The organism is Glycomyces halotolerans (genome assembly GCF_054779575.1).
Genome location: NZ_BAAGXZ010000004.1, coordinates 1 through 115343 on the forward strand (window position 1 = coordinate 1; position 115343 = coordinate 115343).

The following is a 115343-nucleotide window of genomic DNA, read 5'->3' on the forward strand; positions in this document are numbered from 1 at the left end:
CGCCCCGGCGAAAGTACGCCTTGTGCCGGTATTCGAGGGCCTTGTTGTAGACCAAGCGTGCGCACCCGAACGTGCGGGCCAGGTTCTCGGCCTGCTCCGGGTTCGGGTAGCACCGGAACCGGAAGGCCCGGTGCCGCGCTTGGACGCTCACCTCTCACAGTATGCATGTAGGTTTTGTAAGCCGGGTTCCGGGGCGGGGAGGCGTCGAAGGCGACGCCTTCACCGGCCACTGACCTGCTCAGAAAAAGTCCGATTCCTCCCCGGCCCGAAGGCCGGAGTTTCCCCGGAAGGATGCAGAGGAGGGCGTAACTGTTGACAGGGAGTTATCGCGGCCGCGGCACGGGTGGTGGACGCCGTGGGCGGGTGTCGACTAGGCTCATTATGAAGGTTTATTTAATATTTAGAGGCAACATCCGCACAAGGAGCGCGACGTGAACGAGCCCCGCATCGGCGAAGCCGAGGACCGCACACCAGCCGACCCCGAGAGTCGGCCCGACGCCGCCGAGCGCGGGAGCGAGGGCCAGGGCATGGCCGCCGACATCGCCGAGCAGCCGGACGTCCTCGCCGGATTGCTCGACCACGCCACCGACGAGATCGCCGCCGTCGCCGCGCGCATCGCCGAAGCACGCCCGCGCTCGATCGTCTTCACCGCCCGCGGCACCTCCGACCACGCCGCCCTCTACGCCGCCTACCTCACCGAGATCCGCCTCGGCCTGCCGGCGAGCCTCGCCAGCCCGTCGGTGGTCACCGTCTACGACTCGCGCCCCGACTGGGCCGACTGCCTCATCGTCGCCGTCAGCCAATCCGGCGGCTCCCCCGACCTGGCCCAGGTCGTCGCCGCCGCCCGAGCCTCCGGCGCGCTCACCCTCGCCGTCACCAACAACCCCGACTCGCGCCTGGCCGGGGAGGCGGAGCTCCACCTCGACATTCGCGCCGGTCATGAGCGCGCCGTCGCCGCCACCAAGACCTACACCGCCGAACTGCTCGCGCTCCTGCTGCTCATCGAGGGCATCCGCACCGGGACCGGCCGGGTCGACCCGGCCGAGGCGGCCGGGCTCGAGAAGCTCCCGGAACTGGCCCACGACGTCCTCGACGCCTCGGGAGCCGGCGAGCTCGCCGGCCGCTACCGCTTCGCCGACCGGTTCGTGACCACCGGACGCGGCTACGCCTACCCCACCGCCCGCGAGACCGCGCTCAAGCTCATGGAGACCTCCTACCTTCCCTCGCTGGCCTTCTCCGGGGCCGATCTGCTGCACGGACCGCTGGCGATGGCCGACCCCGGGGTGCCGGTGCTCGCCGTCGTCGGATCCGGCCCGGGCGGACACGCGATGTGGAACGTGCTCAGCCGGCTCGGGCGCCAGCGCGCCGACGTCGTCGTCGTGGGCGCCGCCGACCTTCCCGGACAGACCGCTCGCCTGAGGACCCCGGCGGTCGACGAACGACTGGCCGCAATCCTCGATATTCTTCCGCTGCAACAACTCGCGCTCCATTTGGCGATCGAGCGCGGCGAGAACCCCGATGCGCCACGTGGACTCAAGAAGGTCACCGAGACGACGTGAGCTCTATTCGCGCTGCCTACAAGCGCATGTTCACGTTCGGTTCACCGGAAAGTTCCCCGCTATCGATAAGCTGCTGAGCATGCATGCCCCGGCAGTTTCCAGCTCGACCACCGAGATCGTCTGGCACGAGAAGCGTTACACGGCTCGGCCGATCGCCGGAGGGGCGGCTTTCGAGCTCTATTCGGACACTCATGAGAACGGATTCCAGCCGAGCGGCCGGGCCTTCCACCGGTACGTTCACGCCTCCGAAGTGGCCAGTGCCGGAGGCGAGATGCTGCGAGCCGGAGTGGCGCCGGTGTCGGTCCCGGTCATGCCCGGGGCCGACTTCCGGACCGTCCACCAGTTCAGCCAGAACCCGCGTCTCGAGGCCGCCGAGCGCGCCCTGGTGTCGGCGGTGCGGGCCACCGCGTTCGTCACGGTCGGCACGCGGATGGTCAAGCCCCTGAACCGCCACCAGGTCGCCCGGCAGCTGACGACCGCGCCGCTGGTCAGCGGAGTGTGCTTCCGCGAATTCGACGTGGCGCACCTGCGCGCCCCCGAGGACCGCGTCGTCCTCGCCGGAGACCCCGACAACATCGGCGGCGTGTCGTTCGCACTGCGCTGGAAGGCCATATGTGCGTGCGACTACGTCAGCACCGAGGCGGTCAACTTCCCCGGCCTGGTGTCGATGCCGGGCCGCGAGCGGCGCGGATCCATGGTCCTGGGGACCGGATTCCTGCCCAGCGGCAAGCACCTCATACCCGAATTCGCCACCGCGAACCTGGCCGACCTGCCGCTGACCGCCAGGGCGGAGATCCTCGCCTACACCGCCGACGGCGCCGAGGTCTCGCTGTTCCAGTACCAGCCGCAGACGAACGTGTGGGACCGCGTGGTCGGCGCCAGACACCGCGACCTCATCGGCAGCATCCCCGGACTCGAGAGCGGCCGGGCGCTGTTCAGGGTCGACCCGGCGGTCCACGCCGGCCTCATCGGCGAGCACGAGGGCGAGCGGGTCCCGGTCACGGCCGACCCCGGTCACGGCTTCAGTGCCTACGTCAGGGGAGCGGCGAGCCGCAGCCCCGTGAGCCGGGCGAGGCGGTTCTTCACCAAGGCGCGCTGGCGCGACGTGGAAGTGCTCGTCTTGGGCCGCAACGAGGACTGGGTGCGGCTTCGTCTGGCTCAGCCGGACGTGGAGTCGGCGATGACCACCGGAGCCAGCTGCGTGGAGCGCGCGGTCTACGAGTGCTGGGCCCCGCGGGCCGAACTCGAGGACCCTCGGACCGTCACAGTGGACTACCCGGAGTCCGGCGGCGGCCCCTGCTGACCGCACCGCGTCCCGCGGTCGCGGCCGCTCAACCTGGCGACATGACGCCTCCTCTCGCCAGGCGCCAGCGGCCGTCCAGCCGCTCGACCCAGCCGTCCCGCTCCAGCCGCACCAAGGTCTCGGCCGTGGTGGCGACCGGCACGCCCGCCGCGGCGGCCAACCGCGCGTCGTCGACGACGTAGCCCCTCGGTATGGCCTCGACCAGTCGGGCCTCGATCTCGGTCAGACGGTCGAACGCCTTGCGCGGTGACGGCGGCGGAGGCGCCAGCGGCCCGCCGATGCCGCCGAGATCCTCGATCACCTCCTCGGCGCGGGTGACCAGTCGCGCGTCCCACGGCTCCCTCGCCAGCTGGTGGACCCCCACCGACCGCGACGAGGTCACCGGCCCGGGCGTGAACATGAGCACGCGGCCCAGCTCGGCCGCGTGCCTGGCGGTGTTCCTGGCTCCGGAGCGGACTCCGGCCTCGACCACCACGGTGCCGGACGCCAGCGCCGCGATGACGCGGTTGCGGGTGAGGAAGCGGTGCCGCATCGGCGAGGAGCCGGGAGGCCATTCGCTGACGAGCAGGCCCCGCTGCGCTATCAGGTCGAACATCGAGCGGTTGGCCTGCGGGTAGGGCCGTTCGACGCCCGAGGCGAGGACCGCGACCGTCTGACCGCCTCTGGCGAGCGACCCCAGGTGCGCGGCCCGGTCGATGCCGAAGGCGCCGCCGGAGACGATGCACCATCCGGCGTCGGTCAAGTCGGCGGCGAGCTCGTCGGCGACGTGCTGCCCGTATTCGCTCGCGGCTCTCGCGCCCACGACGGCCACCGAGCGGCGACTCACCGCCGCCAGGTCCGACGGGCCTCGGACCCACAGGCACCGGGGCGGGCGCAGGTGCGGCTCGTCGGCGTCGCAGACGAGCAGCAGGTCCCGCAGCTGCTCGGGCCACTCGGGGTCCCCGGGCACGAGGACGCGCGCGCCGCACGCCTCGGTCGACCGCGCCAGCGCACGCGAGCGTTCGAGCGGGTCGGGCGTGCAGGCCACAGTCGCGCCGGTGATCTGGCGCAGTCGCTCGGGCACCTCGCCGTTCCAGATGCGGCGGACGGCCTCGACCGGTCCGATGTCGCCGAGCAGGTCGTCGAGATCGCCGTCTCCCGGCTCCAGGATCGACGACAGCAGCATGAGCGCTTCGCGCGGGTCGTCGGGAAAATCGGTCACGGCTCCTCCTAGGTGATCGTGTAGCCCAGCCGCAGTTCGCTCGCCGCGGTGACGTCCTCGGCCGTCGGCCGGTCGTGTTGTCGCAGGTCGGCTATGGTCCAGGCGAGTTTCAGGATCCGGTCGTAGCCGCGCGCGGTGATGCGTTCGCGCCGCAGCAGGCCGTCGGCGGTCGCGGTGGACGCCGCCGGCAGCCGCCAGCGCGCCGACCGCAGCGCCGGCCCGGGGACCTCGCTGTTGAGCTTCCAGCGCTCGCCGGACGCGGCCCAGCGGTCGGCCGCGATCTGCCGGGCGACCGCGACGCGTTTGGCGACCGGCTCGGACGGTTCGGCGTCGACCTGGTCGGACAGGATCGCCGAGGCGGGCGGCGCCTCGACGTCGATCCGCAGGTCGATGCGGTCGCGCAGCGGGCGCGATATCCGTCCGAAGTAGCGTTTGCGGTCGCCGGGCGGACATCGGCATTCGACGGGCCGGTTCGGGGCGCACGGGCACGGGTTGGCGGCGAGGACGAGCAGGATCCGCGCGGGGTAGCTGACCGTGCTCTCGGCCCGGCGCACCAGCACCTCGCCGCTCTCGAGCGGTTGGCGCAGCGAGTCGAGGACTTCCCGGCGCCATTCGGGAGCCTCGTCGATGAACAGGACGCCGCGGTGCGCCAGCGCCAGCGAGCCGGGCCCGGGATGTCGGCCGCCGCCGATGAGGGCCTGGACGGTCATGGAGTGGTGCGGCGCTTCGAACTGGGCGTGGCGCAGCAGTTCGGCCGCGCCGCCGTTGAAGCGGCCGCGCAGTGAATGCAGGGAGGTGACCTCGACCGCCTCCTCGTCGGTGAGCGGCGGCAGGATCGACGGCAGCCGCTCGGCGAGCATCGTCTTGCCCGCTCCGGGCGGACCCACCATGAACATGTGGTGGCCGCCGGCCGCCGCGATCTCCAGGGCGCGCCGGGCCTTGGGCTGCCCGCGCAGGTCCGCCAGGTCCGGCTGCGGCGGCGGTGGCGCGGCGGCGGCCGACTCTGCCGGCTCCAGCACGGTCTGGCCGTGCAGCCAGGCGACCAGTACCGACAGGTTGCTCGGCGCCAGGACGGTGAGCCCGTCGACCAGGGCCGCCTCGGCGGCGTTGCCGGGCGAGACGATCGCGGTCGTCATTCCCGCGCGGCGGGCCGCCGTCAACGCCGGCAGCGTGCCCGGCACGGGCCGCAGACTCCCGTCGAGACCGAGCTCGGCCAGCAGCACCGCGTCCGCGAGGCGGTCGCCGGGCACCATCTCGTCGGCGCACATGATGGTGACCGCCAGGGCCAGGTCGGCGGCCGAACCGGTCGTCGGCAGCGAGGCGGGCCCGAAGTTGACGGAGACGGACTTGTCCGGGAAGCGCAGCGCCGAGTTGGCCATGGCCGAGCGGACCCGGGTCTGGGCCTGGTTGACGACGCTGTCGGGCAGGCCGGACATGCGGACGCTGTCGGTGCCCTTCGCGTTGGCCTTGAAGGTCGAGGCTTCGACGGTCACGATCACGCCGGTCGTGCCGATCATGCAGACGGTGCTGGTGCGGCTGTAACCCATGGCGGGTCCCCCAATGGTGTTCGAGTCGGATGCGGCGGTCGTCGGTGACGGTGATGCCGAGGCGGTCGATGCGCCAGGGCTGGTCGGGTCGGCAGCGGTCGCGCAGCCAGGCGCGGGCGAGTCGCCGGACGCGGTCGAGCTTCTCGGCGTCGACCGCTTCGAGCGGTCCGCCGTAGCGCCCCGAGCGGCGGGTCTTGACCTCGCAGACGACGATGGTGTCGCCGTGGCGGGCGATGAGGTCGAGCTCGCCGAGCCGGTGGCGCCAGTTGCTCTCGATCAGCTGCATGCGGTCCCGGCGCAGGTGGGCCGCGGCGTAGCGCTCGCCGAGGCGTCCCAGCTCATGGGGGCCGGTGCGGCGCAGGCTCATGGCCGGGGGAGCAGCCGGACCTGGCCGCTCCCGAAGAGCAGGAGCGGATCGAGGTAGAACGGCCCGCGCTTGAGCCCGAGGTGGAGGCAGGCCGTGGCCGGGCAGGTGGCGTGACCGGGCGTGAGGTGGCCGATGACCTGCCCGGCGGCGACCTCGTCGCCGGGCCCCACGAGCGGCTCGAGCGGTTCATAGGTGGTGCGGAGGCCGCCGGCGTGGTCGATGCTCACCACGCCGCGCCCGGCGAGCCGGTCGGCGAACACCACCGTGCCCGTTCCGGCCGCGAGTACTTCGCCGTCGGAGCCGGCGGCGAAGTCGACGCCGCGGTGGCCCGGCAGCCACGGCACGGGCGGCGGGTCGAATCGAGTGGCCGGATCGATGTGGCCGACCGGAGGCAGCCAGGGACCGTCGGCGCGGGCCAGTGTGGGAGCGAGGATGCCGGCGGCCGCCAGCAGCGATCCGGCGATGAGGGCCACCAATATTGCTCTGTGTGTTCTCTGCATGACTCAATGCTGTGGGGCTTGCCCGGAATCGGCAAGAAAAGTTCCGAGGCTGTGGATAACCCCCGTCCGTACCGTCTGTGACCAGCTGCGCCGTTCGGGTCCGTCCATGCCCGTTCATGCGGATCACGGCCGCCGGGACGCCGCTCCATCGCCTCGGTCACCAGTCCCCACCGCGCTCGTCGGCGGGTCCGGACCCGGCGTACACTGATCGGAGCGGCACGCGCCGGCTCCATCGCGCGCGCCGACTTCGCGCGCTCGCCGCGGTCGACCAATCCATGCCATACGCGCCATGGGCGAGGTCTGGCCGTCGCGGTCTCCCAGGTCCGGAGTTTCCGGTTGATGACCGCAAGGGCGGGCGCCAGGGCGGGGGTCTCGGACTTCGAGGCGTTCCCCGCGGCCAACCAGGGAAGAAAGGAATGCAACCGTGCCGGTTGTCACCATGAGGCAGCTGCTGGAAAGCGGCGTGCACTTCGGGCATCAGACCCGACGCTGGAACCCGAAGATGAAGCGGTACATCCTCACCGACCGCAACGGCATCTACGTCATCGACCTGCGCCAGACGGTCGACTACGCCGAGAAGGCCCACGACTTCGTCAAGAACGTCGTCGCCGAAGGCGGCGCGGTGCTGTTCGTCGGCACCAAGAAGCAGGCCCAGGAAGCGGTGGCCGAGCAGGCCGCACGCGTCGGCATGCCGTTCGTGAACCACCGCTGGCTCGGCGGGATGCTCACCAACTTCCAGACCATCCAGAAGCGCCTGATGCGCCTCAAGGAACTCGAGATCATCGAGGCCAACGGTGCGGCCAACCGCACCAAGAAGGAAATGCTCCAGCTCATGCGCGAGAAGGACAAGCTCGAGCGCACGCTCGGCGGTCTGCGCGACATGGAGAAGACCCCGCAGGCGATCTGGATCGTCGACACCAAGAAAGAGCACATCGCCGTCGACGAGGCCCGCAAGCTCGGCATCCCCGTCGTCGCGATCCTCGACACCAACTGCGACCCCGACGAGGTCGACCACCCCGTCCCGGGCAACGACGACGCCATCCGCTCGGTCTCCCTGCTGACCAAGATCATCGCCGACGGCGTGGCCGAGGGCCTCCTGGCCCGCTCCGGCGGCGCCGACGCGAAGGCCGGCAAGGCCGAGGGCGAGCCCCTGGCCGAGTGGGAGAAGGACCTCCTCGAGACCGAAAAGCCCGCCACGGACGACAAGCCCGTTGCCGCCGAGCCGACCGCCGCGGCCGACAAGGTCGTCGAGAAGGCGGCCGAGGCGGAGAAGCCCGCGCTGGCCGAGCAGGTGGCCGCGAACGAGAAGGCCGCCGAGGCCGAGAAGACGGCCGAGACCGAGGCCGCCGAAGCGACCGTGGACACCGAGAAGGTCGTCGAGCCCGCGGGCGAGACGGTCGCCGAAGAAGCCGACGAGAAGTAAGAAGGGGAGCAATGGCCAACTTCACGATGGCTGACGTCAAGAAGCTCCGGGAAGCCACCGGCTCCGGGATGATGGACGTCAAGAAGGCCCTCGAAGAGGCGGACGGCGACTACGACACCGCCCTCGAGGCCCTGCGCATCAAGGGAGCCAAGGACGTGGGCAAGCGCGCCGAGCGCACCACCGCCCAGGGCCTGGTCGCCCAGTCCGGCAACACGCTGCTCGAGCTGCTGTGCGAGACCGACTTCGTCGCCAAGAACGGCGCGTTCATCGAACTCGCCCAGAGCCTGGTCGAGCTCGCCGACGAGGTCCGCCCGGCCGACGTCGAGTCCTTCGCCGACGCGAAGCTCGGCGAGAAGACCGTCTCCGAGATCGTGGCCGAGGAGTCGGCCAAGCTCGGCGAGAAGCTCGTCATCGGCCGAGTCGGCTCCTTCGACGGCGACGTCGCGGTCTACATGCACCGCAAGGCCGCCGATCTGCCGCCGGCAGTCGGCGTCCTCGTCGCCTACACCGGCGACGTCGAGGCCGCGCGCCAGGCCGGGATGCAGGCCGCCGCCATGCGCCCGAAGTACCTGTCGCGCGACGAGGTCCCCGCCGAGGTCGTCGAGGCCGAGAAGCGCATCGCCCTCGAGACCGCCAAGGAGGAGGGCAAGCCCGAGCGAGCCTGGGACAAGATCGTCGAAGGCAAGGTCGGCGCCTACTACCGGGACTTCTGCCTGCTCGAGCAGCCCTCGGTCATGGAGAGCAAGAAGACCGTCCAGCAGGTCCTCAAAGAGGCCGGCACCGAAGTGACCGGCTTCATCCGCTTCGAGGTCGGCCAGGAGTAGTCTGCGGACATACACCGCCGACTACACTGGCTCCAGCCGTAAAGCATGAGAGACGAGGCGGCGGCTCATATGCCGCCGCCTCGTTCCGTGTCCGGACCGCTGGACGGGCCGCCACCGCCGACACCACCAGGGAGCGCCATGAGTGAATCCACCTACCGCCGCGTCGTGTTGAAACTGTCCGGAGAGGCGTTCGGAGGCGGCTCCATCGGCGTCGACCCCGACGTCGTACAGGGCGTGGCCCGACAGATCGCCGCCGGCGTTGCCGCCGGCGTGCAGGTCGCCGTGGTCGTCGGCGGCGGCAACTTCTTCCGCGGCGCCGAGCTCCAGAGCCGCGGCATGGAGCGCACCCGCGCCGACTACATGGGCATGCTCGGCACCGTCATGAACTGCCTGGCCCTCCAAGACTTCCTGGAGAAGGAAGGGGTCGACACCCGGGTCCAGACCGCCATCTCCATGGCGCAGGTCGCCGAGGCCTACATCCCCCGCCGCGCCATCCGGCACCTCGAGAAGGGCCGCGTGGTCATCTTCGGCGCCGGCGCCGGGCTGCCCTACTTCTCCACCGACACCGTCGCCGCTCAGCGGGCCCTCGAGATCGGCGCCAAGGTCGTGCTGATGAGCAAGAACGGCGTCGACGCGGTGTACACGGCCGACCCGAGGGTCGACCCGAGCGCGCAGCGGCTCGAGGAGCTCACCTTCGACGAGGCCCTCAAACGCGAGCTGATGGTCGTCGACCAGACCGCCTTCAGCCTCTGCAAGGACAACCGCCTCCCGATGCTGGTCTTCGGCGTCGACGGGGACGAGAACCTCCGTCGCGCCATCGTCGGCGACCGGCTCGGCACGCTCATACACGCCGCCGACGGCGAGTGACGGGACGGTACGGTCAGAAGTGCTGTCAGGCTGCAAGAGAATGTGAGAAAGCCGTGATTGACGAGAGCCTCCTCGAAGCCGAGGAGAAAATGGAGCGGGCCATCGAGCACGCCAAAGAGGAGTTCGGCGTCATCCGCACCGGCCGCGCCTCCTCGGCCATGTTCAACCGGATCACCGTCGACTACTACGGCGCGCCGACGCCGCTGCCGCAGTTGGCCTCGATCGCCATCCCCGAACCGCGCATGGTGCTGGTCAAGCCGTTCGACTCCTCGCAGATCAAGCAGATCGAGGACGCCATCCGCAATTCCGACCTCGGCGTCAACCCCTCCAACGAGGGCACGCAGCTGCGGCTCAACCTGCCTCCGATGACCGAGGAGCGCCGCCGCGAAATGGTCAAGGTCGCCCGCACCAAGGGCGAGGACGCCAAGATCGCCATCCGCAACGTCCGCCGCCGCGCCAAGGACGAGATCGGCAAGGCCGTCAAGGACGGCGAGGCCTCCGAGGACGAGGGCCACTCGGCCGAGAAGGAACTCGACGACCTCACCGCCCGATTCACCGGCATCGTCGACGAGCTGATGAGCGCCAAAGAGTCCGAACTGCTCGAAATCTGATGAGCGCACTCCCCGACGGATCGCCCGGCGCTCGCCACCGCTCCCCAGAAGGGGGCGGGCGGAGTTCCGACGACGACGCCGAACCCGTCGCCGCGGCGGGGCCGGAACGCCGCCGCCGGGCCTCGGCCGGACGGAACCTGCCGGTCGCCATCGGCGTCGGCCTCGGCCTGGCCGCCGTCGTACTGGCCTCGCTGCTGATCCGCCCGATCGCCTTCCTCGGCCTGGCCGTCATCGCCGTCGGCGTGGCCTGCTGGGAGACCGGCACCGCGATGCGCAAGGGCGGCAAGAACGTACCGGTGATCCCGCTGGCGGTCGCCGGCGCCCTCATCGTGGTCCTGGCCTGGTACGGCGGTGCGACGGGCCTGCTGCTCGGCACCGCGGTCGGCGTCGCGGCACTGTTCGTGTGGCGCCTCTCCGAAGGCGCCACCGGCTACCGCGCCGACGTCCCCGCCGCCTCGCTCGTGCTCGTCCAAGTGCCGTTTTTGGCGGGATTCGTCATGCTGCTGGCGACCTCCACTCATGGATCGGCGTCGCTGTTCGGATACGGCATCGAGACCGGCGCGGCCCAAGTGCTGATCATGCTGTTCACCGTGGTGCTCTCGGACACCGGCGGCTACACCGCCGGAGTCCTGCTCGGACGCCACCAGATGACGCCCAAGATCAGCCCGAAGAAGTCATGGGAGGGTATGGCCGGTTCGGTCGCCGCAGCCGCGCTCGGCGGCGGTCTGACGCTGTGGCTCATTTTCGGCGTCCCCTTCGGCTTGGGCGTGGCGTTCGGCGTCTGCGTGGCGCTGGCCGCTACGTTGGGGGACCTGTCGGTCAGTCTGCTCAAACGGGACCTCGGTCTGAAGGACATGAGCAATCTCATTCCCGGACACGGAGGAGTGATGGACCGCCTCGACTCCATCCTCATGGTCGCTCCGGTGGCCTATGTGTGGTTCCGCTACCTGCTCGGGTGATTGTCCTGGTTGTCGTACGTGTTGGAGGAGAACGCGAGGTGAAAACCGCGATCCGGGGTTGGCGGGTCCGCCGCGACTCATGCGAGACTAGGTCGTGACATGTCTGTAGCACTCACGTTGACCGAGCCGCGCCCGCGCAAGCAGGCGCCCGTCCATCTAGCCGACCTCGACTTGGAGGGATGCCAGTCGGTCCTGTCCGACATCGGACAGCCCGCCTTCCGCGCCAAGCAGGTGCGCCGCCAGTATTTCGGCCGCCACCTCAGCGACGCGACGCAGATGACCGACCTGCCGGCCGCTTCGCGCGAAGCCATCGGCGACGCGCTGCTGCCGCGGCTGCTGGAGCCGGTGCGCTTGGACGACTGCGACGGCGGCAAGACCATCAAGGCCGTCTGGCGCCTCCACGACGGCGCACTGGTCGAGAGCGTCATCATGGCCTACCCGGACCGCGTCACCGCCTGCGTGTCCTCGCAGGCCGGCTGCGGCATGGCCTGCCCGTTCTGCGCCACCGGCCAGGCCGGGCTGACGCGCAACCTGACCACCGCCGAGATCGTCGACCAGGTGGTCAACTGCGCCCGCCTCGCCGAGGAGCGCGGCCTGGGGCGCCTGTCGCGCATCGTGTTCATGGGCATGGGCGAGCCGCTGGCCAACTGGCCCCGCCTCAAGGCGGCGCTGCGGCTCATCACCGACCCGGTTCCCGACGGCGTGGGACTCTCGGCCCGCCACGTGACCGTCTCGACCGTCGGGCTGGTCCCGGCGATCGGGAAACTCGCCGAAGAGGGGCTGCCGGTGACTTTGGCGGTGTCGCTGCACGCCCCCGACGATGAGCTGCGGGATGAGCTCGTCCCCATCAACACGCGCTGGAAGGTCGCCGAGGTTCTGGAGGCGGCCTGGGAGTACGCTTCGGTGACGAAGCGTCGCGTTTCCATTGAATACGCAATGATCCGAGACGTGAACGATCAGCCCTGGCGGGCGGACCTGCTGGGTGAGCTACTTGCGGGTAAGTTGGTGCATGTCAACTTGATCCCGCTCAACCCCACGCCGGGGAGCCGGTGGGACGCCAGTCCCAAGCCGGTGGAGGCGGAGTTCGTGCGGCGGTTGCGCAATGCGGGTGTGCCGACTACGGTGCGCGACACGCGTGGCCAGGAGATCGACGGTGCCTGCGGGCAGTTGGCCGCTTCGGTCCGGGAGTCTGGTTCGCCCAGCTCTGCCGGCGAGAAGCCAGGCGAGCTGTCACCCGCCGGTGCGGTGAGTTAGGCGGAGAAGGGTGGCTTGGTAGTGGCGAGTCATGGGGATCGATTCCGGCGTCGGGCGTTGAGCCGGGGCTACAAGGTCGACGAAGTGGACGCGTTCCTTGACCGTGTCGAGGCCACCCTCGCCGGTGAGCCCGTCGGCAGCCCGGTGTCCGCCGACGAAGTGGACGACGTCGTCTTCCGCGTCCGGTTCGGGGGCTATGACGAGTGGCAGGTCGACGTCTACCTCGACCGGGTGGCGCGCCAGCTGGCCGAGCTGGAGGAGCGCGGTGTGCTCGGCAGCGCTCCGGCACCGGACTACGGCAAACCCGAATCGACCGGCTCCGTTCCCGCCGCCCCCGCACAGCGGCGCGAGGCCGAGCCTCCGCCGACCCAGGCGATACCGGCGCGCGAGATGATGGCCGCGCGCGAGGCCGCGCCGCCGCCCCCGGTCCGCGAGCCCGCCGCCAGAGGCGCCAGGGCCGCCGCGCCCGACCCCGAGGGCTTCGCCGATCTGCGCGGCGACGACGACGAGGGCTTCGGCTTTCTCCACGGCCCTCCCGGCGACGACTACGAGGACCCTTTCGCGAAGCCTCGCGGCGACGAGTTCGGCGCTCCGCACCGCGGAGCCCCCGAGCCGCCCCCGCCGGGCGACTTCGGTGCGCCCCGCGGCCCCGACCCGGCCGGACCGCGTGGCGGCGACTTCGGCCCGCCGCGCGCGGGCTCGCCGATGCACGACGGCCCGCAGGCCGGTCCGTCCCCGCACGGGGCGACCGAGCAGCTGCCGCTTCAGTCCGACCCGCGCCGCGGCTCCTTCCCGCCTCCGGGCGCCGAACCGGAACGCGGTTTCGGGCCCCCGCCGTCGGTCGACGAGACCCGCGTGCAGCCGCCGGCAGGCCAGATGCCTCCGGGCCGCCGAGCCGCTCCCGAGCCTCCTCCTCCGCCGGGCTTCGGCGCGGCCTACGACGACGAGAGAGGCGAGACCACCGGTCGTCGGCCCGCCGCGCCGCCGCAGGGGCATTCCTCGCAGCCGCCGATGCCTCCGGGGCAGACCGGTCCTTCGACCGGACCGATCCCGCAGGCCGGACCGCCCCGGCAGTCGCCGCCTCCGATGCCGCAGCAGGGCATGGGGCCGCCGCCGACCGCGCCGATTCCCCAGCCGATGCCTCCGCAGCGCCACGACGGCCCGCCGCAGGAGGAACCGCCGTACGGTTCGCCGCGGCCCCGCGCCTACGGGAGGGACGGCTACCAGCCCGATGGGCCGCCGAACCGCCACGAGGGCTTCGTACCTGAAGGCCACGGGCCGGAGGACTCGGGCTTCGGCCGCCGCGCGGCCCCGCCGAGCCCGCCTCCGCAGACCGGGGGCTTCGGGCAGCAGCCCGGCGGGTCTCCGCCGGCGCCGAGCGACAACGGCGTCTACGGCGGCGCTCCGCCGTCCCGCGGCGCCGCCGCGCCGCCGGACTTCGGCCGCCGCAACCCGTACGAGGGCCGCGGTGTGTTCGAGGCGCCCGGCCGCCACGGGCGCGAGGAGATGACCACCGAGATGCGGGCGTCGGACTCGCCGTTCACGCCCGACGACGTGCAGCGGCTCGAGCAGCTGCGCCGCGCGTTCCAGCCGCGCCGTTTCGGCTCCGGCTACGACCCCAGGCAGGTCGACCAGATGTTCGACGCGGTCTCGGCGGCGATGACCGGCCGGAACCCGGTGCCGCTGTCGGACCGGGAACTCGACACCAGTCAGTTCTCACTGGTCCAGGGCGGCTACTTCGAAGCCGAAGTGGACTCGGCGCTGCGCGAGGTCCGCGAGCTGTTCGCCCGCCGGGGCATGATGCACTGACGAAGCGAGAAGCGACGGGGCCGCCGCGGCGGCCCCGTTCTCGTCTTCGGCGCTCGGGTCAGCGCAGTCCGGTCCTCCGCAGCCAGGCGTCGAACACCACGATGCCGACCAGGACGGCGGCGGAGACGATGACGAAGATGTCCTCGACCCGTCCGGGGTGGTTGCCGAACAGGAACGTCAGAATGATCGCGGCGCTGATCAGCAGGCCGGTGTAGAGGGCCTTGCGGTTGGTGGGCTTGCGCTGATCGGGCGAGACGATCTGCTCTTCGGCTGCCATGTCGACTCCTCAAAACCATTTCGTTACCGCCGACAGTCTGCCACGCCACAAGGACGAGCGGCCCGAGCCCGTGGCGGGTGTGAGCTTTGGCGTCCTCCCTCGCCTGAAGGCCGGGGATTCCTACCACCCGCGCGTTGCGGGTCTCGGTGGGTTCCTGCTTCGACCCCGGCTGCCAGCGGTGCTGGCGAAGCACGCCTTATATGCGGCATCCAGGTCCCGCAAAGACTGCTGAAGGACTACGGCCGACACCTCGCTCAGCCAGGCCCGCTCCGGGGTGCGCTTGGCGGCGGTGATGTACCGCTTGGACAACACTGCCGAGGACACGTACGGCTCCCCGGCCGCGTGCGCTTCCTTCCGAGCGCGAAGGCAGTCGTTCCACACCACCCGAGCACACCCGAACGCACGAGCCAACGCCCGCCGCTGACCCCCATCCGGGTAGGCCCGATAGTTGTAACGCAACTGCACGAGCCATATTCCACGTTTTGCCCCATACGGCAAGATCACGGGTATATCCGTGCCAGACGTGCAGTCTCGGCCATACTCGTCCACAGGTCATCGTGCCCGATCACCGGAGCTGCGCCATGTTCGACTACCTGCCGACGGTGTCGGTATCGTTGAGGCACCGTCGACCATTTCCGGAAGGGTATCCGTGCGCATCACCGGTACTGGCCACGCCAGCATGTACATCGAGACGGCCGCAGGCTCGATCCTCTGCGACCCCTGGGTGAACCCGGCCTACTTCGCCTCCTGGTTCCCGTTCCCCGACAACTCGCAGCTGGACTGGGACACCCTCGGCCGGGCCGACTACCTGTACGTGTCGCACCTGCACCGCGACCACTTCGACGAGGAGAACCTCTCGAAGCGCATCAGCAAGGACACCACCGTCCTGCTGCCGGAGTACCCCACCTCTGAGCTGGAGTCCGAGCTGCGCGCCCTGGGCTTCCACAAGTTCATCAAGACCGTCTCCGAGGAGATCGTGGAGCTGCCCGGCGGCGTCAAGGTCATGATCCAGGCGCTGACCAGCCCCACCGACGGGCCGATCGGCGACTCGTCGCTGTGGGTCGAGGACGCCGACGGCACGCGGCTGCTGAACCAGAACGACGCCCGCCCGACCGACATGAGCGTGTTCCTCCGGCACGGCAAGATCCACGCCCACCTGCTCCAGTTCTCCGGCGCGATCTGGTTCCCGATGGTCTACGAGCTGCCCGACAACGCCAAGCGCGCCTTCGGCAAGCAGAAGCGCGAACGCGGTTTCGACCGCTCGCTGCGCTACATCGAGGACGTCGCCGGCGACTGGGTCTTCCCGATCGCCGGGCCGCCGTGCTTCCTCGACGACGAGCTGTACCAGTTCAACGACGTCTTCGGCGACGAGGGCAACATCTTCCCCGACCAGATGGCCTACACCGACTGGCTCGAGGAGCAGGGGCACAAGAACAACATCGTGCTGCTGCCCGGATCGGTCGCCGAAGTCGCGAGCGATGGCGCGGCCTCGGTGACCCACCCCGTCGGCGACCTGCGGGAGTGGTTCGCCAACAAGAAGGAGCACCTCGACGCCTACCGCGACCGCCAGAAGGAGCGCATCGCCGCCGAGAAGGCCACCTGGTCGCATCCCGAGATCGACGTGCTCGAGACGCTTCGGGAGCGCATCGAGCCGCTCATGGCGCAGGCCGAGCACATCGCCACCGGTATCGGCGGCCCGGTGCGGTTCGACCTGACCGCGCCGGATTCGGACGAGGTCGTCGAGTCGATCGTCTTCGACTTCCTGGAGCGCAGGATCTACCCGGACGACGGGGCGAAGGTCCGCTACCGGTTCCGGACCGAGCGGCGCCTGATCGAGCACCTCCTGCACGTGGGCGAGGTCGACTGGGTCAACTCGCTGTTCCTCTCGTGCCGCTTCACCGCCGCGCGCATCGGCCAGTACAACGAGTACGTCTACGCCTTCTTCAAGTGCCTGTCCGAGGAGCGCATCCAGTACGCCGAGGGCTGGTACGCGGAGCAGCGCCCCGACGACGAGGACATCACGATGCAGGGCTGGCGCCTCCAGCGCCGCTGCCCGCACCTCAAGGCCGACCTGTCGGTCTTCGGCAAGATCGAGGACGGCGTCCTGACCTGCCAGATGCACGGTTGGAAGTGGAACCTCTCCTCGGGCAAGTGCATGACGAGCGTCGGCCACGACCTGCGGAGTGCTCGCGCTGAAGAGTGATGAGTCGAGCACCACGGCGCACGGTCGCGGTCGGTGACTCAGCCGTCCCCGAGGCCGAAGTCGTGCATCATCGACTTGATCTGGGACTTGTAGAACTCGTCGATGTTCTGCTGCACCGGCAGTGATCCGAACGCCTCCATGGTGACCAGCCCGAAGATCCGCACCCATCCGGAGATGAAGGCGAACACCCAGCTCAGCGGGAGGTCCTCGCCGATGATCATCGCGGCGCAGCGGTAGCGCAGTTCATCCCGCAGGCCTTCGGAGAGCTCGGGCATCGGGACCGAGGAGAAGTCGAACCCCTCGCCGTCCGTCTGCTTGTAGTATCCCGCCAGTTCGTGGCCGCACATCTGGGCGTGCTCCATGGACTTCCGCACCACCGGGGGGAGCTCCTCGAACGGAACATCGGCGCTCTGACCGTGCATTGCCATCGCGCTCTGCCCCTCGGGGACGTTGAGCATGAGCTCGAACTCGCTGCGATGGGACACGACCCAGGACCGGAACGACCAGACCCACGCCTTCATCCGGTTCAGGTGGTCGTCGGGCGCGAACTCGTCCATCGCGGCGCCGGCCGTGGCGATGAGCTCGTCGTAGAAGTCGCAGCACAGCTCGGTCAGGAGGGCGTCCAGGCTGTCGAAGTAGCGGTACAGGGCCGCGGGGGAGACGCCGACGTCCCTGGCGATCGCGCGCAGCGAGATCCCGCTCGGTCCGTGCTCGGCGAGTTGTCGGTGGGCGCTGGCCTTGATCTCGCCGATCGTCTCGGCGCGCATCCGCTCCCTTCGGGTCGTGCCGCCCGAGGTGTTGGAACTCACTGGACTCCTCTTGCAAAAGTTACGTTAACGCCGTTGACTCTATGATTGCCGTTCAATAGAGTTAACGCCGTTAGCTTTCTAGTCACTGATAACAATCCTACCGTCGGTCGGACCGCGCACAGCGGTGGCCGCGGCCACCCCAAGAGGAGAAGCACATGTATTCCCTGCTAGGCCGTGCGGTGATCAAGGCGCGATGGTTCATCGCCGTCGGCGTGGTCGCGGTCTTCGCGATCGGATCCACCTGGGGCCTCGGCGTCTTCGACGAATTCACCGACGGCGGCTTCGTCTCCTCCGACGCCGAGTCGGTCACCGACACCGAGGCCATCGAAGCGCGCTTCGGATCCACCGGCGCCGACGTGGTGATCCTCTACGAGTCCGACGCCCTCACCGTCGACGACCCCGAATACGCCTCGGCCGTCGCCGATTCCCTGGACAGGATCGCCGACCTCCCCGAAGTCGAACAGGTCACCTCCTACTACGACACCCAGGCGCCGACCTTCGTCTCCGAGGACCGCCGGGCCACCTTCGCCGCGGTCGACCTCGCCGGCAGCGGCGACACCGCCCTGCTCGACAGCTACGAGTCCTTCGAGGAGCAGGCCCGCGACGCGGCCGCCGCGGACGGCTTCGACGTCTCCTTCGGCGGCGGCGCCGCGATCTACTACGAGATCAACCACCAGGTCCAAGAGGACCTCGAGCTGGCCGAGATGATCTCCATGCCGCTGCTCCTGATCATCATGGTCATCGTCTTCGGCGCCCTGGTCGCCGCCTCGCTGCCGCTGCTCATCGGCGGCATGGCGATCCTCGGCGGCTTCGCCGTCACCCGCGTGATCGCCCAGTTCGCCGACGTCTCGATCTTCGCGGCCAACGTCATCACCATCATCGGCCTGGGCATGTCGATCGACTACTCGCTGTTCGTGCTCAGGCGCTTCCGGGAGGAACTGGCGGCCGGCCGCGACCGGCGCACGGCCGTCCTCAACACCATCGCGACCGCCGGACGCACCGTCATGGTCTCCGGACTCATCATCGTCCTGTCCATGGGCGGTCTGCTGTTCGTCGAGGTGCCGTTCCTGCACGGCATCGCCTACGGCGTCATGTCGGCCGTCGGCATCGCCATGGCCAGCGCCCTGGTCGTGCTCCCGGCCATCCTCTACCTGCTCGGACACCGCGTCGACAAGGGCCGCCTGCCGTGGCGGCGCAACAAGGCCGCCCAGACCGAGACCGGCTTCTGGCACGGACTGGCCTCGGGCGTCATGCGCCGGCCCGTGCTGGTGCTGCTGCCGGTCCTGGCGTTCATGGCCCTGCTCGCCGCCCCCGTCGCCGGAGCCGCGTTCGGCGGCGTCGACGAGCGCGAGATGCCCGCCGACGCCGAGTCCAGGATCGTCACCGAGACCATCGACGCCGACTTCCCCGGCGGCGACACCGAGACCATCGACGTCATGGTCGGCAGCGGGGGACCGGTGACGGCGGCCGAGGTCGTGCAAACGCTTGAAGGACTCGACGGCGTCGAAGCGGTGACCCCGATCGGCGAGGACGGCGAGGCGACCCTGCTGCAGGTCGCCTACGACGCCGACCCGTTCAGCGGCGACGCCCGCGACCTGGTCGAGGACGTCCGCGGCATCGAGGTCGGCGGCGCCGAGATCCACGTCTCCGGCGAGCCCGCCGAACTGGTCGACATGTTCGAGGCCATCGGCGGCGGCCTGGCGGCCATGGTCGGCTACATCGTCGCGGTCACGATCATCGTGCTCTTCCTGGCGTTCGGATCGGTGGTCCTCCCGGTCAAGGCGGTGCTGATGAACCTGGTCTCCCTGGCCGCGGCCATCGGCGTGGTGGTGTGGATCTTCCAGGAGGGGCACCTGTCGGGCGTGCTCGACTTCACCGCCTCGGGCTACCTGAGCCCGTCGAACCTGCTGCTCATGGTGGTGCTGCTGTTCGCTATGTCCACCGACTACGAAGTGTTCCTGCTCTCGAGGGTCCGCGAGGAGTGGGACAACGGGGCGGACAACCGCACGGCGGTCCTGCGCGGCATGCAGAAGACCGGATCGATCATCACCGCGGCCGCGGCGATCCTGATCGTGGTCGTGGGGGCCTTCGCGACCGGCGGCATCACGTTCATGAAGATGATCGGCGTCGGCATGGCCGTGGCGATCTTCCTCGACGCGACCGTCGTGCGCATGCTCCTGGTCCCGGCCACCATGCGCCTGCTCGGACGCGCCAACTGGTGGGTGCCCGGCCCGCTGGCCCGCCTGTACTCGAAGTACGGCATCAAGGAGACCGAGGAACCGGCAGAGGCCGCGTCCGAGCGCGTCCCCGCCGGGGTCTGATCGGATCCCAACACCCCGGCCCGTGCCGCGCTCACGCGGCACGGGCCGTCATTCGTGTACTCTGACCTGCATAAACAGTGGATCCAGGTGCTCGTCGGCGCTCAGCGAGTCGAGACCCAAATGAAATAGAGGAATATAAGTTGAGGCATTGACAATAAGGCAAGCGGTTGCATAGCCTTAGTTGATCTGGAGCCAGCCCCTTGCGAAAGGCCTCAATACTCAATGACCGACAAAGAAGTCGCCGTCGCGCCACCGGCTGAGCGCGACTCCGGTGATCCGACGGGACCGGCGGCCGGTGCCGCCTCCCCGCCCACCGCGCGGCGCCGCACGATCGCGCGCAGCCGTGAGCGCTGGGCCGCCTTGGCATTCCTCGCGCCATGGCTGGTCGGCCTGCTCGGCATCACGATCGGGCCGATGGTCGCCTCACTCTATCTCTCCTTCACCGACTACAGCCTCATCGGCGAAGCCAACTGGATCGGGCTCGAGAACTACCAGCGGATGCTCGACGACCCGCGCCTGGCCAAATCGGTCGGAGTCACCTTTCGGTACGTGCTCGTCTCCGTGCCGCTCCAGCTCGCGCTGGCGCTCGGCCTGGCCATGATCCTCGACCGGGGCGTCCGGGGCCTGCCGATCTACCGCTCGATCTTCTACCTGCCCTCCCTGCTGGGCTCCTCGGTGGCCATCGCCATCATGTGGCGCCAGGTGTTCGGCACCGAGGGCCTGGTCAACCAGGTGCTCGCCATCGTCGGCATCCAAGGCACCGGCTGGGTCTCCCACCCCGACTACGCCTTGGACACGCTCATCATCCTGAACGTGTGGACCTTCGGTTCGCCGATGGTCATCTTCCTGGCCGGCCTGCGGCAGATCCCCACCATGTACTACGAGGCCGCCCGAGTGGACGGCGCCGGCCCGGTGCGACGGTTCCTCAACATCACCGTCCCGCTGCTGACGCCCATCATCTTCTTCAACCTGGTCCTGCAGATCATCAACGCGTTCCAGTCCTTCACCCAGGCGTTCATCGTCTCCGGAGGCAAGGGCGGGCCGTCGGACTCGACGCTGTTCCTGACCCTGTACCTGTACGAACGCGGCTTCACCGCGTTCGACATGGGTTACGCCTCGGCGATCGCCTGGCTGCTGCTCATGATCATCGGCCTGTTCACGGCCCTCAACTTCCTGATGTCGAAATACTGGGTGTTCTATGGCGACTGAGACCGAAACCCCCGCCACGGCCCGGCCCGACCTGCGCCCGGCCCCCCGCAAGCGCGCTCGCCCCGAACTCGGCGGACTGCGCCGCCTGCTCATCCACCTGGGTCTGATCGTCTTCGCGATGGTCATGATCTACCCGCTGCTGTGGATGCTGTCGGCCTCCTTCAAGCCGCTCGACGAGATCTTCTCCGATCCGAGCCTCATTCCGTCCCGCATCGAGTGGCGCAACTACACCGAAGGCTGGACGTCGCTGCCGCACCCGTTCCACAAGTACATCTTCAACTCGCTGGTGGTCGTGGCCGGCGCCATCGTCGGCAACCTCGTCGCGTGCTCGATGGCGGCGTACGCCTTCGCGCGGCTGCGGTTCCCGATGCGCGGCATGCTGTTCGCGATCATGCTCGGCAGCATCATGCTGCCGATCCACGTGGTGATCATCCCCCAGTACGTGCTGTTCAATAACCTCGGCTGGATCAACACCTTCTGGCCGTTGATCGTGCCCAAGCTGCTGGCGACCGACGCGTTCTTCGTGTTCCTGATGGTGCAGTTCATCCGCGGCCTGCCGCGGGACCTCGACGAGGCCGCCCAGCTCGACGGGTGCGGATACTGGGGGATCTTCCTGAAGATCATCATGCCGTTGTGCACGCCCGCTCTGGCGACCACCGCGATCTTCACGTTCATCTGGACGTGGAACGACTTCTACTCCCAGCTGATCTATCTCAGAGACATCGACCTGCAGACCGTGCCACTGGCATTGCGCCTGTTCATGGACGCCCAGGGCCAGACCTCCTGGGGATCCGTGTTCGCGATGTCGATCGTGGCTCTGGGCCCGATCTTCGGGTTCTTCCTGGCCGGCCAGCGGTACCTCGTCAGGGGCATCGCGACCACCGGCATCAAATGACACGGCAACCAAGAATCCTCCTGAAAGGATGGAGACCATGAACGCATTCAACCCCTCGGGCCTGAGCCGGCGAACGCTCGCCAAGGCCGGTCTGCTCGGAGCCGCAGCGGCTCCGCTGCTGGCCGCCTGCGGCAACGACGACGACGGCGGCGGCGACGGCGGATCCGGGGAGCTCACGCTCGCCTGGTGGGGCGGCGACGAACGCCACGAATACACCCGCGAGATCATCGCGGCATTCGAAGCGGCGAACGAAGGCGTCACGATCCGTGAAGACATCTCCGACTGGTCCGGCTACTGGGACGCGCTCAACGTGTCCGTCTCCGGTGGCAACGCGCCCGACGTGATGCAGCACGAGGAGCGCTACCTGCGCGAATACGCCGAGCGCAACACGCTCCTCGCGCTCGACGACATCGGCATCGACTTCTCGAACCTCGACAAGGCGGTTCTCGAAGGCGGGCAGCTCGACGGCACCACCTACGGCATCGGCACCGGCGTCAACGCCTTCTGCCTGCTGGTGAACCCGAGCCTCGTCGAAGCGGCCGGAGTGGAGATGCCCGACGACAAGACCTGGAGCTGGGACGACTTCGTCGCATGGGTCACCGCGATCTCCGAGGGCGGCGACGCCGTCGGGAACTCGGCGATCTCGTTCAACAACGAGGCCCTGTTCAACGTCTTCGCCAGGCAGCGCGGTGAGAGCCTGTACGCGCCCGACGGCTCGCTCGGGTTCAGCGCGGGGACCATGACCGACTGGTGGTCCATGATCTACGGCCTGGTGCAGGCCGGGGCCGTCCCGTCGGCGACCCAGATCGTCGAGGCCTACGCCGCCGGCCAGGACCAGGCTCCTCTGGCCGTCGGCACCGGCGCCTCGGAGTTCTACTGGTCCAACCAGGTCGGCGGACTGGAGGCCGTCCTCGGAAGCGAACTGCAGCTCTTGCGGCTCCCCGGTGAGGCCGACGGCGTCCAGCCGGGCATGTACCTCAAGCCGGCCATGTTCTGGGCCGCCTCGGCCGACGCCGACCCGGAGCTGGCGGGGAAGCTGATCGACTTCCTGCTCAACAGCGACGAGGCCCTGGACCTCACGCTGACCGACCGCGGCCTCCCGGCCAACACCGAGCAGCGGGCGCGCATCCTGCCCGACCTGCCCGAGGCCGAGGCGAAGGGCGCGGACTTCATCGCCGAGCTCACTCCCGACCTGGCCGAGGGCCCGCCGGTCCCGCCGATCGGGGCCGGGCAGATCGCCGACATCACGCTGCGGGTGTACGAGCCGCTGGTGTTCGGCGACGCCACGCCGGAGGAGACCACCGAGCAGTTCATGTCTGAGGCCGAGGCCGCCATCGGCTAAGACGCGCTCAGGCTCGAGAGGCGGGGCCGCCAGGCCCCGCCTCTTGGTCGATCCGGGCGGCGACCAGTACCATTGGCCGGGTGTCCAGCCAGTTCGTACTCACGCTCTCGTGCCCCGACCGCCTCGGCATCGTCTACGCCGTCTCGGGATTCCTGACCCGCCGCAACGCCAACATCGAAGACTCCCAGCAGTCCTCTGAGCACGGCTCCGGACGGTTCTTCATGCGAGTCGAGTTCACGGCCGAAGCGCCCCGGAACGAACTGGCCGTCGGCTTCGCCGAGGTCGCCCGCGAATTCGACATGGACTGGCAGCTCCACGACCGGGCCACCAAGCCGAGGGTCCTGATCATGGCCTCCAAGCAGGGCCACTGCCTCAACGACCTGCTCTACCGCTTCCGCATCGGCGCCCTCCACGGCGAGGCTGCCGCCGTGGCCTCCAACCACCCCGACTGGGCCGACCTCGCCGCCTCCTCCGGCGTGCCGTTCCACCACCTGCCGGTCGGTCCCGACGGAAAGGCCGCCCAGGAGCAGCAGGTCCTCGACCTCATCGAATCCGAACGCATCGACGTGGTCGTCCTCGCCCGCTACATGCAGATCCTCTCCTCCGAGTTCTGCTCCAAGCTGCCCGGCCGCATCCTCAACATCCACCACTCCTTCCTGCCGAGCTTCAAAGGCGCCAAGCCCTACCACCAGGCCTACGAACGGGGCGTCAAACTCATCGGCGCGACCTGCCACTACGTCACCTCCGACCTCGACGAGGGCCCGATCATCGACCAGGAGGTCGCCCGCGTCGACCACTCGATGAGCCCCGCCGACCTCGTCGCGGCCGGACGCGACCTCGAGTCCACCTGCCTCGCACGCGGACTGGCAGCCCACCTCGACCACCGGATCCTGCTCAACGGCGCCAAGACCGTCGTCTTCCGATAGTCGCGGTTCACCCGCGTCAGGATTGAAGGATTCCATCCCACGCGCCTCAGGTGATAATGGCCGGGTGACAGATCCTCGCGAGATCGTGCTGCTGGGCTCGACCGGCTCCATCGGCACCCAGGCCATCGACATCGTCCGCGCCAACCCCGACCGCTTCCGAGTGGTCGCCCTCGGCGCCGGTGGCTCCAACCCGGCGCTGCTGGCCGAGCAGGCGGTCGAACTCGAAGTCGAGGCCGTGGCCGTCGCCGACGCCACCGCCCTCGAAGCCGTCCAACTGCGCCTGTTCGCGGCCGCCAAGGCACGCGGCTGGGACGCCGGCGGCTTCAAGATGCCGAAGATCCTGGCCGGCCGGTCGGCGATGCGCGAACTCGCGACCTGGCCGGCCCACACCGTCCTCAACGGCATGAGCGGCTCCATCGGCCTCGAACCGACCCTCGCGGCCCTCGAAGCCGGCCGGCAGCTCGCCCTCGCCAACAAGGAATCCCTCGTCGCAGGCGGTCCGCTCGTGCGCGCGGTGGCCAAACCCGGGCAGATCGTCCCGGTGGACTCCGAACACTCCGCGCTCGCGCAGTGCCTCCGCTCGGGCTCGCTCGAACGGGTCGCGAAACTCGTCCTCACCGCCTCCGGCGGTCCCTTCCGCGGCAGGAGCCGCGAGCAGCTCGCCGACGTCACCGTCGAAGAGGCCCTCGCCCACCCCACCTGGGACATGGGCCCGGTCGTCACCATCAACTCCGCGACCATGGTCAACAAGGCCCTCGAGCTCATCGAGGCCCACGAACTGTTCGCGGTCGACTACGACCGCCTCGACGTCGTCGTCCACCCCCAGTCGGTGATCCACTCCATGGTCGAGTTCACCGACGGCTCCACCATCGCCCAGGCCTCCCCGCCCGACATGCGCCTGCCGATCGGCCACGCCCTCGCCTGGCCCGACCGGCTCCCCGGGTCCGCCCGCCCCGTCGACTGGACCCGAGCCAACGACTGGCACTTCGAACCGCTCGACCACGCCGCCTTCCCCGCCGTCGCCCTCGCCAAGGACGCCGGGCGAGCCGGAGGAGTGCTCCCGGCGGTCTACAACGCCGCCAACGAAGAAGCCGTCGCGGCATTCCGCTCCGGGACGCTGCCGTTCCCCGGCATCGTCGACACCGTCGCCGCCGTCCTCGACACCGCCCCCGAATTCGGCCGACCCAAAAGTGTCGCAGACGTAATGGAGGCCGAGAGCTGGGCGAGGTCGAGCGCCCGCCGGATAGTGTTGGACGCGTCGGAGCGATAGAAGGAGTCAAGAGTTGCTGGCCTATACCACCGGGATCATCCTGTTCGCGCTGGCGATCCTCATCTCAGTGAGTCTCCACGAATTCGGTCACATGCTCACCGCCAAGGGATTCGGGATGAAGGTCACCCGGTACTTCGTCGGCTTCGGCCCCACGCTGTGGTCCTTCCGCAGAGGCGAGACCGAATACGGCCTCAAGGGCATCCCGCTGGGCGGCTTCGTGAAGATCGTCGGCATGACCCCCCTGGAGGAGCAGGAGGAGGAGGTCACCGAGGCGGACAAGAACCGCGTGTTCTGGCGCAAGCCGCTGTGGCAGCGCACCGTCGTGCTCGCCGCCGGTTCGGTCACCCACTTCATCCTCGCCTTCGCCGTGCTGTGGATCCTGGTCTCCTTCGTCGGCGTCACCAACCCGGCCTGGGCCGACTCCTACGAGCACTCGCAGCGCACCGCGACGGTCGACGTCACCGAATGCGTCCCGCCCGATGACGCCGACGCCGACTTCACCTGCTCCGCCGCCGACGAACCCGCTCCGGCCCACGCCGCGGGCCTCCAGAGCGGCGACGAGATCGTCGCCGTCGGAGGCAGCGAGGTCGCCGGCTGGGACTCCCTGGTCGAGCAGGTCTCCGACCTCACTCCCGGCGAACCGGTCGCGGTCACCGTCGAACGCGACGGCCGGACGATCGACTACGAGGTCGTCCCGTACTCCGCCGAGGTCGAACTCGCCGACGGCACCACCGAGACCGTGGCCCGGCTCGGCGTCACCCCGTACATCGATCCGACCATCGACCCGGTCTTGGTCGCCGGCCCCGTCCAGGGCGTCGGCGACACCGTCTCCTACACCGGCGACATGTTCCGCGAGACGTTCATCGCGCTCGGCAAGCTGCCGTCGAAGATCCCGCCGCTGTGGGACTCGATCTGGGGCGCCGAGCGCGCCGACGACACCCCCGTGAGCGTCGTCGGCGCCTCCCGCCTCGGCGGCGAGATGGTCCAGTACGACCAGTGGGCGATGTTCTTCATGCTGCTGGTGGTGCTCAACTACTTCATCGGCGTGTTCAACCTGCTGCCGCTGCTGCCGATGGACGGCGGGCACATCGCCATCGCCTGGTACGAGAAGGTCAGGTCCTGGTGGGCGGCCAGGCGCGGTCGCCCCGATCCGGGGCGTGTCGACTACCTCAAGCTCATGCCGCTCACATACGCCGTGATCATCCTGCTGGGCGGGTTCATGCTGCTCACGATCACCGCGGACATCGTCAATCCCATCACACTGTTCAACTGATCCGTGACGACGAGGTGGAGACTAGCCCTATGACCGCAGTGAACCTGGGGATCCCGAGCAAGCGCCCCGAGACCGAGCCGCTCGCCGAGCGCCGCAAGACCCGCCAGCTCAACGTCGGCGGCGTGCTCGTCGGCGGCGGGGCGCCGATCAGCGTCCAGTCGATGACGACCACCCGGACCGCCGACATCGGCCCGACCCTCCAGCAGATCGCCGAGCTGACCGCCTCCGGCTGCCAGATCGTGCGCGTCGCGTGCCCGACCCAGGACGACGCCGACGCCCTGGCGACCATCGCCAAGAAGTCGCAGATCCCGGTCATCGCCGACATCCACTTCCAGCCGAAGTACGTCTTCGCCGCCATCGACGCCGGCTGCGCCGCGGTGCGGGTCAACCCCGGCAACATCAAGAAGTTCGACGACAAGGTCGGTGAGATCGCCAGGGCCGCGAAGGCCGCGGGCACCCCGATCCGCATCGGCGTCAACGCCGGCTCGCTCGACAAGCGCCAGCTCGCCAAGTACGGCAAGGCCACGCCCGAGGCGCTGGTCGAATCGGCACTGTGGGAGGCCTCGCTGTTCGAGGAGCACGACTTCCGCGACATCAAGATCTCGGTCAAGCACAACGACCCGGTGGTCATGATCAAGGCCTACCGGCTCCTGTCCCAGCGGTGCGACTACCCGCTCCACCTCGGCGTCACCGAGGCCGGCCCGGCCTTCCAGGGCACCATCAAGTCCGCCACGGCCTTCGGCGCGCTCCTGGCCGAAGGCATCGGCGACACCATCCGCGTGTCCCTGTCGGCCCCGCCGGTCGAAGAGGTCAAGGTCGGCAACCAGATCCTGGAGTCGATGGGCCTCAAGGAACGCGGGCTGGAGATCGTCTCGTGCCCTTCGTGCGGGCGCGCGCAGGTCGACGTCTACAAGCTCGCCGAAGAGGTCACCGCCGGGCTCGAGGGCCTGCCGGTCCCGCTGCGCGTGGCCGTCATGGGCTGCGTCGTCAACGGGCCCGGCGAGGCCCGCGAGGCCGACCTCGGCGTCGCCAGCGGCAACGGCAAGGGCCAGATCTTCGTCAAAGGCGAGGTCATCCGGACCGTCCCGGAGTCGCAGATCGTCGAGACCCTCATCGAGGAGGCCGTCCGGCTCGCCGACGAGATGGGCGCCGACCTGCCCGACGAGCTGAAGGAGCTCGCCGGCCCGGTCGTCGAAGTCCGTTGATCTGTCGGATAGGCGACTTACGGCACTACCGTCGGTCACTACGCTGGAGCACAAGCCGAGGCAGCGCCGCCTTGTGTCCACCTAGAAACCGACATATGGAGCGTTTTGTGCGATATTGCACAAACATGACTCCGTGGATTCGGCGTGCCCGCCGCGCGCGACGGCCGATAATGAGTTCCGCGCAGCAAAAGACCTTGTCGCCGCCCGCGAAGGGGGAGCCACCGCCATGGGGAAGATCGTCCGACAGGTATCCGAAGGTGTCACCAAGTACTACTGGTACCCCGGTGAGAAGACCGACTGGATCAGGGCCGCGCTCACCGTCCTCGGCGGCGCCCTGCTGTTCGTCCTGCTCTACGTGGTCACCAAGAACCTGCTCCTCGCCGCCGTCATCAGCGGCACCGCCGTGCAGGCCGTCGTCGGCGCCTACCTGGGGCGCCGCGACGCCGCCGGGCTGAGCGGCTTCCACGATCCCGCCGCCGAGCGCCGTGCCGCCGTAGCCGACGGCACCCGGGCGGCCTGGCGCGGCACGCTCCAAGGACTGCTGTGCGCCGGCTCGGCCATCTTCGTGCTCAACATGCCGCACGCGGGCTTCCTGGCCGACTGGATCCTGCCGTTCGTGCCCTCGATCGTCGGCGCGCTGGCCCATTCCGGCGGCATGCTCTGGGAACGCATGTCCCAGGAGGTCGGCACCGCCGAGGCGGTCGAGAGCGGCGAGCCGCCCGAGAAGTCCGACGACCCGAGCGGCGAGCGCAAGGAGCTCGAAACCGCATGAGGCGCCTCGAGCAGGCGTGTGAGCCGGCGCGGGGCGGCTGCCGCTGTCGCCTGTATTCGACAGGCGGGGCGCTCGACCGCGGGAGGTGTCGTTCGCCGCGGACAATTCCGCGGTGCTGCCACGGGAGCGGCGCCCCGCGCCGGCTCGGTCGTAGTGCTTCATGGGCCCTGGCTGGACTCCGGTGCACATCAGCATGCTGCGAACGCCCGCAGAACGCAAGACCTTTTCAGGCTCGGTTCGGCAACGGCCCGGGGCGACGCCTCACGGGCGGGACCGGCACCGGACGTTACGCTTGAGCGATGAGTGTTCGTCCAGTTCTGCGGCCAGGAAAGCAGAGCCCCCGCCGGTCCGTGCCCGAATCCATCGAGCGGCCCGAGTACGTCGACCGGGCCCGACCGGAGCCGTTCCGCGGCTCCGAGATCAAGGACGCCGAGACCGTCGAGAAGATGCGCGTGGCCGCCCGACTGGCGGCCGACGCGCTGGTCGAGGTCGGCAAGGCCGTGGCTCCGGGCGTGACGACCGACGAACTGGACCGGATCGTCCACGAATACCTGTGCGACCACGGCGCCTACCCGTCGACCCTCGGGTACCGGGGATTCCCGAAGTCCTGCTGCACCTCGCTCAACGAAGTGATCTGCCACGGCATCCCCGACTCGACCGTGGTGCGCGACGGCGACATCGTCAACATCGACATCACCGCGTTCATCGGCGGTGTGCACGGCGACTGCAACGCCACGTTCCTGGCCGGAGACGTCTCCGAGGACGCCCGGCTCCTGGTGGAGCGGACCTGGCGGGCCACGATGCGCGCCATCAAGGCGGTCAAGCCCGGTCGTCGGCTCAACGTCGTCGGCAAGGTCATCGAGGCCTACGCCTCGCGCTTCGGCTACGGCGTGGTCCGGCAGTTCACCGGCCACGGCATCGGCACGGCGTTTCACTCCGGACTGTACGTCCCGCACTACGACGACCCGAGCCTGGACACCGTCATCGAGACGGGTATGACCTTCACGATCGAGCCGATGATCAACCTGGGCAGCGCGGAACCCGAGATGTGGGACGACGGCTGGACGGCCGTGACCCGCGACCGCAGGTGGTCGGCCCAGTTCGAGCACACGCTCCTGGTCACCGACGACGGCGCCGAGATCCTCACCATGCCTTCGGGAGGCGTCCCGGCCGCGGGAACGCCCGAAGGCGTATGAAAGGCGCCGGCCGGGAGCCGATGACCCCGGCCGACGCCGCCGCGCCGCTACGTCGGCCGGCGCTCGCTCGGCAGCCTCGCCCTGGTGAACAGCAGCGCACCGAGGGCCGCCACCAACGGCACCACCAGCAGTGAGATTCCGAAGTTGGCCCACGGGAGCTCCCAGCCGTACAGCGTCTCGAACGGGTAGCTCGTACTCAGGTCCCGGTTCAGCGCCTCGCGGATCAGCGCGTAGCCGATCAACCCGGCGACCGTACCGAGGCCGGCGCCCAACAGGGCGATGACCACCGTCTGCCACATCGCGAACCGCTTGCGCACGCTCGGCTCGGCGCCGACCGCGCCGAGCGTCGTCATGTCCTTCCTGGATTCGGCGACGATGAGCCCGGTAGAGACGGCGGTCGCGCCCAGCGCGATGATCCCGCACAGCGCCGCGATCGCCAGCATGAAGTAGAACGTGAACGGATCGGTGTAGTCGGTCACTCTGAAGCTCACCCAGATGCCGTCGACCGCGCGCAGCTGGAGATCGGCGGCGATCGCCTCCTGCACCGCCCTGGTGGCCTCGGTCGAGGAGTCCAGCAGGTACCGCTGGTTCCACTCAGACGTCGTCATGCCGAGCCGTTCGGCGGCCTCGGGACCGGGCATGTACTGGTCGAGACCCAGGAGCCCGTGGTCGACCTCCATGGCGGGGAACTCGAACGAGGTCACCTCGCGGTCTTCGCCCTCCGAACCGTCGTGGCGCCAGGTCTCCTTGGTCACCTCGATGACGGCGGTGCCGTCGTCGGTGATCGCCCATTTGTCGGAGACCAGGATCCCGCCGGACTCGAGATGGTCCACCGCCTCCTGCAGATCCTCGCCCTCCAACTCGGTGTAGGCGGCCACGATCTCGGGATCGGTCGAGGCGGGAACGGCATCCGAGTGGGCTCCCATATTCGAGAGCTTCTCGTCGCATCGAGGGTCGTTCCGAGCCGCCTCGATCGCCGCCGCCGCGGCCTCCTCGGTGCCGTCCTGCTCCATCGACCAGTAGACGCACCGGTTCTCCTCGGGGCGCACCAGCTCCGCGTGGCAGCGCGTCTCGGTGTCCTCGTCGGCTCGGCCGCACGGCTCACCGAAGGCGTACAGGCCGATCCGCTCGACCTCGAGATCCTCCAAGTGCCGCTCGAGCACCTGTTCGGCCTCCGTGAATGCGGCGTCCAGGTCCGGAGGCGCCCCTGCCGGGTCGGCCCAGACATCGCCGGACAGGTCCAACGAGAGCGAACCCTGAGCCAGATCGTGCACGCGCCACTGCTCCATGCGGACGTTGTCGGCCGCCACGGTCAGCGAGAACGCCACGCCCGCGGCCACGACCCCCATGACCGCCGCGATCGCCGGAGCGGTCGAACCGCGGTTGCGCCCGGCCTCCCGCAGCGCCATCCTGGGCGCCAGCGGCAGCCGCCGCCCCAGCTTCGCGATCAAGGCCACGAGCGTCGGCGTGCACGCGATCAGACCGAACTGGATGGCGACGATCCCGACCGACATCAACGGCAGACTCCAGAGCGCGACGCCGGCGAACCCGGAGGCCACGCCGAGCCCGACGAGCGTCAGGCCGATCAGCGGCCAGCGCTTGCGGACCTTCCGGCGCGGCGTCCGGCCCGCCAGAGCCGCCACCACATTGATCCGCGAGGAGCTGAGCGCGGCGGCCAGCGCCGACAGCAGACCCGTCACGATGGCGAAGCCCACCAGCATCGCCTGCATCAGCGGCATGACCTTGAGGCCCGCGCTGCGGTGCCCGAAGAATTGCTCGAGCGCCGGCTGCAGGGCCCAGACGGCGAGAACGCCGACGGTCACGGCCACGACCGCGGCGATGATCCCGAAGAGCAGCCCTCCGGCGAGGACCGTGTTCCGCAGGTGCTTCGGGGCCGCCCCCGCGGCGCTCATGAGCGCGAACTCCCGCGAGCGTCGCCTGGCGCTGATGGCGAACGCCGGCCCGGCCAGCAGCACGACTTCGACGACCACGACCGTCACGATGAGGCCGAATACCATCATCATCGCGCCGTCGACGCCGTCGGAGGGACTGAAGCCCTGGTAGACCTCTTCGGTCGGCGGCGGATCCTTCACCAGCGAGGTCGCCCACACGCTCATGCCGAGCTCGTTGAGCGCCAGCGCGTCCTCGTGGGCGAGCGTGCCGGGGGCGTCGACCAGCCAGCCCGCGGCGCCGGGCTCGAAGACGGTGCCGATCGCGTAGGCGTCGTCGAGGTTCCACGGCAGCTCCACGAGCCCTGAGACGGTGTACTCGTCCGAGCCGTCCGCCAGCGCGACCGTGTCGCCGACGCCCTTCTCCAGGTATTCGGCGGCGGTCTCGGACAGGACGATCTGGTCGCCCCGCGGGGGCGCGCCTTCGAGGTATCGGAGGTTCGCCGCTTCGTAAATCGGGTCGGACAGGTCGTATCCGGCGGTCGCGATGCCGCCGATGCCGTCGGGCGTCTCGACCTGTATCCCGCCGTCGAATCCGTTGTGGTTGAACGGGGCGATCGAGCTGCCGTCGGGGAGCGCGGCGAGGACCTCGTCCTCGGTCACTTCCCGGCCTTCGTGATGCGCGCCGGACTCGGCCGGCCGGGTCCACGGCCACTGCTCGGTCCAGTTCTGCTGGACGAGGGGGACGCCCTCCCAGTCGAAGGTGATGTAGGCGTCGGTCTCGCCGAGCCGCTGCTCGGCGTTCTCGACGTCGGACAGTCGGATGGTGTCGTAGCCGGTGGCGGCGATGGAGACTCCCAGCAGCGGTATCCCCAGCAGCGCGATCGACAGGGCCGATCGGCCCTTGTATCGCAGCGCCTCGCGGCGGGCGATTCTGAGAGCGAGTCTCGTGCCGGAGAACATCACTCGGCCCCTTCGAGCAGTGTCTCGGGGGCCGCCAGCGGCTCGGAGCTGTCGACGATCCGGCCGTCGCGCAGGAACACCACCCGGTCGGCCCAGCCGGCGTGGCGGGCGTCGTGGGTGACCAGGAGTCCGGCCGCGCCCGCGTCGCAGCGTTTGCGCAGCAGCTTGAGCACGTCTTCGCCGGTGGCCGAGTCGAGCGCGCCGGTCGGCTCGTCGGCGAGCACCAGTCGCCGCTCGCCGATGAGGGCGCGGGCGATCGCGGTTCGCTGGGCCTGGCCGCCGGAGATCTCGTCGGGGAAGCGGTCGGCGACCTGGGTGTCGAGGCCGACCTCTTCGAGCGCCGCGAGCGCGGCCTTTCGGGCCTTGCCGGCGCTCCAGCCGTCGAGTTCGAGCGGCAGGGCGGCGTTCTCCACGGCGGTGAGGCTCGGTACCAGGTTGTAGTCCTGGAACACGTAGCCGACGTGGCGGCGGCGCAGCGCGGCGAGCCGCTTCTTGGAGAGGTCCGCGAGCGAGGTGCCTTCGACGACGACGTCGCCCGAAGTGGGGGAGTCCAGGCCGCCGGCGAGGTTGAGCAGGGTGGACTTGCCGGAGCCGGAGGGGCCCATGATGGCCACGAGCTCGCCGGATTCGATGGAGAGGTGGGCGTCGATGAGGGCGTGGACGGCGGTGTCGCCGCTGCCGTGGACACGGCTCACGCCCCGCATGTGCAGGACGGTCATGGGGTCACCGCTTTTCTTCGATGGCTTCGGTTTCAGGGGCGGGTTCGTGCTCGATGAAAGGGGACGGGGCCGGGATGTCGGCGCGGGCCACGACGGACTCGGTGTGGTCGAGCCAGCGGATCTCGGCCTCGGCGCGGAAGATCATGGATTCGAGGACGAGTTTCCAGGCCAGGTCCGAGCCGTTGTCGTCGGTTTTGAGGCGGGTGTACTCCTGCAGCATCCGCAGGGTGGCGGCCCGCTGCCGCTGGATGACGTCGGTGACCTCGACGCCCGGGGTGGTGACGGCCAGGGCGAGTTTGATGGTCAGTTCGTCGCGCGGCCGGTCGGCGGCGCGCACCGGGGAGGCGAACCAGCCGGCTAGGTGGCGTTTGCCCGCCTCGGTGATGCGGTAGGGGCGCTGTCCGGACTCGTTCTCGGGCATGGCCTCGACCAGCTCGTCGCGCTCCAGCCTGGCGAGTGTGGTGTAGACCTGCCCGATGTTGAGCGGCCAGGTGGAGCCGGTGGCGCTCTCGAACGCGGCCCGGAGCTGGTAGCCGTATGCCGGCCCCCGTTCGAGCAGCGCCAGGAGACTGTGTTTGACACTCATGTGCAACCTCACATACTCAGAAGAGATACTGAGTATCGCATATCGAGTATGTGTGTTGTGGGCAGGCCCGCCGGGATCGGACTCGGTGCCATTGCCGGACCTGGTGGCCCGTCCGAACCGCTAGTCCGGACGGCCCGGCCACGGGTCGGCGGCCTTCTCTCCGGCGACGACCCTCCAGCGCGCCAGCACCTTCGCGCTGGCGACGAGCATGTTCAGGCAGATCTCGCGCTCGGCCGGCTCGTCGGAGGCGATGCCGGCGCGCCAGGTGGTCGTGAGCCGCTCCTCGATACCGATCAGCAGCGTTTGGGCCGCCTCGGCTCCGTCGATCGGGTCGATGTCGTATCCGGGTTCGGCCGGGGCCGCCTCCCAGCCCTGGGCGTCGTAGTAGTCCAGCAGGGCGTCTCGCCGCTCGCGATGCTCGGCCTCGACGGCCTCGGCCAGGTCGCGGGCAGTGCCGGCGAGGTGAACGGCGGCCGTCCCATAGGCGTAGACGGCCGCGTATTCTCCCGCGAGTCCGGCGTCGACCACGCTCATGCGAGCACCGCCGCGTGGGCCGCGCGGCTGGCCGCGATCTCGCCGAACAGGACCGCGTAGCCGCTCTCGGTCGTCAGGCAGGACTCGGTCGCCTCGCGGCTCCCGGCGGTCTCGGCCTCGGCGAGCGCTTCGACGTCGCCGATCGCGCTCTCGGGTTCGGTCGCTGCGACCACATTGGGCTTGAGCAGTCGCTCCAGGGTCTCGGCGTGGGTTCGGTGGTCGGTGGCGATGTCGGTGAAGCCGAGCGCCTCCGCGGCGTCGGCGAGGGTTCTGGCGCTCTTGAGAGCGGCGGTGAGGTCGGAGTCGGTGACGATGATCTTGGCAGGAGATTCGGTGCAGCCTGCGGCCGCCACTAGGGCGGCGCCGATGAGGAGTCCGCGTCGGGTCGTGAACACCCCCCCAGTTTCCCAGCCTTGCTTTCGTTCGTGTCGACGGGCGGATAATCTCGGCGGAACAGGCCCGAGAATGGAGTAGCGCATGGCATCGAAGCAGCAAGCCGAAGTCGAGGCGGTCGTCGCTCCGGCGGTCGAGAGGGCCGGATTCGATCTGGAGGGCCTCACGGTCACTAAAGCGGGCCGAAGGATGTTGGTGCGCATACTGGTCGACTCAGACTCCGGAGTCAGTCTCGACGACGTGGCGACCGTCTCCAAAGCCGTCTCCAAAGCACTGGACGCCGCCGAGACCACAGGTGGGCCATTCGCGGACGCTGCCTATACCCTGGAAGTGTCCTCTCCAGGCGTGGACCGTCCGCTTACCGAGCCCCGGCACTGGCGGCGTAATATTGGGCGCTTGGTGGCCGTGCACATCGGGGAGGAGCCCGTCACCGGGCGAGTCGTGGCCGCCAGCGAGCGGGGGATTGAACTAGAAGTCGACGGCGTACGCCGTTCGGCTAACTATGCCGAGCTGGGGTCCGGCAAGGTGCAGATCGAGCTGAAATAGGCGTCGGTCGATGCCGGCTCGCGCGCCTGACGGCACCGGTGAGGACAACTCAAGACTTTAAGGAGAACGGGTGCATATCGACCTGGCTGCGCTGCGGTCACTGGAACGCGAGCGCGACATCCCTTTCGAGACAATCCTCGGCGCGATCGAATCGGCGCTGCTGACGGCCTACAAGCACACCCCTGGAGCCGATGAGCGCGCACGAGTGGTCGTCGACCGGAATTCCGGCGTCGCCACAGTCTTCGTACCGGTGCTGAACGAGGAGGGCGAGATCGTCTCCGAGCGGGACGACACCCCCGAGGGCTTCGGCCGCATCGCCGCCCAGACCGCCAAGCAGGTCATCCTGCAGCGGCTGCGGGAGGCCGCCGACGAGGTCAACTACGGCGAGTACTCCGGCAAGGAGGGCGACATCGTCACCGGTGTCGTGCAGGCCCACGGCGAGCGCAACGAGCGCGGCATCGTGACCGTCGACCTCGGCAAGATCGAGGCCACGCTGCCGCTCAACGAGCAGGTCCCCGGCGAGTCCTACGACCACGGCAAGCGGATCCGCGCCATCGTCATCCAGGTGAACCGGACCGCCCGCGGCCCGCAGATCACCCTCTCCCGCACCCACCCCGGTCTGGTCAAGAAGCTGTTCGCCTTCGAGGTGCCCGAGATCGAAGAGGGCTCGGTGGAGATCCCCGCCATCGCCCGTGAGGCGGGTCACCGTTCGAAGATCGCGGTCCGTGCCACAACGAAGGAGGTCAACGCCAAGGGCGCCTGCATCGGCCCGATGGGATCGCGGGTCCGGGCGGTCATGAGCGAGCTCGGCGGCGAGAAGATCGACATCGTAGACTGGGACGTCGACCCTGCCAGGTTCGTCGCGAACGCGCTCTCACCTGCGAAGACGCTCTCGGTTCGCGTCATCGACGAGGCCACCCGGTCGACCGAGGTGGTCGTGCCGGACTACCAGCTCTCCTTGGCGATCGGCCGCGAAGGCCAGAACGCGCGCCTGGCCGCGCGTCTGACCGGATGGCGCATCGACATCAAGTCCGATGCGCACGTGGCCGGTGGGGCGAAGGAGGGAACCGGCCCGGCCGGTGGCGCTCGCTAGTCGGGGAGGTAGACTGAATATCGGATCGCAACGTAACGCAACGGTAGTCCGCACCTGTGTGGGTTGCCGGGGACGCGATGCGGCTTCCGAGCTGCTGCGCGTCGTCGTTCATCGCTCCGAGGGTTCCGCGAGCCGCCTGGTTCCGGACCCGAAGCGCCGCCTCAGCGGCCGGGGAGCTCATGTGCACCACGATTTGAACTGCCTTGACCAGGCAGTTCGTAGGCGTGCGTTCGCTCGATCCCTCAGAGTCGAGGGGCCGGTCGACGTTGCAGCGGTGCGAGCCCATGTCGAGTCGGAGTCGGCCGCAAGACCGACTCCCGCACACGAAGCAGGTAGAGACCGAATGAAGACCACGCGATGAAGTTCGTCCGATGAACTGGTTGCTAGTGGAGAGATGAGGTCGGCGGGCGCTGCCCGCGCGACCTCGAAGTGAGGAGTGCAGTGGCAGCAAAGCCCCGCGTACATGAGCTTGCGAAGGAACTGGGTACGACGAGCAAGGAAGTGCTCGCGAAACTCAGTGAGATGGGCGAGTTCGTGAAGTCAGCGTCGAGCACGGTCGAGGCGCCTGTGGCGCGTCGACTGCGGCAGCAGTACGCCGACGGATCGCAGAAGGGTGCTCAGGCGTCACCGGAGGCCGAGAAGGCCGAACCGGCGAAGGAGACGGCGAAGGCGGCCTCCAAGCCGCGACCGGCGGCGCCCAGCCCCGCCAAGATCGCCAAGGCCAAGACCGACGTCAAGGCCGCGAAGAAGACGCCCGCCAAGAAGCGGGCGGCGTCCTCGAAGACGACCGCCCCCAAGCCCGGCCCCAAGCCGAGCACTAAGGCCGCTCCGGCGGCCCCCAAGGTCGAAGAGCCGAAGCCGGCGAGCGCCCGAGACATCGAGGTCGCCGCCGAGCAGAAGCGTGCCGAAGAGCTGCTGAAGCGGCAGCAGGAGGAGGCCGCCAAGCGCGCGGCCCAGCCCGCGCCGCCCAAGCCCGGCCCCAAGCCCGGCGCCTCGCCCCCCAAGCCCGGCGCGCCGAAGCCCGGGCCCAAGAACCCGTTCGGCGTCAGCACCGGTGGTGCCGGCGCGAAGTCCCGTCCCACCGCTGAAGGCGGCGACCGCCCCGGCGGTCCCCGTCCCAGCCCGCGGATGATGCCTCCGCGCCCGAACCCGGGCATGATGCCCTCCCGTCCCGCGGGCGGCGGCCGTGAAGGCGGCCGCGGTGGCGGCGGACGCGGTCGCCCCGGTGGCGGCGGCGGACGTCCCGGTGGCGGCGGCGGTCGAAGCGGCGGCGGTGGCAACTACCGCGGCAACTTCGCCGGCTCCGGCGGCGGTGACGCCGGTCCGCAGACCGCGCCGACCCCGTACCGCGGTGGCGGCGGTCGAGGCGGCGGCAAGGCCCGAGGCGGCGGCGCCGCCGGAGCCTTCGGCCGCGGAGGACCGCGAGGCAAGAGCCGCAAGTCGCGTCGGCAGCGTCGGCAGGAGTTCGACAACCTGTCGGCTCCGAAGATGCAGTCGGGCGCGCCCCGAGGCAACGGCGAGACCATTCGCCTGCCGCGCGGTGCGACCCTCTCGGACTTCGCCGACAAGATCGGCACCCTGCCGGGCACCCTGGTGCAGGAGCTGTTCGGCCTGGGAGAGATGGTGACCGCGACGCAGTCGGTGCCCGACGAGACGCTCGAGCTGCTCGGCGCGCACCTGGACTGGGACGTCAAGGTCGTCAGCCCCGAGGAAGAGGACAAGGAGCTGCTCGCGCAGTTCGGCATCGACCTCGACGAGCGCGGCAAGGAAGAGGCCCTGCCCCGTCCGCCGGTCGTGACCGTCATGGGCCACGTCGACCACGGTAAGACCAAGCTGCTGGACGCCATCCGGCACACCAACGTGGTCGAGGGCGAAGCCGGCGGCATCACCCAGCACATCGGCGCCTACCAGGTCCACGTCGAGCACGACGACGTCGATCGCGCGATCACCTTCATCGACACCCCGGGCCACGAGGCGTTCACCGCCATGCGTGCCCGCGGTGCGAACGTCACCGACATCGTGGTGCTGGTGGTCGCGGCCGACGACGGCGTCATGCCGCAGACGGTCGAGGCGCTCAACCACGCCAAGGCCGCGAACGCGCCGGTCGTGGTCGCGGTCAACAAGACCGACCTGCCCGACGCCAACCCGGACAAGGTGCGGCAGCAGCTGACCGAGTACGGGCTGGTCGCCGAGGAGTACGGCGGCGAGACGATGTTCGTCAACGTGGCCGCCAAGCCGCGCATCGGCATCCCGGACCTGCTCGAAGCGGTCCTGCTCACCGCCGACGCCTCGCTCGAACTGGGAGCGCCGGTGGTCGGCAACGCGCAGGGCATCGCGATCGAGGCGCACCTCGACAAGGGCCGCGGCCCGGTCGCGAGCGTCCTGGTCCAGAAGGGCACCCTGCGGGTCGGCGACTCGATCGTCGCCGGCGGCGCCCACGGGCGCGTGCGGGCGATGCTCGACGCCGACGGCAACCGGGTCAAGGAGGCCACGCCCTCCTATCCGGTCCAGGTGCAGGGTCTGGCGTCGGTGCCGATGGCCGGGGACGTGTTCCTGGCCGCCGACGACGACCGCACGGTCCGCCAGATCGCCGAGCAGCGGCAAGCCCGCCGCCGCGCGGCCCAGCAGGCGGCCCGCGCCTCGCGCACCACGCTCGAGAACCTCATGGACCGCATCGCCGAAGGCGAGCGCACCACGCTCTCGCTCATCATCAAGGGCGACGGCGCCGGTTCGGTCGAGGCGCTCGAGGAGGCCCTGGTCGCTCTCGAGGTGCCCGAAGAGGTACAGCTGCGGGTCATCCACCGCGGCGTCGGCCCGGTCACCGAGAACGACGTCAACCTGGCCGCGGCCGGCGACGAGGAGTCGGCGACGATCATCGCCTTCAACGTCCGAGCCGAGGGCCGCGTCAAGGACATGGCCGAGCGCGAAGGCGTCGACATCCGCTACTACACGGTCATCTACCAGGCGATCGAAGAGATCGAGACCGCGCTGAAGGGGATGCTCAAGCCCGAGTACGAGGAAGTGGAGATCGGCTCCGCCGAGATCCGCGAGGTGTTCCGTTCGTCCAAGTTCGGCAACATCGCGGGCTGCCTGGTCACCAAGGGAACGGTCAAGCGCAATGCGAAGGTCCGCCTGATCCGGGACGGCAGCGTCGTCGCGGAGAGCACGATCGACTCGCTGCGCCGCTTCAAGGACGACGCCACCGAGGTCCGCGAGGGCTACGAGTGCGGTATAACCTTGAAGAACTACAACAACATCGAAGAGGGCGACGTCATCGAAGCCTTCGAGATGCGAGAGAAGCCGCGCGAGTAAGTGCGACTGCTCGAAGTCGGAGCCGCAGCGCGGCTCGGTGAGGCCTGGCGGAAGTCGGGCTACCACCGGGCCGCGCTGTCGGCCGTCTACGGACCGGACGCCGCCGCGTCCTCCGACCGAGGCGACCACCGGGCGCTCCTCGACTCCTGCGGCGACGACCCGCTCGGCGTGTGGACGCGACTGTTCACCGTCGGCGTAGAGGTCGATGAGCGTGCCGCGGCCGACGCCATCGCGCCCCTGGGCATCGGGGAAGCCTTGGAAAGCGGGCTGCTCCTGCGCGGCGACGGCGGCGTGGCCGCCGGGTGGGGCCTGCAGTTCTCCGGGGAGTCGGCCGTCTTCTCCGACCAGTGTCCCGGCACGACCGGCGCCCGGAACCGCGACCACGTGCTCGGCGTCGGCGGAGCCTCGCAACTCCTGCTCGACGCGACCTTGAGGGAACCGGTCGGCACCGCGCTCGACCTCGGGACCGGCTGCGGCGTCCAGGCGCTCGAGCTGTCCGGGCACGCCGGGTCGGTCACCGCGACCGACCTCAGCGAGCGCGCGCTGGCTTTCGCGGCGCTCAACGCTGAGATCAACGGCGTCGAGCTGGAGCTGCTGCGCGGCGACCTGCTCGAGCCGGTCGCCGGTCGGCGATTCGACCTGGTCGTGGCGAACCCGCCGTTCGTGATCGCCACGCCGGGGAGCGGGTGGACCTACCGCGACGCCGGACGGGAGGCCGACGGCGTCGCCGCCGAACTCGCCGGCGCCGCGATCGAGCTGCTGGAGCCCGGCGGCACCATGCAGTTCCTCGCCAACTGGCTGCACGTCGGCGGCGCCGACTGGGCCGAACGGGTCGCCTCCTGGTTTCCCGAGTCGGGCGCCGGAGTGTGGGCCGTCGAACGGGAGGTCCTCGACCCGCTCGACTACGTGCGCACGTGGCAGCGCGACTCCGGTGAGACCGGCGACGCCGATCAGGCCGCGGCGTGGCTCGACTGGTTCGACGCCCGCGGTGTCGAAGGCGTCGGCTTCGGCATGGTGAACGTCCGCCGGGTCGACGGCGCGAGCGAGGTGCGCTGCGAGGAGGTCCGGCACGCGGTCGAGACCCCGTGGCGCGATCGGGTCGCGGAGCACTTCGTCGTGCGCGGGGCCGATCTCGAGCCTGAGCAGCTGTGGGAGGCGCGCCTGCGCGTCGCCGACGGGGTGTCCTTGCAGCAGTCGGCGGCGCTGGGGGAGGAAGGCTGGGACGTCGAGCGGCAGTGGCTGCAGCAGCGCCACCGGATGCGCCATGCCGAGCAGATCGATCCGCTGCTGGTGGCGATGCTGGGCGCCTGCGACGGTGCCGCGCCGGTCCGCTTGCAGGTCCAACTGCTGGCCGAGACGTACGGCGGCGAAGCGGCCGTGCTCTACGCGCAGCTCTACCCGGTGCTGCGCCGACTCATCGAACGCGGCTTCCTCGAAGTGAATCCTATATTATATATCCTATAGGATCTACGATCTGAGGTAGGCGAGGACCGCCTTCACCCTGCGGTGGTGGTCGCCGTCCTCGCTGCGCAGCTCCAGCTTGGTGAAGATGTTGCGGATGTGCTTCTCCACCGCCCCGTCGGAGATGAACAGCTTCCTTCCGATCGCCCGATTGGAGTGGCCCTCGGCCATCATCTCGAGCACCTCCCGCTCCCGCGGCGTCAGCGACGCCACCGGATCGTCACTTCTTCGACGCACCAACAGCTGCGACACCACCTCAGGATCGAAGACCGTTCCGCCCGCCGCGACGCGGCGGAGCGAGTCCATGAAGTCGTCCACGTCGATCACGCGGTCCTTGAGCAGATACCCGACCGCGCCGCGCGAATCGGCGAGCAGATCGTCGGCATAGGACACCTCGACGTACTGGGAGAGGATCAGCACCGGCGAACCCGGCACGCGCTCCCGGGCTCTGGTGGCCGCGCGCAGGCCCTCGTCGGTGAACGACGGCGGCATCCGCACGTCCACCACCGACACGTCCGGACGGTGCTCGGCGATCGCCTCGATGAGCGCCTCGCCGTCGCCGACGGCGGCGACCACATCGCAGTCGAACTCCTCGAGCAGCTTCACCAGACCCGAACGGATCAAGACCGCGTCGTCGGCCACAACCACCCGCACCCGTACGCTGCTGGTTTGCACCCGTCACCCCACCCTCCCCGAGCGGACCTTGTTCACCCGCACGGGACCTCCGCCACGATCACCGTCGGACCGCCCTCGGGCGAGTCGAGCCGCCAGTCGCCCTCGGCGGCTCTGATCCGATCGGCCAGACCCGAGAGCCCGTGTCCCTTTGAGACGTGAGCGCCCCCGACCCCGTTGTCGCCGATCGAGACGACCAGCGTATCGCCCCAGTCGTCCACCGACACCGACGCCTGGGTCGCCTGCGAATGCTTCGAGACGTTCGTGAGCGCCTCGGCCACTACGAAGTACACGGTGCTCTCGACGTTGGCCCGGTACCTACCCGTCAGACTCGTCTGCAGATCGACCGGCACCGCCGACCTCGCCGTCAGGGCCGCCAGCGCCGACTCGAGGCCCCGGTCGGTCAGGATCGGCGGGGCGATACCGCGCGAGAGCGCCCGCAGCTCGTCGATGGTCTCCCGCGTCTGCGAGATCGCCGACTCCAAGGTCGCCTGGGCCGCTTCGGGATCGGCGGCCATCTGCCGCCGCACCCGCGCCAGCTCCATGCCGAGGCCGACCAGTCGCTGCTGCGGCCCGTCATGGATGTCACGCTCGATGCGGCGCAGCGCGTCGGCCTCGGCCGATGTCGCGGCGTCGCGCGACTCGGTGAGTTCGTCGATGCGCTCGTGCAGGCCGCTGACCGAAGTCAGCAGGCCCCGTCCGATGTGCCCCTGGGCGAGCGCCAGACCGCGTACCAGCGGCACCAGCACCGCCGCCATCACCAGCCCGCTGATGAAGCTCAGCAGCGCGGCCGTGAAGTACGAGTCGCCCCAGCCGAGCCACTCGGTGGCATAGACCAGGCCCTGGTCCTCACTGCCGACCGCGAGCCAGATGATCCACCCGTAGACCGGATAGAACAGGGCGGTCACCGTGGCCGACCACCATGCGATCGTCACCGCGAACGCCACGACGGCGACCGGGAAGATCACCACGCCCCACAACATGTTCAGCCACGACTGCCCGTCGATGAGGACGGTCAGGAACCGGCGCAGGCCCGAGCTGTCGGGCGGCGCCTGCCGGTACCGCGGCTTGGAGAGTTTGCGCCCCAGCACCATCGGGATCTGAGCGCGGCCGGCGGCGGCCACGCCGCGCATCGCCAGCATCATCGCCGCGAGGATCGGGACACCGACCCAGATGGCCATGGTGCCCATGCCCGTCGAGAGGCCGACGACGGTGAGCACGAACGCGGCGAGGGCGATCGGGAACGACGAGAGGTTGTAGCCGGTGTCGATCCCCAATTGGCGAAGTCTGTTGCGCATGGGTCAAATCTAGAGCGAGGGGAGGAGGGCTCGCGACCCTGCGAGCAGGCGCTTCGAGGGTAAGGACAACCCTACCTTCAGCCGGCCGCCGCGCCCGGGCTCGCGGGCGGACGGGTGGCGATCGAGCCGACCGAGTTGAGCAGGCTGGCGATGCAGATCCCGATGACGAGGTTGATCGCGGCCGTGGCGATCTGCGACTCCAGCTCGGCGCCGACGGTGAACGGGATCAGGACCCCGACGGCGATGGCCAGGACCATGATCCAGCTGAAGAAGCTCATCGGGCGCGGCATCGTCAGCAGCATCAGGTGCAGCAGCGCGGTGGCCAGGATCGCGATGCCGAACGCGCCGAAGGCGTAGGTCGTCGTCGAAGCGTCGCCGTATGCCCCCGCCTCCGACGGCGAGAGTATGTGGATGCCCAGCACTCCGCGCACCAGCAGGATCGCCACCAGCGCCACCAGCGCCGCGACCACGGCCGTCCCCAGCCCTCCGGCCCACAGCTTGCCGGCCTCCACGCTGGGGCGCCGGCCGGAGTCCGACGGGGCCTCGGCCGGAAAACGCCTTGTCTCGTCGCCGTACCGCCGGTCCCATCCACCTTGGGGTGCAGACATCGGTCCTCCTGTCTCGGCGAAACTCGCATGCCGAAGTCCGGTACTGTCTCGTCCTCTCCCGTCATCCTCGCAGGCATTCGCGATCGACGTCCTGAAACAGACGATTTAGTGCGGGCCCGCTTCGCCGGCGGCGAGCTTCGCCACGGGGCCAAAAGATCTTGGGAATCCTCGCCGCGACGCGTAATCTAGAGCGGTGTTCACCGGATGCGTTGAATTCGACCTCCTCCTCCCGGAAGACTCCCGCTCGCTGAAGGCCAAGCGCTCGTACGTGCGACCGATCGTGGCCTCCCTGCGGAAGTTCGACGTGGCGGTGGCGGAGGTGGGCGACCAGGAAATCCACGGCCGCTCCACGGTCGGCGTCGCCGCCGTTGCCGGCGACAACCTCCACGTGCAGGAGATCCTCAACGCCTGCGAGCAGCATGTGGCGGGGCGCCCGGAGGTCGAACTGCTCAGCGTCCGCAGACGCGTGTTCGGACCCGAAGACGAGTAGCAGCAGGCAGTAGAAGGCAGGAATCGACATGGCAGACGCGGCGAAGCAGGCCCAGGTGGCCAAGCGCGTCATGGAACTGACCGCGCAGGCGGTGCGCAGGCTCAAGGACCCGCGCGTCGGGATGGTCACCATCACCGACGCCCGGATGACCCCGGACCTGCGCGAGGCGACGATCTTCTACACCGTGCTCGGCGACGAAGAAGAGGTGAAGGCCTCCGCCGCGGCGCTCGAGAGCGCCACCGGGCACCTCCGCAGCACGGTCGGGAGGGCCCTCGGCATGCGGCACTCGCCGTCGCTCGCCTTCGTGGCCGACACGGTGCCCGAGCACGCCGGTCGGATCGAGGCGCTCCTGGCCGAGGCCGCCAAGGCCGACGCGGAGGTCCACCGGATCGCCCAGCGGGCGAAGTACGCCGGCGACCCGAACCCGTACCGCGAAGGCGAGAAGCCCGAAGACGAGGACTGAAGGCGACGGGGGCGGATCGATGTCCGCCGATTGGTCCTCATCCGATCTCCTCGTCGCGCCGCGACATTGCCTCCCGGTGATTCACCGGTGGTCGTACTTGCCACTGGCTGAGCTCGGTAGGTGACGCCACCCATGGAGTTGTTCGTTTTTTTCGAATAATGCTAGTCTGGTCTCGGAGGTGTTGACCATGACCGGAGTGCTCGAGGAGAAGACCATCCTTCCGCCGTCGCTGCGGCCCACCGCGCTCGACGCTCTCGCAAGGGCGCTTTCGGTCTCCGATAGGCCCTGTCGTGCGAAGCTCGTAGACCCCGACGGCACCGCAATCGAACTTCCCGATGAGGTATACGAAGCGCTACACGAGGTCGTTGAGGGCTTGTCCCAGGGGCTCGCGATCACTATCGCGCCCCACAACACGATGTTGACCACACAAGAGGCAGCCGACCTACTCAACATCTCGCGGCCGACACTTGTCCGGCTGCTCGAAGACGGAGAGATTCCATACAGCCGGCGTGGTCGGCACCGCCGGGTGCTACTGCGAGATGTGCTCACCTACCAAGAGCAAAGCCGCATGGAGCGGCGAGCCGGCCTGGGAGAGATGGTGTCCGAGGGAGAGGACGCCGGTTTGTACGAGACAGTCGAGTCGATCAAACCGACTCGATTAGGAGTGGATGCGTGCGTCAGTCAGCGTTGCTCGACACTTGTGTGCTCTTTCCGGCCTACCTCTGCGACACGCTGCTCTCACTGGCAGAAGACGGTGTCTACCGGCCGCTATGGTCGACCGACATCCTCGGTGAGTTGAGGCGCAACCTCCTCGAGTACGGAATAGCGGAGCAGTCCGTTGACCGCCGCATCGCCCAGATGCGGCGGTATTTCCTCGATGCGGAGATCACCGGATACGAAGACCTCGTCGAGGGGATGCCGAACGACCCCAAAGATCGACACGTGCTGGCTGCAGCGATCCGAGGCCGAGCCGAAGTCATCGTCACCGCGAACCTGTCCGACTTTCCGCCCGAGGCCCTAAAACGCTTTGAGATCGAACCGGTGCATCCAGACGATTTCCTCCTTGACCAACTGGACTTGCAACCTGGGCTCACGATTGAGGCCGTCAAGCGGCAGGCGGCCAGGTACCGGCGTGAGTCTCGAAGCGTCGCAGGGCTGCTTGGAGTGCTCGACCGGATCGGGCTGCCGAACTTTGCAGCTGAGCTGCGCCGACACATCGTGTCCTGACGGAGGGCGGTATCCAAGACCAGGGCGGGCCGGCGGCGCTCAAGTTCGTCCGGCTCGCCCTTATCCTGTGTCGCACGGGATCGGGAGCGCGCTCCATGGCAGGGACCGAGTACGCCCGCATCCACCCTTCTCAGCATATGGATACTCGGCTGAAAAATTCATGAACGGCCGTTAAGGTATCGAGGATGAGGACCTATACGGCAAGCCTCCACGAAGACCAGGACCGTCCCGAAGACTGGGAAGACACTCGTTCGGAGTCGCTCCGCGCGCTCCAGGAGTCGCTCGACCGCCACCAGTAGGGCCGCGTTCCCGCACCCGGTCTATCCTGTACGGCTGTGACCACACCGCAGCCGGGCATCATCGTCGTCGACAAACCCCAAGGCATCACCTCGCACGGGGTGGTGGCCCGAATGCGCCGCATCTGCGGGACCCGCAAAGTCGGCCACGGCGGCACCCTCGATCCCATGGCCACCGGCGTCCTCATCATCGCGGTCGGCAAGGCCACCAAACTCCTCGCCTACGTCTCCGGGCTCGACAAGACCTACGCCGCGACGATCCGCCTCGGCCAGACCACCGTCACCGACGACGCCGAAGGCGACATCACCGCCACCGCCGACCCTTCGGGAGCCACCGACGAGGCCCTCCGCAACGCGCTGGCCGCGATGGTCGGCGAGATCGACCAGGTTCCCAGCGCGGTCAGCGCCGTCAAGATCGACGGCAAGCGCGCCTACAAGCGGGTGCGCGAAGGCGAGTCCGTCGAGATCCAGGCCCGGCGGGTCACCATCCGCGCCATCGACGTCGGCGCGATCCGGCGCGGTGAGTTCGTCGACGTCGACGTGGACGTCTCCTGTTCCTCGGGCACCTACATCCGCGCCATCGCCCGCGACCTCGGCGAGGCCCTCGGCGTCGGCGGCCACTTGACGGCACTGCGCCGCACCGGCGTCGGGAGGTTCGGCCTCGACGCGGCCGCGACGCTCGAAACGCTCGCCGAGCGCTCCGAACAGGGCCGCCCCCTCGGGGCGCTGCCGATGGGCCGGGCGGCCGCCGAGCTGATGCCGACCCGCACCGCCACCGCTGAAGAGGCCAAGGCCCTGTCATACGGGAAGTCGATCGCGGCGGCGGCGATCGCCGGGCGCTACGCCGTGCTCGATGAAGCCGGGGAACTCCTGGCGGTCATGACCGAGCAGGGCGACCGCGCCAAGCCCGAGACCGTCTTCGCCGCGGCCTAAGGCCGCGACGGAGTCCCGGAACGCTATGGGCGTGATTCCGGTGCGCTGGTGGAAGAACTTGTTGAAGTTGGTGGCGCTGGAGAAGCCGAGCCGAGACGCGACTCTCGCCGCGGGGAGCTCGGAGCTGGCCAGCATGCGCTTGGCCTCCAAGACCACCCGGCGGTCGATGAACTCCTTCGCGGGCATCCCGGCGGCCGCGAGCGTGGCGCGCGAGAGCGTCCGCGGCGAGTAGGCCAGTGCCTTGGCGTAGTCGGCCAGCCTCCGGGTGACCGCGAAGTCGCGCTCGACCGCGTCGCGGAACGCCAGGTAGACCTCGCCCGGCTCGGCGGCCGGACCGCCGGGGGCCGGCAGGTGCGCGACGCGGAGCACCAGTACCGCCAGCAGATGGCGCAGGATCTGGGTCCTGACGTCCGTCGGCAGCCGCTCCTCGGCCCCGAACTCCCATTGGAGCCGGCTCGAGGCCACCCGCAGGAGCGCGTGGTCCTGGCCCTTCGGAGCGCGCAGCACCGGGGCGTGGGGATCCGCGGCGCAGACGCCGATGGCGGTGTCGGGGTCGAGGAACGACGTCTCGAACCGGAACAGCGTCCCTTCGGCGCCTTCGAGATCGCCCCACTGCTGCACCTGGCCGGGCCGCGCCCACAGCCACGCTCCCGGTTCGAGCAAGTAGGGGGTGAAGTCCACGGTGTGCCGCAGCGACCCCGAGGTGAGCGTCAGCAGATGGTGCAGGCCCGAGCGCACCGGCCGGGCCGGTGCCCGCGTCGGTCGGTCGCGGAGCCTGGCGAGCGGGAGCACCTCGACCCCGGCGGGAAGGTCGCCGGCGGGGGCGAATGAAAGCGGCGGAGTGTCGTCGTGTCGATTTCTTACCAGCATCGGCGTCCATTTTATCCGCAAAGGCGAAGTTTCAAGATCGACTTCGTCGCATCCGGGTGACGACACGTTCCCGAAGTAGCCTTGGCCCCATGGCAGATAGGAAACCCATAGATTTCTGGTTCGATCCCGCGTGCCCTTGGGCGTGGATGACCTCGCGTTGGATCATCGAGGCGTCGAAATACCGCGACATCGACATCCGCTGGAACGTGATGAGCCTGTACGTGCTCAACGAAGACCGCATCGACGAGCTGCCGCCCGATTACGCGGAGCTGATGCCGAAGACCCTCCCGGCGGTCCGAGTGGCGACGGCGGTGGCCCTGAAGTACGACAACGAGACCCTCGGCCGCCTCTACACGGCCCTGGGTAACCGGATCCACCTCGAGCAGTCCAAGGACTCCAGTTTCTACATCCCGGCCGCGCTCGAGCGGGCCGGACTCCCGGTCGAGCTGGCCGAGGCGGGCGCGACCGACGAGTACGACGAAGCGCTGAAGGCATCGCACGAGCGCGGCATCGGCCTGGTCGGCACCGACGTCGGCACTCCGGTGGTGGCAGTGGAGAACGACGAGGGCGTACAGGTCGGACTGTTCGGTCCGGTGGTGACCCCGGCGCCGACCGGTGAGGCGGCCGCGAAGCTGTGGGACGGTGTCTACGCCGTCACCACGACTCCCGGCTTCTACGAGCTGAAGCGGACGCGGACCAAGGGACCGGACTTCAGCAATCTGCGAGGCGACTGACCTCCGGACACCGAACATCGGCCCCGCGCGCGAGCGCGGGGCCGATGTCGTATCGGTATTGGAGTCTCAGCTCACCTGCGAGAGCCAGGACTGCTCCACGCCGCCGCCGGCCTGCCGATAGGGGGCGAGCTCCCGGTCCCAGTCGAGGCCCAGGAGCTGGTCCAGCCCGCTTCGCAGCGCCTCGGCGCTGGTGGTGGTGGCGAGCAGGGCCCGGACGCGGTCCTCGGCGATCATGATGCCGCCGCCGGCGCTCATCGCCGCCCGGTACACGCCCCGGCCGGGCACGTGCATGATCCGCTCGCCGTCGACGCCGGCGCTGGGGTCCTCGGTCACTTCGAACCGCAGCATCGGCCACTGCGCCAGCGCCTTCGCGATCTCCGCGCCCATGCCGGGCTCGCCGGTCCAGGCGCGTTCGGCGCGCATAGTTCCGCGCTCGGCCTCCTGCGGAGACCAGCCGAGCTTGACCGTCGCGGCCTCGGAGCCACGACCCAGGACACGCCCGATCGCCCACTCGACGTGCGGGCACACCGCCGGCGGGCTGGAGTGGATGTAGATCACGCCGCGTGTCTGCATCGCGCACCTCCTCGGGGATCGGCGTATCTGAGTACCGGCTCACTCCTTGTGGTCAATTGGGGACGGCTCGAAGTCGTCCAACGGGTATCGACCGGGCCGAAGAGGGGATGAACTCGAACCCGGTACGCTATTCCGCTCACTTACATACTGACAGCTCGCAAAGCATCGCGCTAGGCTTAAACCGCACCGAGCGCTCATTTTTTCCCTCATTCAATGCGTCACACCTGGTCTATGTGCTAGGAGGCGCACCGAGGGCCTGAGATACACTCGTCGAAGACCGGCATAGTGTCGGTTTTCTTTTGTGGTCCAACCCAGGTTCAGTGCCCGCCGTCCGGGCCGCTCCCTGTGCATGGCAGAAGATTTCGACTTACACGACAAGGTGAGGAGACCGGCGTGGCAGCCAACACTTCGAAAACCGCACGCGCTTCCGTCAAAGCCGGACAGAAGGCCGGCGCGGCGGGGGGACTCAACGTCCTCGGCGAATTCAAGTACCTGATCCCGCTCAACCAGGGCAAGCACGTGTACCTGCGCAACCTGACCGACGGGCGCACCCTGCACCTGGCCACGGGTTCCGAGGAGTTCGTCGCCGCGATCGCCGCCCTCTCCGAGGCCGGCCACGGCGAGAAGATCAGGGCCGAGGTCGAGGCCTTCGCCGCGAACCTCCCCGCCGAGCACGGCTGGGACACCACCCTGAAGTCCCTCGAGGAGGCCGGGGCCTTCGGCGAAGTCCCCGAGGCCGCCGCGGCATAAGACCCGAAACGTCGAAGGCTCCGAACCGTGAATGGTTCGGAGCCTTTTCCGTGCGCCTATCGGGTGAACGTCATTCGTCGTCGGTGCAGACCGGATCCGACATCGGCGTGTTGTCGGTCGACCAGAGCGCGAACACCGTGAAGCAGTAGTCCTCGCTCGGAATGAGCCCACTCGCGGTGAAGTCGGTGCTCGTCGTCGGCTCGCCCAGTCGGCTCGCCTGCTCGTCGCCGACCCGCTGGGCCATCACGAAGTACTGGAGCTGCGAGTCCTCGACCGGCGCCTCCCAGGAGAGCTCGACGGTGCCGCCGTTCCACGAGACGATCTGGAGCTGCTGCGGCGCGCCCGCCCCGTCGAGCGTGGCAGGGTCGATCTCGTCGGGCGAGTCCGGCGAGATCAGCCACAGCCAGCCGACCATCACCGCGCCGAGCACGACGGTGATCACCAGTCCGAGGATCACGTACGACTTCAGGCCGCGGTCGTCCTTCGGGCGGCGCGGTTTCGGCGCCCGCGGCGCCTTCGCCGGCTTGTGCGCCCGCTTGTCGCCGTCGCGGCTGATGACCGGCGGCGCGAACGGCTGCGGCTGCGGCGCAGCCTCCATCGTTCCGGCACCGCCCTGGCCTTGCGGCGCCCCGGCGGCGGCCTGCTGCCGCGTCCACGGCGTCGTCGGCGGACGCATGCTCACCGGCGCCTGCGGGGGCGCCGAATGCGGTGCGGCCGATACCGGCGGGGCCCCCTCCGCGACGCCCTGGTGCTGCGCCGCATGGGGAGTGGCGCTGACCGGCGCCGAGCCGTCGAGGTGCCGCGCGTAGCGCGGATCGGTCGACTGCCCCAGCTGATGCGAGTAGCCGTCGGTGTGTCCCGACGAGGTCCGCTGCCCGACGGTGTAAGCCGATTCGGGGGCGGGCCCCGGCGGAGCGAACGGATCCAGCGGTGCCTGCTGCGACGGCGGCGGGCCCTGCGGTCTGAAGACGGTCTTCTCGTTGCTGATGTCGCCGATCGTGGTCGGAGCCTGCGCCTTGCCGATCCCGCCTCCGGAGCCGTACATCCCGCGCTGGATCTCTTCGGCGAAGGCGGTGCACGACTCAGGCCGCCGAGCCGGGTCGCGCGAGAGCGCCCGCACCAGCAGGCTCTCCAGCCATTCTGGAACGTCATCGCGCGGGAGCTTCGGCGGCGGCGCCTCGGAGGTGACCCGGTCCCGGTGCGTGTCGGGGTCGGTGCCGCCCTCGGGATTGGCGAACGGCGCATGGCCGGCCAGCAGCTGCCACATGCTCGAGGCGAGGCTGAACAGGTCGCTGGCCGGAGTCTGCGCCTGCCGCAGCAGCGCCTCGGGAGAGGCGTGCAGGGGCGTGAGCTTGTCGATCGCCTCGGTCGCCGCGAGCGCCGCCGGGGCCCGGGCGATTCCGAAGTCGGCCAGCGCGGGTCCGTACTGGCCCCGCAGGATGTTCTGCGGCTTGACGTCGCGGTGGAGGATGTCGGCGTTGTGGGCGGCCTGGAGCGCCTGCCCGATCTTGACGCCCACCTCGATGACGTCCTCGACGCTCAGCTGCCGCTCGGCCTTGAGGATCTGCGAGTACGAGCCGCCGTCGCAGTACTCCATGACGATGTACGGTCGGCCGTCCTCGGTGGAACCGGTGTCGATGATGGAGACGATGTGCGGGTGGTTCGACACCGCCACGGTCGCCTCGAGCTCCTTCTCGACCGAGGCGGTGGTGGTCATGTCGTCGTCGACGAGCAGGACCTTGACCGCCACCGTCCGGTCGAGCCGCTCCTGGACGGCGCGGTAGACGAACGCGGTCGACCCGTGCGCGACCATCTCGAAATCGCGGTAGCCGGGGATGGCCGGAGTGGGGGAGCTCAAGGCGCAGGCTTTCTGTTGGGGACGATCGAACTAACGTCCCCAACAGATTAGCCGCTGCGTCTACACGTGGCCGTTCTGGCCGTTGAGCAGGTTCGCCACCCGGATCATGCCGAGATGCGAGTACGCCTGCGGGTGGTTGCCCAGGCCTCGCTCGGCGATCGGGTCCCACTGCTCGGGCAGCAGGCCGGTCGGTCCGGCGCACGCGAGGATCTGCTCGAACAGCTCCTCGGCGTCGGTGCGGCGTCCGACCTGCATGTAAGCCTCGGCCATCCAGGCCGCGCACAGGATGAACCCGCCTTCGGTGCCCGGGAGTCCGTCGTCGCGGTGGTACCGGTAGACGGTCGGGCCGCTGCGCAGCCCGGCCTCGATCTTGAGGACGGTCTTGAGGTAGCGGGGGTCGTCGGGCGCCAGCAGCCCCGACAGGCCGACCCACAGCGAGGCGGCGTCGAGGTCCTCGTGCCCGTAGGCGGCGGTGTAGGCGCCGATCTCGTCGTTCCAGCCCAGCTCGAGGACGTTCTTGGCGATCGAGTCGCGCAGCTCCGGCCAGGTGGGGCCGTACTCCATGCCGAAGTGGTCGGCGACCTTGAGCGCCCGGTCGACGGTCACCCAGCACATGACCTTGGAGTACACGTGGTGCCGCGGCGCCTGGCGTGCCTCCCAGATGCCGTGGTCGGGTTCGTGCCACCGCTTCTCGACCGCCTCGACCATGGAGGTCATCACGGACTGCTCGAAGTCGGTCAGGTGGCCGCGTCGCTGCGCGACCGCTTCGATGAGCATGGCGACCGGGCCGAACACGTCGAGCTGCACCTGGCTGGAGGCGGCGTTGTTGATGCGCACCGGCCTGGAGCCGGCGTATCCGGGGAGGGTGTCGATGATCGCCTCGGGGGAGGGCGCGATCCCTTCGATGTCGTACAGGGGGGCGAGCCGCTCGGGGTGTCCGGCGGTGCGCTGGATGATGCCGGCGACGTACTCGAAGTACGACTCGGCTTCTTGGAGGGAGCCGAGGTCGACCAGGGCGTGCGCGGTCATGGCCGCGTCGCGGATCCAGCAGAAGCGGTAGTCCCAGTTGCGGACCCCGCCGAGCTCTTCCGGCAGTGAGGTGGTGCCGGCGGCCAGGATCGCGCCGGTCGGCTGGTAGCACAGCGCCCGAAGAGTGAGCGCCGAGCGCGAGACGGCTTCAGGTTCGATGGTGGGGAGTTTGAGGGAGTCGGACCAGTTCCGCCATCCGGCCTCGGTGGTGCGGCGGCGGACGTTGACCGGGGGCTTCCATTCCGAGAGGTCCTCCACGCCCGCGCGCAGCTCGAGGATCAGCGATCCGCCGATCTTGGCCAGGTCGACCGTGGTGCGGGCCAGGCAGTGCTGGCCGTCGTCGTCGATCTGCCATTCGACGCCGGGGGAGCGCAGGCTGATCGGCTCGTTGGCGCCGAGGACCTTGAGTCCGTCGTCGTCGATCGGCTGGAGCTGCACGGGCAGCTGCCCGAACTCCGGGCGCGGGGCGAAGGTGATCTCGACCGGGACCTCACCGGATATCTCTCGCACCAGGACGGTGGCGTTGCGGTCGCCGCGCCGCCGGGGGGTCGAGTCCATCCAGTCGGTCACCGTCAGGCCCGCCCAGCGGGTCTCGACGGTCATGGTTCCGGACACGTATCGCTGGCCCAGCGGGATGCCGGCGTTGACCGGCTGGACGGTGAAGTGGCCGGCGTGCTCGCCGCCGAGCAGGTCGGCGAAGATCGACCCGGAGTCGGGTCGCGGGTGGCACATCCACGTCAGCCGGGCGTCCGGGGTCAGCAGCGCGTGGTTCGCGCCGTCGGCCAGCATCGTGTGCCGCTCGATGAGCTGGGCCGACTCGCCTTGGAGCCAGCTGCGTCGGATGTCGACCAGGCGCGCCAGGAGTTTGGCGACGTCCTCGGGGTCGCCGATGCGGTAGTGCGCGCGAGTCGGGCCGCCGCCGACCCGCACGCCGACGTCCGGACCGTGGAGGTGTGCGAACGCATTCTCGTCGGTCACGTCGTCGCCGAGGAAGAGGACGGCGGAAGCCCCCAGCTGGTGGCGCAGCTTGTCGAGCGCGTCGCCCTTGTGGGTGGCCACCACCGACAGGTCGATGACGGACTTGCCCTCCGTGGTCTGCACTCCATCCCAAGTAGACGGTCCTTCGCGGACCTCGCGGGCGGCCTCACTCGCGTCGGACTCCTCGGCCTCCCGCGTGTGCAGGGCCGCGCCGGCCGGCTTCGGCTCCACCCGGGCGCCGTCGTAACGCTCGGCGATGGCGGTCATCTCGGCCACGAGCTTGTCGCGCCGCCGCTGATCCTCGCTGGAGAGCGCCCGGGTGAAGCCGACGTCGAACTCAGAACCGTGCGAACCGACCAGATGGATCTCAGAGGGCAATCGAGACAGTGCCGCGAGGTCGCGCAGCGCGCGACCCGAAATGACCGCGACCTTCGTCTGCGGCAGATTCGCGAGCGTGCGCAGAGCCGATACCGACTCGGGAATCGGTTTGGCCTGCGAGGGGTCGGTCACGATTGGGGCGAGCGTGCCGTCGTAGTCGCACGCCACGAGCAGCTGCGGAACTCGGGCGAGTCGGGTGAGGGCCGAGCGGAGCTCGTCGGAGGAACTCAATCCTCCGGTACCGAGTCCCTCTGGGCTGGGTGCGGTCATCAGGCGTATCTCCAACACCGGTCAGTTGCGAAATCAGGCATGTGCCTATGAGCCTTCCGCCGTATGAGCGGCGGGTGAGCTGCCCGGATTGTACGCCGCGCTGCGCTCCGGAACTCCTAGCGCCGTGAGGAAGCTGCGAGCCCAGCGGTTGACGTCGTGCTTTCGCAGATAGCGCCTCATCGCGCGCATCTTTTTCATCTTATCGTCCGGCGAGGAGCCCGCCGCTGTCACAAATCCGTCTTTCAGACCGGTGAGATCGTGCGGGTTGACGAGGAACGCCTGCCTCAGATCGCCTGCGGCACCGGCGAATTCGCTCAGCACGAGCGCGCCGTTGTTGTCGATCTGGCTGGCCACGTACTCCTTCGCGACCAAATTCATACCGTCGCGCAGCGGCGTCACCGCCATGACGTCGGCGGCCTGATACAAGGCCGCGAGCTCGTATCTATCGAACGATTGGTGGAGGTAGTGGACGGCCGGAAGGCCCACCTGGCCGAATTCGCCGTTGATGCGACCTACTTCACGTTCGACTCGCTCACGCAGCACCTTGTACTGCTCGACCCGCTCGCGGCTCGGGGTGGCGACCTGCACCATCACCGTCTTCGGCACCTCGAAGCGGCCGTCCTCGAGCAGCTCGCGGAACGCCTTGAGCCGCTGCTCGATGCCCTTGGTGTAGTCCAGCCGGTCCACGCCCAGGATGATCGTGTCCGGTTCGCCCAGTTCGGCGCGGATCTCCTTGGCGCGCGTGCGCGCGCGGTCGGTGTTGGCGATCTGCTCGTTGTAGGCCGTGTCGATGGAGATCGGGAACGCGTCGGCCCGGACCAGGCGATCGTCGACGGTGACGTAGTGGCCTCGCGGCCGGTAGCCGAGCAGGTGGCGGGTGAGCGAGAGGAAGTTCTGGGCCGCCAGAGGCCGCTGGAAGCCGACGAGGTCGGCGCCGAGGAGGCCCTTGAGGATCTCCATGCGGTGCGGCAGCTGCATGAACAGCTCCACCGGCGGGAACGGGATGTGCAGGAAGAAGCCGATGCGCAGGTCCGGGCGCCGCTCGCGGAGCATCGCCGGGACCAGCTGCAGCTGGTAGTCCTGGATCCACACGACCGCGCCGGGCGCCGCCTCGGCCGCGCACACTTCGGCGAATCGCAGGTTGACCTCGTAATACGACTTCCACCACGACCGGCGGAAGACCCGCGGCTCGACCGCGTCGTGGTACAGCGGCCACAGCGAGGCGTTCGAGAACCCCTCGTAGTAGCGCTTGACCTCGTCGGCGCTGAGCTCGACGGGCAGCAGGTTGATGCCGTCGGCCTCGAAGGGCTCGGGAGCGGCGCCGGTCCGGCCGGCCCATCCGATCCACGTGCCCTTGTTGGCCTGGAGTACTGGTTCGAGGGCGGTGACGAGGCCGCCAGGGGATCGGCGCCAGGTTGTGTTTCCCTCGTCGTCGACGACGGCGTCGACGGGGAGGCGGTTGGCTACGACAATGAAGGATGCGTTGCTCAATTTGTAGTCCCTCCTTGACACCAGCCTAGCGGTGCCCGCTTCCTGAGATGCCGTCGTGACGCAGTACGGTCTCGGCCGAGCCCGAATGGCGGAAACCCGGCGGACTTGACATCATTGGTCTGATCGACTCCGAGTGACGCGAAGGATCAGTGTGGCGCAGTTCATCTTCTCCATGGAAAAGGCGCGTAAGGCGCATGGCGACAAGGTCGTGCTCGACGATGTGACCTTGTACTTCCTGCCCGGCGCCAAGATCGGCATGGTCGGCCCCAACGGCGCCGGCAAGTCGAGCCTGCTGAGGATCATGGCCGGCGTCGACCAGGTCTCCAACGGCGAGACGCGGCTGGCCGCGGACGCGACCGTCGGCATGCTCGCCCAGGAGCCGCCGCTGAACGAGTCCAAGACCGTGATGGAGAACGTCCAGGAGGCCGTAGCGCCGCTCCAGGCCAAGCTCGACCGGTTCAACGAGGTCGCCGCCCTGATGGCCACGGACTACTCCGACGACTTGATGGAGGAGATGGGCCGCCTCCAGGAGGAGCTCGACGCCGCCAACGCCTGGGAGCTCGACTCGCGCCTCGAGCAGGCCATGGACGCGCTCCGCTGCCCGCCCGGCGACTGGCCGGTCACCACGCTCTCCGGCGGTGAGCGCCGCCGCGTCGCGCTGTGCAAGCTCCTGCTCGAGCAGCCCGACCTGCTCCTGCTCGACGAGCCCACCAACCACCTCGACGCCGAGTCGGTGCTGTGGCTCGAGCGACACCTGGCCGAGTACCCCGGCGCCGTCGTCGCCATCACCCACGACCGGTACTTCCTCGACAACGTCGCCGAGTGGATCCTGGAGCTCGACCGCGGCCGCACCTACCCCTACGAGGGCAACTACTCCACCTACCTGGAGAAGAAGGCCGAGCGCATGAAGGTGGAGGGCCGGAAGGACTCCAAGCTCCAGAAGCGCCTCAAGGACGAGCTCGAGTGGGTCCGGTCCAACGCCAAGGGACGCCAGACCAAGTCCAAGGCCCGCCTGGGCCGCTACGAGGAGATGGCCGCCGAAGCCGAGAAGACCCGCAAACTCGACTTCGAGGAGATCCAGATCCCGCCGGGCCCGCGCCTGGGCTCGACCGTCATCGAGGTCAAGGACCTCCACAAGGGCTTCGACGGCGTGAAACTCATCAACGGCCTGGACTTCAGTCTGCCGCGCAACGGCATCACCGGCATCATCGGCCCGAACGGCGTCGGCAAGACCACCCTGTTCAAGACCATCGTCGGCCTCGAGAAGCCCGACTCCGGCGAAGTCAAGATCGGCGGCACGGTCCAGCTGTCGTACGTCGACCAGAACCGCGCCGGTCTCGCCGGCGACAAGTCGGTCTGGGAAGTCGTCTCCGACGGTCTCGACTACCTCATGGTCGGCAAAGTCGAGATGCCCTCCCGCGCCTACATCGCCGCCTTCGGCTTCAAGGGCCCCGACCAGCAGAAACCCACCAAGGTCCTCTCCGGCGGCGAGCGAAACCGGCTGAACCTCGCGCTCACCCTCAAGCAGGGCGGCAACGTGCTCCTGCTCGACGAGCCCACCAACGACCTCGACGTCGAGACGCTCTCCAGCCTCGAGAACGCCCTGCTGGAGTTCCCCGGCTGCGCCGTGGTCATCAGCCACGACCGGGCCTTCCTCGACCACGTCGCCACCCACATCCTCGCCTGGGAGGGCGAGGACGAGAACGGCGACCCGAAGTGGTTCTGGTTCGAGGGCAACTTCGACTCCTACGAGAAGAACAAGATCGAGCGGCTCGGCCCCGACGCGGTCAAGCCCCACCGGGTCACGCACCGCAAGCTCACGAGGGACTGACATGGGCCGCTTCATCGCCGAGCCGGCGCTGCGCTGGTCGGACATGGACGCCTTCGGCCACGTGAACAACAACCAGTACATGGTCCTGCTCGAAGAGGCCCGTGTCGCGATGATGTTCACCGTCGCCGAGCAGGCCGGCGTGCCCGGCTTCCGGCAGGGCGTCGTCGTGGCGCGCCACGAGGTCGACTACATCCTGCCGGTGACCGTCCCGGCCGACGTCCGCGTCGAGGTCTGGGTCGAGAAGGTCGGGAACGCCTCGTTCACGTTCGCCTACGAGGTCTTCGCCGACGGCAAGTTGTGCGCTCGGGCCAGGTCGGTGCTGGTGCCGTACGACACCGCCGAGGGCCGCCCGCGCCGGATCACCGAGGACGAACGGGCCTTTCTGCGGCGATGGCAGGACTAGGCCGCGACGACGCCGCGTTCGCCGCGCGCGTCGCCCGACTCGACCCGAGCGCCCTGATCCGGGTCCACGAAGGCAGGCTCTGGGCCGTGCTGCCCATCGGGGTGCTGGCCGTCCGCGAACGCACCGGGGACGTCGCCGAGGCCGTCTACCGGGCCGGTGACATGGCCGCAGGGAGCCTCGACCCCCGTCCGGAGGCCGACTGGCGCGGCAGGCTCCCACGAGGCCGCTGGGAGGCCATCGAGACCGTCCCCGCCGTCGAGATCGCCGCCCTGGACCGTCAGGCCGCCGAGGCTCTGCGCGAACGCCGCGGCAAAGGCGTCGGCGACCGGAGGCTGCGCGACGTCCTGCTCGACCATGTGGCCCTCCGCGTAGAGTTCGAGGACCGGGACTACCCGGTGCAGTTCCGCCTCGTGGTCGCCCTCATGCGGATGGGCTTCGTCGGCGAGGATCCCGTTCGCGTTCTGCGTTTCGGGCGCCGTGTCGGCCTCGCGGCCACCTATGGGGCCGTATGGGAACGCGAGCGAGGACTGCCGCTGCTCTGACACGTCGACCGACATTTGACGGCAATCCGACAAGCTCCGGTATTTCCGGCTTTCTGCTCGCTTCGGCGTATGAGACGTGCGACAGTCAGCTCCTCGGCATCCCGTACATGTGGTCGAGGGCTCATACTTTCAGACAGGAATGCTTGACGGTTGTGCAATGTCGGTGCGAAGTTCTAGGCTGCTCAGCGCATTGGGACGTAACTTGGGACTGCGCGAACCCCCGCATATGCGGTGAAGTTCAGTCAAGCAGGAAAGCCAACGTTAAACCCATGTACTGCCGGTGATTCGCATTTTGGGTGGGAAGGCGGACGACGATATGGCGTGGTGGCGCAGCAGCAGGAAGCGCGATGCGAAGGACGAGGCGGTCGCCCGGCCGGCGGCCGAGGGCGACAGCGAGCTCGGAGGAGCCGCCGAACGCGCCCAGGCGCGAGGCAGCCAGCCGAACGCGGTCCCGACGCCGCGCTCCGAGTCGCGCGACGCGCTCGAGCTCGCGATGACCGAGGCCGAATATCCGCACACCGCTCCCGAGCCGCTCGCCTACGGGCCCGGCAGGGAGCAGATCTCCGAGGTCGAGCGCTGGCACCTGATCAAGCGCGACCTCGAGGAGATCGATCCCGAGTTCGTCACGGACCTCGAGGAGATCGCGCAGGCGGCCAAGGACGACCCCGAGCCGCTCGACGCCGACCGGATCATCGCCGCCCTCAAGAACCTCGACATCCGCTACCTGGTGGACGAGCACGGCGGCATCGTGGCCCTCTGGGAACGGCACATAGTCCAGGTCCGTGCCGAAGGGCCCGACTCGGACATTCTGGTGCTCCGCGCCCGCGCGTACCAGACCGTGCCCCGCGAGTGGGCCGAGCGCGGCTACGCGGCCATGAACGAGTGGAACCGCACCCGCAGGTTCCTCAAGGCCTACCTCGGCGAGCCGACCGACTCGGGCTCCCTGCCGGTGTTCGGCGAGATCCAGGTGCCGGTTCGCCCTGGCATCACCAAGGCGCTGCTCGAAGAGCTGATCGATTGCGGCACCGCGATCTCGGGCACCTTCGTGGAGTGGCTCGAAGGCGAGCTGCTGTAGCATTCGTTCCTCAGTGGCCGGACACCACCGGCCACAAGTGAGGCCGACCGTTCGGCCGGCCGCAATCGGACCGCGCGGAGTCTCGCTCGCCGGTATCATCTGGGGGCCCAATTGAACCAGATGAACCCCGGAGCCAGGAATGACTTCCATCCCCCCGGAAGACCAGCAGCCCGATCAGAACCCCGTCCCGCCGATCCCGGTACAGCCCACCGGCGCTCCGGAACCGCCGCCGCGGCCGGCCGTCGACGCCGAGACCGCCTCCCCGGAGCCACAGGAGGCCCCGCAGGCCGCCGCTCCCCGGCCCGAGGTCCCGCAGGAGGCCTCTCCGCAGGCTCCCGCGCCCGCTCAGGCACAAGCGCCCGGCGCCGCCATGACGCCGCCGGCTCCCATGGAGACCGTCTCAGTCCCGCCGCAGCAGCCGATGCCGCCGTCGGCGCCTCACACTCAGCAGTTCGCTCCAGCCCCGCCGATGGCGCCGATGCCGGTCCGAAAGCCCGGCAAGGGCGCCGTCATCACGCTGTCGATCCTCGCCGGCGTCCTGGGTCTGACCGCGGTGGTGCTCGGCATGCTGTTCGCGCAGAAGTCCAGCGAAGCCGACGAGCAGGCCGAGCTCATCGAGGAGCTCGAGGCCTCGGAGGCGGAGCTCGAAGAGCACAACGCCGGACTCAGCAGCAGCCTGGAGGACCTCCAGGCGGTCTCGGAGGAGTTCGACGAATGCAAGGCGGCCTTCGAAGAGTGGCTCGATCACGAGTACGAGGGCGAGATCGACTACAACTCCGAGAACCTCGAGGACCTGTTCACCGACGAGTACATCGAGTGGCAGCTGGACGACAACGAGCTCTACGAGCAGACCGAACGGCAGTGCACCAACTGACCGCCCCCGTCATGCGGGACGCATGCTTCACGCGTTCCGCATGACGAACCGATGCTTCATCCGCATACTGCGCTCATGCTTCATGCGTTCCGCATGAAGTCCGCCGCCCGCTCCATGTACTCCCACATGACCGTGTCGTACTCGGCGGGCAGAGCGACGGCGTCCATGGCCGTTCGCATGCAGTCGAGCCAGGCGTCGCGTTCGCGCTCGCCGATGACGAACGGGGCATGGCGCATCCGCAGGCGCGGATGGCCGCGCTCCTCGGAGTAGGTGTGCGGACCGCCCCAGTACTGCTCCAGGAACAGCTGGAGGCGGCGGGCCGCCGGAGCGAGGTCCTCTTCGGGGTAGAGCGGGCGGAGAATCTCGTCGTCGGCGACCTGCTCGTAGAATGCCTGGGTCAGCCGCTGGAACGTCTCGGCGCCGCCCACCGCCTCATAGAAGGACTGGGTGGGCGCGGGCTGGCCGGTCGGAGTGAGCGACACGACGCTGCGCGGGCTGTTGGAGGTCGACATACCTCCATCGTGCCAACCGGAGCATCCCATTGGAAGCCGATCCGCAACGCGTCACACCGACTGCGCCGCAGATCACCTTTGCGTCGAACTCACTGGGTCTGCCCGACCGAGCTGCGCGGCACGTAGACCCGGCTCGACCGCATGTCGTCGGCGATGCCGCTGTCACGCAGTTTGTCGCTGATCCTCCGACGCAGTTCCCTGCCGGCCGCCCACTGCTGATCGCTGACGGTCCGCAGGCCGGTCCTGATGGTGAGCTCGTCGATCGTCATCGTGGCGACGCCGAGGTACTCCGGCTCGCTCAGGACGTGCTCGCGCCATTCCTCGTCCTCGGCGAACGCCCGGACGGCCTCCATGATCTCCTCGGCCGCACGGTCCACGTCGACCGTCGGCGGCAGCGGGGTGTCCAGCACGACGTAAGCCCAGCTCTGGCTCGAGTTCCCGACCCTCATGATCTGGCCGTTGCGCACGTACCACAGCGTCCCGTCGAGCGCCCTGAGCGTGGTCACCCGCAGGCCCATGTCGACGATCGTCCCCGACGCCTCGCCGACGTCGACGAAGTCGCCCACGCCGTACTGGTCCTCGAGGAGGATGAAGATCCCGGCCAGGTAGTCCTGCACCAGCGCCTGGGCGCCGAAACCGATCGCGATGCCCGCGATACCGGCGCTGGCGAGGATCGGCGCGAGGTCGATGTCGAACGTGCCGAGGATCAGCATGAAGGCGATCGTCATGACGGCGACGCCGTTGATGTGCTGCAGAACACTGGTCAGCGTCTCGGCGCGGGCCTTGCTGCGGTCGCCCACGATCTCCTCGCGGCGGCTCCTGCCCGAGCCCAGCAGCCCGTTCAACTCGGCGATCGACTGGGGTCGCTTGGCGTTGGTGACCTCCTTGATGACCCGCGCGATGAAGCGGTTGACCAGCCAGCGGACGACCAAGGCCACCAGGAGGATGAGCAGGATCTTGAAGATCCGGTCCAGGAACGCGCCGCCGTCGACGGCGAAGTCGGTGCTGTCGGTCACATTCCACAGCAGTGAACAGGCGTTGAACCCCGTTTCGCACGGGGACTCTCCGGTAGCGGCAAGCAGTTCCACGTTCTTCCTTCGGCGCTCGGGTGCCGGCTGTCCACCGCGCTGCCGACAACACCGTTAAGGCCGCCGGAGCCGGTCGTCAATTGCCGTTCGACCAGACGATATTCACCCCTCGCCGAAGATCCCATGCAACCGGGGTGCAATTTCTTGAGATTTAGGTCAAACTTGACGAGACCGATGGCTTGGAGGTTTGACACCGTGATAGGTCCTCGACATAGGAGCACGCTGGACAGCGATGACCCTTCCCCAAGTGCGCATGCCAATCTCTTCACCCACCCCGCCGCCCTGGGCTCCGCCCTCGTCCTGAACCAGAGCTACGAGCCGCTGTGCGTGGTGCCGGTGAAGCGGGCCGCCGTACTACTGCTGACCCGCAAGGCCGAGACCGTCACCGTCGGTGACGGTTTTCTTCGCAGTGAGACGATGAACATCCCCGTCCCGGCGGTCGTCCGCCTCAACCGGTACGTCGCCATCCCGCGCCAGGTCGGCACGAGCCCGTCCCGTCGCGGCGTGTTCGTCCGCGACGACTGGCGCTGCGTGTACTGCGGCTCCTCGGCCGAGACGATCGACCACGTCGTCCCGCGCTCCCGAGGCGGGACCCACACGTGGGACAACGTCGTGGCGGCCTGCGCCCCCTGCAACCACCGCAAGAGCGACCGCACGCTCAGCGAGCTCGGCTGGCGGCTGCCTCGCGCCCCCAGGCCCCCCTCGGGATGGCAGCTGCGCGGCTTCCGCGGCCAGCGACGCCCGGATCCCGCCTGGGAGGCCTGGCTGCCCAAACGCCACCACCACGAGCGCGAACGAGCGCGAGTGCGCTGACCCTCTCCACAAGACATCGGAGGAGCCCGCCGACCTGCGCCGGAGAAGCGCGATCGGCGGGCTCCGGTCGTTCCTGGCAGATCCCGGCCCGCCGCACGACGCCGCCGTGCGCGAGTGCGACCGGGCGCACCCGGTTGCCACCTGTGGGAACGCCAGAGGCGTAATTCGATTAGTCTGTGGGCCGAGGTCACCCTGCACTGAACTAGGGGAGCAACATGACGGTCTTCCAGGAGCTGCTGATTCTGTTCGGCGCCCCTATCCTGGTTGTGGTCGCGGTCTTCACCGTGATCTTCCTGCGGCACCCGCGGCCGCAGTCGCGCTACCGCCCCGGCCAGCCCTACGACTTCAAACCGGTCTGGTTCGTGGCCCGCGACGGCGCGGTCGACGCCAACGGTCGGACCGAGACGGTCGCGGAGATCGAATCCGGCGCCGGATCGTCCTTGAGCAGCGGCGACGAGGAGCTCGTCGGCGGACCGAAGGGAGGCGCACATGGCCAGTGGTAACGAGGTGGCTCGCCACGCTCTGACCGAGCGGAGCCCCGAGGAGATCCGGCCCGACGTGCTCGACGGCCCGTTCGACGTCAAGGAACTGCTGCACATCGACGAGGCCCTCACCGCGGCCGAGAGCGAAGGCGGCGGCCTGCACTACAGCGTCTACGTCGGTCCGCTCCACGATCCCGTGCGCGGAGCCGCCGAGGCCCTCCACAACCGCCTCAAAGAGCCCGACAAATCAGTCCTCATCGCGGTGTCGCCCGAGCAGCGCCAAATGGAGATCGTGACCGGCAAGCTCGCCCAGGAGAAGATCCCGGACCGCTCCGCGGCCCTGGCGGCCTTCTCGATGGAGGCCGCCTTCGGAGCCGGACAGCTGTCCGGCGGCATCATCACCGGCCTGCGGATGCTGGCCGAGACGGCGCAGAACGCCTAGACACTCCGCCAGAACACTTCGGCGCCGGCCGGGTCCCAGCGACCCGGTCGGCGCTTCGCCGTATCCGTCACTGCGTCTCGGCGCTCGGAAACTGCCGCTTCAGCAGCCCGTCGGCGTCGGTCAGCTCCAGTTTGCCGACGAACTCGACCCACGACAGCGAGTCGGCCACGGTCTCCCGGATCGACAGCACCGTCGTTCCCGGGATGCGCAGTGTCAGCGTCGCCGGGCTCCCGAGGTGCCGCTGCTCCAGCACCGCCTCGGTCGGTTGCCCGCCCAGGCCCCGCGCCAGCTCGAACACCGCCGCCTCGTTCTCCTTGGCGACCGGCACCCAGTCCATGTCCCGACGCAGCAGCAGCGCCGCCCCCAGCTCTCTGCCGTCGACCTCGCCGGTGTACTGCAGCAGGATCCGGTCCGCGTCGCCTTTGGCGCCCACCAGGCGCCACGACTCGTCGGTGACGTCGACCAGCTGCCCGCCGAAACGCTCGACCGAGGCCCGGATCAGCTTGACCTGGCGACGCTCGGCCAAGGGTCGGCCTGCCAGGCGGAACACCGCCACCAGCACCCCGAGGACGACCACGCCGACCGCGGCGGCCGCCGCCTCGTGCAGGCCCACGACGATGCTCTCCATGATCGCGACCGGGACCAGGATCCCGGCGGCGAGCCCCAAGAGCGGCTTGAGCCAGAACGGACCGCTCCGGCCCGGCAGCCGCAGCGGCGCCATGAGGCCGACCGTCGCGGCCACCACCAGGGCGATGCCGACCAGCGTCGGCACGGGGGCGCCGGCCGATTCCAGCCACGAGATCGCCCACCACGACAGGAACACCGACCCGATCGCGACGGACGGGATGAGCAGCAGGACCGCGAACAGCAGCTGCTGCGGTTGCGGTCGGGTCCGCGAGGCCATCACGGGACCGAGCAGCAGCAGCGGCAGGACGATCCCGAACAGCGCCACCAACGTGGCGCTCACGACGGTCACCGGCAAGAGAGCAGACAAGACCGCTTTCTCCTTCTGGGGTCAGGGGTTGATCGACCTGAGCCTATCAACGGCCTGAACAGCGCTCGTGGCTCCGGGACGGGCGTCCCGAAGCCACGAGCAGCGATGTCGTCCGGTCACGCGGACCGCTTGTCGAGCTCCCGGCCCTTCAGCGCCCGCTCCAGGTCGGCCCGGCCCTCGGCCACGCCGCGCTCGACCTGAGCCGGACGCTCCTCGGCGAGCCAGCGGTCGATCACTTCGAGCGTCTCGGGCTCGATCAGGTTCGACGGGAACGCCAGCTTGGAGAACTCCACGGCCTGCTGCGCGCCGAGCTTCTCCCACAGCACCGGGACCGCCTCCAGGTACGGCTCCAGATACGGGCGCACCAGGTCCGCCTGGTCGAGCGGAGCGAAGCCCATCATCGACGAGCGGCGGATGTAGTTCTCGGTGCTGGGGTCGACGATCCGCTCCCAGGCCCGCTCCTTGGCCGCCTCGGTCGGCACCGCCGCGCGGGCGATGAACGACAGGCGCTTGCCGTCGGCGGTGTCGTCGCGGTCGAGTTCGCGGTCGATCGCCTCCTCGCCGGCCGCGCCCACGGCGACCAGGCCGGTCAGCAGCGACCAGCGCAGGTCCGCGTCGACCGCCAGACCCTCCGGCACGTCGCGGCCGTCGAGCCAGCCTTGGACGCGCGCCAGGTCGGCCTCCGAACGCGAAGCCGAGGCGTACGCCTTGGCCCACGACCGCTGCGGGTCGCTTCCGGGCTCGGCGGCCTCCATCGCGGCCTTCGCCGACTGCGCCCACTGCTCGCGCAGCTCGGCCCGCGCGGCCGGATCGGCGTACGCCAGCGAAGCGGCGACCTGCCGCTGCGCGACGGTCACGATATTGATGTCGGTCTCCGAGGTCAGGCTGGCGGCGCCGAGCGCGACGAACCGCCGCGCCGGCAGTTCGGCGTCGCGCAGCATGTCCCAGGCCGCCGACCAGATCAGCGCGCGCGGCAGCGAGTCGTCCAGCGCCGAGGTGTGCTCGATCGCGGTCGCCAGCGACCGCTCGTCGAGGCGCAGCTTCGCGTAAGTCAGGTCGTCGTCGTTGAGCAGCAGCAGGTCCGGCTGGCGGACTCCCGCGAGCGCCTCGACCTCGGTCGACTCGCCGGCCACGTCGACCTCGACGCGGTCGCGCCGCACCAGGCGGTCGCCCTCGAGGTCGTACAGGCCGATCGCGATCCGGTGAGTGCGGGTCGTCGGGTGCTCGGCCGAGACCTCCTGCAGCACCGCCGCGCGGCGGTAGTTCCCGTCGCCGTCGACCTCGATCTCGGGCCGCAGCGTCGAGACGCCGGCGGTGCGAAGCCACGTGTCGGCGAAGTCCTCCAGCGGCTTGCCGCAGGCCGACTCCAGTTCGCTGAGCAGGTCGGAGAAGACCGCGTTGCCCCACTTGTGCTTCTCGAAGTAGGCGCGCAGGCCCCGCAGGAACGGGTCGATGCCGACGTAGGCGACCAGCTGCTTGAGGATCGAGGCGCCCTTGGCGTAGGTGATGCCGTCGAAGTTCGCCTGCACCGACTCGGTGTCGGGCATGTCGGCGTAGACCGGGTGCGTGGTCGGCTGCTGGTCCTGGCCGTAGCCCCAGTTCTTGCGGGCCGACAGGAACGTCGTCCAGGCGCCGTTGAACCGGGTGGCCTCGACGTTGGCCCAGTGGCTGGCCCACTCGGCGAAGGACTCGTTGAGCCACAGGTCGTCCCACCACCGCATGGTGACCAGGTCGCCGAACCACATGTGCGCCATCTCGTGGAGGATCACGTTGGCGCGCTGCTCCAGCTCGAAGTCGGTGACCTGGCTGCGGAACAGGAACGAGGCCTCGGCGATGGTGATGCAGCCGAAGTTCTCCATGGCGCCGAAGTTGTACTCGGGCGCGAAGATCTGGTCGTACTTCGGCAGCGGGTACCGCACCCCGAACTTGGAGTGGAAGTGGTCGAAGCCCTGCCGGGTGATCTCGAAGACGCCCTCGGGGTCCAGGTGCTCCTTCATCGACTGGCGGCAGTACAGGCCCAGGTCGATCCCGTCATGGGTCTCGTGGACCCCGTGGTACGGGCCGGCGCAGATCGCGGTGACGTACGGGCTCATGCGCGGCGAGGTCGCGAACAGCGTCGTCTTCGCCCCAGCCTCGGACGCCACGGTCTCACTGGCCGCCGGCATGTTCGAGATGACCTTCCAGTGCTCGGGCGTGCGCACCGCGAACGTGAACGCCGCTTTGAGGTCCGGCTGGTCGAAGCAGGCGTACACGCGCTGGGCGTCGGCCACCTCGAACTGCGAGTACAGGTAGGTCTCCTTGTCGACCGGGTCGGTCATGCGGTGCAGGCCCTGCCCGTCGGTCGAGTACGCGCACACCGCGTCGACCACCAGCGTGTTCTCGGCTTCCAGGCCCGCGATCCTGAGGCCGGCCTTGGGGTCGAAGCCCGTGAGGTCGACCGGTTCGCCGTTGAGCCGGGCGTCCTCGACGCGCTCGGCGGCGATCTCGATGAAGGTCTCCGCGCCCGGTTCGGCGCAGTCGAACTTCACCGAAGTACGGGAGGTGAAGGTGTCGCCTTCGGTGTGGCCGGTGAGGTCGAGCTCCACGGTGTAGGAGTCGACGGTGAGCAGCTCGGCGCGCCGCCGTGCCTCGTCTCGCGTGAGAATGTGCGTTGCCGCCACAATGCCTCCAGTCTCATTGGTCGATGGTCAAGAGTGTGTCATATCCCGGGAGTTCACTCGGCGGCTGCGGCCTGGGCATTTCGCATGATTACGCTGTCGTCGTGAGTGCAGCACACCCGATAGAACAGGCCTGGTTGTCCACGGGGCAGACCGGCGCGAAGAACTACGACGAGTTCCCCGACGAGACTGAGATCACGCGGATCATCGAAGCGAATCCCGCGAGCGCACTGGGCGTCGAGATGCCCGCGCACACGCCCGAGGCGGTGAAGGCCGGGCTCGGCTTCGAAGCGGCCCTCCCGGCCGCCGCCGAGCGGCTCGCCGCCCTCAAGGAGGCCGGACGCTTCGCCTCCTTCGGCGACGTCGCCGTGGCCTACCGCATCAGCGGGGGAGAGGAACCGACCGCCTACGGCGTGTTCTGCATGGTGGACACCGCCGAGATCTCCTCGGCCGCCGACGAACCCGGCAGGGTCATCCGCAATGAGGACGTCTTCATCGAGAAGGTCCGGCAGCGCAACGAGCTCAACCAGCGGCTGCGGCACCTGCTCAGCCCGGTGCTGCTCCTGCAGTCCACCCGCGGCGAGGAGCTGCACGCGGCCATCGCCGGGGCCATCGAGTCCGCCGGCGACCCGGTCGCCTCCGACCGCGACGAGGCCGGCCGGAACCACGAGATCTGGGCCATCGGCGGCGAAGCGGGGTCAGCGCTGGCGGCGCTGGCCGGAGACGGCGACCTCATCGTCGCCGACGGCAACCACCGCTCGCTGGCCGCGCAGGTCGGCGAGCTCGACCGGTTCCTGGCGGTCGTGACCACGCCGCAGTCGGTGACGATCCGGCCGTACCACCGGCTGGTCGCCGGCCTGCCGGGCTCGGCTTCGCAACTGGTGGAGCAGATCGGCCAGATCGGCGCGACGGTCACCGAGGTCGACGGTCCGCCCGAGACTCCGGCCGAAGGCGGCACCGTCGTCGTCTACGGCTCGGGACGCACCTGGGAGGTCGCCTTCGGAGACGTCGAAGGCTCCGTGGTCGACAAGCTCGACCACACGCGGGTGGAGCAGGAGGTCTTCGGCGGCCTGCTCGGCTGGGACGCCGGCGACAAGCGCATCACCTACGTCGGCGGCGACTACCCGGCCTCGTGGCTGGCCGACCAGGTCGACTCCGGCAAGGCCGACGCGGCGATCCTCATCGCGCCGGTCACCGTCGAGGACTTCATCGACGTGAACCTCCAGCGGCTGAAGATGCCGCGCAAGTCCACCTGGTTCGTGCCGAAGGCGCGCGCCGGTCTGACCATCGCAGAACTGCCGAAGGGATAAGGTAAGCGGTCGTGCGCATCTATCTCGGTTCGGACCACGCCGGTCTCGAACTCAAAGACCACCTGGTGAAGCATCTGAGCGGCAGCGGTCACGACGTGGTCGACGTGGGACCGTTCGCCTTCGACGCCGAAGACGACTACCCGCCGTACTGCTTCCACACCGCCGCCAGGGTCGTCGGCGACCCCGGCAGCCTCGGGATCGTGGTCGGCGGCTCCGGCAACGGCGAGCAGATCGCCGCCAACAAGGTCCCCGGCTGCCGTTCGGCGCTGGCCTGGAGCCTCGAGACCGCCCGGCTCGCGCGTCAGCACAACGACGCGAACGTGCTGGCGATCGGCGGCCGGATGCACGGCCTCGAGGAGGCCACGTCCTTCGCCGAGGCGTTCATCGCCGAGCCGTTCTCGCGGGCCGAACGGCACCAGCGGCGGATCGACCAGCTCGCCGACTACGAGCGGAGCCGCGAACTGCCCGATCTGCCGCGGTAGCCGGCGGGACCGTCGGTGAAGGCGCCGGTCAGCGTGTCCGAGCCTTCGCCGACGGTGAACGGCGCGGGAATTCGACTCGGCGAATCTGGAGTTATTGGACACGTGTTGCTAGCGTCGATACATGTCTACAGGCCTTCGCGTATTTCTTCGCATTCTGCAGCTGCTCAGCCTCGCCGCAGCGCTGCTGTTCACGGTGTTCTCCTTCCTGATGACCTATGCCGACTTCGGCGGAACCGCCTATGAAGAGCAGTTCGTCGGCACCTGGATCATCGGGTTCGGCGTGCTCAGCGTCGCGCTGTCGCCGACGCTGTGGTCGCAGCCGGGCGGCGGTCCGGCCGCTGCGGCGCCTTCGTCCACCGGCAGCTACGACCGGGTCGCCGAGCAGCCCTCCGCCGCTCCGCAGCCGCCCCGCCAAGCGGGCGTCGGCTTCGATCCGATGAGCGGCAACCAGGCCCCGGCGCCGCCTGCCAGCTCCTACGGTCAGCAGTCCGGCGGCTTCGGCGGTGCGCCGCCGCAGGCCGGCGGCATGGCACCGGCCTCTCCGCCGCAAGGCGAGACCCCTTGGGGCAACCGCTGAGGCACGGACTCGTCAAGAGACGGTTCCGGATCGATAACCGACCACCAGGGGAGCTGCGGGGCCTACGCCACCAAGTCTCTTGCGCTGCAACGCCGTCGGCGATCCGGTTGCTCGATGAGACCGTGAGAACAGGCCCGCATGCGCGGACCCCGTCCGGTGGGGACCAGGCGTTAGGCTTGTCCGACACCCGTCCACTCGTGAAGGAACCGCGCCTGATGACGAACGCCACCGTTGACCTCGTCTGCGGCCCCGCCGACCCGCTTCCGGGCGCCGAGCAGAGCTACCGGCTCACCGGGATGCTGGGTTCCGGCGGACAGGCCGACGTGTTCCAGGCCGTGCGCGTCTCGGCGGGCATCTCCTCCACGCCGCTGACGGTGAAGGTCTTCCGGCTCAATCCCGACGAGCCGCGCGAGCAGCAGTACCGCTCCTGGGACAAGGGCGACGCGGTCCTGATGGACCTCCACAGCCGCAACGTCGGGTCGATCTGCCGCCGCATCGACGCCTTCTACGGGCGCATGCCGCACCACCCCGGCCAGGAGCCGACCGGCGAGCCGGTCCCGTACCAGGTCCTCGAGTACCTGCCCGGCCACGACCTGCGCAGACTCCTGGCTCAGCGCATCGCCCGCGTCGACGCCGCGCGCACCCTGCAGGCGGTCGTCAACGTCATGCTCGCGATGCACCGCCCGCCGCACGGGGCGCACCCGGTCCTGCACATGGACCTCAAGCCCGCCAACGTCATCATCGGCCCGGACGGCTCGGCCAAGGTCATCGACTTCACCGGCGCGCGCTACCACACCCCGGCCCACTTGACGACGATCGCCTACACCCGCGAGACCGCCGGGCCGGAGGCCCACGATGGACGCGTCGGCCCCGCCTACGACGTCCACGGCTTCGGCTCCATCGCGTTCTTCCTGGTCACCGGGGCCAGTGCCCGCACCGATTCGCCCGGCCACACCAACTCGGTGCCCTGGGCCCGGCTGCGCCGGCATCCGGTCCTGGAGTCGAATCAGCGCCTGCGGGAGCTCCTGACCGCTCCGCTCGACGACAACCCGGAGAACCGGCCCCGGACCGACGAGCTCTCCCGGTGGATCACCGAGCTGGCCACGGTGGTGAGCCGCTCGAACGTGCCGGATCTCGGCGTCGACTGGGACCAGGGGAACGATCGCGGCGACGCGGCCGCCGCCACTCGCGTGCTCGGCGGCCCGATCTCCTCACCGCCCGACTCGCGGCCTCCGCTGCTGGTGGCCGGTGCCGAACCCCCCGGAACGAAGGTCATGGAATCGGGCCATGTGCAGCCGGACCGGACCGCCGTCTCGCCTCCGGAGCGGCCGATCGCCGGTCGTGTCCGGGTGCCGGATCAGAACGAGTTCCAGGCCGGGCGCGCGGGCGACCTCCCTCGCCTGCGTCTGGCCGGTGAGCCGCCCGAAGACGACCGCCGCGCCGATCGCGAGCCGGACGAGCCCCAGGCGCCGCTGCTCGGCCCGCCCGGAAGCATGTCCAAAGGCTTCGAGTTGTCGGTGATCGGCGGTCTGTTCTCGCTGATCATGTGGCTGCTCTGGACCGTCCAAGAAGGCATGGAGCGGCTGCAGTCACAGGTCGTCGGCTACGTGATGGTCTTGGCGGTCGCGGTCGGCCTGTTCTTCCTCATCCGCGTCGCCGGAGGCCTGTTCTGGGGCCGCATGCTCGGCGCCAAGCGGCGAACCGCGCGGCTCGCTCATCTGATGACCGGTGTGTTCCTCTTCCTGGTCGGCATCAGCTACCTCCAGCATCTGAAGTGGGACTGGCTCGATTTCGAGTTCGCGCCGTTCGAGTGGTTCACCGGCCTTTTCGGATAGGATGCTCAACGCGGGCATACGACTCTTACCTGAGTAATGTTCGCAATACGGATGCATTGCGGCGCTCACAAATCGCCGCTCCGGTAATGACGGAGTTGTCACGAGCAATCTCCGAAAAAGTCTTCACCCGGAGGCAACCTCCCGGGGACTTGATCGCGTCTGTGTGAGGAGAACCGAAGCCCGAAAAAACCACCGGAAAGGCATTGTCATGACCGCATTGGCAAGCGTCGGTGCCGCCGCCCTCACCCGCGAACAGCGCGAAGCGTTCGACCGCGACGGCTACCTGATGATCCGCGGAGCCCTTGACGCCGACGAAACAGCCTACTACTCGGCCGCGCTCGACCGCGTCTACGAGCAGGAACGGGCGGCGGGCCGGCTCAGTCCCGAAGGCTCGATGCACAAACTCAGTGCCGTCACCTCCGTGCCCGAGACCGCCGCGCTGCTGAACCACCCGAACACCTTCCACTACGTATGGTCGATGATCGGATGGAACTTCCACGTCTACCACTCGCATGTAGACGTCCACCCGCCCATTGAAGGCGAGCGGCCCTTCCGTTTCGAATGGCACCAGGACGGCGGCCGACAGAATCGCGAGATCGAGACCGACCCGCGCCCGATGCTCTCGGTCAAGCTCGCCTACTTCTTCTCCGATCTCTCCGAGCCCGGACGCGGCAACACCAAGATCGTCCCCGGCTCCCACAAATGGAACCGCATCGACGGCCCGCCGCGCCGCGACATCGAGTGGCCCGACCCGCCCGGCGCCATCGAGGTCACCGGCGAGGCCGGCGACGTCCTGTTCTTCGACCGCCGCATCTGGCACGCCCGCTCCGACAACTACTCGGACCTGACCCGCCGGGTCGCCTTCTTCGGGTTCACGCCCCGATGGATCCGCGCCCGCGACGAGGTCGAGGACCTGCCGAACCGGCCCTGGTGGAACGACCTCGACCCGGTCCAGCAGCAGCTGCTCGGCGGCTTCGCGCCGACCGGCGACCACGGATGGGGCCACTACCCGCAGGAGACGCCGGTCTACGAATGGCTGGCCGAGCGTGACCTCCTCGACCCGGACTACCCGCCGCTGAAGCCGTGACCTCGCGTCGTGGCAGGCTGTGGCCATGACGAACGACACCGAGCTCGCTCGCGACATCTACCGTCGCTCCCACCTGACCGGTGAGTTCACTCTCCGGTCGGGCGTCGTGGCCCACGAGTACTTCGACAAGTACCTGTTCGAGTCCGACCCGGTCATGCTGCGGCGCATCGCCGAGGCGATGGCGCCGCACGTGCCCGCCCACGGTGTCGACGCGCTCGCCGGACTGGAGACCGGCGGCATCCCGCTGGCGGTCATGCTGTCGCAGGTGACCGGCGTTCCGGCGCTGTTCGTGCGCAAGCAGGCCAAGACCTACGGCACCTGCCGCCTAGCCGAGGGCGGCGACGTCGAGGGCAGGAGCCTGCTCATCATCGAGGACGTGGTCACCTCCGGCGGCGCGGTGCTCGACGCCGTGGCCGAACTGCGTCGCCGCGGCGCGACGGTCCAGCGGGCCGTCTGCGTGATCGACCGCGAAGCCGGCGGTCCCAAGAGCCTCGCCGACAACGACGTCGAACTGACGGCGCTGTTCACGATGACCGAACTCAAATCCGCCGGCGAGAACTGACGCGACGACGTCGGGCCGGGAGCTTTCGCTCCCGGCCCGACGTCGTTCTCACGCTCATCGCGCCCAGAGCCAGATCTCCGATCCCTTCGGTATCTCCTCGCCCGGATCCTTCGATTGCTTGAAGACCGCGCCGGTGAACCACAACTGAGCGACCTTGACCTCGAAGCCGAGCGCTTCGAGCTGGTCCCTGGCCTCGTCGACGTCCATGCCGACCACGTCCGGCACCTTGATCGGCTCGGGGCCGTCGCTGACCACGAGGTCCACCGCGTCGCCTTCGGCCGCCGCACCCCCCGGCCCCGGCATGTGCTCGATGACCGACCCCTCGGGGATCGTGTCGCTGTAGCGCTCGCTGATCTCGCCGACCTCGAGGCCCTCGCCCTCAAGCCGCTCCTCGGCGTCGTCCAGGCCCATGCCCACCAAGTCCGGCACGTCCAGCGGCGGCGGACCGTCGGAGACCAGCAGCGTCACCGCCGCCCCGGACTTGACCTCGCTCCCGGCCTCCGGCGACGTGGAGATCACCTCGTCCTCGCCGTACTCGGTGCTGTACTCGCGCTCCACCCGGATCTCGTCGGTGAACGCCGCCAACGCCTCGCGCGCCTCCTGCTCGCTCTTCCCGGCCAGCTCGGGGATCTCGTACCGCTCCGGGCCCAGTGACAGCGTCACCGTGATCGTGCCGCCGGTGCGGATGCGCTCGCCCACGCCCGGGTCCTGCTCCAGCACCGCGTCCTTCGCGACGGTCTCGCTGTGCTTCCCGTCGGTGAACTCGACGGTGAAGCCCCGCTCCTCGGCATAGGCGCTCACCGTCTCGCGGGTCTGGTCCAGCAGCGACGGAGCCGACGTGTAGCGCCCGATGCCGACCCACCAGCCCGCCAGCGCCACGGCCGCCAGCGTCGCCACGATCACGACGAGCGTGATGAGCGCCTTCCACGAGCGCCCGGTCCGATCGGGAGGGACGACCATCGTCGTCTGCACCGCCCGCGTCGGCCGCGGCACCTGGCCGGCCGCCATCACCGCGGGACGGGAGTCGACCGCCTGGAGCCTGCGCGCGAACGCCCCGGCGTCGACCGGCCGTGCCGAGGGCTCCCGGCTCGCGGCCGTCGTCACCAGCTGGGCCAGGCCCTCGGAGACGTCGGGCGCGATCCGGCGCGGCGAGGGCACGTCCTCGGTCAGGTGGCGCTGCGCGACCTCGCCCGGGTCGGGCCCGTCGAACGGCACTTCCCCGGTCAGCAGCTCGTACAGCAGGATGGCCGTCGAGTACACGTCGCTGGCCGGGCTCGCCTGCTTCCCGGCGACGAGCTCCGGCGCCACGTACGCCGCGGTCGCCAGGAGCGGGCCGCGGCGTCGGCGGTCGCCGTGGACGGCCTCGGCCAGGCCGAAGTCCACGACCTTGACGCGGTCGCCCTTACCGCCGTTCTTGAGCAGGATGTTCTCGGGCTTGATGTCGCGGTGGACCAGCCCGGCGTCGTGCGCGGCCTGGAGGCCTTCGAGGATCTGCCCGCACAGCTCCACCGCCTCCTCGATGCGCAGGCGCCGCCGCCGGTTGAGCAGGTCGCGCAGGGTCGTGCCCGGCACGTACTCCATCACCACGTACGGGAGTCCCTCATGGACTCCCTGGTCGAAGACCGCGACGACGTTCGGGTGCGAGAGCCTGGCGATGGTGCGCGCCTCGTCGGCGAACGCGGCCAGGTCGAATCCCGCCGCCTCGCCGGCCGTGATGATCTTGATCGCCACGGTCCTGTCGAGCCGGCCGTCGTGCGCCTCGTACACCGACGCCATGCCGCCGGCGGCGATCATCCGCTGGAGCCGGTAGCGCCCCTCGATGAGCGCACCGGTCAAGTCCCCGGTCGTCGTGGTCAACCCGCACCCCCTTCCGCACCCCCAGTCTAGGAGGTCGGAACGACTATAAGAGGACCTCGGCGCCGGGGAAGGCCGGTTTGTCCGGGGCCACAATGCCCAGTCGCCTGGTGGCGCGGGTCAACGCCACGTAGAGGTTCCGCAGGTTCGACTCGGCGATCGCGTCGGGGTCGACCACGATCACGCTGTCGAACTCGAGCCCCTTCGCCTGCTTGACCGTCAGCACCGACGCCGTATCGATCCAGGCCATCTCCGCGGCCAGCTCCGGCGTCGTCACGATCGCGACGGTGCCCTCCCCGACCGTCCGCGACTCCTCGGCCGCCAGTTCGGCCACCCGATGCGGCAGCCGGTCCTGTGCCACCTCGAGCCACGGCTCGTGCCCGGAGGCCCGCACCGACTCCGGCCGCGGGGCCCGAGGGTCGATCGCGTCCAGGACCCGCGCCGCGATCGCCATGATCTCGGCCGGCGTCCGATACGACACCGTCAGCTGCTCGGCCCGCCAGGAGAGGCCGGCGGCGTCGAACACCTCGCCCCAGCGCTTCGGCGCGGCGGCGTTCCCGGCCTGCGCCAAATCGCCGGCCACGGTGAACGACCGCGACACGCAGCGGCGCAGCAGCGCCCGCCACGCCATCGGCGACAGCTCCTGGGCCTCGTCGACGATCACGTGCCCGAAGATCCAGCGCCGGTCGGCGGCGGCCCGCTCGGCGACCGAGACGAACTCCCGGGCCACCTGCCGCTCACCCAGCGACGCCGCGTCGATCACGTCGGTGGCCTGCAGGATCTCCGACTCCTCGTCCTCGAAGTCGAACGACGCCGAACCGGCGGCGATCGACAGCACGTCCTCGGCGTAGGCGATCTGCTCGGCCGACAGGCCCCCGCCGGGCCGCGCCGCCTCCACTTCGCCGAGATGCTCGGCGGCCTCGTCCAGCAGCACCACGTCCGCCTCGCTCCAGCCGCCCGGCTCGCGCAGCAGCATCCGGCGCTCCTCCTTGCTCAGAGCGGCGGCGGCCGAAGCCAGCCGCTCGGGGGAGGAGAAGAGGTCTTCGAGCAGCTCAGTAGGCGTCAGCTCGGGCCACAGCCGCTCGATCTGCCCTCGGATCACCGGATCGGTGGCGATCTCGGCGGCGAGCGTCGCCCGGTCCTCGAGACCCAGCAGGTTCTCCCCGCCCAGCGGGTCCTCGCCGATGATGTCGGCGTACTGGTTCGCCAGGTCCGCGATGACGCGCTTGTGGAAGGTCTCGCGGGCCTCGTTGTGCGGCAGGCCGGTCTCGCGCGCCGCGTCGCGCGCGGCGGTGATCTTCTCGGGACGCAGCCACAGCGTGTGCCCCTCGTAGTCGACCGGCTGGGCCTCGCGGGGGACCGCCTGCCGGTCGGCCACGGCGCTGGCGAGCACGCCCGCCATGACCGCGCGGCCCTTGACCGCGGCGACGGCCTCGGACTCGGGCCGGTCGGCGACGATGCCGGGGAACAGTTGCGCGGGGGTGCGCAGCAGCACGTCGGTCTCGGCCAGGCCCGGAAGCACCTCGGAGATGTAGCGCAGGAACTGCTTGCCGGGCCCGATGATGAGCACGCCGCGGCGCTGGAGCTGCTCGCGGTGCTCATAGAGCAGGTAGGCCGCCCGGTGGAGCGCCACGGCGGTCTTGCCGGTGCCCGGCGCGCCCTCGACGATCATGATCCCTTCGAGCGGGGCGCGGATGATGCGGTCCTGCTCGGCCTGGATGGTCGCGACGATGTCGCGCATGCGGCCGGTGCGGGCGGCGTCGAGGGCGGCCATGAGCGCGCCTTCGGAGCCGATGGTGGAGCTGGAGCCGTCGGCGGCGTCCAGGTCCAGGACTTCGTCGTTGAACGAGGCCAGCCGCCGGCCCCGCGTGTGGAGGTGGCGGCGGCGGCGCACGCCGGCCGGGGACGCGGCCGTGGCGAGATAGAAGCGCCGCCCCGCCTCCGAGCGCCAGTCGACCAGCAGCTGCTCGCCTCCTTCGTCGTGGACGCCGATGCGGCCCAGGTACATGGGGCGGGCGTCGTCGATGTAGTCGAGGCGTCCGAAGCACAGGCCCTCTTCGACGGCGTCGAGCCTGGCGATGCGGCGGCGGTGGAAGTAGGTCTCGGCGTCGCGCTGTGACAGCTCGTGCTCGTTCTCCACGCGCCCGCGCCGGGCCCGGTCGAGTCGCTCGGCGGCCTCGTCGCGCAGCTGGTCGAGTCGCGCGTACAGGTCGTCGAGGCGCGTCTGCTCAGCGGCCAGGGCACGGGTGATGGCAGCGGACACGAGACTCCTCAGGTGGATTTCCGGCTGGTCGGTCGTGCGTACGATGCACGGCGATTCGTTCGGCCTCGAGCGGCCAACAGCAAAGAATACCCGCCTGTCCGGCCGATCGTCTCCCTTCGGCCCCGGCCGTCTCTAGGCTGAGCGGAACGGACATAACACGCCGGCAACAGTGCCTTGACTGTGGCTGAACGCGATCGCTACCGTACAAGTGAATGTGAGTGCCCTCACAATGCGTGACTGGAGAGATGCACAATGATCAGAGAGAATTGGGGGACCAGAGTCGGGTTCATCCTGGCCGCCATCGGTTCGGCGGTCGGACTCGGCAACATCTGGCGTTTCCCCGGCGTCGCCTACGAGAACGGCGGCGGCGCCTTCCTCGTACCCTATCTGGTAGCCCTGTTGACCGCGGGCATCCCGCTGCTCATCATGGAGTTCACCCTCGGCCGCCGCTTCAAGGGCTCCGCCCCGGTGGCGTTCCGCCGTCTCAACAAGAACGCCGAGTTCATCGGCTGGTGGCAGGTCGCGATCTCCGTGATCATCGCCGTCTACTACGCCGCCATCATCGGCTGGGCCGCATGGTTCACCTACTTCGCGATCGGCCAGACCTGGGGCGAGGACACCGAGAACTTCCTCCTGGCGGACTTCCTGCAGGCCGGCGCCATCGACGACTTCGGCACCTGGCTCCCCGACCTGACCATCGTCCTGGCCGCCGTATGGGCCGTGACGCTGTTCATCATCGCCGGCGGCGTCCGCAAGGGCATCGAGACCGCCAACAAGATCTTCATCCCCCTGCTGGTGCTCATGTTCGGCGTGCTCGTGGTCCAGGCCCTCACGCTCGACGGAGCCGTGGACGGCCTCGGCGCCTTCTTCACCCCGCAGTGGGACCAGATCGGCAACGCCCAGGTGTGGGTCTCCGCCTACGGACAGATCTTCTTCTCCCTGTCCATCGGCTTCGGCATCATGATCACCTACGCCTCCTACCTCAAACGCAAATCCGACATCACCACCTCCGCCTTCACCGTCGGACTCGCCAACTCCTCGTTCGAACTCTTCGCCGGCATCGGCGTCTTCTCCGTCCTCGGCTACATGGCCCTGCAGAGCGGCACCCCGATCGACGAACAGGTCAGCACCGGCGTCGGACTCGCCTTCATCGCCTTCCCGGCGATCGTGAACACCCTGCCCTACGCGGCCGGACTGTTCGGCGTGCTGTTCTTCGCCAGCCTCACCATCGCCGGCCTCTCCTCCCTGATCAGCATCGTGCAGGTCCCGGTGGCCGCCGTCGAGGACCGCTTCGGCGTCAGCCGCGGCCTGTCCACCCTCCTCGTCGGCGGCGCGCTCGCGTTGACCTCGCTCGCGCTGTTCCCGACCGTCAACGGCCTCATGCTGCTCGACGTCGGCGACTTCTTCATCAACCAGTTCGGCATCGCCGTGGCCGCTCCGGTCAGCATCGTCGCCGTGGTCTGGCTGCTGTGGAAGTGGAAGGACCTGCGCGAGAACGCCAACGCCACCTCGATCTTCAAGATCGGACCGATCTGGCTGGTCTGCCTCGGCATCATCACGCCGCTGATCCTCGGCTACATGCTGGTCCAGAACATCACCGACGTCATCACCGGCGACGAGGCCGTGGCCACCTACTCGGAGAACCAGACCATCGGCTGGTCGATCGCCGGAGGCGCCCTCGCCTTCGGCATCATCCTGGCCCTCATCCTGCGCCGCAAGGACGTGCCGGAACTGGTAGACGAGGCCGAGGTCGAAGGCGAAGCCACCCTCACCAGCGGAAAGGAGGACAGCCGATGAGCGCCACCGCCATCACGATGATGATCATCGCGATCGTCATCATCTTCGGAGGCCTGATCGTCTCCGCGATCACGCTGATGACCCACCCCGAGGAGCCCGACTCCGACGAATGACCGCGAGCGAGGGGCCGAACCGCGGTTCGGCCCCTCGCACCGACCGCTCCGAGGACACGCGCATGAGCACACGGGAGACATGGGGCACCCGCGCCGGGTTCATCCTGGCCGCCGCCGGGTCGGCGGTCGGACTCGGCAACATCTGGCGCTTCCCCGGCGAAGCCTACGAATTCGGCGGCGGCGCCTTCCTGCTGCCGTACCTGTTCGCCTTCGCCACCGCCGGCATCCCCCTGCTCCTGCTCGAATACTCCATCGGCCGCCGCTACCGGGGCGGCCCGCCGGCGGCCTTCCGCCTGCTCTCCCGCCCCGCCGAAGGCATCGGCTGGTGGCAGGCCGCCGTCGCCTTCTTCCTGGCGACCTTCTACGCCCTCGTCATCGCCTGGGCCCTCAGCTACGTCTGGTTCTCCTTCGACCTCGCCTGGGGCGAGGACGCCGCCGCCTTCTTCGGCGGCACCTACCTCGGCGCCTCCGAAGACCCGCTCGCCTTCGGCCGGTACCGCCCCGGCATCCTGGTGCCGCTGATCGTCGTATGGGCCCTGGTCCTGCTCATCATGGCCGGCGGCGTCCGCAGAGGCGTCGAACTCGCCAACCGGATCTTCATCCCCCTGCTGGTCGTCCTCTTCGGCGTCATCGTCGTCCGCGCCCTCACCCTCGACGGCGCCGCCGAAGGCCTCGACGAGTTCTTCACCCCGCGCTGGGACCGCATCGGCGACTACGAGATCTGGATCGCCGCCTACGGCCAAGTCTTCTTCTCGCTGTCGATCGGCGTGGGCACCATGATCGCCTACGCCTCCTACCTGCGCCGCAACTCCGAACTGTCCACCACCGCCGTCACCGTCGGACTGTCCAACTCGGGCTTCGAGCTCATGGCCGGCATCGGCGTCTTCGCCGTCCTCGGCTTCATGTCGGCCCAGACCGGCACCGCGATCGGCGACCTGGTCGACGTCGGCGGCGGCGTGGCCTTCGTGACCTTCCCGACCATCCTCAGCGAGATGCCCGGCGGCGCCTTCGTCGGCGTGCTGTTCTTCTCCAGCCTCGTCGTCGCCGGCATCTCCTCGATCGTGTCGATGGTCATCGTCCCGTTCTCCTCCATCGAGGACCGCTTCGGCTGGCGACGCCGCAAGACCCTCCTCCTCATCGGCGTCCCCATGGCCCTGTTCTCGATCGCGGTCTACCCGACCGCCAACGGCTCCCACATGCTCGACGCGGTCGACTTCGCCGTCTCCGGCTACGGACTCATCCTCGCCGGCCTGGCGACGATCGTCGCCGCCTTCGTCACCGGCCGCCTGCCCGCGCTGGCGGCCGACGCCAACCGCACCTCGATCCTCAAACTCGGCTGGATCTGGTACGCCTGCCTGGCGCTGACGGTCGCGGTGCTGGTGTGGACGGTCGCCTCGAATCTGCTCGACCAAGGCCGCGACCTCTACGGCGACGACGGCGCGCTCAACCCCTTGATCCTCATCAACTGGGTCGTCGGCGGCTTCGCGATCGCCTTCGGGGTGATCATGGGCCTGATCATGCGTCGCCGACCGCTGCCCTCCGAGCGGTCCGACGAGCCGGCGCTCGACCCGCGCTGAATCGCTCGAGCCACAACGGCCACATCCGTCGCGGATGCGGCCGTTTCCATAGGTATTGATGGAAATTGATCGGTCTCAGCCCTTGTGCAGGGAGTTCAATAACTGTTAGGTTAGTTTTCAGTTAACAAGGTGGCCAGTTAAGTCACCGCGGGCCACCGCCTCCAATTCCCCCTGAGAGGAGTGACAGATGCGATTGAAAAGACGCCTGACCCTGCTGCTCGGCGTGGCCGCCGCGGCGGTCCTGTCGGCGACGATGGCGAGCCCGGCCCTCGGCCACGGCTACATCTCCGACCCGCCCAGCCGCAACGCGAACTGCGCCAGCGGCGCCGTCTCCAACTGCGGAGCGATCCAGTGGGAGCCGCAGAGCACCGAAGGGCCGAAGGGCTTCCCAGCCGCGGGACCGGCCGACGGCCTGATCTGCGCCGGCGGCAACGAACGGTTCTCCGAGCTCGACGACCCGCGCGGCGGCACCTGGCCCGCCACGAACGTCTCGTCCGGCTCGCGCACGTTCACCTGGACGATCAAGGCCGCCCACGCCACCGACAAGTGGGAGTACTTCATCACCCGCGACGGCTGGAACCCGTCCGGGACGCTCAGCCGCGCGGACCTGGAGTCCACGCCGATCTTCACCGACCACGACGGCGGTCAGCGCCCCGACTGGTCGGTGACCCACAGCGTCAACCTGCCGAGCAAGTCCGGCCGCCACCTCATCCTGGCAGTGTGGACCATCGCCGACACCGCCAACGCCTTCTACTCCTGCATCGACGTCGACTTCGGCGGCGGCAGCGGCGGCGGAGGCGGAGGTGACGACGACGGCGACGGCGATCCCCCGCCCGCCGGCGACTGCACCGCCCCGGTCTGGGCGTCCGGTTCCGTCTACACCAGCGGCGACATGGTCACCCACGGCGGCTCCGAATGGCGCGCCCAATGGTGGACCCGCGGCGAAGAGCCCGGCACCACCGGCGAATGGGGCGTCTGGGAACACGTCAGAAACTGCTGATCCCCACCCGGTTCCGGACGGCCGGTTGACCCCGGCCGTCCGAGCCGCTACCATCGTCCCGGCCTCTGTAGTCGACGTTGGGAACTCCCTTGAAGCTGTAATCGCAGGCACCGCGCCTCAGATCCGGTGAAGCCCGCGAGCCGTCCATCGGCCCGGCCCCCACCCGCAAGCTGAGCGTCTGCGATCGAGGGACTCCCATTCCCGGCCGTCTCGCGCCGTCTTCCTCCAGATTCCCACCGGCGCGGTGCCTTCTCAACCGATTCCTTTCCACATCGGACCTGAGAGGGACGCGCATGTCCACCTTCATCACCGTCAACCGTCTGAGCTTCGCCTGGCCCGACGGCGATGCGGTCTTCGACCGGCTCGACGCCGTCTTCTCCGACGGGCGCACCGCCCTCATCGGCGACAACGGCACCGGCAAGTCCACGCTGCTGCGCCTCATGAGCGGCCTGCTGCGACCCGACTCCGGCTCAGTCCACGTCTCGGGCCTGATCGCCTACCTGCCGCAGGACCTGCCGCTGCGTCTGGACGACACCGTCGCCGATCTGCTCGGCATCCGCGCCGAACTGCGGGCACTGAAGGCCATCGAAGGCGGGGACGCCGCCGAGGAGCACTTCACCGTCATCGGCGACGACTGGGACTTCATCGAACGCGCCCGCCTCACGCTCGACGAGCTCGGCCTCGACCACATCGGACTCGAACGCACCGTCGCGACGCTCTCCGGCGGCGAATCCATGCTCGTCGGCCTCGCCGGCAGGCTCCTGCGGCGCCCCGACGTGCTGCTGCTCGACGAACCGTCGAACAACCTCGACCGATCGGCGCGCGAGCGACTCTACGCGGCGATCCGCCGCTTCACCGGCACGCTCCTGGTCGTCAGCCACGATCGGGCGCTGCTCGACCGCGTCGACGCCGTCGCCGAGCTGCACGCCGGACGCATCCGCACCTTCGAAGGCGACTTCGCCGCCTACGAACGGGCCATCGCCGTCGAACAGGAGGCGGCCGAGCGCGCCGTGCGGGACGCCGAATCGGAGCTCTCGCGACAGAAACGCGAGTTCACCGAAATGCAGACCAAGCTGGCCCGCCGCGAGAAGACCGGCAAGAAGAAGTACGCCAACGCCCCGGCCATCATCCGCAACGCCAAGAAGAACCAAGGGGAGGCGACCGCCGGACGGATCGGCACGGCCATGGCCGAGGACGTCGCCGAAGCCAGAGCGGAACTCGAGTCCGCCAAATCCGAAGTCCGCGACGGGGCCGCCATCAACATCGACCTGCCGGAGACCTCCGTCGGCCCGCACCGCGACATCGTGCGCCTCGAAGGCCACCGCGCCGGAGACCTCTGGGCCGACGGCATCGACCTGCACCTGCGCGGACCCGAACGCGTCGGACTCACCGGCGACAACGGCTCAGGCAAGACCACGCTGCTGCGGGCCGTCGCCGAGGCCGCCCGCGTCCCGCACGGCTTCCTCACTCAGCGCCTCGAACTGCTCGACGACGACGCCACCGTGCTCGACAACGTCCGCTCGCTCGCCCCCGACGCCGATCCCACGCTCCTGCGCACCCGCCTGGCCCGCTTCCTGCTGCGCGGCGAAGCCGTCTTCCACAAGACCGCCACGCTCTCCGGCGGCGAGCGGCTGCGCGCGGCGCTGGCGACGGTGCTCTCGGCCCGTCCCGCCCCGCACCTCCTGCTGCTCGACGAGCCGACCAACAACCTCGACATGACCTCGATCCGGCAGCTCCAGCAGGCCCTGCGCGCCTACGAAGGGGCCCTCCTCGTCGTCAGCCACGACGAGGCCTTCCTCGACGGCCTCGCCCTCACCCGCCGCGTCCGCCTCGAACGCGGAACCGGGATCGTGGACGACACGAGCGCCGGGTTACCGGGAAACGGCTGATCCCGGGTCGATACTGGGCATCCGACCATCGACGATCGGAGCCGCCATGTATTCACGAACGCGCGGGCTGTCTGCTGCCGTCGCCCTCCTCGGGCTGACGGTCGCGTGCGGAGACGGCCCTGATGAAGAGCGCGATGCCGACGAAGACGTCACCGGGCAGGTCCGGTACGCCGACCTCCAAGTGCTCGACCCCTGGGCCGACATACTCCCCGACGCGGGCGGCGACGCGGACGTCACGACCGACCCGGGCACGGTCGACGAGGGCACGACCGTCGACCTGGTCGTCGAGGGCCTGCAGCCGAACACCGAGTATCCCGCGCACATCCACGCGGGCACCTGCGACGACGAGCCTCCGGGAGGCGATCACTGGTCGTCCGATCCCGACGCCGACCTCCACCCGGCCGGGCCGACGCACGTCCACACGTACGTGATCACCGACGAGGGCGGGCTCGGCACGATGACCGACGGATCGGACCTGGCCGTGGACGACCGCGCCATGAGCATCGTCGTCCACGCGAGCGGCTCGAACGATCTGCTCCAACAGGCCGGTTCCAGCCGCATCCTGTGCGGCGATCTGGAACCGGAGTAGCGACCCGAACCGGCGAAAAACACGTGGCCCGACGGCATGGCGGTCGCGTATCCTTGACGATCGTCATGCCCAGCAGCACCTCGAAATCCCGCACCAGCCTGCGCGAACGCGTCTTCGCCCTGCGCACGGCAGATCAGCGCGCCCTGCGCAGGCGCCTGCGCGAAGCCCGCGAACTCGAAGGCCCCGCCCGCAAGGCCGCCTTCGAGGCCCTCGAAGCGGACGTCGAGGCCCGCGAGGCACGTCTGGCCGCCCGCGCCGCGAACGTGCCCAAGATCGTCTACCCCGATGAACTCCCCGTCTCACAGCGCCGCGACGACATCGCCGCGGCCGTCCGCGACCACCAGGTCGTCGTCATCGCCGGCGAGACCGGTTCGGGCAAGACCACGCAGATCCCGAAGATCTGCCTCGAACTCGGCCGCGGCGTACGCGGCATGATCGGCCACACCCAGCCCCGGCGCATCGCCGCCCGCGCCGTCGCCGAACGCATCGCCGACGAGCTCGGATCCCCGCTGGGCGAAGCGGTCGGCTGGAAGGTCCGCTTCACCGACCAGGTCTCCGACTCCAGCTACGTCAAGCTCATGACCGACGGCATCCTGCTGACCGAACTCCAGCACGACCGGCTCCTGAGCGCCTACGACACCATCATCATCGACGAGGCCCACGAACGCAGCCTCAACATCGACTTCATCCTCGGCTGCCTCAAGCAGATCCTCCCCAAACGGCCCGACCTCAAAGTCATCGTCACCTCCGCGACCATCGACCCCGAGCGGTTCGCCCAGCACTTCAGCGACCGCGACGGCGCTCCCGCCCCGATCCTCGAGGTCTCCGGCCGCACCTACCCGGTCGAGGTCCGCTACCGGCCCCTGGTCGACGAGGACGAGCAGCGCGACCAGACCGACGGCATCCTCGACGCGGTCGGCGAACTCAGCCGCGAAGGCGACGGCGACATCCTCGTCTTCCTCTCGGGCGAACAGGAGATCCGCGACACCGCCGACGCCCTCGAGAAGGCGAAGCTCCGCCACACCGAAGTCGTGCCGCTCTACGCCCGACTCTCCGCCGCCGAGCAGCACCGGGTGTTCTCCTCCCACACCGGCAGACGCATCGTCCTGGCCACCAACGTAGCCGAGACCTCCCTGACCGTGCCGGGCATCCGCTACGTCATCGACGCCGGCCACGCCCGCATCTCCCGCTACTCGGCCCGCACCAAGGTCCAGCGCCTCCCCATCGAGCCGATCAGCCAGGCCAGCGCCAACCAGCGCGCCGGCCGCTGCGGCCGCGTCGCCGAAGGCATCTGCATCCGCCTCTACTCCGAAGACGACTTCAACGCCCGGCCCGAGTTCACCGACGCCGAGATCCTGCGCACCAATCTCGCCAGCGTCATCCTCCAGATGACCGCCGCCCGCCTCGGCAGGGTCGAAGACTTCCCGTTCGTCGACGCACCGGACGCGCGCAACATCAAAGACGGCATGGACCTCCTCGTCGAGCTCGGCGCGCTCGAAACCGAACGCGGCCGGGCCCCCAAACTCACCCGCACCGGCCGCGACCTCGCCCGCCTCCCGATCGACCCGCGCCTGGCCCGCATGATCCTGCAGGCCCGAGAAGAAGGCTGCGTCCACGAAGTCGCCGTCATCGCCGCCGCCCTCTCCATCCAGGACCCGCGCGAGCGCCCAGCCGACAAGAAGGCCCAAGCCGACCAGGCCCACGCCCGCTTCAACGACCCCGAAAGCGACTTCACCGCCTACCTCAACCTCTGGAAATACCTCGACGACGAGCGACGTTCCCGCTCATCGAGCGCCTTCCGGCGCATGTGCAAACAGGAATACCTCCACTACCTGCGCATCCGCGAATGGCAGGACCTGGTACGCCAGATCAGCAGCGTCCTCAAAGGCCTCAAGATCCCCGCGCAGCCCGTCACCCCGCCCCCGGACAACCGCCGCATCCACACCGCACTGCTCGCCGGCCTGCTCTCGCACATCGGCGTCAAGGAAGCCGACAAACGCGAATACCTCGGCGGCCGCGGCGCCAGATTCGCGATCTTCCCCGGCTCGGGACTGTTCCGAAAGCAGCCCCGCTGGGTCGTCGCCGGCGAACTGGTCGAGACCAGCCGCCTGTGGGGCCGCATCTGCGCCAAGATCGAACCCGAATGGGTCGAACCGCTCGCCCAGCACCTCGTCAAACGGTCCTACTCCGAACCGCACTGGTCCAAAAAAGCCGGCGCCGTCCTCGCCTTCGAACGCGTCACCCTCTACGGCGTCCCCATCGTGCCCCGCCGCAAGATCAATTTCGGACGCATCGACCCGGCCGCCAGCCGGGAACTGTTCATCCGCCACGCCCTCGTCGAAGGCGAATGGGAGACCCACCACCCCTTCTTCCAGCGCAACCGCGCCAAGATCGGCGAAGTCGAAGAACTCGAGAACCGCGTGCGCCGGCGCGGCCTCCTCGCCGACGAGCAGACGCTCTTCGAGTTCTACGACCAGCGCCTCCCGGACGACATCGTCTCCGGCCGCCACTTCGACTCCTGGTGGAAGCGACAGCGCGACAAACACCAGCTCGACTTCGACGAGACCCTCCTGCTCGGCGACCGCGCCGAAGCGGTCGCACCCGAGCACTACCCCGAGGTCTGGACCTCCGAAGGCGTCGACCTCGAACTCGACTACGAATTCGAGCCCGGCTCACCGGCCGACGGCGTCACCGTCGAAGTCCCGCTCCCCGCCCTGCAGCAACTCGACCAGGACGCCTTCACCTGGCAGGTCCCCGGGCTCCGCGCCGAATTCGCCGAAGCGCTCATCAAGAGCCTGCCCAAGAGCCTGCGGCGCAACTTCGTGCCCGCCCCCGACTTCGCGAGCGCCGCCGTCGCCCGCATGGACCCGCCCGAACCCGGCCGCCCCCCAGGCCGCCCCATGACCGCCGCGCTGGCCGAGACCCTGCGGGCCATGACCGGCGTGAACGTCCCCGAAGACGCCTTCGACCTCACCAAGATCCCCGGTCACCTGCTCATGACCTTCCAGGTGAAGGACGAGGACGGCTCAGTCCTCGCCGAAGGCAAGGAACTCGGCGCGCTCCAACGCCAACTGGCCCCCAAGACCCGGGAGGCCGCCGCCGACGCCGCCCCCGAACTCGAACGCACCGGCCTGACCGAATGGGACTTCGACGAGCTGCCCAAGATCCAGGAGACCCCGCGGAGAGGCTACGTCGCCAAGGCCTACCCGGCGCTCACCGACGAAGGCGCGACCGCGGGCATCACCTGCTTCGCCGACCCCGGCGCGCAGGCGGCCAACATGTGGGCCGGGACCCGGCGGCTGCTCCGACTCGGCGCCCCCGACCCGCACCTCAAAGAGGCCCTCACCCGCAACGAACTGCTCGTCCTCGCCACCGGCCCCTACCCGAACGTCGACGCGCTCCTGGACGACTGCGTGCGAACGGTCCTCGACAAGGTCCTCATCGAGAACGGGGGACCGGCCTGGAACCGCGACGGCTTCGAGACCCTCCTCAAACGCGCCCGCCCCGAGATCGCCGGCGAATCGCCGACGGTCGCGCGCAAGGCCGCCGCGACCTTGACGCAGGCCCGCGAGGCCTCGAAACTCCTCGAAGGCAAATTCGACTTCGCGATGCTCCCGGCGATGAGCGACATGCGCCGGCAGCTCGAGGCCCTGGTCGGCCACGAAGGCTTCATCGGGGCCACCGGCTGGTGGCGCCTCGACGACCTCACCCGGTACGTCCGCGCCATCGTGCACCGAGCCCGCCGCCTCAAAGACGACGTGTCCGGCGACAGAGCCAAAATGGACGCCGTCCGGGCACTGGAAGCCGAATGCGACGCCCTCGCCCGGTCCCGCCCCGCGGCGATGCGCACCGCCGAAGGCCGCGAACTGCGCTGGATGCTCGAAGAACTGCGCGTCAGCTTCTTCGCCCAACCCCTTGGCACCCGCTACCAGGTCAGCGAGAAACGGGTCCGCCGACTCCTCCAATCGCTGTAACCGGACACCACCCGGCCGCCCGACACACCGACGGGGCGGAAATCACCGCCGACTCCGGCCCGAAACCCGGCCGCCTGTCGTACCGGCGTTGCATGATCATGGAATCGGAGCCCGACCACACCGTCAGGCGGACCCGGACACCGGAATCCCGTCCCCACCGCTCCGGCACCGCGGACGTTCCCGAAGGAGCACGACGTGTCGCACGACAACGCCATCGAAACCGAGGGCCTGACCAAGCACTTCGGCCCCCTGGTCGCGGTCGACCGAGTCGATCTGACCGCCCGGGCCGGCACGGTCCTCGGCGTCCTCGGCCCCAACGGCGCGGGCAAGACCACCATGGTCCGGATGCTCGCCACCCTCTCCGCACCGACCGCCGGAACCGCCCGCGTCGGCGGCTTCGACATCGTGCGCGACGCCGCACGCGTACGCTCCCTCATCGGCCTGACCGGCCAGTTCGCCGGCGTCGACGAACTGCTCACCGGCGAAGAGAACCTGCTGTTCATCGGCCGCCTCCTCGGGGTCGGCCGCCGCGAGGCACGAACCCGCGCCCGTGAACTGCTCGCCCAGTTCAACCTCTCCGACGCCGGCGACAAAGCCGTCAAGACCTACTCCGGCGGCATGCGCCGCCGCCTCGACCTGGCCGCCAGCCTCGTCGGGCGGCCCCGCATGCTGTTCCTCGACGAGCCCACCACCGGCCTCGACCCGCGCGCCCGCGGGGAACTGTGGGAACTGGTCCGCGCGCTCGTCGCCGACGGCACCACCGTGCTGCTGACCACCCAGTACCTCGAGGAAGCCGATCAGCTCGCCGACGACATCGCCGTCATCGACCAGGGCAAGGTCATCGCCACCGGCACCCCCAACCAGCTCAAAGCCAAGATCGGCGGCCAGACCCTCCGCATCCAGCCCGAAGATCCCGCGCAGCTCGAACCGGTGCGCGCCCTCGTGGCCGAACGCTTCCCCGAGGTCGAACCGCTCATCGAGGCCGGAGTCGTCACCGTCGGCGTCAACGACGACGCGATCATGCCCGCCCTCGCCGCCGAAATCCGCGACCGCGGCATCGCGCTCACCGACTTCCACCTCGGCCTCTCCAGCCTTGACGAGGTCTTCCTGACCATCACCGGCCACCGAGCCGAGTCCGAAGACGACGACCAGACCGAAGACGAGGACCAGCAATGACCACCGCCGCTCTCGACGTCAAACCCGGCATCACCGGCTCGGCCGGCCTCGGCGCCACACTCGGCCAGATCCTCTCGATGGCCTGGCGCCAGATGGTCCGCATCAAGCACAATCCCTTCGAACTGGTCGACCTGTCGCTGAGCCCGGTCATGTTCCTGCTGCTGTTCGTCTACGTCTTCGGCGGACAGATGGCGGGCTCCACCACCGAGTACCTGCAGTACGTCCTCGGCGGACTCATCGCACAGAACGCCATCTTCCTGACCATGTACACCGGCACCGGCATCAACGCCGACCTGCGCAAAGGCGTCTACGACCGGTTCCGGTCGCTCCCGATCGCCCGCTCGGCGCCCTTGGCCGGCAAGATCTTCGCCGACCTGTTCAAACAGGTGTGGTCGGTCGCGGTCATGCTCGGGCTCGGCGTGATCATGGGCTTCGAACTGCGCAGCCTCGCCGGGGCGCTGGCGGCGACCGTCGTGATCGTGGTGTTCGCGCTCGCCATCTCCTGGGTCTCGGTGCTGATGGGCGTGCTGGCCGACTCGGAGGAGAAGGTGCAGATCTACTCCTTCGTGGTGATCATGCCGCTGACGTTCACCTCCAGCGCCTTCGTCGACACCAGCACGATGCCGGGGGTACTGAGCAGCTGGGCCGACGTCAACCCGGTGACGCATCTGGCCGACACCATGCGCGGCCTGCTCTCCAATGGCCCGATCGCCGAGCCCTTGATGTGGACGGCCGTGTGGGCCGCGGTCATCCTCGCCGTCACCGCCCCGCTGGCGATGCGCGCCTACAAGAAGAAGATGGTTTGACCGGGGTCAGGCTCGGGTCAGTTCCGGGTGGGGGACTGAGACGGTGGGTTTCGGGGTGCGGGGCCTGGCCTGGAGTTGGCTCGCCACCGTCGCGCCCAGGGCCACGGCGAAGCCCGCGGTCTGCCACGGTGTGAACGCCTCGCCCAGCGCCAGCCATCCGACGACCGCCGCCGTCAGCGGCGACATCAGCCCCAGGAAACTCAGCGGCACGACCGAGAGCCTGCCGATGCCGCGGAACCACAGCCAGTAGCCGAGCGCCGTGTTCACCACGCCCAGGTACAGGTAACCGGCCGCGTTCGTCGCCGTCAGCTCCGGCAGTCCGCCTTCCACCAGGAACGCCACCGGAAGCAGCAGCAGCCCGCCTGCCGTCAGCTGCCAGCCGGCCAGTGCCGCCGGACCGGCGTCCCTCGGCAGACCCCAGCGCTTGGTCAGGACGACCGCCACGGCCATCGAGACCGCGCCGCCGATACCCGCCGCCGCCCCGACCAGGTCGAGCCCGGCCTCGGCGGTCAGCACCACCAGCGCCACGCCCGCCACTCCCGCCAGGCCCAGCAGCCAGGTGCGAGGCCGCACCCGCCGGCGCAGGATCAGGATCGCGGCCCCGGCCGTCGCCAGCGGCCCGACCGCCGCCGCCACGGCGGCCACACCGCCCGGCAGCCGGTAGGCGGCCAGGAACAGCAGCGTGAAGAAGGCCGCGATGTTGAGCGCGCCGATCACCGACGCCTTCCACCACCACTCGCCCCGCGGCAGCCTCCGCGCGATGAACATGAGCAGCAGTCCCGCCGGGAGCGCTCGCAGCAGCGCGGTCAGCATCGGCCGGTCGGGCGGCAGGAACTCGGTGGTGACCAGGTAAGTCGTGCCCCACATCGTGGGTGCGAGGGCGGTGAGAGCGATATCGCGGGTGCGCGTGGGCATGGGGACTCCTCAGAACAGCTTGCTCATAATTAGCTTAGTATCAAGCTACTTGTAGTCAAGCTGCTTGCATTTGAGTTACATCACCGCCAGGTACCCGCACGGCGTCCTCCCAGGTGAGACAGAATGTCCCCATGGCTGAACCAGACGCGGTCGACCGCATCATCGAGCAATGGCACCGGGAACTGCCCGACCTCGAACTCCAACCCATGGCCATCTTCGGCCGCATCCACCGCGTCTCCCAGAAACTCGCCGCCCGACTCCACGACGTCTACTCCGAACTCGGACTCGGACGCGGCGAATTCGACGTCCTCGCCAGCATCCGCCGCTCCGGCGAACCGTTCATCCTCTCGCCCAAACAGATCAGCGCCACCCTCATGCTCAGCTCCGGCGGACTCACCGGCCGCCTCGACAAACTCGAACAAGCCGGACTCATCGAACGCCACCCCGACCCCGCCGACCGCCGCGCCCTCAAAATCCACCTCACCAAGCAGGGCCGCCACGTCATCGAAACGGCCGTCCGCGCCGGGCAAGAGGTCAACGACGCCGCCCTCGCCCCCCTCGACCCCGAAGAACGCCGCCAACTCGACGCACTGATGCGCAAAGTCCACGCCGGCTTCGAAGACCAGCCCTTCGCCTGAACCGCGAACCCCGCAGAACCCGCGCGACCCCGACCGCATCACGCTCCGGCGCCGAAGAATCCGACCAGGCGATCATCGACCGCGTCGGCCAAGTCGCCGAGGCCCGCGGCGCCACCCGCGCCCAAGTCGCCCTGGCCTGGCTGTGGCGCAACCCGGTGGTCACCGCCCCGATCGTCGGGATCACCAAGCCCCGGACACCTCGTCGACGTGCTCGGCGCGGTCGAACTCGAACTCTGCGAGGACGAGGCCGCGCTGCTCGAAGAGCCGTACGTCCCGCACGCGATCGCGGGATTCCAATAGCCCCAGCGTCCCTCGACGGCCGACTCCAGAACCTCGTCCCGAGGGGAGTGGTCGCCGGGGCGATGCGGTCGAAATCGGAGTATTGACAGGTTCCGATTGCCAGTATGCCGCAAGCCCCCCGGGGTGCGAAACCGTCCTATTCGATCTCTAGGTCGCCCACGTAGCCGGTCCCGTCGTAGAAGTACACCGTCTCCCGTACGGTCCCGCCGTTCACCGGGGCAGGGCTCGGACCCGGGGGAGGAGCCGCCGTCCGCGCCCGTTCCAGTGCGGTGCGCATCGTCCGGGGTCCGAACGGCGCGTGCTCGGCCGCCTCCTCGGCCGTCACCACGCCGTGCGCCACCTCGCCGCACAGGCTCGCCACCTCGGCCAGGTCCCGCGCCTGGCTCCTCGCCCACCAGTAGTCTCCGGGCTCGCCATGACCGGGAACCACCGTCGGGGGCCGCCGGCTCAGCAGGTATTCGACCGCCCGTGGCCAGTGGTACGGGAAAGCGTCGTCGAACTGCGGCGGCGCGCCGTTCTCGAGCAGGTCCCCAGCGAACAAGACGCCCGCGTCGGGCACTTCGACCTCCAAGTCGGCGCCGGTGTGCGCCGGTCCGCTCTCGCGCAGCACCGCGGTCCGACCCCCGAGATCGAGGCCGACCGCGCCCTTGACACGGCGGTTCGGCGGCACCAGAGGGGACCGGCCGATGCGCTCGGCGGCCCCCTCGCGGCCTTCGAGCCGGTACTGGGAGGCCATGCGCCGGCGCTGCCGGTCTCCCGAGCCGAGATACGCTGCCCCGTCGGAGGCCGCCCACACCGCCGATTCGCCGAACGACGCCGTTCCGAACCAGTGGTCGTAGTGGTCGTGGGTGTAGGCGACCTGCCACGGCAGGTCCGTGAGCTCGCGGATCGCGCGGGCGAAGTCGTAGCCGTGGTCGGCGTCGACGCCCGTGTCGACCACCAGGCAGCCGTCATCGCCGACGATCAGCCCCATCGACAGATCCAGCTCTTCGCAGCGCCGCACCCACACGCCGTCGGCGACCTCGATCCAGCGATCTCCCATGGACCCATCGTATGGGGCCCTGCCCGCCACGATCGCGAGCGAGCCGCGCCGCTTCCGCCAGGGGTCGCGGCGAGCCTGCCGGCGGGAGGATCTAAGGTCGATCTCGGCGGCCACCCCGGCGGTGGGAACCGCCGCTAATGCGGTGATTTGCCCAGGGAGCTGGACAACGAACGCATCACGGAATGTGTCAGTTGTTGAAAATCTTGCTCGTGTAGATTCCCAGGTGAATTGTCGCCCCTTTTGCACGAAGGAGTATCTCTCCCATGCACCTCAGTCGCCGTCGCCTGCTGTACGGATCGGCGGGAGTCGCCGCCATGTCGATGGCCGGATGCTCGGCAGCCGAAACGTCCGCCGAGCTTACCGGTCACACCGGCATTGCCATGCCCACCAGCACCTCGGAACGCTGGGTCATCGAGGGTGAGGCCCTCGAGCAACAGCTCAAGGACGCCGGCTACGACGTCATCCTCGAATACGGCGAGGACGTCATCGAGGACCAGATCTCGCAGATCCAGGGCATGATCGACCGCGGGGTGGAATTCCTCATCATCGGCGCCATCGGCAACAAGTCCCTCGGCGAGGTCCTGGCCACCGCCAAGAACCGGGGCATCACGATCATCTCCTACGACCGCCTCATCCTCGACACGCCCGACGTCGACTACTACGCCTCGTTCGACAACTACCAGGTCGGCGTCCTGCAGGCCACCCACATCCTCGAGCAGCTGAACGTCCAGGAGAACAGCGGCCCCTTCAACGTCGAGCTGTTCTCCGGCTCCCTCGACGACAGCAACTCCCAGCACTTCTTCCTGGGCGGCCTCGACACCCTCGAGCGGTACACCTACGAGGGGATCATCAACATCCGCTCCGGCGACACCGAGCAGGAACCGACCTCCACCAACCGGTGGGACGGCGTCGTCGCCAAGGAGCGCATGGCGAAGCTGATCGAGGACCACTACCAGGACGGCGAACTCCACGCCGTGCTCTCGCCCTACGACGGCATCAGCCGCGGCATCGTCGCCGCCCTCGAGGAAGCGGGCTTCGTTCCCGGCACCGCCGACTTCCCCATCGTCACCGGCCAGGACGCCGAGGCCATCTCGGTCCGGGCCATCCGCGACGAGACCGGCCAGTCCCAGACGGTCTTCAAGGACACCCGCGACCTGGCCGCGGTCGCCTCCGGCATGGTCAAGGCCATCGTCGACGGCGGCAAGCCCGAAGTGAACGACCTCGGCACCTACAACAACGGTTTCAAGTTCGTCCCGGCCCAGCTGCTCGAACCGGTCAGCGTCGACAAGTCCAACTGGGAAGAAGTGCTGATCGAGAGCGAGTACCTCACCGAGGAGGAGATCGACCAGGCCGAAGAGTGGCTCGAGATCTGAGTCCCGGCGGCCCGGCGGAAAAAACTCCTCCGAACCCGTCGATTCGGCGGCGCCCCGTTCGACCCAGAGGTATCAAGGCCGATAACCACTGAGTAAGGAGCAGCGCCATGCGTTACCTCATCAACGTCGTCCACGAAGGCGGCCCCATCGACCCCGAGACCGTCCCCGCCGAGATGTACGAGGCGATGGGCGGCTACGTGGCGAAGCTCGCCGCCGACGGCGTCCTCGTCGACGGCGCGGGCCTCGAGCCGACCGAACGGGCCACCCGCGTCGATCTGCACGACGGCAAGGTCAAGATCCTCGACGGGCCGTTCGCCGAAGCCAAGGAATGGGTCGGCGGCTACTTCATAGTCCAGTGCCGCAGCCAGGAGGAGGCCGTCGAGATCGCCAGGCAGTCGGTCGAGCTGCACCGCAAGCACGCGCCCGGCGTGGACGTCGTCCATGAAGTCCGCAGGATCGTCGACGAGGAGTAACATCACGGCATGATCGGCGAACGGACCGACGGCGTTCACCGGACGGTCGAGGCGGTGTGGCGGCTGGAGTCCGCCAAGATCATCGCCGTCCTCGCCCGCACCGTGAACGACGTCGGTCTCGCCGAAGAGCTCGCCGCGGACGCGGTCGTCGCCGCCCTCGAGCAGTGGCCGACCGAAGGCGTCCCCGACCGCCCCGCGGCCTGGCTCATGGTCACCGCCAAACGCCGCGCCGTCGACCGGATCCGTCGCGACCAGAACCTCAAAGGCAAATACGAGCTGCTGGCGCGCCGCTTCGAAGCCGAAGGCGCCGCCGAGGACCCCATCGGCGCGGCCGAACGGGAACTCGACGACGACATCGGCGACGAACTTCTGCGCGTCGTCTTCTGCGCCTGCCACCCGGTCCTGTCCCTCGAGGCTCGATCGGCGCTCACCCTCAAAGTCGCGGCCGGCCTGACCACCGGCGAGATCGCCCGCGCCTACCTCACCGCCGAGTCCACGGTGGCCCAGCGCATCGTGCGGGCCAAGCGCAAACTCGAAAAGGCCGGCGTGACCTTCGAGGCCCCCGCGCCCGCCGAGTTCGTCGACCGCCTGGAGGCGGTCCTCGAGGTCGTCTACCTGATCTTCAACGAGGGCTACACCGCCACCGGCGGCGCCGACCTGATGCGCCCCGAGCTGTGCCAGGATGCGATGCGCCTGGCCCAACGGCTCGCCGCCCTGCTGCCCGACCAGCCGGAAGTCCTCGGGCTCGCCGCCCTGCTGGACTTCCAGGCTTCGCGCTCTCGGGCCCGAGTGGACGCCCATGGTGATCCGGTGCCGCTGCCGGAACAGGACCGGTCCAAATGGGACAGGCTGCTGATCAGGCGCGGCCTGGCCGCCCTCCACCGTGCCGGCGCCTGGGGCGAGGACGCCGGCCCGTACGTGCTCCAAGCCGCGGTGGCGGCCTGCCACGCCAGGGCTTCGAAGCCCGAGGACACCGACTGGGTCCGCATCGCCGGGCTCTATTCGCGACTGCTGGCGGTGCAGCCGTCGCCGGTCGTGGCGCTCAACCGGGCGGTCGCCTTCGGGATGGCGTTCGGCCCGCAGTCGGGGCTCGACCTGGTCGAGGAGATCGCCGACCTGCCGGCGCTGAAGGCCTATCATTTCGTGCCCGCAGTGCGAGGGGAGATGCTCGAACGCATGGGCCGCACGGCCGAAGCGGCCCGTGAATTCGAGCACGCCGCAGCCTTGACTAGCAACGAACGGGAAAAAGCACAGATGCTGCGACGCACGGTGAACCTCAGGAGTGATCGCTGATCCCTTGCGGCCCGGACCGCACTCGCGCCCCCGCGTTGCCAGATTGTTATGCGACCTTTCTTCATGTGCCTGCGTGTCTAGTTGGTACAGTGCCTTCGCGGTTCGGCTTGCAGCCTCCCGACCGCACTGAGCACCCCACGACCCCCCATTTCGGAAGCCAGAAATTAGGAGAAACATGAACCGTACCCTCAGGAGGGTGCTGGGACTGACCGGCAGCGTGGTCGTCGGCCTCGCCGGCGCAGTCACGTTCGCCTCGGCCGCTCAGGCCCACCACACCACGGTCACGTCCACTACGACCTGCGCCGAGGACACCTGGACCGTCACTTGGACGGTCGAGGACTGGAACTGGAAGGACTACCGCGGATACGCTCACATCGGGGCCGGGTGGATCACCGATGTCACCTCGAGCGAGCCCGAAGTCGAGCTCGAAGGCGACATCGAGGAGAATGTGGCGCTGCCCTATCCGGGTGAAACGCCGCTCACTGCCACGCAGACCTTCAGCAACGATGTCGACCGCGTCGAACTGACCGTCGACGCCGTCTGGTCCAACGACGAGACCGGCACCGGCAAAGGGTCGGCCAATCGCCCCACCGACGGCTGTGACGAGCCCGAGGAGGCCCCCGAGGTGTGGGCCGTCAGCGACTGCTTCGGCCTTGAAGTCGGCGTGCTCAACCACTATGCCGAGACCGTCGACTTCACCTTCTCGCCGAGCAACGGCGACGCGGTCGTCTACCCGATCGAACCGGCCAAGGAGACCTCGTACTTCTTCCCGGTCGGCGAATCGGAGAAGTCGCTGAACGTCACTGTGAGCGTCGGCGACACGGAACTGAGCACTCACGAATGGGAAGGCGGGACCAACTGCGAAGGCAGCTCCGTCCACTCCACCTGTGAGGGCCTCGAGTTCGAGTTGGCGGTTCCGTCCGGCTCGGTCGGACTGTCCTTCACCTTCACTCCTCCCAATGGCGAAGAAGTCTTCATGGTCCTCGCCCCGGGAGCAGAGCCCGAGACCGTCACCTTCGACGCTCCCGAGGGCGCGGATTCCTTCGTGGTCACCTACGTCGTCAGCGACGGGGACGAGGACTACCCGGGTGAGCAGCAGTGGACCAAGCCGGAGGAGTGCGACGAGGCCCCGCCGGTCGAGGACACCACCCCGATCGCGCAGGAGAAGCTCAACGAGACCGGTAGCTCGTTGACGATCATGCTCAGCACCGCCGCCGCGCTCGTGGCCGCCGCCGCTGTGCTGTTCTTCATCGTGCGCCGCCGCCGGGTCGCCCAGGACTGGTAGCACCCGCCGGCCCGTCGACCAGCGACTGAACGAGAGGGCCGCCGCCGATCACCTTGATCGGCGGCGGCCCTCACTCGTGCACGGAGATCGAACCATCGGCGACGTCAGGCGACACCCGCCAGCCGCAGCAGCGCGGTCGTGGCCGCCGCGGCGACCACGACGACCGCCAGCGGCGCCTTCCGCCACGCCAACGCGCCGCCGACCACGACCCCTGCCGGGAGGGCCCATCCCGCCCACGCTCCTTCGACCAGCAGCGTCGAGGTGACCGTGAGCGCCAGCAGCACCACGGTCGCCCCCGCCTTCACGACCTTCTCGGCCGATTCGGTGACCGTGATCCGCTCCCGCAGGAGCGGCCCGGACAGCCGGATCAGGTACGTGCCGACCGCCAGCGCGATGATCGCCGCCATCATCGTCATCGGCCCTCTCCGTTCCGCTCGCCGCGCCGCCACATCACCACGAGGCCGAGCAGCGCCAGCAGCACCGGGACACCCGCCGGCAGCACGAAGCCGGTCGCCAGTGCGATCGCGGAGCCCACGATCCCGGCCAGAAGCGTGCGCCGGTCGCGCAGTCCCGGGATGACCAGCGCCAGCAGGATCGCCGGGAGCGCCGCGTCGAGCCCCAGTGTGGCCGGATCGGCGATGAACTGGCCGGCGATCGCGCCGACGAGCGAGCCGACGTTCCAGGTGACGAACAGCGTGATCCCGACCGTCCAGAACGCCGTCCGGGCGCGCTCCCGGTCGTCGCCGGCCGCGAGCGCGAACGCGGCGGTCTGGTCGATCAAGAGATGCGTGCCGACCAGTTTGGACCGCAGGCTCCTCCAGTAGACGTCGCCGACGGCCATCCCGTACGGCACGTGCCGCATGTTGAGGATCAGCCCGGCCGCGACCCCGGCGAGGAGGCCGCCGCCCGCGGTCATGATCCCGACGGTCGCGAACTGGGAGGCCCCGGCGAACACCAGCAGCGACATCGCCGACGACTGCCACCACGGGAGGCCCTGCGCCGAGGCGATGGCGCCGAAGGAGATCGCGGCGACGAAGATGCCCGCGGCCAGGGCCGCGACGTCGCGCAGCAGCGCCCGGTCGGCGCCGCGGAGAAGACTGGAGAGCACCGACCGAGTATGCCTCGCCGCCGGTCGGGCCATCAAACGACGAAGGGCGCGGCCCGCAGGCCGCGCCCTAGTCGGTCGTTACCGCTCAGACCTCGTAGTACAGGTCGAACTCGTGCGGCGTCGGACGCAGACGGATCGGGTCGATCTCGTTCTCCCGCTTGTAGGAGATCCAGGTCTCGATCAGGTCGTCGGTGAACACGCCGCCTTCGGTGAGGAAGTCGTGGTCGGCCTCGAGGTTGTCGAGCACCCGGTCCAGGGAGGCGGGGACCTGCTCGATCTCGCCGTACTCCTCGGGGCCGAGCTCGTACAGGTCCTTGTCGACCGGCGCCGGCGGCTCGATCTTGTTCTTGATGCCGTCGAGGCCCGCCATGAGCATGGCCGAGAACGCCAGGTACGGGTTGCTCGACGGGTCCGGCACGCGGAACTCGACGCGCTTGGCCTTCGCGTTCGACCCGGTGACCGGGATGCGGGTGCACGCCGAGCGGTTGCGCTGCGAGTACACCAGGTTGACCGGTGCCTCGAAGCCAGGCACCAGGCGCCGGTAGGAGTTCACGCTCGGGTTGGTGAACGCCAGGAGGCTCGGGGCGTGCTTGAGCAGGCCGCCGATGTAGTAGCGGGCGGTGTCCGACAGGCCGGCGTAACCGGTCTCGTCGTAGAACAGCGGGTCGCCGCCGGCCCACAGCGACTGGTGGGTGTGCATCCCCGAGCCGTTGTCGCCGAACAGCGGCTTGGGCATGAACGTCACCGTCTTGTTCGCGGCGGTGGCGGTGTTCTTGACGATGTACTTGAACTTCTGGACGTCGTCGCCGGAGTGCAGCAGGGTCGAGAAGCGGTAGTTGATCTCGGCCTGGCCGGCGGTGCCGACCTCGTGGTGGGCCCGCTCGATCGTCAGCCCGGCCTCGACGAGGTTGGTCACCATCGTGTCGCGCAGGTCCGCGAAGTGGTCGACCGGGCCGACCGGGAAGTATCCGCCCTTGTGGCGCGGCTTGTAGCCGAGGTTGCCGCCCTCTTCGACCGCGCCGGTGTTCCAGGCGCCTTCGACCGAATCGACGTAGTAGAAGCCGTGCTGGGCGGCGGTGTCGAACCGCACCGAGTCGAAGATGTAGAACTCGGCCTCGGCTCCGAAGTAGGCGGTGTCGGCGATGCCGGACCCGGCCAGGTACTGCTCGGCCTTCTTGGCGATGTTGCGCGGGTCGCGGCTGTAGGCCTCGCGGGTGAACGGGTCGTGGATGAAGAAGTTCAACGCCAGCGTCTTCTGCCGGCGGAACGGATCGACGAACGCGGTGGCGACGTCGGGCAGCAGCAGCATGTCCGACTCGTGGATCTCCTGGAATCCGCGGATCGAGGACCCGTCGAACGCCAGGCCCTCCTCCAGCGTGTCGGCGTCGAACGACGAGGCCGGCATGTTGAAGTGCTGCATCACGCCGGGCAGGTCGCAGAATCGGACGTCGATGAACTTCACGTCGTTGTCGCGGACGTATCCGAGGAGCTCGTCAGGGCTGGAAAACACGAAGGTGTTCCTCTCGGTAGGTACTGAGCTGGTTCGCGGCTCGCGCACTGCCATGGCGGTGTTGGCGAGCCATGATCCAGCGGGCCGGGGCCGGGCACCGACGTCGATGTCGACACCGAAGGTATTAGGCGAAACGCTAGCCGCGATCAGTTGCCTCAGCGTAAATCAAATGTTTCATGCGTGTTACTTGCGCCGCGCCGACCGGGACACCTTGACCGTACCCACAGCTCAAGGCACCAGAACTCGAACGTGAACAACCGGCCCGTAGACTCGCGCCCATGACAAGCCAACGCGGTGGCGCCCCACCCGACCGTGCCACGGCCGGACAGGATCTGGCCCGCCTGGGCGAGCGGTTCACCGCCCTGTTCATCGACTGGGTCGCCTGCCTGGTGTTCACCTACCTGCTCGAGGCCCTCGGCCTGCTCCAGCTCGACTTCAACGGCGTGAACCTCACCACGCCGATCCTCTTCATCGTCTACTACACCAGCTGCTTCACCGTCGGCACCCAGAGCCTCGGCATGGCCGTCATGAAGATCGCGTGCGTCTCGGCCACCACCGGCGACCGCCTCGGCCTCGGACGCGCCCTCGTCCGGGCCGTACTGCTGTCCCTGGTCCTGCCGGCCCTGACCGCGCTCGCCGACCCCTACCACCGCGGCCTCCACGACCGCGCCGCCGGCTCGGTCATGCTCAAGACCCGCGCCGCTCAGAGGCGCTGAAGCCGCCGCACCAGCAGCGGCGACGGCACCGCGTACGCGTCGTGGCGCCGCACCCGCTCGGCGACCTCCCGGTCCGACGACACCACCACCACCGGCCGTCCCTTCGGCTCGACCCTAGCCAGGTCCACCACCACGTCGTCGGCGATCTCGCCTTTCGCGCTGAACAGCACCCGCACCCCGCGCGCGCTCGGTTTCGCCCCGAAGATCGGGTCCGCTCCGTCGAAGACCACCGTGATCTCCGCGTTCGTCTGCGCCGCCAGAGCCCCGAGTCCCTGCACGAGCCGGTTGCGCTGCTGCTCCAGTGTCAGGGAATCGCCCCAGGCGCTGATGGTCACGTTGTAGCCGTCGACGATCAAATGCGGATTCGGCAGCGACAGCAGATGGTCCAGCCGCTGCGGATCGGACGGCTCCAGGCCCCTCGAGCCCTCGCCGCCGCGCCGCTCCGGCTCGGCGCACCGCTCATCGGCCACATAATCGGCCGGTCGCTCGTCGACCGGATCCAGGCCCAGCTCCCGACGCAGCCCGGAGGCGGTCCCGGTGAGGGTCTCCATCAGCAGCCACAGCCGCGACGAAGTGAGCCGATCGGACTCCCGGTCGGCGCGCCGGACCTCCTCCAACCGCGACCGCAGATCCTCCACTGCGGACTCAAGGCGTCGCCGCTCGACCCGCCGCTCCGCATCGGCGCGCTTGATCCTGCCCCGCTCCGAAGCCAGATCGCCGGCCAGCTTCTCGGCACGCTCCTCCGCCTCCCGCAGGTCCCGGCGCGCTCTGCGCAGGTCCTCCTGCAGCCTCGCCGCCGCCGAACGCTGGTCGGCCAGGGCCGCGCGCAGTTTCCGGTTCTCCTTCTCCACCGACGCCAGGCGACGCTCCACCGCCGCGTCCGGCGCCGCCGGCCGCTCCTCGGACTCGGGGCCGATCGCCGCGGTCGCCTCCTCGACCAGGCGCTCCCACCCCGCCGGTCGCAGCAGAAACGCCAGTGCCGCCACCTCCGCCGGATCGCTCATCGCGGAGAACGCCTCACCGTCCCGGACCGCCCGCACCAGCGGCGCGTCGGTCGACTCCAGCACCTTGCCGACCTCCGAGCGAAAACGGTCGCCCTCGGCCAACTCCGCGGCGATCTCGGCCCGCGCCAGCTTCGCCCGTTTCGACGGACTGAACTTCAGGAACTTCCGCAGCCGAGCCGGAACCTTCGCCGGAGCCAAGCCCGGCATCGCCGCCGCGGCGATCTCGACGGTCCTGCGACGCACCGACTCGGCCAGGAACAGCACCGCCGAACCGGACTCCTCGGACGGTGCGGGGGCCTCATCGTCGCCGCTCATCATGGGCACCAGTGTGCCATCGCGGCCGCCGAGCTCACCGGTCGACCAGAACGAAACCCACCGACAGGTCATCTCGGATTCCATCGGAATCCAACCGGGCATGTCAGACTGGACCCGTCATGAAGGGGGTCATGATGAGCCGCACACTGCTGGTGACCAACGACTTTCCGCCCCGCAAGGGCGGCATACAGACTTTCGTGCACGGCATGGCGCTCAGACTGCCGTCCGAAGACCTCGTCGTGTACACTTCCACCTCGCCCGGCAGCTCCGAATTCGACGCCGCTCAACCGTTCACAGTGGTCCGAGACCGGGCCGCCATGCTGCTGCCGACTCCGCGCGTGGCCCGCGCCGTCACCGCCGTGGCCCGCGAACACCGCTGCGACCGCGTCTGGTTCGGCGCCGCCGCGCCCCTCGGACTCATCGCGGGACGCCTCCTGCGCGACACCGATATCCAGCGCGCCATCGCCCTCACCCACGGCCACGAGGTCGGCTGGGCCGCCATGCCCGGAACCCGCCAGGCGCTGCGTCGCATCGCCCGCTCCCTCGACGTCATGACCTACCTCGGCGGCTACACCTACCGTCGCATCGCCCCCGTCGCCGCGCACCTCACCCGGCTCGAGCAACTCACCTTCGGCATCGACACCGACATGTTCAACCCCGAGGTCGACGGCGGTCCCGTCCGCGCCCGCCACGGCCTCGACGGCAAACCGGTCATCGTCTGCGTCTCCCGACTCGTGCCCCGCAAAGGCCAGGACAAACTCATCGCCGCCCTCCCGCACGTCCGCGAACAGGTCGGCCGCGACGTCCGCCTGCTCATCGTCGGACGCGGACCGTACGAGAAACGCCTGCGCGCCCTCGCCCGCCACCACCGCGTCGACCACGCCGTCACCTTCACCGGCGCCGTCGCCGAAGGCGAAATCGCCGCCCACTTCGCCGCAGGCGACGTCTTCGCGATGCCCTGCCGGACCCGCCGCCGCGGCCTCGACGTCGAAGGACTCGGCGCCGTATTCCTCGAAGCCGCCGCCTGCGGCCTCCCCGTCATCGCCGGCGACTCCGGCGGCGCCCCCGACACCGTCCTCCACGACCAGTCGGGCTGGGTCGTCGACGGCCGCGACACCGGGGAAATCGCCGACCGCCTCACCCAAGTGCTCTCCGACGAGCCACTGGCCCGCAAACTCGGCGAGGCCAGCCGCGAATGGGCATGCCGGGAATGGACCTGGGAACGACAGGCCGGCCGACTCGAGGCCATGCTCTACGGCGAGACGGTGTAGACCGGCTAGAACTTCGGCTGGTCCGGCGCCTCCAGCAGCCCCAGCTTCAACGCCGTCATCAGCGCCTGCGCCCGGTTGCCCGCCCCCAGCTTCTCGTACAGCTTCGAGATGTGCGTCTTCGCCGTCGACTCGGACACGTACAACTGCTTCGCGATCCCCGCCACCGACAACCCGTCGGCCAGCAGTTTCAGCACCTGCGACTCCCGGGGCGACAACTGCGGGCCCGACGGGGTCAAGCGCCGCTGCATCGCCTCGGCCAGATCCGCGGCGCTGAACGCCGTCGGATTCGACGAGGCATGCCGCGCCGCCGACACCACATCGTTCGCCGGGGCGCTCTTGGGAACGAACGCACTCGCCCCCGCGTCCAGCGCACCGAACAACTGGTCGTCGCCGGCGTACATCGTCAACACCACGATGCCCATCGTCGGATGCGACTTCCGCAGCTTCCGAGTCGCATCGAGCCCCGAACCGTCGGGCAGTCGCAGATCCATGATCACCACGCTCGGCATCAGCGACGACGCCTGACGCAGCGCCTCGCCGGCGGTGTCGGCCTCGCCGACGACCTCGAACTCGGGGTCGCGGTCGAAGGCGTGCCGGAGGCCCTTGCGGATCAGATCATGGTCGTCGACGATCAAGACCGTCGTCTGACCGGTCGGTTCAGGCGCGTCAGCAGTCATTCGTCTCTCTCCTCATCGGCAGGCTCGGACCCCCCAGCGGGCCCGACGGGCGCGGAAGTGCTGTCTTCAGTTGCGGCGGTGCGGTCGGCGGCGGCCCATTGATCGGATCCCGGATGGGTCGGCGCGGTCTTCGGGGTCGGACGGGTCGAGGCGCCCAGCACCACCGCCACGGTCGTGCCGTGCGGCTGGTGGGGCCGGATCTCCAGCGAACCGCGGATCCGCTCGGCGCGCTCGCTCATGATCGCCAGCCCGTAGCGGCCCTCGGAGGCCTCACCGGCCAGGCCCTGACCGTCGTCGGTGACCTCGATCCTCGTGTACGGCGGGTCGACCTCGCAGGTCACCCACAGGTTCTCGGCCCGGGCGTGCTTACGGGCGTTCGTGATCGCCTCCTGCGCGATCCTCAGCAACTCTGCCTCGGTGCTGGCCGGAAGCCGAGCACCGCCCTCGTCCAGCGAGAGGTGGACCCGCAGCCCGGCGGAGGCGCCCACAGTACGAGCATAGTCCGCGATCGCCGACGCCAATCCCCCCTGGCGGTCGACGTTCGAACGCAGCTCGAACAGCGAGAACCGCAGCTCGGTCACCAGCCGCGTCACCTCCGAGCGCAGATCCTCCAGCTCGGTGGCCGCCTCACCGGCTTCCGGCGGCAGCACCGCCATCGCGTTGTCGATCCCGTAGCCGAGCATCGCCAGCTCCTGAGCGATCCCGTCGTGGATCTCGCGGGCCAGGCGCTGGCGTTCCTCGGTGGTGGCCATCGACCGCACGTCCTCGAACAGCAGGGCCGTCTCGAGCCGGAGCGCGGCGCCCTTGGTCTGCTCTTCGGCGGCGGTGATCGCCTCGGCGCCGAACGCGGCCGGGTCGTCGGACTCGATGGCGACCAGGCCCACGGTTCGGCCTTCGGCGACCAGGGGGATCACCAGGGACGCGACCGGTCCCTGCGTCGACCGCGACAGCGGCAGCTGTCCGGCCTGCGGCTTCTGACCGGCCCAGGCGTCGGCCAAGAGCACGTTCATCTGCGGGGAGGTCTCCCAGTCGACCCGTTCGTCGGCGTGCTGGGACAGCACGACCAGGCGCCGCCCCGACGAGGCGGCCAGGACCGCGACCCGGTCGGCGCCGGGGATGCGCTCGACGGTGTCGACGATCTCGGTGGCGATGCCGCCGGGATCGAGGGTGGATCCGGGCAGTTGGCGGGCGACCACGCGCAGCTGGGTCAGCAGCGCCGCGGCTTCGGCGTACGGCAGTTTGGAATGGGTCACGTCCGAGCGTCGCGAGCGGCGCAGCCACCAGGCCCCGACGGCCGAGGCCATGCCGAACGCCAGGGCCACGGCCACGGTCGTCACGTAGGTGCCGCGGTCGAACGCCGACAGCCGCGGCGTCTGGACCAGCAGCCCGACCGCGGTCAAGGCCACCAGTGTCGGCGGCCCCCAGTCGCGGAGGCGCGCGTACCGGCTCGGCTCACCGGGGCCGGCGGCGTCGAACGCGGCTGCGGCGAACGGCGCGATCAAGTAGGGCAGCATCCACGCCGGCAGCCCGTCGGTGGCGAGCGTGCCGAGGATGACCACGGCGACCTCGGCGAGGCGCCCGGCCGGCGCCAGGAGGCGGTGGTGGGGCAGCACCACGCCCGGCAGCGCGGCCAGTGCGAGGATGCCGCACCAGGTGGCGGCCGGCACGAGGCCGACCGTCGCCCATCCGAAGACCGCGACGAGGGCGAAGAGCACCGCCCGAAGAGCCACGGCGGGTAGCCGCCACTGCCGCTCCAGCCCGGCCTCCTCGCTCATCCAGCCTCGCTAACTCTGCTTGTCGTACAGCGCGTTGATGTCGTCCGAGTATTTTTTCACGACGACGTGGCGTTTGACCTTCGTTGAGGGAGTGATTTCTCCGGCGTCTTCGCTCAATTCGGTCGCGATCACCCGGAATCGCTTGATCTGCTCGGCCCGCGAGACGGTCGCGTTGGCCCGGTCGACCTGCGTTTGAAGTTCGGCGAGCAGCTCCGGGTCGTCGACGACGTCGCTGATCGCGAGGTTCCGGTCCTTGCCGTGGCGTTCGAGCCAGTCGGGGAGGATCTCGCTGTCGAGGGAGATCAGTGCGCCCACGTACGGGCGGCCTTCGCCGACGACCATCGCGTAGGCGATGAGCGGGTGGGAGTCCATGACCTTCTCCAGCGGGGCCGGGGCGATGTTCTTGCCCCCGGAGGTCACGATGAGGTCCTTCTTGCGCCCGGTGATGGTCACGTAGCCGTCGTCGTCGATCTCGGCGATGTCGCCGGTGGAGAACCAGCCGTCGGCGTCGAGGACTTCGGCGGTGGCCGCGTCGTTGTTCCAGTACCCCGGGAAGACCTGCGGGCCCTTGGCCTGCAGTTCACCGTCCTCGGCCACGCGCAGGGCCGTGCCCGGGGTGGGCCGGCCGACCGAGCCGATCTTGATGGCGGTCTCCAGGTTCAGCGACAGCACCGGCGAGGTCTCGGTGAGCCCGTAGCCCTCGAAGATCGTCACGCCCACGCCGCGGAAGAAGTGCCCCAGCTCGCCGCCGAGGGCCGCGCCCCCGGAGACCGCGGAGGTGCACTCGCCGCCGAGCGCCTTGCGCAGCTTGGTGTAGACCAGCGCGTCCCACAGCTTGTGCCGCAGTTTCAGGAGCAGGCCGGGGCCGGCGGGCGTGTCGAGGGCGCGGCTGTACTCCTTGGCGCAGGCCGCGGCCTTCTCGAACAGGTGGGCCTTGCCGTCGTCGGCGGCCCGCTGGTAGGCGCTGTTGTAGACCTTCTCGAACACGCGCGGGATCGCCAGGAGCGTGGTCGGCTTGACCACCGGCATGATCGCGCTCAGCTTCGACCGGTCGGAGAAGTGCGCCAGGTTGATGCGCGCCTCGATGCCGCCGACCTGCAGGATCCGGGCCAGCACGTGCGCCAGCGGCAGGAACATGAGCATCCGCGCGTTCTCGTGCAGGATGTTGGGGACCTCCGGCAGGACGTTGCGGATGTCGGCCAGCAGGTTCCGGTGGGTGAGCATGCAGCCCTTGGACCGGCCGGTGGTCCCGGAGGTGTAGATGATGGTCGCCAGGTCGTCGGCCTTGCGGGCGGTGCGGCGGCCCTCGATGTCGACCTCGGCGCCCTCGCCGGCCTCGGTCAGGGTCTCGACCGCGCCCTCGTCGATGGCCCACAGGCCCGTGACCTCGGCCGAGGTCGATTCGATCAGCTCGCGGTGCTCGGCGGTCTCGACGACCACGGCCTTGGCCCCCGAGTCCGTCAGGATCCACTCGGCCTGGTCGGCCGAGGAGGTTTCGTAGACCGGGACGGTGACCGCGCCGGCGGTCCAGATCGCGTAGTCGAACAGGGTCCACTCGTAGCGGGTCTGCGACATCAGGGCCACGCGGTCGCCGGGCTGGATGCCCGCCGCGCTCAGACCGCGGGCCACACCGATCACCTCCTCCCGGAACTGGGCCGCGGTGACCTCGTGCCAGGTGGCGCCGTCGTCGAAGGTGCGGGAGTACAGCACCGTATCGGGTCGGTTCTCGGCGGCGTCCCACAGCGACGTGAGGGTGTTGTCGTCATCGGGCACAGTCACCACTGGGGGGACGGCGAACTCGCGCATGGGCAGGCTCCGTTCGAAACGCCGGGTCACGGCTCTGTGTATATCGGCTGACCCGTATGTTACCGCCGGGTCACTTCAGCTCGTCCGGCGGGATTGTGAGCTGAACCATGATGATAGACAAAGCCGGTCGCGGCCGTGCCGCCGGAGACCGACCCGACCGCCCGCGCGACCCCCGCTCGGCCCCCGCCTCAGGTGCTACCTTCCGTAGGACTTAAGAAAAAGGGCGGTGACCGGGGGCTGTAAACGTCGCGTAAAGTCTGTCGTTGGCCCGCAGCGTCGCGGAGAATCCACCGATCACGTTCGCAAAAACCGCTGGAGGGACAGCAGTGAGTCTGACAATCGGGGTCGACATCGGGGGGACCAAGGTCGGCGGTGGCCTGGTCGACGAAACCGGCAACATCCTCGCCACGGCCCGTCGCCCCACCCCGGCGGACGACACCCCCGGCGTCATCCAAGCGGTCAAAGCCGTCGTCGACGAACTGCGCGAAGGCCACGGCGACGTCGAGGCGGTCGGCATCGGCGCCGCGGGCTGGATCTCCTCGGACCGCTCCACGGTCATGCTCGCCCCCAACGTCTCCTGGAAAGACGAACCGCTCCGCGACAAGGTCTCCGAGGCCGTCGGCCTCCCGGTCGTGGTCGAGAACGACGCCAACGTCGCCATCTGGGGCGAGCACCGCTACGGCGCCGCCGCGGGCTTCCGCTCCTCGGTCCTCTACACCGTCGGCACCGGCATCGGCGGCGGCATCGTCGTCAAGGACAACCTCCTGCGCGGCACCCACGGCGTCGCCGCCGAGATCGGCCACATGCGCTCGGTCCCCGACGGACGTCTCTGCGGATGCGGCCGCACCGGCTGCCTCGAGCAGTACGCCTCCGGCCGCGCCCTCACCAGAGCCGCCCGCGAAGGCGCCGAAGCCGACCGCGACGCCGCCAAGATCCTCCTCGAACTCGCCGGCGGCGACCCCGACGCCATCACCGGCCGCCAGACCACCGAAGCGGCCCGCGCCGGCGACCAGGTCGCACTCGCCGCCTTCGACTCGATCGGCTACTACCTCGGCAACTCCGCCGCCGACATGGTCCAGCTCATCGACCCCGGCGTCATCATCATCGCCGGCGGCGTCGTCGACGCCGGCGACGTGCTGCTCGAACCGATCCGCAAGCACTACACCGATGCGCTGGCCAAGCGCGCGACCCTGCCGGTCGCCGAGGTCAAGGCCGCCGAGCTCGGCTCCAGGGCCGGCGTCATCGGCGCGGCCGACCTGGCCCGCCACCGCGGCTGAACGACACGGCCGGGGGTCGGAGGCACCGCCTCCGGCCCCCGGCCGTTTCTCAAGGCTCGGCTAGCAGACGTTCACGCTGGCGTTGCCGCTGATGTTCCAGGTGGAGTTGTCGGCGCAGGGCGACTCCCGCACCGAGGTGTTGTCGACCCGCAGGGTGATGTTCGTGTCGCGGGTGTTGGGGAACTCGCTGCGCGCCGCGATGCGCACCTCCCCGCCGCCGTTGACCGTTCCCGAGGCGATCGTGTAGTTGTAGCAGTTCTCGATGAGGATCGAGTTGTTGCCGTTGTTCGCCAGATCGACCTCGTTGATGCGCACCCCGCCGGACTGCGAGACGCAGAAGATCCCTCGTCCGCCGCCGCGGGAGACGACCTTGTCGACGTAGATGTTCGTCGAGTACGAGCCGTTCGACAGCCGCCCGGCGGTGTTGGCGGTGCGGAAGGTGGCGTAGCCGGTTCCGGTGGCGACGTCGTCGCCGTCGACCAGGCCGATGTTCGCGTTCCGCGTGTTGTTCAGCAGCAGGCCCGCGTAGGCCACGTTCCGGGCCACGACCGTGCCGATCTCAAGACCGTCGACGTTCCAGGTCTCGACCCCGTGGTTGCCGGTGCCCGAGACGTAGACGTAGTCCATGGTCACGTTCGAGCTGCCGGGTTCGTCACGCTCGAAGCGAATGCCCATGCCGCCGTTGAGGTTCAGGTTGATCTGGCCGAGGTGCAGGTTGCTGTTGCCGAAGAACCGCATTCCGAAGTACGGGCTGCCGGTCATCGTCAGGTACGGGATCGACACGTTCGAGGTGTTGGTCGACTCGATCGCGCCCCGGCCGGAGTTGTTGCCGACGTTGATCGTCCCGCAGCCCTCGAAGACCCGGTTGCTCGGAATCCAGATGGTGCTCCCGCCGATGGAGCCGCTGGCCATCACCGAGGTCCGCTCGCCGTTGCCGGTCGAGTCGATCGCGGCCTGGATGGCCGCCCGGTAGTCGCCGCCCTGGTAGACCGTCGATCCGCCGTTGCTGGCGGTGTAGTTCCCGCTGGAACCGGTCACCGTCGCGTCCGGGCTGCCGGAGCCGCAGTCACCGTTGCCGGGGTCGCCTCCGCCGCCGCCGTCGCTGCCGACCGGCACCAGCTCGAACTGCTGGTTGGCCCCGCCGGTCACGTCGTACTGGGAGATGCGGTCGCCCGCGGTGGTCGACCACTCCCACACGTCCAGTGCCTTGCCGGAGTGGCGGTTGACGAAGACGGCGTAACCGCCGGACTCCTGCACCTGCCACTGCTGGTTGGTGCCGTTGAGGTCGTTCCACTGGGCGATCGTGGCGCCGTTGTCGGTGCTCCACTCGAACGTCTCGAGCACGTGCCCGGAGTGGCGGGCCTGGATGCGGTAGTAGCCGCCGCCGGCGTCGATGAACCGGAACTGCTGGTTGGCGCCGCCGGTGTCGTTCCACTGGATGAGCTCGGCGCCCGGTTCGGTGGAGACGTCGAGGATGTCGAAGGCCAGTCCGGAGTGGCGGCTGATGATCTTGTACCACACGCCGGTCTCCACCGCGCTCGCCGAGGGGAGCGCGACGAAGGCGACGGCGATGCCGGTGACCGCGGCGGCGAGGCCGGCGATGAGGAGGGCGAGTCTGCGTTTCAGGACTCGTGTCATGGTCGTTCCTTAGGTCTCGAAGGGTCGAGGTAGCGGGATGAATCGAAGGGCGGGCCGATCGGAGCGCGGGTTCGCCGGTCGGGCGATCCCCGCTGTGCCGGGCCGATCTGCGGGGTCGAGCACCTCCTTCCGTGGCTCGCGGTTGGAACGTTTCATCTAAATATAGACCACAGTCTATCTTATCGATAACAACGAGCATAGGGCCGATCCCGACCGAGGGCCCCTACCGGCGCCGTTCACCGAAAGGCGCCGGGGGCTCGGCCCCCGGCGCCCGACCTCAACTCAGCGAACAGGACGCCACGACCTCGGTCGGCGCCCCGCTGACGGTCGCCGTGTAACCGAAGGACGTCGACGCCCCGTCGGCCATCGCACCGTTCCAACCCGCATTCGCGACGGTGACCACGGCCCCCTCCTGGGACCACTCGCCGTTCCAGAGGCTGCCGATCCGCTCATCGCCGCCGAACGTGAACGTCACCGTCCAGCCCTCGGCGGCGGCGCCCGAGTCGTTGGTGACGGTCACGCCGCCCTGGTATCCGCCGGGCCAGGCGTTGACCGACGTCCACTCGGCCGTGCAGTCGCCCGAAGGCGGCTCCGTCGTCGGCGGCTGCGTCGTCGGGTCCGTGCTCGGGGTCTCCGACGGTGTCTCAGAAGGCGTCTGCGACGGCGCTTCGGACGGCGTCTCAGTCGGCTCGCCCGGCGTGTAATCACTGGACTCGCCGACGATCACGCCCCGGCCGTTGGTCGCCACGAACACCCGCCCGAACACGTCAGGGTCGCCCGAGATCGCCGCACCGGTCCAGCCCCACTGGTGCTCGTCGTCGTTGATCCGCAGCCAGCTCCGGCCCTGGTCCACCGAACGGTAGATGCCGCGCTGGCCGCCGGAGGAGGCGCTGGTGTAGATCGCCGGGTAGTCCTGGCCGGGAGCCGCGGCGCCGAAGCCGACCGCGTCGGCCGCGTCGAAGCCCTCGACCTGGTTCCAGGTCTCGCCGCCGTCGGTCGAGCGCCACATGCCGTAGACGCCCCCGTCCTCACCGCCGGCCAGCCACACGTGCCCGGCCTCGCCGGGCACGGCCCGGAACCGGACGTTGCCCGAGGCCGGGAAGCCCGAGAACGCCGAGGCGGTGAAGCTCGCTCCGCCGTCGGCGCTGTAGTAGAACGTCCCGTCCGAGAAGCCGTAGACACGGGAGGCGTCGGCCCGGTCGGACTCGACCCTGGCCCCGGCCGGGAGGCCCGAGACCGGCGACCACGAGGATCCGTAGTCGGTCGAGCGCTGCGGGTCGATCCCCTCGGGGGACCAGACGATCGCCGAGGCGTCGGCGGTGACGGCGACGGTGCCGCCGTCGGTGACCCCGGACGGGGTCTGCCCGGCCCACCAGGAGCCGCCGGAGTTCGACGAGATCCCGATGCTGGAGACGTCCTCCTCGCCGTTGCCGACGCGGACGACGACGCTCGGGTTGAGCTCGGCGAAGTCGATCGAGGAGGTGTTGCCGTGGTGCGGGCTCTGGTAGAAGTCGTCCGGCACCGCGTCGAGGTCGGTGTGGACGAAGCCGCCGATGTCGCCCAGTCCGCTGTAGAGGACCGGACCGCCGGGAGGCGCGGCCAGGTCCAGCACCGCGGTCTCCTCGAGGCCGTGGACCATCGGCTCGACGTCGAAGGTCTGGCCGGAGTCCCAGGCGGTGAGGTTCTCCGAGCCGTAGATCGTCGCGCCGGTGCCCCACATGACCCGGTCGGAGTCGTGCGGGTCGATCGCCATCGAGTCGATCATCCAGCCGTACTTGGGGCTGATCTCGGCGTCCCCGGGATTGGTGTTGCCCCAGTCGAGCCAGCCGACCGAGGAGTGGTCGATGGCGAAGCGGTCGACGCGGTTGGGCCAGCCTTCCAGGCTCCACGACTGCGTCCACGTCTCGCCGTAGTCGGTGGAGCGGTAGGTCGTCTCGTCGGGCCACCAGGCGTTGACGCTGGAGACCATCAGCGTGCCGGGACTCTGCCGGTCGAGCGTGAGACCGCCGAAGCCGAAGCCCTGGTAGTCGGTGCCGTTGGGCCCCGGGTGGATCTCGGCCCAGGCGCCGGTGTTCGCGTCGTGGCGCCAGACCGAGCCGCCGCGCTCGTCGCCCTCCTCGTTGGGCGGGCCGTTGTAGGGGCCGGGGTCCCAGGAGGTGATGACGAACAGGTAGTCGCCTGACTCGTCGAAGGCGGCCTGCTTGGGGATGTTGGGGAAGCCGTCGACGGTGCCGATCTGCGTCGCTCCGGCCAGCGGCGCCCAGGTGGCGCCGTCGTCATCGGAGACGTAGATCGGATTGTCGGGGTCGGCCACGCCCACATAGGTCCGATCGGCCTCGGGATCGAACTCGATCCAGATCACGCCCTGGTTGTCGCCCAGGTAGGAGTCGCCGGGGGCGACGACGAAGTCGCCGGGGTTGGGGAAGCTCTCCACCTCGGCCCAGCTGCGGCCGTAGTCGGTCGACGTCCACAGGCCGTTGCCCGAGGGCGTGCCGAGGTACAGGTTGGCGTTGTCGGCGGGGTCGACCATGAGCCGCTCGCCCATGCCGCGGCCGGGCATGTTGCCGCCCTGTTTGAAGGGCAGTTCGGCGACGCCCCAGGTCTCGCCGTAGTCCTCGGAGTACAGGACCGCGCCGTTGCCCGGGTCCCAGTCGTTGGTGTAGGTCCCGACCGCGGCGTAGACCCGGTTCGGCTCGACGGGGTCGGTGGCGACCGAGGCGACGCCGGTGTAGCCCCACTGGTCCCAGCCGACCCAGTCCAGCAGCGGCTTCCACGTGCGGCTGTCCTGCTGCCAGCGGTAGAGGCCGCCGATGTCGGTCCGGGCGTAGACGAGGTTCGGCTCGGTCTCGTTGAAGACGATGCCGGGCACGAACCCGCCCCCGGCGATGGCGGCGTTGTCCCAGGAGTAGGTCTCCTCTTGCAGCGCATCGGCCTCCTGGGAATGGGCGGTGGCCTGCACGACGGCGGCCGTCGCTGTGAGCGCTCCCACCGCCAGCAGGCCGACGAGCCTGAGTCTTCTCTTCCTCATTGGATTGCTTTCTCTCGGCGGTGCCCGCGGCCCGCACCCCAACCTGCGCTGAGGCACCTAGTTCGGCTTATCGATTAAACATATACATGTTTCGATTCCAGGTCAATGGGCGACTCGGGCGCTCCCGCACGGAACCCGCCGAACCGCAGTGGGCGACCGGCGCCGCCGGTCGCCCACTCACTTCGCTGAGACGCCGATCAGTCCCGCTTGTAGCCCACCACGAGCTCGCCGGCGAGCTGCTCGCAGAACAGCCCGATGTCGGTGATGACGCCGATCGCCTGGCCCGAGCCGCGGTCGGCCAGCTTCGTGACCGTCGCCGGGTTGATGTCCACGCTCACCAGCGGCACCCGCGCCGGCAGCAGGTTCCCCGTCGCGATCGAATGCAGCATCGTCGCCACCATGATCGCGAACCCGACCCCCGGGATGAGCGAACGCATCGCGCGCTGGCCCTCGATCACATCGGTGTAGACGTCGGGGAGGGGACCGTCGTCGCGGACGGAGCCGACCAGCACGTACTGCTTGCCGTTCTTGGCCAGCGCGTGCATGATGCCGCGGCGCAGCACGCCGGTCGAGACGGCCTCGTCGATCGACCCGCACGCCCGGATCTTGTTGATGGCGCGGATGTGGTGCTCGTGGCCGTGCGGGACGCCGTGGCCCTTGTCGAGGTCGACGCCGAGCGAGGTGCCGTACAGCGACGACTCGATGTCGTGGGCGGCCAGGGCGTTGCCGGCGAAGAGCACGTCGACGTAGCCCTCGTCGATGAGCGCCTCGAGGGCCTTGCCGGCGCCGGTGTGGACGATCGCGGGACCGCCGACCCACAGGATCTTCTCGCCGCGGGCCTTGACCTCGCGCATCTTCTCGGCGATCTGCCGGACCTGGAGCGCCTGCGGCCGCTCCGAGGAGACCCCGGAGGCCATGAACTCGAAGTTCGACGACTCGGGGTCGTCGCGCTCGGGCTC

Annotated in this window: 98 protein-coding genes and 4 pseudogenes (1 of these 102 running past the window's edge); 63 read left to right on the forward strand and 39 right to left on the reverse strand. The window is 69.2% G+C overall.

What is annotated here, in order from left to right:
• A partial coding sequence (locus ACYVL2_RS04860; protein WP_460541202.1) for a helix-turn-helix domain-containing protein occupies positions 1–151 on the reverse strand: 151 nt, incomplete at its 3' end.
• Positions 152–527: 376 nt separating this feature from the next.
• On the opposite strand from ACYVL2_RS04860, the gene ACYVL2_RS04865 reads away from it, so the two are divergent.
• A complete protein-coding gene (locus ACYVL2_RS04865) occupies positions 528–1559 on the forward strand; it encodes an SIS domain-containing protein (protein ID WP_460541204.1) in 1032 nt (343 codons plus the stop codon).
• 79 nt (positions 1560–1638) lie between these two features.
• Entirely contained in the window at positions 1639–2862 is a 1224-nt protein-coding gene (locus ACYVL2_RS04870) for a hypothetical protein (RefSeq protein ID WP_460540769.1), read from the forward strand.
• Positions 2863–2890: 28 nt separating this feature from the next.
• On the opposite strand, the gene dprA is transcribed toward ACYVL2_RS04870, so the two are convergent.
• The 4 genes and pseudogenes from dprA to ACYVL2_RS04890 all read right to left on the reverse strand — a co-directional run bounded on the left by dprA (position 2891) and on the right by ACYVL2_RS04890 (position 6477).
• The gene (gene dprA, locus ACYVL2_RS04875) at positions 2891–4063 is read right to left on the reverse strand and encodes a DNA-processing protein DprA (RefSeq protein ID WP_460541207.1); all 1173 of its coding nucleotides are present in this window, start codon (positions 4061–4063) and stop codon (positions 2891–2893) included.
• 8 nt (positions 4064–4071) lie between these two features.
• On the reverse strand, positions 4072–5610 hold the full coding sequence (locus ACYVL2_RS04880; RefSeq protein ID WP_460540771.1) for a YifB family Mg chelatase-like AAA ATPase: 1539 nt from the start codon (positions 5608–5610) through the stop codon (positions 4072–4074).
• Between the two features lie 25 nt (positions 5611–5635).
• A pseudogene (locus ACYVL2_RS04885) lies at positions 5636–5977 on the reverse strand (YraN family protein); the annotation flags it as partial.
• Positions 5974–6477, reverse strand: a complete 504-nt coding sequence (locus ACYVL2_RS04890) for a murein hydrolase activator EnvC family protein (RefSeq protein ID WP_460540774.1) — start codon at positions 6475–6477, stop codon at positions 5974–5976. The pseudogene ACYVL2_RS04885 and the gene ACYVL2_RS04890, both read right to left, overlap by 4 nt.
• A 424-nt stretch (positions 6478–6901) precedes the next feature.
• Between ACYVL2_RS04890 and rpsB the strand changes: the two genes are divergently transcribed.
• The 7 genes and pseudogenes from rpsB to ACYVL2_RS04925 all read left to right on the forward strand — a co-directional run.
• On the forward strand, positions 6902–7900 hold the full coding sequence (gene rpsB / locus ACYVL2_RS04895) for a small ribosomal subunit protein uS2 (protein ID WP_460540776.1): 999 nt from the start codon (positions 6902–6904) through the stop codon (positions 7898–7900).
• 11 nt (positions 7901–7911) lie between these two features.
• Positions 7912–8724, forward strand: a complete 813-nt coding sequence (gene tsf / locus ACYVL2_RS04900) for a translation elongation factor Ts (RefSeq protein ID WP_460540778.1) — start codon at positions 7912–7914, stop codon at positions 8722–8724.
• Between the two features lie 138 nt (positions 8725–8862).
• On the forward strand, positions 8863–9591 hold the full coding sequence (gene pyrH / locus ACYVL2_RS04905; protein WP_460540780.1) for a uridine monophosphate kinase: 729 nt from the start codon (positions 8863–8865) through the stop codon (positions 9589–9591).
• A gap of 53 nt (positions 9592–9644) precedes the next feature.
• Positions 9645–10202 carry a ribosome-recycling factor gene (frr, locus tag ACYVL2_RS04910; RefSeq protein ID WP_460540782.1) on the forward strand — a complete coding sequence of 186 codons (558 nt, stop codon included), beginning with the start codon at positions 9645–9647 and terminating at the stop codon, positions 10200–10202.
• The gene (locus tag ACYVL2_RS04915; protein WP_460540784.1) at positions 10202–11161 is read left to right on the forward strand and encodes a phosphatidate cytidylyltransferase; all 960 of its coding nucleotides are present in this window, start codon (positions 10202–10204) and stop codon (positions 11159–11161) included. Before frr ends, ACYVL2_RS04915 begins: the two co-directional genes overlap by 1 nt.
• A gap of 99 nt (positions 11162–11260) precedes the next feature.
• A complete protein-coding gene (rlmN, locus tag ACYVL2_RS04920) occupies positions 11261–12415 on the forward strand; it encodes a 23S rRNA (adenine(2503)-C(2))-methyltransferase RlmN (RefSeq protein ID WP_460540786.1) in 1155 nt (384 codons plus the stop codon).
• Between the two features lie 21 nt (positions 12416–12436).
• Positions 12437–12710, forward strand: a pseudogene (locus ACYVL2_RS04925) (DivIVA domain-containing protein); the annotation flags it as partial.
• Between the two features lie 1572 nt (positions 12711–14282).
• On the opposite strand, the gene ACYVL2_RS04930 reads toward ACYVL2_RS04925, so the two are convergent.
• Together ACYVL2_RS04930 and ACYVL2_RS04935 are read right to left on the reverse strand one after the other, a co-directional pair.
• The gene (locus ACYVL2_RS04930; RefSeq protein ID WP_460540788.1) at positions 14283–14501 is read right to left on the reverse strand and encodes a DUF2631 domain-containing protein; all 219 of its coding nucleotides are present in this window, start codon (positions 14499–14501) and stop codon (positions 14283–14285) included.
• A gap of 141 nt (positions 14502–14642) precedes the next feature.
• Positions 14643–14966, reverse strand: a pseudogene (locus ACYVL2_RS04935) (helix-turn-helix domain-containing protein); the annotation flags it as partial.
• A 184-nt stretch (positions 14967–15150) separates the two neighbouring features.
• Here ACYVL2_RS04935 and ACYVL2_RS04940 point away from each other — a divergent pair.
• The gene (locus ACYVL2_RS04940; protein WP_460540790.1) at positions 15151–16704 is read left to right on the forward strand and encodes a Rieske 2Fe-2S domain-containing protein; all 1554 of its coding nucleotides are present in this window, start codon (positions 15151–15153) and stop codon (positions 16702–16704) included.
• 38 nt (positions 16705–16742) lie between these two features.
• Here ACYVL2_RS04940 and ACYVL2_RS04945 read toward each other — a convergent pair whose 3' ends face one another.
• Positions 16743–17513 (reverse strand): TetR/AcrR family transcriptional regulator, encoded by a 771-nt coding sequence (locus ACYVL2_RS04945; RefSeq protein WP_460540792.1) that lies wholly within the window; start codon positions 17511–17513, stop codon positions 16743–16745.
• Between the two features lie 155 nt (positions 17514–17668).
• Here ACYVL2_RS04945 and ACYVL2_RS04950 point away from each other — a divergent pair, with 155 nt between their 5' ends.
• The 10 genes from ACYVL2_RS04950 to map all read left to right on the forward strand — a co-directional run bounded on the left by ACYVL2_RS04950 (position 17669) and on the right by map (position 29922).
• Entirely contained in the window at positions 17669–19834 is a 2166-nt protein-coding gene (locus tag ACYVL2_RS04950) for an MMPL family transporter (protein WP_460540795.1), read from the forward strand.
• A 222-nt stretch (positions 19835–20056) separates the two neighbouring features.
• Positions 20057–21043 carry a carbohydrate ABC transporter permease gene (locus tag ACYVL2_RS04955; protein WP_460540797.1) on the forward strand — a complete coding sequence of 329 codons (987 nt, stop codon included), beginning with the start codon at positions 20057–20059 and terminating at the stop codon, positions 21041–21043.
• Positions 21033–21938, forward strand: a complete 906-nt coding sequence (locus ACYVL2_RS04960; protein WP_460540799.1) for a carbohydrate ABC transporter permease — start codon at positions 21033–21035, stop codon at positions 21936–21938. Before ACYVL2_RS04955 ends, ACYVL2_RS04960 begins: the two co-directional genes overlap by 11 nt.
• A 37-nt stretch (positions 21939–21975) precedes the next feature.
• Positions 21976–23280, forward strand: a complete 1305-nt coding sequence (locus tag ACYVL2_RS04965) for an ABC transporter substrate-binding protein (protein WP_460540801.1) — start codon at positions 21976–21978, stop codon at positions 23278–23280.
• Positions 23281–23360: 80 nt separating this feature from the next.
• Positions 23361–24206 carry a formyltetrahydrofolate deformylase gene (gene purU / locus ACYVL2_RS04970; protein WP_460540803.1) on the forward strand — a complete coding sequence of 282 codons (846 nt, stop codon included), beginning with the start codon at positions 23361–23363 and terminating at the stop codon, positions 24204–24206.
• A gap of 64 nt (positions 24207–24270) precedes the next feature.
• Positions 24271–25476 (forward strand): 1-deoxy-D-xylulose-5-phosphate reductoisomerase, encoded by a 1206-nt coding sequence (dxr, locus tag ACYVL2_RS04975; protein WP_460540805.1) that lies wholly within the window; start codon positions 24271–24273, stop codon positions 25474–25476.
• Positions 25477–25492: 16 nt separating this feature from the next.
• Positions 25493–26749 carry a M50 family metallopeptidase gene (locus ACYVL2_RS04980; protein WP_460541209.1) on the forward strand — a complete coding sequence of 419 codons (1257 nt, stop codon included), beginning with the start codon at positions 25493–25495 and terminating at the stop codon, positions 26747–26749.
• Positions 26750–26778: 29 nt separating this feature from the next.
• Positions 26779–27954 carry a flavodoxin/ferredoxin-dependent (E)-4-hydroxy-3-methylbut-2-enyl-diphosphate synthase gene (gene ispG / locus ACYVL2_RS04985; protein ID WP_460540807.1) on the forward strand — a complete coding sequence of 392 codons (1176 nt, stop codon included), beginning with the start codon at positions 26779–26781 and terminating at the stop codon, positions 27952–27954.
• 226 nt (positions 27955–28180) lie between these two features.
• On the forward strand, positions 28181–28726 hold the full coding sequence (locus ACYVL2_RS04990; RefSeq protein WP_460540809.1) for a hypothetical protein: 546 nt from the start codon (positions 28181–28183) through the stop codon (positions 28724–28726).
• A gap of 299 nt (positions 28727–29025) precedes the next feature.
• Positions 29026–29922 (forward strand): type I methionyl aminopeptidase, encoded by an 897-nt coding sequence (gene map / locus ACYVL2_RS04995; RefSeq protein WP_460540812.1) that lies wholly within the window; start codon positions 29026–29028, stop codon positions 29920–29922.
• Positions 29923–29969: 47 nt separating this feature from the next.
• Here map and ACYVL2_RS05000 read toward each other — a convergent pair whose 3' ends face one another.
• From ACYVL2_RS05000 to ACYVL2_RS05020, 5 genes are all read right to left on the reverse strand, one after another.
• Positions 29970–32774 (reverse strand): FtsX-like permease family protein, encoded by a 2805-nt coding sequence (locus tag ACYVL2_RS05000; protein ID WP_460540814.1) that lies wholly within the window; start codon positions 32772–32774, stop codon positions 29970–29972.
• Positions 32774–33493 carry an ABC transporter ATP-binding protein gene (locus ACYVL2_RS05005; RefSeq protein WP_460540816.1) on the reverse strand — a complete coding sequence of 240 codons (720 nt, stop codon included), beginning with the start codon at positions 33491–33493 and terminating at the stop codon, positions 32774–32776. Before ACYVL2_RS05005 ends, ACYVL2_RS05000 begins: the two co-directional genes overlap by 1 nt.
• Before the next feature lie 4 nt (positions 33494–33497).
• The gene (locus ACYVL2_RS05010) at positions 33498–34079 is read right to left on the reverse strand and encodes a PadR family transcriptional regulator (RefSeq protein ID WP_460540818.1); all 582 of its coding nucleotides are present in this window, start codon (positions 34077–34079) and stop codon (positions 33498–33500) included.
• Positions 34080–34199: 120 nt separating this feature from the next.
• Entirely contained in the window at positions 34200–34613 is a 414-nt protein-coding gene (locus ACYVL2_RS05015; RefSeq protein ID WP_460540820.1) for a ferritin-like domain-containing protein, read from the reverse strand.
• A complete protein-coding gene (locus tag ACYVL2_RS05020; RefSeq protein ID WP_460540822.1) occupies positions 34610–35008 on the reverse strand; it encodes a hypothetical protein in 399 nt (132 codons plus the stop codon). Before ACYVL2_RS05020 ends, ACYVL2_RS05015 begins: the two co-directional genes overlap by 4 nt.
• A gap of 82 nt (positions 35009–35090) precedes the next feature.
• Between ACYVL2_RS05020 and rimP the strand changes: the two genes are divergently transcribed.
• The 5 genes from rimP to ACYVL2_RS05045 all read left to right on the forward strand — a co-directional run bounded on the left by rimP (position 35091) and on the right by ACYVL2_RS05045 (position 41421).
• Positions 35091–35552, forward strand: coding sequence for a ribosome maturation factor RimP (rimP, locus tag ACYVL2_RS05025; protein ID WP_460540824.1), 462 nt, complete (start codon positions 35091–35093; stop codon positions 35550–35552).
• 70 nt (positions 35553–35622) lie between these two features.
• The gene (gene nusA, locus ACYVL2_RS05030) at positions 35623–36645 is read left to right on the forward strand and encodes a transcription termination/antitermination protein NusA (RefSeq protein ID WP_460540826.1); all 1023 of its coding nucleotides are present in this window, start codon (positions 35623–35625) and stop codon (positions 36643–36645) included.
• A complete protein-coding gene (locus tag ACYVL2_RS05035; RefSeq protein ID WP_460540828.1) occupies positions 36587–37006 on the forward strand; it encodes a YlxR family protein in 420 nt (139 codons plus the stop codon). The genes nusA and ACYVL2_RS05035 overlap by 59 nt, the downstream gene beginning before the upstream one ends.
• 80 nt (positions 37007–37086) lie before the next feature.
• On the forward strand, positions 37087–39957 hold the full coding sequence (infB, locus tag ACYVL2_RS05040) for a translation initiation factor IF-2 (protein ID WP_460540830.1): 2871 nt from the start codon (positions 37087–37089) through the stop codon (positions 39955–39957).
• Positions 39958–41421 carry a class I SAM-dependent methyltransferase gene (locus tag ACYVL2_RS05045; RefSeq protein WP_460540832.1) on the forward strand — a complete coding sequence of 488 codons (1464 nt, stop codon included), beginning with the start codon at positions 39958–39960 and terminating at the stop codon, positions 41419–41421. It begins immediately after the preceding gene.
• Between the two features lie 3 nt (positions 41422–41424).
• Here the strand turns inward: ACYVL2_RS05045 and ACYVL2_RS05050 are convergent, their stop codons facing one another.
• From ACYVL2_RS05050 to ACYVL2_RS05060, 3 genes are all read right to left on the reverse strand, one after another.
• Entirely contained in the window at positions 41425–42072 is a 648-nt protein-coding gene (locus ACYVL2_RS05050) for a LuxR C-terminal-related transcriptional regulator (protein WP_460541211.1), read from the reverse strand.
• A gap of 53 nt (positions 42073–42125) precedes the next feature.
• A complete protein-coding gene (locus ACYVL2_RS05055; protein WP_460540834.1) occupies positions 42126–43388 on the reverse strand; it encodes a sensor histidine kinase in 1263 nt (420 codons plus the stop codon).
• Between the two features lie 77 nt (positions 43389–43465).
• Complete coding sequence (locus ACYVL2_RS05060; RefSeq protein ID WP_460540836.1) at positions 43466–43996, reverse strand: DUF6069 family protein; 531 nt, start codon at positions 43994–43996, stop codon at positions 43466–43468.
• Positions 43997–44189: 193 nt separating this feature from the next.
• Between ACYVL2_RS05060 and ACYVL2_RS05065 the strand changes: the two genes are divergently transcribed.
• The 5 genes from ACYVL2_RS05065 (at position 44190) to truB (ending at position 47405) form a co-directional block, all read left to right on the forward strand.
• A complete protein-coding gene (locus ACYVL2_RS05065; protein WP_460540838.1) occupies positions 44190–44486 on the forward strand; it encodes a DUF503 domain-containing protein in 297 nt (98 codons plus the stop codon).
• A gap of 28 nt (positions 44487–44514) precedes the next feature.
• Positions 44515–44949, forward strand: coding sequence for a ribosome-binding factor A (gene rbfA / locus ACYVL2_RS05070; protein WP_460540840.1), 435 nt, complete (start codon positions 44515–44517; stop codon positions 44947–44949).
• Positions 44950–45364: 415 nt separating this feature from the next.
• Entirely contained in the window at positions 45365–45748 is a 384-nt protein-coding gene (locus ACYVL2_RS05075; RefSeq protein WP_460541213.1) for a helix-turn-helix domain-containing protein, read from the forward strand.
• Positions 45637–46176, forward strand: a complete 540-nt coding sequence (locus ACYVL2_RS05080) for a PIN domain-containing protein (RefSeq protein WP_460541215.1) — start codon at positions 45637–45639, stop codon at positions 46174–46176. Before ACYVL2_RS05075 ends, ACYVL2_RS05080 begins: the two co-directional genes overlap by 112 nt.
• A 335-nt stretch (positions 46177–46511) precedes the next feature.
• On the forward strand, positions 46512–47405 hold the full coding sequence (truB, locus tag ACYVL2_RS05085) for a tRNA pseudouridine synthase B (RefSeq protein ID WP_460540841.1): 894 nt from the start codon (positions 46512–46514) through the stop codon (positions 47403–47405).
• Positions 47406–47411: 6 nt separating this feature from the next.
• On the opposite strand, the pseudogene ACYVL2_RS05090 reads toward truB, so the two are convergent.
• A pseudogene (locus tag ACYVL2_RS05090) lies at positions 47412–48275 on the reverse strand (AraC family transcriptional regulator); the annotation flags it as partial.
• Positions 48276–48364: 89 nt separating this feature from the next.
• Here ACYVL2_RS05090 and ACYVL2_RS05095 point away from each other — a divergent pair.
• On the forward strand, positions 48365–49009 hold the full coding sequence (locus ACYVL2_RS05095) for a thioredoxin domain-containing protein (protein WP_460540843.1): 645 nt from the start codon (positions 48365–48367) through the stop codon (positions 49007–49009).
• Positions 49010–49075: 66 nt separating this feature from the next.
• Here the strand turns inward: ACYVL2_RS05095 and ACYVL2_RS05100 are convergent, their stop codons facing one another.
• Positions 49076–49582, reverse strand: a complete 507-nt coding sequence (locus ACYVL2_RS05100; protein ID WP_460540845.1) for a DUF3145 domain-containing protein — start codon at positions 49580–49582, stop codon at positions 49076–49078.
• A gap of 393 nt (positions 49583–49975) precedes the next feature.
• Between ACYVL2_RS05100 and ACYVL2_RS05105 the strand changes: the two genes are divergently transcribed.
• Complete coding sequence (locus ACYVL2_RS05105; protein WP_460540847.1) at positions 49976–50332, forward strand: hypothetical protein; 357 nt, start codon at positions 49976–49978, stop codon at positions 50330–50332.
• A 70-nt stretch (positions 50333–50402) separates the two neighbouring features.
• On the opposite strand, the gene ACYVL2_RS05110 is transcribed toward ACYVL2_RS05105, so the two are convergent.
• From ACYVL2_RS05110 to ACYVL2_RS05120, 3 genes are read right to left on the reverse strand one after another with little or no spacing between them, the layout of a single operon-like run.
• Positions 50403–52190, reverse strand: a complete 1788-nt coding sequence (locus tag ACYVL2_RS05110; RefSeq protein WP_460540849.1) for a protein kinase domain-containing protein — start codon at positions 52188–52190, stop codon at positions 50403–50405.
• A gap of 60 nt (positions 52191–52250) precedes the next feature.
• On the reverse strand, positions 52251–54845 hold the full coding sequence (otsB, locus tag ACYVL2_RS05115; protein ID WP_460540851.1) for a trehalose-phosphatase: 2595 nt from the start codon (positions 54843–54845) through the stop codon (positions 52251–52253).
• A gap of 45 nt (positions 54846–54890) precedes the next feature.
• Positions 54891–56336, reverse strand: coding sequence for an alpha,alpha-trehalose-phosphate synthase (UDP-forming) (locus ACYVL2_RS05120; protein ID WP_460540853.1), 1446 nt, complete (start codon positions 56334–56336; stop codon positions 54891–54893).
• 151 nt (positions 56337–56487) lie between these two features.
• Between ACYVL2_RS05120 and ettA the strand changes: the two genes are divergently transcribed.
• The 5 genes from ettA (at position 56488) to ACYVL2_RS05145 (ending at position 61061) form a co-directional block, all read left to right on the forward strand.
• Positions 56488–58167, forward strand: coding sequence for an ABC transporter ATP-binding protein (gene ettA / locus ACYVL2_RS05125; RefSeq protein WP_460540855.1), 1680 nt, complete (start codon positions 56488–56490; stop codon positions 58165–58167).
• Between the two features lies 1 nt (position 58168).
• A complete protein-coding gene (locus tag ACYVL2_RS05130) occupies positions 58169–58570 on the forward strand; it encodes an acyl-CoA thioesterase (RefSeq protein WP_460540857.1) in 402 nt (133 codons plus the stop codon).
• Positions 58558–59112, forward strand: a complete 555-nt coding sequence (locus ACYVL2_RS05135) for a hypothetical protein (RefSeq protein ID WP_460540859.1) — start codon at positions 58558–58560, stop codon at positions 59110–59112. The genes ACYVL2_RS05130 and ACYVL2_RS05135 overlap by 13 nt, the downstream gene beginning before the upstream one ends.
• A gap of 316 nt (positions 59113–59428) precedes the next feature.
• The gene (locus ACYVL2_RS05140) at positions 59429–60187 is read left to right on the forward strand and encodes a type III secretion system chaperone family protein (RefSeq protein WP_460540861.1); all 759 of its coding nucleotides are present in this window, start codon (positions 59429–59431) and stop codon (positions 60185–60187) included.
• Between the two features lie 139 nt (positions 60188–60326).
• Positions 60327–61061, forward strand: a complete 735-nt coding sequence (locus ACYVL2_RS05145) for a hypothetical protein (RefSeq protein WP_460540863.1) — start codon at positions 60327–60329, stop codon at positions 61059–61061.
• Positions 61062–61141: 80 nt separating this feature from the next.
• Here the strand turns inward: ACYVL2_RS05145 and ACYVL2_RS05150 are convergent, their stop codons facing one another.
• Positions 61142–61573: a globin gene (locus ACYVL2_RS05150; RefSeq protein WP_460540865.1), complete on the reverse strand. Its 432-nt coding sequence runs from the start codon at positions 61571–61573 to the stop codon at positions 61142–61144.
• Positions 61574–61662: 89 nt separating this feature from the next.
• A complete protein-coding gene (locus ACYVL2_RS05155; protein ID WP_460540867.1) occupies positions 61663–62589 on the reverse strand; it encodes a mechanosensitive ion channel family protein in 927 nt (308 codons plus the stop codon).
• 354 nt (positions 62590–62943) lie between these two features.
• Between ACYVL2_RS05155 and ACYVL2_RS05160 the strand changes: the two genes are divergently transcribed.
• The 3 genes from ACYVL2_RS05160 to ACYVL2_RS05170 all read left to right on the forward strand — a co-directional run bounded on the left by ACYVL2_RS05160 (position 62944) and on the right by ACYVL2_RS05170 (position 64398).
• Positions 62944–63474 carry an HNH endonuclease gene (locus ACYVL2_RS05160; protein WP_460541218.1) on the forward strand — a complete coding sequence of 177 codons (531 nt, stop codon included), beginning with the start codon at positions 62944–62946 and terminating at the stop codon, positions 63472–63474.
• A gap of 215 nt (positions 63475–63689) precedes the next feature.
• Positions 63690–63977, forward strand: a complete 288-nt coding sequence (ctaJ, locus tag ACYVL2_RS05165; protein WP_460540869.1) for an aa3-type cytochrome oxidase subunit CtaJ — start codon at positions 63690–63692, stop codon at positions 63975–63977.
• Positions 63964–64398 (forward strand): DUF5130 family protein, encoded by a 435-nt coding sequence (locus tag ACYVL2_RS05170; protein ID WP_460540871.1) that lies wholly within the window; start codon positions 63964–63966, stop codon positions 64396–64398. Before ctaJ ends, ACYVL2_RS05170 begins: the two co-directional genes overlap by 14 nt.
• A 67-nt stretch (positions 64399–64465) precedes the next feature.
• Here ACYVL2_RS05170 and ACYVL2_RS05175 read toward each other — a convergent pair whose 3' ends face one another.
• Both ACYVL2_RS05175 and pepN read right to left on the reverse strand, forming a co-directional pair.
• Positions 64466–65392, reverse strand: coding sequence for a hypothetical protein (locus tag ACYVL2_RS05175; RefSeq protein WP_460540873.1), 927 nt, complete (start codon positions 65390–65392; stop codon positions 64466–64468).
• A gap of 116 nt (positions 65393–65508) precedes the next feature.
• On the reverse strand, positions 65509–68052 hold the full coding sequence (gene pepN, locus ACYVL2_RS05180) for a M1 family aminopeptidase (RefSeq protein WP_460540875.1): 2544 nt from the start codon (positions 68050–68052) through the stop codon (positions 65509–65511).
• A gap of 101 nt (positions 68053–68153) precedes the next feature.
• On the opposite strand from pepN, the gene ACYVL2_RS05185 reads away from it, so the two are divergent.
• From ACYVL2_RS05185 to pyrE, 6 genes are all read left to right on the forward strand, one after another.
• Positions 68154–69359 (forward strand): DUF1015 family protein, encoded by a 1206-nt coding sequence (locus ACYVL2_RS05185; protein ID WP_460540877.1) that lies wholly within the window; start codon positions 68154–68156, stop codon positions 69357–69359.
• Between the two features lie 11 nt (positions 69360–69370).
• The gene (locus ACYVL2_RS05190) at positions 69371–69841 is read left to right on the forward strand and encodes an RpiB/LacA/LacB family sugar-phosphate isomerase (RefSeq protein ID WP_460540879.1); all 471 of its coding nucleotides are present in this window, start codon (positions 69371–69373) and stop codon (positions 69839–69841) included.
• Between the two features lie 121 nt (positions 69842–69962).
• Positions 69963–70418, forward strand: a complete 456-nt coding sequence (locus ACYVL2_RS05195; protein ID WP_460540881.1) for a hypothetical protein — start codon at positions 69963–69965, stop codon at positions 70416–70418.
• Between the two features lie 215 nt (positions 70419–70633).
• Positions 70634–72253, forward strand: a complete 1620-nt coding sequence (locus ACYVL2_RS05200; RefSeq protein ID WP_460540883.1) for a serine/threonine protein kinase — start codon at positions 70634–70636, stop codon at positions 72251–72253.
• A gap of 208 nt (positions 72254–72461) precedes the next feature.
• Complete coding sequence (locus tag ACYVL2_RS05205; protein ID WP_460540885.1) at positions 72462–73340, forward strand: phytanoyl-CoA dioxygenase family protein; 879 nt, start codon at positions 72462–72464, stop codon at positions 73338–73340.
• A gap of 25 nt (positions 73341–73365) precedes the next feature.
• Positions 73366–73902 (forward strand): orotate phosphoribosyltransferase, encoded by a 537-nt coding sequence (pyrE, locus tag ACYVL2_RS05210; protein WP_460540887.1) that lies wholly within the window; start codon positions 73366–73368, stop codon positions 73900–73902.
• 54 nt (positions 73903–73956) lie between these two features.
• Here the strand turns inward: pyrE and ACYVL2_RS05215 are convergent, their stop codons facing one another.
• Both ACYVL2_RS05215 and ACYVL2_RS05220 read right to left on the reverse strand, forming a co-directional pair.
• The gene (locus tag ACYVL2_RS05215; protein WP_460540889.1) at positions 73957–75759 is read right to left on the reverse strand and encodes a Stk1 family PASTA domain-containing Ser/Thr kinase; all 1803 of its coding nucleotides are present in this window, start codon (positions 75757–75759) and stop codon (positions 73957–73959) included.
• A 43-nt stretch (positions 75760–75802) separates the two neighbouring features.
• Positions 75803–78019: a HelD family protein gene (locus tag ACYVL2_RS05220; RefSeq protein WP_460540891.1), complete on the reverse strand. Its 2217-nt coding sequence runs from the start codon at positions 78017–78019 to the stop codon at positions 75803–75805.
• Positions 78020–78271: 252 nt separating this feature from the next.
• Between ACYVL2_RS05220 and ACYVL2_RS05225 the strand changes: the two genes are divergently transcribed.
• The 9 genes from ACYVL2_RS05225 (at position 78272) to ACYVL2_RS05265 (ending at position 90940) form a co-directional block, all read left to right on the forward strand.
• The gene (locus ACYVL2_RS05225) at positions 78272–79816 is read left to right on the forward strand and encodes a sodium-dependent transporter (RefSeq protein WP_460540893.1); all 1545 of its coding nucleotides are present in this window, start codon (positions 78272–78274) and stop codon (positions 79814–79816) included.
• Positions 79813–79929: a methionine/alanine import family NSS transporter small subunit gene (locus ACYVL2_RS05230; RefSeq protein WP_460540895.1), complete on the forward strand. Its 117-nt coding sequence runs from the start codon at positions 79813–79815 to the stop codon at positions 79927–79929. Before ACYVL2_RS05225 ends, ACYVL2_RS05230 begins: the two co-directional genes overlap by 4 nt.
• Before the next feature lie 62 nt (positions 79930–79991).
• Positions 79992–81506: a sodium-dependent transporter gene (locus ACYVL2_RS05235; RefSeq protein WP_460540897.1), complete on the forward strand. Its 1515-nt coding sequence runs from the start codon at positions 79992–79994 to the stop codon at positions 81504–81506.
• Positions 81507–81693: 187 nt separating this feature from the next.
• Complete coding sequence (locus ACYVL2_RS05240) at positions 81694–82506, forward strand: lytic polysaccharide monooxygenase (RefSeq protein ID WP_460540899.1); 813 nt, start codon at positions 81694–81696, stop codon at positions 82504–82506.
• A gap of 293 nt (positions 82507–82799) precedes the next feature.
• Positions 82800–84395, forward strand: coding sequence for an ABC-F family ATP-binding cassette domain-containing protein (locus ACYVL2_RS05245; RefSeq protein ID WP_460540901.1), 1596 nt, complete (start codon positions 82800–82802; stop codon positions 84393–84395).
• Positions 84396–84441: 46 nt separating this feature from the next.
• Complete coding sequence (locus tag ACYVL2_RS05250) at positions 84442–84984, forward strand: hypothetical protein (RefSeq protein WP_460540903.1); 543 nt, start codon at positions 84442–84444, stop codon at positions 84982–84984.
• A 65-nt stretch (positions 84985–85049) separates the two neighbouring features.
• Positions 85050–88958, forward strand: a complete 3909-nt coding sequence (hrpA, locus tag ACYVL2_RS05255; RefSeq protein WP_460540905.1) for an ATP-dependent RNA helicase HrpA — start codon at positions 85050–85052, stop codon at positions 88956–88958.
• Positions 88959–89153: 195 nt separating this feature from the next.
• The gene (locus ACYVL2_RS05260; protein WP_460540908.1) at positions 89154–90134 is read left to right on the forward strand and encodes a DrrA family ABC transporter ATP-binding protein; all 981 of its coding nucleotides are present in this window, start codon (positions 89154–89156) and stop codon (positions 90132–90134) included.
• The gene (locus tag ACYVL2_RS05265) at positions 90131–90940 is read left to right on the forward strand and encodes an ABC transporter permease (protein WP_460540910.1); all 810 of its coding nucleotides are present in this window, start codon (positions 90131–90133) and stop codon (positions 90938–90940) included. The genes ACYVL2_RS05260 and ACYVL2_RS05265 overlap by 4 nt, the downstream gene beginning before the upstream one ends.
• 6 nt (positions 90941–90946) lie before the next feature.
• Here the strand turns inward: ACYVL2_RS05265 and ACYVL2_RS05270 are convergent, their stop codons facing one another.
• Positions 90947–91855: an EamA/DMT transporter family protein gene (locus tag ACYVL2_RS05270; protein ID WP_460540913.1), complete on the reverse strand. Its 909-nt coding sequence runs from the start codon at positions 91853–91855 to the stop codon at positions 90947–90949.
• A gap of 131 nt (positions 91856–91986) precedes the next feature.
• Between ACYVL2_RS05270 and ACYVL2_RS05275 the strand changes: the two genes are divergently transcribed.
• On the forward strand, positions 91987–92493 hold the full coding sequence (locus ACYVL2_RS05275; protein ID WP_460540915.1) for a MarR family winged helix-turn-helix transcriptional regulator: 507 nt from the start codon (positions 91987–91989) through the stop codon (positions 92491–92493).
• Positions 92494–92929: 436 nt separating this feature from the next.
• Here the strand turns inward: ACYVL2_RS05275 and ACYVL2_RS05280 are convergent, their stop codons facing one another.
• Positions 92930–93835, reverse strand: a complete 906-nt coding sequence (locus tag ACYVL2_RS05280; protein ID WP_460540917.1) for an MBL fold metallo-hydrolase — start codon at positions 93833–93835, stop codon at positions 92930–92932.
• 263 nt (positions 93836–94098) lie between these two features.
• Between ACYVL2_RS05280 and ACYVL2_RS05285 the strand changes: the two genes are divergently transcribed.
• The 4 genes from ACYVL2_RS05285 (at position 94099) to ACYVL2_RS05300 (ending at position 98259) form a co-directional block, all read left to right on the forward strand.
• Complete coding sequence (locus tag ACYVL2_RS05285) at positions 94099–95208, forward strand: substrate-binding domain-containing protein (protein WP_460540919.1); 1110 nt, start codon at positions 94099–94101, stop codon at positions 95206–95208.
• 107 nt (positions 95209–95315) lie between these two features.
• Positions 95316–95681, forward strand: a complete 366-nt coding sequence (locus tag ACYVL2_RS05290) for a YciI family protein (protein WP_460540921.1) — start codon at positions 95316–95318, stop codon at positions 95679–95681.
• A 9-nt stretch (positions 95682–95690) separates the two neighbouring features.
• Positions 95691–96974, forward strand: coding sequence for an RNA polymerase sigma factor (locus ACYVL2_RS05295; protein ID WP_460540923.1), 1284 nt, complete (start codon positions 95691–95693; stop codon positions 96972–96974).
• A 175-nt stretch (positions 96975–97149) separates the two neighbouring features.
• A complete protein-coding gene (locus ACYVL2_RS05300; RefSeq protein WP_460540925.1) occupies positions 97150–98259 on the forward strand; it encodes a hypothetical protein in 1110 nt (369 codons plus the stop codon).
• Between the two features lie 104 nt (positions 98260–98363).
• On the opposite strand, the gene ACYVL2_RS05305 is transcribed toward ACYVL2_RS05300, so the two are convergent.
• The 3 genes from ACYVL2_RS05305 to glnA all read right to left on the reverse strand — a co-directional run bounded on the left by ACYVL2_RS05305 (position 98364) and on the right by glnA (position 100877).
• Positions 98364–98675: an AzlD domain-containing protein gene (locus tag ACYVL2_RS05305; RefSeq protein ID WP_460540927.1), complete on the reverse strand. Its 312-nt coding sequence runs from the start codon at positions 98673–98675 to the stop codon at positions 98364–98366.
• Complete coding sequence (locus tag ACYVL2_RS05310; RefSeq protein WP_460540929.1) at positions 98672–99367, reverse strand: AzlC family ABC transporter permease; 696 nt, start codon at positions 99365–99367, stop codon at positions 98672–98674. Before ACYVL2_RS05310 ends, ACYVL2_RS05305 begins: the two co-directional genes overlap by 4 nt.
• 85 nt (positions 99368–99452) lie before the next feature.
• The gene (gene glnA / locus ACYVL2_RS05315) at positions 99453–100877 is read right to left on the reverse strand and encodes a type I glutamate--ammonia ligase (protein ID WP_460540931.1); all 1425 of its coding nucleotides are present in this window, start codon (positions 100875–100877) and stop codon (positions 99453–99455) included.
• Positions 100878–101155: 278 nt separating this feature from the next.
• Between glnA and ACYVL2_RS05320 the strand changes: the two genes are divergently transcribed.
• Complete coding sequence (locus ACYVL2_RS05320) at positions 101156–101593, forward strand: RDD family protein (RefSeq protein WP_460540933.1); 438 nt, start codon at positions 101156–101158, stop codon at positions 101591–101593.
• On the opposite strand, the gene ACYVL2_RS05325 is transcribed toward ACYVL2_RS05320, so the two are convergent.
• On the reverse strand, positions 101581–102915 hold the full coding sequence (locus ACYVL2_RS05325; RefSeq protein ID WP_460540935.1) for an NYN domain-containing protein: 1335 nt from the start codon (positions 102913–102915) through the stop codon (positions 101581–101583). The genes ACYVL2_RS05320 and ACYVL2_RS05325 overlap by 13 nt on opposite strands.
• A 131-nt stretch (positions 102916–103046) precedes the next feature.
• On the opposite strand from ACYVL2_RS05325, the gene ACYVL2_RS05330 reads away from it, so the two are divergent.
• Positions 103047–104183, forward strand: a complete 1137-nt coding sequence (locus ACYVL2_RS05330; RefSeq protein WP_460540937.1) for a glycosyltransferase family 4 protein — start codon at positions 103047–103049, stop codon at positions 104181–104183.
• A gap of 5 nt (positions 104184–104188) precedes the next feature.
• Here the strand turns inward: ACYVL2_RS05330 and ACYVL2_RS05335 are convergent, their stop codons facing one another.
• From ACYVL2_RS05335 to ACYVL2_RS05345, 3 genes are read right to left on the reverse strand one after another with little or no spacing between them, the layout of a single operon-like run.
• A complete protein-coding gene (locus ACYVL2_RS05335; protein ID WP_460540939.1) occupies positions 104189–104860 on the reverse strand; it encodes a response regulator in 672 nt (223 codons plus the stop codon).
• Positions 104857–106635 carry a sensor histidine kinase gene (locus ACYVL2_RS05340; RefSeq protein WP_460540941.1) on the reverse strand — a complete coding sequence of 593 codons (1779 nt, stop codon included), beginning with the start codon at positions 106633–106635 and terminating at the stop codon, positions 104857–104859. The genes ACYVL2_RS05335 and ACYVL2_RS05340 overlap by 4 nt, the downstream gene beginning before the upstream one ends.
• Before the next feature lie 9 nt (positions 106636–106644).
• The gene (locus ACYVL2_RS05345) at positions 106645–108441 is read right to left on the reverse strand and encodes an AMP-dependent synthetase/ligase (protein WP_460540943.1); all 1797 of its coding nucleotides are present in this window, start codon (positions 108439–108441) and stop codon (positions 106645–106647) included.
• A gap of 326 nt (positions 108442–108767) precedes the next feature.
• On the opposite strand from ACYVL2_RS05345, the gene ACYVL2_RS05350 reads away from it, so the two are divergent.
• Positions 108768–109718, forward strand: a complete 951-nt coding sequence (locus ACYVL2_RS05350) for an ROK family glucokinase (protein ID WP_460540945.1) — start codon at positions 108768–108770, stop codon at positions 109716–109718.
• Positions 109719–109778: 60 nt separating this feature from the next.
• Here the strand turns inward: ACYVL2_RS05350 and ACYVL2_RS05355 are convergent, their stop codons facing one another.
• The 3 genes from ACYVL2_RS05355 to ACYVL2_RS05365 form a co-directional block, all read right to left on the reverse strand.
• On the reverse strand, positions 109779–111356 hold the full coding sequence (locus ACYVL2_RS05355) for an RICIN domain-containing protein (RefSeq protein ID WP_460540947.1): 1578 nt from the start codon (positions 111354–111356) through the stop codon (positions 109779–109781).
• A 277-nt stretch (positions 111357–111633) separates the two neighbouring features.
• On the reverse strand, positions 111634–114384 hold the full coding sequence (locus tag ACYVL2_RS05360; RefSeq protein WP_460540949.1) for a cellulose binding domain-containing protein: 2751 nt from the start codon (positions 114382–114384) through the stop codon (positions 111634–111636).
• 197 nt (positions 114385–114581) lie between these two features.
• Positions 114582–115343: the 3' portion of an ornithine cyclodeaminase, nickel-pincer nucleotide-dependent gene (locus ACYVL2_RS05365; protein ID WP_460540951.1), read on the reverse strand. 483 nt of this gene lie beyond the right edge of the window; only the last 762 of its 1245 coding nucleotides appear in the window; its start codon lies beyond the right edge, outside the window — the gene reads right to left on this strand; the stop codon is at positions 114582–114584.

What these genes read in the sequence shown, in the direction of transcription:
- ACYVL2_RS04865 (WP_460541204.1), top strand. Translation starts at nt 528, where the DNA reads ATGGCCGCCGACATCGCCGAGCAGCCGGACGTCCTCGCCGGATTGCTC.
- ACYVL2_RS04870 (WP_460540769.1), top strand. Translation starts at nt 1,639, where the DNA reads ATGCATGCCCCGGCAGTTTCCAGCTCGACCACCGAGATCGTCTGGCAC.
- ACYVL2_RS04880 (WP_460540771.1), bottom strand. Translation starts at nt 5,610, where the DNA reads ATGGGTTACAGCCGCACCAGCACCGTCTGCATGATCGGCACGACCGGC.
- ACYVL2_RS04890 (WP_460540774.1), bottom strand. Translation starts at nt 6,477, where the DNA reads ATGCAGAGAACACACAGAGCAATATTGGTGGCCCTCATCGCCGGATCG.
- tsf (WP_460540778.1), top strand. Translation starts at nt 7,912, where the DNA reads ATGGCCAACTTCACGATGGCTGACGTCAAGAAGCTCCGGGAAGCCACC.
- pyrH (WP_460540780.1), top strand. Translation starts at nt 8,863, where the DNA reads ATGAGTGAATCCACCTACCGCCGCGTCGTGTTGAAACTGTCCGGAGAG.
- ACYVL2_RS04915 (WP_460540784.1), top strand. Translation starts at nt 10,202, where the DNA reads ATGAGCGCACTCCCCGACGGATCGCCCGGCGCTCGCCACCGCTCCCCA.
- rlmN (WP_460540786.1), top strand. Translation starts at nt 11,261, where the DNA reads ATGTCTGTAGCACTCACGTTGACCGAGCCGCGCCCGCGCAAGCAGGCG.
- ACYVL2_RS04930 (WP_460540788.1), bottom strand. Translation starts at nt 14,501, where the DNA reads ATGGCAGCCGAAGAGCAGATCGTCTCGCCCGATCAGCGCAAGCCCACC.
- ACYVL2_RS04950 (WP_460540795.1), top strand. Translation starts at nt 17,669, where the DNA reads ATGTATTCCCTGCTAGGCCGTGCGGTGATCAAGGCGCGATGGTTCATC.
- ACYVL2_RS04955 (WP_460540797.1), top strand. Translation starts at nt 20,057, where the DNA reads ATGACCGACAAAGAAGTCGCCGTCGCGCCACCGGCTGAGCGCGACTCC.
- ACYVL2_RS04960 (WP_460540799.1), top strand. Translation starts at nt 21,033, where the DNA reads ATGGCGACTGAGACCGAAACCCCCGCCACGGCCCGGCCCGACCTGCGC.
- ACYVL2_RS04965 (WP_460540801.1), top strand. Translation starts at nt 21,976, where the DNA reads ATGAACGCATTCAACCCCTCGGGCCTGAGCCGGCGAACGCTCGCCAAG.
- ispG (WP_460540807.1), top strand. Translation starts at nt 26,779, where the DNA reads ATGACCGCAGTGAACCTGGGGATCCCGAGCAAGCGCCCCGAGACCGAG.
- ACYVL2_RS04990 (WP_460540809.1), top strand. Translation starts at nt 28,181, where the DNA reads ATGGGGAAGATCGTCCGACAGGTATCCGAAGGTGTCACCAAGTACTAC.
- map (WP_460540812.1), top strand. Translation starts at nt 29,026, where the DNA reads ATGAGTGTTCGTCCAGTTCTGCGGCCAGGAAAGCAGAGCCCCCGCCGG.
- ACYVL2_RS05000 (WP_460540814.1), bottom strand. Translation starts at nt 32,774, where the DNA reads ATGTTCTCCGGCACGAGACTCGCTCTCAGAATCGCCCGCCGCGAGGCG.
- ACYVL2_RS05005 (WP_460540816.1), bottom strand. Translation starts at nt 33,493, where the DNA reads ATGACCGTCCTGCACATGCGGGGCGTGAGCCGTGTCCACGGCAGCGGC.
- ACYVL2_RS05010 (WP_460540818.1), bottom strand. Translation starts at nt 34,079, where the DNA reads ATGAGTGTCAAACACAGTCTCCTGGCGCTGCTCGAACGGGGGCCGGCA.
- ACYVL2_RS05015 (WP_460540820.1), bottom strand. Translation starts at nt 34,613, where the DNA reads ATGAGCGTGGTCGACGCCGGACTCGCGGGAGAATACGCGGCCGTCTAC.
- rimP (WP_460540824.1), top strand. Translation starts at nt 35,091, where the DNA reads ATGGCATCGAAGCAGCAAGCCGAAGTCGAGGCGGTCGTCGCTCCGGCG.
- ACYVL2_RS05035 (WP_460540828.1), top strand. Translation starts at nt 36,587, where the DNA reads ATGCGCACGTGGCCGGTGGGGCGAAGGAGGGAACCGGCCCGGCCGGTG.
- ACYVL2_RS05055 (WP_460540834.1), bottom strand. Translation starts at nt 43,388, where the DNA reads ATGCGCAACAGACTTCGCCAATTGGGGATCGACACCGGCTACAACCTC.
- ACYVL2_RS05060 (WP_460540836.1), bottom strand. Translation starts at nt 43,996, where the DNA reads ATGTCTGCACCCCAAGGTGGATGGGACCGGCGGTACGGCGACGAGACA.
- rbfA (WP_460540840.1), top strand. Translation starts at nt 44,515, where the DNA reads ATGGCAGACGCGGCGAAGCAGGCCCAGGTGGCCAAGCGCGTCATGGAA.
- ACYVL2_RS05075 (WP_460541213.1), top strand. Translation starts at nt 45,365, where the DNA reads ATGTTGACCACACAAGAGGCAGCCGACCTACTCAACATCTCGCGGCCG.
- ACYVL2_RS05095 (WP_460540843.1), top strand. Translation starts at nt 48,365, where the DNA reads ATGGCAGATAGGAAACCCATAGATTTCTGGTTCGATCCCGCGTGCCCT.
- ACYVL2_RS05100 (WP_460540845.1), bottom strand. Translation starts at nt 49,582, where the DNA reads ATGCAGACACGCGGCGTGATCTACATCCACTCCAGCCCGCCGGCGGTG.
- otsB (WP_460540851.1), bottom strand. Translation starts at nt 54,845, where the DNA reads ATGACCGCACCCAGCCCAGAGGGACTCGGTACCGGAGGATTGAGTTCC.
- ACYVL2_RS05130 (WP_460540857.1), top strand. Translation starts at nt 58,169, where the DNA reads ATGGGCCGCTTCATCGCCGAGCCGGCGCTGCGCTGGTCGGACATGGAC.
- ACYVL2_RS05135 (WP_460540859.1), top strand. Translation starts at nt 58,558, where the DNA reads ATGGCAGGACTAGGCCGCGACGACGCCGCGTTCGCCGCGCGCGTCGCC.
- ACYVL2_RS05140 (WP_460540861.1), top strand. Translation starts at nt 59,429, where the DNA reads ATGGCGTGGTGGCGCAGCAGCAGGAAGCGCGATGCGAAGGACGAGGCG.
- ACYVL2_RS05145 (WP_460540863.1), top strand. Translation starts at nt 60,327, where the DNA reads ATGACTTCCATCCCCCCGGAAGACCAGCAGCCCGATCAGAACCCCGTC.
- ACYVL2_RS05150 (WP_460540865.1), bottom strand. Translation starts at nt 61,573, where the DNA reads ATGTCGACCTCCAACAGCCCGCGCAGCGTCGTGTCGCTCACTCCGACC.
- ctaJ (WP_460540869.1), top strand. Translation starts at nt 63,690, where the DNA reads ATGACGGTCTTCCAGGAGCTGCTGATTCTGTTCGGCGCCCCTATCCTG.
- ACYVL2_RS05170 (WP_460540871.1), top strand. Translation starts at nt 63,964, where the DNA reads ATGGCCAGTGGTAACGAGGTGGCTCGCCACGCTCTGACCGAGCGGAGC.
- ACYVL2_RS05195 (WP_460540881.1), top strand. Translation starts at nt 69,963, where the DNA reads ATGTCTACAGGCCTTCGCGTATTTCTTCGCATTCTGCAGCTGCTCAGC.
- ACYVL2_RS05200 (WP_460540883.1), top strand. Translation starts at nt 70,634, where the DNA reads ATGACGAACGCCACCGTTGACCTCGTCTGCGGCCCCGCCGACCCGCTT.
- ACYVL2_RS05205 (WP_460540885.1), top strand. Translation starts at nt 72,462, where the DNA reads ATGACCGCATTGGCAAGCGTCGGTGCCGCCGCCCTCACCCGCGAACAG.
- pyrE (WP_460540887.1), top strand. Translation starts at nt 73,366, where the DNA reads ATGACGAACGACACCGAGCTCGCTCGCGACATCTACCGTCGCTCCCAC.
- ACYVL2_RS05225 (WP_460540893.1), top strand. Translation starts at nt 78,272, where the DNA reads ATGATCAGAGAGAATTGGGGGACCAGAGTCGGGTTCATCCTGGCCGCC.
- ACYVL2_RS05230 (WP_460540895.1), top strand. Translation starts at nt 79,813, where the DNA reads ATGAGCGCCACCGCCATCACGATGATGATCATCGCGATCGTCATCATC.
- ACYVL2_RS05235 (WP_460540897.1), top strand. Translation starts at nt 79,992, where the DNA reads ATGAGCACACGGGAGACATGGGGCACCCGCGCCGGGTTCATCCTGGCC.
- ACYVL2_RS05240 (WP_460540899.1), top strand. Translation starts at nt 81,694, where the DNA reads ATGCGATTGAAAAGACGCCTGACCCTGCTGCTCGGCGTGGCCGCCGCG.
- ACYVL2_RS05245 (WP_460540901.1), top strand. Translation starts at nt 82,800, where the DNA reads ATGTCCACCTTCATCACCGTCAACCGTCTGAGCTTCGCCTGGCCCGAC.
- ACYVL2_RS05250 (WP_460540903.1), top strand. Translation starts at nt 84,442, where the DNA reads ATGTATTCACGAACGCGCGGGCTGTCTGCTGCCGTCGCCCTCCTCGGG.
- hrpA (WP_460540905.1), top strand. Translation starts at nt 85,050, where the DNA reads ATGCCCAGCAGCACCTCGAAATCCCGCACCAGCCTGCGCGAACGCGTC.
- ACYVL2_RS05265 (WP_460540910.1), top strand. Translation starts at nt 90,131, where the DNA reads ATGACCACCGCCGCTCTCGACGTCAAACCCGGCATCACCGGCTCGGCC.
- ACYVL2_RS05270 (WP_460540913.1), bottom strand. Translation starts at nt 91,855, where the DNA reads ATGCCCACGCGCACCCGCGATATCGCTCTCACCGCCCTCGCACCCACG.
- ACYVL2_RS05275 (WP_460540915.1), top strand. Translation starts at nt 91,987, where the DNA reads ATGGCTGAACCAGACGCGGTCGACCGCATCATCGAGCAATGGCACCGG.
- ACYVL2_RS05280 (WP_460540917.1), bottom strand. Translation starts at nt 93,835, where the DNA reads ATGGGAGATCGCTGGATCGAGGTCGCCGACGGCGTGTGGGTGCGGCGC.
- ACYVL2_RS05285 (WP_460540919.1), top strand. Translation starts at nt 94,099, where the DNA reads ATGCACCTCAGTCGCCGTCGCCTGCTGTACGGATCGGCGGGAGTCGCC.
- ACYVL2_RS05290 (WP_460540921.1), top strand. Translation starts at nt 95,316, where the DNA reads ATGCGTTACCTCATCAACGTCGTCCACGAAGGCGGCCCCATCGACCCC.
- ACYVL2_RS05295 (WP_460540923.1), top strand. Translation starts at nt 95,691, where the DNA reads ATGATCGGCGAACGGACCGACGGCGTTCACCGGACGGTCGAGGCGGTG.
- ACYVL2_RS05300 (WP_460540925.1), top strand. Translation starts at nt 97,150, where the DNA reads ATGAACCGTACCCTCAGGAGGGTGCTGGGACTGACCGGCAGCGTGGTC.
- ACYVL2_RS05305 (WP_460540927.1), bottom strand. Translation starts at nt 98,675, where the DNA reads ATGACGATGATGGCGGCGATCATCGCGCTGGCGGTCGGCACGTACCTG.
- ACYVL2_RS05320 (WP_460540933.1), top strand. Translation starts at nt 101,156, where the DNA reads ATGACAAGCCAACGCGGTGGCGCCCCACCCGACCGTGCCACGGCCGGA.
- ACYVL2_RS05325 (WP_460540935.1), bottom strand. Translation starts at nt 102,915, where the DNA reads ATGATGAGCGGCGACGATGAGGCCCCCGCACCGTCCGAGGAGTCCGGT.
- ACYVL2_RS05330 (WP_460540937.1), top strand. Translation starts at nt 103,047, where the DNA reads ATGAGCCGCACACTGCTGGTGACCAACGACTTTCCGCCCCGCAAGGGC.
- ACYVL2_RS05335 (WP_460540939.1), bottom strand. Translation starts at nt 104,860, where the DNA reads ATGACTGCTGACGCGCCTGAACCGACCGGTCAGACGACGGTCTTGATC.
- ACYVL2_RS05340 (WP_460540941.1), bottom strand. Translation starts at nt 106,635, where the DNA reads ATGAGCGAGGAGGCCGGGCTGGAGCGGCAGTGGCGGCTACCCGCCGTG.
- ACYVL2_RS05345 (WP_460540943.1), bottom strand. Translation starts at nt 108,441, where the DNA reads ATGCGCGAGTTCGCCGTCCCCCCAGTGGTGACTGTGCCCGATGACGAC.
- ACYVL2_RS05355 (WP_460540947.1), bottom strand. Translation starts at nt 111,356, where the DNA reads ATGACACGAGTCCTGAAACGCAGACTCGCCCTCCTCATCGCCGGCCTC.
- ACYVL2_RS05360 (WP_460540949.1), bottom strand. Translation starts at nt 114,384, where the DNA reads ATGAGGAAGAGAAGACTCAGGCTCGTCGGCCTGCTGGCGGTGGGAGCG.